Source organism: Mycobacterium lepromatosis, assembly GCF_000975265.2.
Lineage (GTDB): Bacteria > Actinomycetota > Actinomycetes > Mycobacteriales > Mycobacteriaceae > Mycobacterium > Mycobacterium lepromatosis.
Map to the genome: position 1 here is coordinate 2,652,560 of NZ_CP083405.1, position 115,343 is coordinate 2,767,902.

Genomic DNA, 115,343 nt, shown 5'->3' on the forward strand with positions numbered 1-115,343 from the left:
CACAACGGTCACTGAACACATTCGAGCATAACGGGATCTCGTAGTAGTTCAACTTCGACTAGATTACCAATGCACTATTATTCCGGTCAGTACGTCAACGTCCACATTCCGCAATGCCCGCGGTGTTGACGATACCTCAGCCCCACCATTCCTGCTGCCTCAGACGGCGCGATCGAGTTCCATGTCCATGTGGTCTCCCGGCAAGTCGGTCAGCACCGCCATAGTCGGCGAAACCATTCCCAGCGACTAGTAGCGGTCGACCCAGTCCACACGGCGTAATATGGTCCGATCTCGACGACGGAGACGTGCTAATGGTCTCCGGCAGTACCGGTCTGGCACCGCTGCGGGCACTGATCGTGGAACTCGGCTGGTTAGCCGTGAACCCACAGGTCCACCTGTTCGTCGGCAAACACTACCGCTACAGGTTCTACGACCTGCGCACGCTATAGCAGGTCGCCGCACAGTGACCGTGGCTAGCGGGGTCTCACCGGTACCAGAGTACAGCCAAGAACCGTCCTGGACCGCCGACGACCCCGACATCTCAGCGCCGCGCGGCCTGTATGTGCACCAAACTAGCCAGCTACCTGACATGGTGACCAAGTACGGTACTTGGGGCACTACAGATCCTGATCGGCGGTGGACCGGCCATGGTGCGCGCGACCAAGGATGCTCTGATAGTCAAAGGCACTTCGCCAGAACGCATCCAGCACGATCCGTTGTCGCGTTAACTGTACTGGCAAGAAAATCTGGGTCCTGGCACCTACCCGGATGTGTCGCGCGGCGAGTGGATCATCGGGACACCACCGCCGCGACATCTGACCCTCCACTAATCAGCACCGATGATTTTGTGGTTGAGTCGATTGCCATGCCTACCGACGCGCCACATAGAGGCCACTACCGATGCGCGCGTCCAGGTGAGCCGCCTATAGCGCAGTTTTCGGTCCGCGTGTATGGTGAGCTTCCTGGTTGGCCCGCGCCGCCGTAAGCGCCTAAGAGCCCGCTAGTGCCTCCGGCACCTTATACCACCATCACCGCAGAACAACCCACTGTTACCAGCTTCGGTACATTCAGATCCGAACTCGAGGTTGACCAAGTCCGTGGCCACCGAGACGAATTGACGAATTCAGGTACAGCAATGAAGAAGGCCAGGGGCCATCTACCACTGTAACGCGACGCCATCGAGGTTGGATGTTGTGCAAAATCAAGCGGCATGAAACCCGGTTTGGGCCAATCTGCCAATCTAAAACTAGAGATTTGTTCGCCTAGCGCGATTTTCGCGGCTGCCAGAGGACCAGCGCCGTGCTTTTGGGCACCACAGCAAGATCGCGACGCTGGTTGGCACGCAACATCACCAACTCTTCAGTCAATTCCTGCAGCTTCAACTGCAACGCCTCAACCTGATTAGTCAGCTCGATGATGCGTTTGATACCAGCGAGGTTAACCCCCTCATTTTGCGAGAGTCGCTGTACCTGGCGCAGCAGCTCGACGTCATGCTGAGAATAACGGCGCCCACCACCAGAAGCCCGACTCGGGCTGACCAGCCCGAGTCGATCATAGGTACGCAAGGTCTGCGCGTGCATACCGGCCAGCTCAGCAGCCGCCGAGATCAAGAACGTCCGAGATTCTTGTTGCCTGGGGTCTTTAGAGTTTCTAGTCATCGCAGATTATCTGCCCATCCCGCCCGCGGGTTGAAACCACTTGACCGCTCGGCCGCCGCATAGGCTTCCAGCGCCTGTTGCGCGGCACCTTCCAAGTTCAGCGGAACTGCCACCTTGACGGTGACAAGCAAGTCCCCATAACCACCACCGCGTTTGGGTACACCACGACCTCTTACCCGCAGGATACGGCCATCTGAGGTACCTTTTGGCACCCGGACACCGACTGTTCCGTCCAGCGTCGGCACTGAAAGCGTTGAACCCAAAGCTAATTCAGTGAAGCTAACCGGAATGGTCACGGTGAGATCGTCGCCATTTCGACCAAAGATCTTGTCTGGCCGCACATGCACCGTCACATACAAATCACCCGACGGAGCACCGCGCAACCCCGCCTCGCCCTGCCCTGCCAGCCGAATCCGTTGTCCATCTTCAACACCGGGCGGGATCCGCACATTGATGGTGCGGGTCCGGGTAGTAACCCCGGTGCCTTTGCATTCTGCGCAAGGGTGTTCGATTACCGACCCGCTACCCCGACATTCGGTGCAAGGCTCAGAGAAACCGAAGGCCCCCTGATTGCGGTTGATCACGCCGGAGCCGTTGCAAATGGAACATACTTTCGGACTGGTACCCGGACTTGCCCCGCTGCCATGGCAATTCGTGCACGGCGCTGGGCTGGTCAGCCGTAGCGGCATCGCTACGCCTTTGGCCGCCTCGACAAAATCCAAGTCTGTCTCGGTCTCCAGGTCATTGCCGCGTCGCGGCCGACTGGGGCGGGCGCTAGCGCCGCGTCCGAACAAGCCGCCGAACAAGTCACCGATGTTGGTGCCCCCGGTTCGACTGGCAGCATCGAACAAATCGTTGAGGTTGAACTCGGCACCGTCGCCGCCCATTCCAAAGCCGCCGAAGCCACTGTCGAACCGACGGCCGCCTAAACAGTCGCCGGCGAACAGCCGACGAGTCTCATCGTACTCTTTGCGCTTGACCGGATCCGACAACACGTTGTGCGCTTCAGACACCACCTTAAACCGTTCACCAGCGGAGTTGTCAGGATTCGCGTCAGGATGCAGATAACGTGCCAATTTCCGATAGGCACGCTTGATCTCTTCGGGACTGGCGTCAGAGGAGACGCCTAGCTCCTTGTAGAAGTCCTTTTCAACCCATTCACGCTGGGCCATACCGCGTCACCCCCTCATCACCGTCTGCCTTGTGGTGTACTAAATTCCTCTACTATGTTGTCTTGATTTTGGGACCTATTTCACCTGCGGCGTCACGTTATCGTCCGAGTCACCTTGCTCGGTTTCAGCTGTGCTGTCGACGGGTGCGACCATGGCGACCGTTTCGGCACCATCGCCTGCGATCGTGTCGACCACCCCGACCAAGGCGTGCCGCAGCACTTGCTCGCCCAGTTTGTAGCCTTGCCGCAGGACGTCACCGATCACCGGCTTGGAGCCTTCACCGCCATCGCCCTCATGCTGCACGGCTTCATGCAGCACCGGGTCGAAGTCCTCGCCCTCGACGCCAAACGCCACCAGCCCGAGGCCGGTCAATGCGTTCATTAGCTTGTCGGCGACTAACTTCAGCGGACCCGAGTCCAGATCACCGTGCTCGCGGGCTCGATCGAGATCGTCAAGCACGCCCAACAATTGGCTGATGACGGTGGCTTTGGCCCGATCCGAAGCCGCCTGCTGGTCGCGCAACGCTCGCTTACGGTAGTTAGCAAAATCAGCTTGCACCCGCTGCAGATCGCTAGTCAGTTCAGCAACTTTGTCGGCCATTGTGTCGGTAGTGTCGGCGCTCTGGTCAGCCAGACTAGCCGGCTCGCTACCTCCCGACGTGTCGCCGAGAGGTGTGGATCGTACTTCGCCAGTCTCGGGATCGATCCGCCGTTTGTCGGTGACCGTCACCTGTTCGTGTGGATTGCCTTCGGTCACTTGGACTCCCGTTCGTCGTCGACCACCTCCGCGTCCACCACATCGTCAGCAGAGCTCGAGCCACCAGTCGCGGAAGCTTCGCCGCCCGCCGCCTGGGTGGCTTCATAGATCGCCTGCCCCAGCACCTGGGACTCCTGGCCAAGCTTCTCCATCGCCGACTTAATCACGGAGATATCGGTACCACCAAGCGCCGTCTTGGCTTCTGCCACAGCGGCGTCCACCCTGTTTAGGGTATCCTCAGGCACCTTCGAACCATTTTCGGCTTCCCGCTGTTCCTTGACAAATTTCTCCGTCTGGTATACGAGGGTCTCAGCCTGGTTACGAACGTCAGCTTCCTCGCGGCGCTTGCGGTCCTCTTCGGCGTGCGTCTCGGCGTCCTTGATCATCCGGTCGATTTCTTCCTTGGACAGACCGGAGCCTTCCTGGATTTTGATCGTGTTCTCCTTGCCGGTGCCTTTGTCCTTGGCCGTGACGTGAACTATGCCGTTGGCGTCGATGTCGAAAGTGACCTCGATCTGCGGGACACCGCGCGGAGCCGGCGGAATACCGGTCAGCTCGAAGGAGCCGAGAAGCTTGTTGTGCGAGGCGATCTCGCGCTCACCCTGGTAGACCTGGATCTGCACCGACGGTTGATTGTCGTCGGCAGTGGTGAAGGTTTCTGAGCGCTTGGTGGGGATCGTGGTGTTGCGCTCGATGAGCTTGGTCATCACGCCACCCTTGGTCTCGATACCCAGGCTCAAAGGTGTAACATCAAGCAGCAGAACGTCTTTCACCTCACCCTTGAGGACACCGGCCTGCAACGCAGCACCAACGGCAACGACCTCATCGGGGTTGACACCCTTATTGGGTTCCTTGCCACCGGTGAGTTCCTTGACGAGTTCGGTCACCGCGGGCATCCGGGTCGAACCGCCCACCAACACGACGTGATCGATCTCGGAAACCGAAATACCGGCGTCCTTTATCACCGACTGGAACGGTTGACGGGTACGATCGAGCAAATCCTGTGTGATGCGTCGGAATTCGGCGCGAGTAAGCTGCTCGTCGAGGAACAGCGGGTTCTTGTCCGCGTCGACGGTGATGTAGGGCAAGTTAATCGAAGTGCTCTGGCTCGAGCTGAGCTCGATTTTGGCCTTCTCGGCAGCCTCACGTAGCCGCTGCATAGCCATTTTGTCCTTGGTCAGATCGATACCGCTAGTGCCCTTGAACTTGTCGATGAGCCAGTTGACGATACGGTCGTCCCAATCATCGCCACCGAGGTGATTGTCACCGCTGGTGGCACGCACCTCTACCACGCCCTCGCCAATTTCGAGCAACGAAACGTCGAAGGTGCCGCCACCCAGATCGAACACCAGGATGGTTTGTTCTCTCTCACCCTTGTCCAGACCGTAAGCCAGGGCGGCGGCGGTCGGCTCGTTGACAATCCGCAGTACGTTTAAACCGGCGATCTGGCCAGCTTCCTTGGTAGCCTGACGCTGAGCATCGTTGAAGTAGGCTGGTGTGGTGATGACCGCATCGGTGATGTCCTCACCGAGGTAGGCCTCGGCGTCGCGCTTCAGCTTCATCAGAACGCGGGCGCTGATCTCCTGCGCGGTGTATTTTTTGCCGTCGATCTCGATGGACCAGTCACTGCCCATGTGCCGCTTGACCGACCGGATGGTGCGGTCGACGTTAGTAACCGCCTGGTTTTTGGCGGGCTGGCCGACGAGCACCTCGCCGTTACGCGCGAACGCGACAATTGACGGAGTGGTCCTCGCCCCCTCGGAGTTGGCAACGACGACAGGGTCGCCGCCCTCCAGAACGGAGACGACGGAGTTGGTGGTCCCAAGGTCGATGCCGACCGCACGAGCCATGGTGATTCCTCCTGATTAGTAGAGCTTTTATCGTGCACTAGGATGAGTGAACCCAACTCAAGTCTGCACCTACAGCCGCGGCGCTGTCAACTCAGGATTTCAGCCTAGATCACTCAACTTGCCGTCATAGTTAACGCCTCCAGTTGGCGATTTTGTCCCCGATAAGTTGAGGGTGTACGAATTCCGCCAGCGTGTCGGTGACATGGGTACCGCCAGGAAGTGTGGGGGGCTTCGGTGGAGAGGGTAGCACCGCAAGGGCTCACCGACATGGACCACTGTTCCTATCGAAGGTTGAGCTGGCGACCGCACTCGCAGGTCAACTGACGAGGATTTCGTTGAAGGCCGTTGTCGGTGGCGGGCACCAACTTCGCGGAAATACTATATCATTATTGCATAATTATTATTGCATACGCCATCATTTCCCAGAAGAGCACATCGGACCGCTGCTCGACGGCTAAAAAGCCCAGAAACTATTCCTTGTCACAGTAGGCAGGTTGGCGGCGTCAATAATGCACAGATCTTAGAACAGTTACTCTGCTACCGTGAGGGGCTATGCCCTGTCCTCGTGTGCATGACCCAGTTCGGTTCCTGGATACCGCCGAGTCGTTGTCTGTCGCGTCCAGGCCGGCCCGTGGTGACCATCTGTGCGATCAGTACAGCGATTGGCGTTTTTAATGATTCCGTCTATAACATATCGTCTACACATATGTTCGCGTAGCGTGCGGCGCTGATGGGCTGAGTATGGCTGCGGGCGGGACACCGATTCTTGAAGACGCAAACCACATTAGTTGATCAGGCCCTGTCAACATCGGAACGTCGGGCCGGAGTCGAAGCTGTGGTCACTGCCGCCGATGCACCGGTCGTCTTTGCCGAACAGTATCCAGACTCCCCCCGGCTGATGCTGACGGTGCAGCGGAGAAGAACTACTCAACTCGTTCCTGCCCAACGAGATCGAAATTGAACTCGGGAAAAGCTTTACGCATTGCTGATCGGTGTGCTGACGCGACTCGCGGTGGCCGTCTGGGACCGCAAAGACACCGGTGCCGTCGACACGATCGCGAAATGCCTCATCGATCTGCCGACAGCGGTCCTGCTGCGCCGTGACCGGCTGGGTAACAAGACGGTACGAAAGCATCTCCATGCAGCGGTGCGCGCGGTTCTCGAAGTCGGACCACCACAGCAAAGTAACCTACAACAGAAAGGAAGAACCGCATGACCATCGCTGTGCACTATGACGAAAAGATCGCCATCCTCGAACTTGGTGATGACGAAAACCGTGTCACATCTGTCTTTCTTGAAGAAATCAACTCCTGCCTCGACGAAATCACAGCCAGCGGTGCCAACGGCTTGGTGACGACGGCACTCGGCAAATTCTATTCCAACGGGCTAGACCTGGACTGGTTTTCCGCGCACGGTGACCAGACTCAGTGGTATGTCGGCCGGGTCCAGGGCCTCCTGGCTCGCCTCCTCACGCTGCCTATACCTACTGCAGCGGCCGTCGTTGGTCACGCGTTCGGCGTCGGGGCAATGTTGGCCATGGCGCACGATTTTCGGGTTATGCGTGCGGACCGCGGCTATTTCTGCTTTCCTGAAGTAGATATCCGAATTCCATTTACGCCCGGCATGACCGCACTGATACAAGCCAAACTTGCTCCCCAGGCAGCAATTGCATCAATGATCACCGGGCGCCGGTTCGGCGGCGGCGAAGCCGCCCGCCTCGGAATTGTCGACAATACGGCGGCCGAGGATGCCGTGACCGCCGTGGCGATCGACATGCTTCATCCACTCGGCGGCAAGGATCCAGGAACGCTGGGCGTCATCAAACAGACCATGTTCGGTCACGCCGCGGCTGCTCTTACTGCCAATGCCTAAGAGCTGAAAGCGGGTTGACATTACGCTGGTTCGTCCTGCGGCTGGTCGATATTATTTCATCCGGTGGCAAGGTTGTAACAATCGACCATCTCGACGTCAGGCGGGCTGCTCAGATATGCCGGCGCACAATGACGACGGGGTGTCCGGCTGATCGCGACAGTAGGTGCAGGGAAGCCAGCTGCGGGATGCCAGCACGCAATCACCGCGGGACCGACGTCGGGAGTGTTGACGACATGCAACACCACGTAGTCAGCCTGTACCCGATCGGCTTGCTACAAAAAGCCACTGCGGCATGCCTATGATGGGTGACACCCGGTGGAACCGACAGGTCGGCTGCCCCTAAAAACGATAACGACGTTGGCGCAGCCACCGTCTCACAGCACCGAAACCACGACATTCAACGAAGCATCAACCAGCACTTTTGGGGTTGTCATACCCGGCGGCTCGGCAAGGAAGAAGTCGACGTTGCGTCAACGATAGCCGACGGTAACGTAACTCTACCAATAGAGACGTTGGTTTTCACACTGTGCGACAACAGGATGGGCAATTATACCTCAAGGCGTGCAGGGCGGCCCCGGCATCACCGGCGTCCCGGTAGGCTGGTACCCGTATCCAATGCCTATGAAGACGTCTGTGCTGACCGACCGCGGCAGCTTCGTCGACGACATCAAGCGAACTGCCATGTTGCACGCCTGCTGTGTGCGTATTCCCATCGCCCGTGCCCGGATCAACAGCATCGGCGCGTCGACAGCGCTGGCACTACCCGGCGTGCAAGCGGTCTTCACCGCGGTCGACCTCAGCCCGAACGTAAAGGACGAAATGGTGGGCACAGACGTCCCCGACACCCCACCGCCGGTGTTGGCCGAAGGGAGGCGAAGTTCGGCGGTGACCTGGCTGCGCCTATAGCAGCCGAGAACGTGCTCGAACTAGTCGACGTGGACTACGAACCACTGTCGGCAGTCACCGACTTCACCCGCACATAGTCCTGCGACATGCTGGCTCATTACAGTTACTTCAACAACATTGTAGGCAGGACGGCTGGAGCACCGCCAGACTAGGAAATCCTTGCGACGTCAGCATAATGTGTCGTCACAACAAACATATATCAACGATCTGTGCACCTGTACCGACCGAGACCCACGGCTTGGTGATCGAATCGAATGGTCGGCCGTATCCGAAGAACCTATCCTCAGGACGCATATCCAGACACCGCATGAGTTGCGGGCTTTCTTGTGCGCGGCTGATCGAAAGTGACAACAGAACGTGTTCGGGCCATCATGCGCGATACCGGAGGCTTCAGCTGGAAGGTCATCCCTATGCGCTAGGATTTGTGCATCATGTTGGCCGCATGCAAGTGCCAGCGGCGTTGAAGTAGATCGAGCACGAGCGCAAGAACCTCATGTCGGCAGAGCAAGCCTGACATGTCAAAGGCACACCCGAATGGCATGCGATTATGACAGCACATCGAATGCGGTACCGATCACCGCTGCCGTCTCCGAGGCCCGGATTGCCACGTAGCTCCGATCGATACGTTCGAGCAGGCCGTGAAAATCCTTGACCACGAGCGGTCCCGCAAGAAGCAGCAGTATGCGCTCGCGCAGGGCCGCCACTTCAGCCTGGAGTGCGCGACGTATATCGAACCAATCGGGGCAGCCCCAACGGGCTCGATGACTGCCGGAGCTAGCAAGGAGTCCTGTACTAGGCGGCGGGGAAAAGATCGTTAAGCTGGCCGCACACCACCTCAAGGTGACCGAATCCGAGGTCGAGCTTACGCACTCAAGCGCAGCTGGGCAGGGCGACCCTCAAAGGCAGGGACCTTCGGTCAACTGGCCGACCAGGTATATTGCCAGCCTAATCAGCGGCCGCCGGGCATGTCGCCTGCACTGGAGGCGACCACCCGTTACGTCGCGTAAGATTCCCATCGTATAGGCCAATGCCACACACGTATGCACCTGATAAATAGACGTGGCACCAAGAAAAGGCACACTGTTGTGCTACATCTTCAGCGAAAACGTGGGCCCATGATCAACACGACAATCGTGTATAGCCGGATAGCCGGTGGGACAACGCAAAGCATGGGTGATGCGTTGCTGGAAAACCTCTCCTGCTACGACGAGGGCAACCCACTGGGCTATCCACATTCGTCGACTATATGCTGCTAACGGCAACCGAAGTCCCGCTTATCGAATTCGGCCACGTCGAGACACCCGGCCCTGACCCGACGATCGAATCACCGTCGGCGTCAAGGCGAAACCATCGCTTCGGTGCCGGAGATGATCAACGCGATCAACGACACTGGATGTGATAATCACCCGGCTTCCGGGCACCCCGGCTGCCATCACCGCATTGCTGAGCGAGCGGCACCGGTGCAACCCGCGTCATTAGCCTACTACCGGACCGACACCATCGATCAGGGTTGATCTGCTTGCTCAACTTGGTTAAGACGTTTAGGTTTTGTCCGGCGGTCAGAATCTGCTGTCTAAACATTGTTTACACGGCTCGCGTATATTGACCATATTATCGCCATTTCCTGGCTAAGCGAGCTACAAGACATTGAACTCCGTAGCAACGAGTTGATATCGGCGACTAAACCGCCTATATCAAAGTGTAGGACGATACACAAATCCGGCAAGCTACTACGCCGATGACCTGGCAGATGGGTACATCAGGAACGTCCATAATACGCAACAGAGGAACCCTGGGCGGTTCGATCACACCCACACACACCCGGGGACACCGGCCAGCGAATACCCGGCGCTCACGGTGACATTGGATGGGATAGTCAAATACTGTAGCAGCGGGGGACGGCGCTAGATCACTTTCGCGGTCTTGTTCACCAAGTTGTGGGAAACCTTGGTCGCGTAAGACAACAATGATAACCGAAGTGCGTTTTCCTTTATATGGCAAAATATCTTTATTTTCATATAGACGAAATTCTATTGATGAAAAGTGGGTTTCGCTATCGCCGGAGCGGTGGAATCCATCGAGCTCGATAGCTATTGACCGCGTATCGAGCTACGCGATAAGGCTTGCTAAGATTGGGCTGTACACCTCCACCTACAGCAGGACATGGAAACGGCAATCGTCGAAAGATTGGTCGAAGAGCTAGGACTCAAGGATGGCAGCCAAGCTACAATAATGGAACTTTACGACATTACGACCGACTTCCACAGGTCGTGCGCCATACCCCACCCAGGTAGGAGCCTCCATGACGGCCCGGTCTTGGGCTGACGCCGTTGAAGAAGCAATCGCGAGGGCAACCAATGCATGAACAACCAGCCCAACGGCACCTCCGTTATGGCCATTGTACGAACCACGCCTGATGCTGGCGAACTTGCTGCGGGAGCAGTGCGGCCTCACCAGCACTCATCTCGGCTGCGAACACTGTACTGTCGGACGGCGATACCGTGCGGTCGTTACTGTTGTTTGCGATGCAAGTGGACAGCATAGGGGTGCCAATAATCGAGGGCATCGCGGCGAATGGCGGCACCTTGTCAGCGATGCAGTCAGCACTGCGGGAATGGCCATAGCCTGCAATGCAGCTTCTGCACTCCGGGCCTTGTAATGTCACTGACCGCATTGCTGCGTGACCATCCTGCTCCTACCGACGACCAGATACACGCCGGTCTATCCGGGAACTTTCTGCCAGTACACCGATTACCAAGGCATCCTAGCTACAGCTCATCGCGCTACTGAGATGGCGGCTGGGGTCGTGCAGCAGCTGTAACACTTTGTCATCGTTACCATTCCAAAAAGACGTCACTGCAGTAACTTGCATAACCTCATGGGTAATCTGACTTGCGGTATCTCAAAATTTCGGGGAGTGGCGCGTGGAGTTTTCGCCAAAGACACGGCGGAGTCTGGCCGGTGGCTCCCTGCTGCTCACCCCCTTGCTAACCAGTCCTATGCTAATCGACAGCTGCAGCTCCATCATCGAGGGCAAACCGGTCGCCACGCCGGGAACAGGACCAACTGGACTGTCCTTCCCAACACCCAGGTCGACGCCACCGAACACCAGCCCTCACGCGACCCCACCCAGCGCACCGGTGAGTCCGACCGCGCCAGCTGGCGCGATCCCACTTCCGCCCGACCAGAACGGTTACGTCTTTATCGAAACCAAGTCCGGAGTAACGCGTTGCCAGATAAGCACCACCAATGTCGGGTGCGAGGCACCCTTCACCCACTCCCCTATACAGGACGGTGAGCACGTCAACGGCGTCAACATCACCGCGAACGGATCCGTGCAGTGGGTGCTGGGCAACCTCGGCGCTATCCCAACCGTCACCATCGACTACAAGATCTACTACGCGCAAGGGTGGACGATCGACTCGACCACGGATGGCACCCGGTTCACGAACAATCGCACCGGACATGGCATGTTCGTCAGCATCGACAAGGTCGACACGTTCTAAGCACACGCCGGGGGCGCATAGTGCGGCTCGGGATCACAGCGGCATTTGCATATTACCACAATACAGCGGGCATCACGCAGCGGCAGTTGACAGTTGGTGTCAGTGTCATCGTGCCATAGCACGCTACAGCCCAACGGAAGATTTCAATAGCCAACGGACTCAGTACGCAAACGTTGGCCGGTCCGGATACCCGGCCATTCGGACCGCCCCCAACGCCGCTCAATTCCTCCTGGCCAATTCGAGTTGCCCGGAACTTTGGTACCAAGAAACCGAACCCCACCTCGCGGTTACCGCAAGCCGGCGGTATTCGCAGACTGGGCCCTGCTGGTCCTGATCGCGCTGATCGTCTACGGCATCATCGAGCTCTGAGTGCGTGACTGTGCCGAAGGCACCAGCAACACCCCGTTGATCACCAGCAAACAAAAACACCGGGGTGCCCGCATATGAGGAAGTTGCTCGGATTGTCGATCAGAGTGGCTAACCCGGTTGCGTCCCAGGTGAGCAACGCGCCGGTTTAACCGCAGATACATTTTGACACTGTTAGATCACAGTCCAGTTTTAAAGTCTTTCTACCAGAGAAAAAGTCGAGCATGACAGAACCCCTCTTGGTGTTGCCGGGATTTGTCGAACGGATCGGAGACCAGACTCCGTTGGTAGCTGTCAACGAGACGAAGTACCCGTGAAAGCGGAGACGATAGTAACCGCTGGACGTGATGGCGCGCACGGCCGTCCACGGTACGCCGGTCACTTATTGCGATCCCCACCTATTGGCCCGACAGTCAGTTCGCAGCGCTACATGAGGCGTTGGTGGCGGTAGCGACCCGTTTCCGGTCTTCTTCCATGGAGAGCTCTGCCGCTTAGGTCGCATTCGCAATGCTGTTCGCCAAAAAGAAATTCCCGAAGGACGGCGTTGTCGCTTTGTGTGGCGTTAGCATTAACGTCACTTTAGTGAACGTGAGGTCGAATGCCGGATCCAACTGGCCGTAGATCGGCCACTCAGTCCACAACGCCAAGTTCTCCGGTGAACGCGATAGATCAGCTCGTCCTGACTTAGCTTCGAGCGGGCCGCATCGATGTCAACACCACCAATCTCGCCGGCACCGCAAGCATGAGTTCGCTGACCAGCCTGCTCGTCGAATTTTGGCACTCCAAGGAAGAGTTTCTTAAACCTGATGGACCACAACATGTTCCAGTTATTTGTATAGAGCACCGCTATCTTGCTGTACTGCAAAAATTTTGAGAGACGTGTAACTGGTACACTGGACTTTTTAATCAGCACCATTGAAGAGACATTGCAGTACAACGGAATTCTGTGATTCAAACTGGAATCAGCCATGACCTTCGGAGAAGGAAGCACCTCGCTACTTATCGCACAAATATAGAAGCGCCCTCCGGGTACCCATCTTGACCACGCAGCAACCCGCTCTTAGCGCTGCCCGGTCGGCAGCAATCGTTATAGGGCTTGCCGACTATATATGTCGGCGGGATAGACATGCCCACCAACTTAGTCTCCCCGCTAAACAAGATTGAGTCCATCAGTATGGGGCGCCCAGACCGCTGGCAAAGACAAATCGGCCAGTTACCGATCCTTAGACTGGTCACAGGAAGCCGCTAGAGTAGACGATCCGGTGGCTTACACAAGATCGGACTTCGCTGACGAAATATATCTATGAGACAAAGTAGTTCGATTATACAGACGGACAACGCTATGCGGACGAAACAGCACTGCTGTCGTGGTACAAACTCACAGGTTCTGATATTTAGAGCGGGGGGCTGCGGGTGCAGTCATGTTGCTGGCGGTGAGCCTCGGCCACGGCAAAAACAAGCTTACCATTACCACGAACACCGAACCAGTACAGCATCGCCAACGTCGTGGACCATGAACATGCCGAACAACAGCCCTACCGTATAGGTGATCCCGCCGCCCGCCCAGTTGATATCAAGAGCCACAACCCCCAGCCAGGCCCACTACAACGACGACTACTGTCCCGCCGCCGGGAACACCAGGCAAGACCGGCCAAAATTCGATAAATCCATGGTCAAGTCAATAAGCACCGACATGAAGTTGTCACCATAATAAGCAACTTAGGGTTGCCTTTCTCGCACTGTAACCTGCACAGATGTCACTATTAGTAGGATAGAACAAGGAACAACATCGCGCCGCCTATTACGGAGATCGAATGGTTCGGCGCAGTAATTTCGAAATAACTATGCATGGGAGAAATCTTCTGTGACCACCCAGATGCTAATCAGAATGGTGCTAGGTCTTAGTATGACCACGGTCGTGCTGCTGTTCGCGGCGCGGCGAGTCTTGTGGCTATACAAGCTGACCATGTCCGGTCAACCGGCCAACGGGCGCACCAACGAGCTAGGCACCCGAATCTGGACGCAAATCACCGAGGTTTTCGGGCAACGAAAACTGTTGCAGTGGTCACTGCCAGGTTTGACGCACTTATTCACCATGTGGGGCTTCTTCATCTTACTTACGGTCTACATTGAGGCCTACGGTGTGCTATTCCAGCCTAATTTCCACCTCCCGATCATCGGCCGCTGGAACACGATAGGCTTCCTTCAGGACTTCTTTGCGCTGGCCGTACTGACTAGCACCATCGCGTTCGCGATTATTCGCATGCGCAGCAAGCCAAAAGAATACGGCCGCAAATCCCGCTTCTACGGATCCCATACCGGCGGCGCGTGGTTGATCTTGCTCATGATCTTCAACGTCATTTGGACGTATGCCGTTTTTCGTGGAGCATCGGTCGATGCACTCGGCGACGAATTCCCTTATGGTAGCGGTGCATTCTTCTCGCAAGCCATAGCCGCGATGCTGCATCCGTTGGGTCAGGGCGCCAACCAGATCATCGAAACCGTTGCGCTGTTGCTGCACATCGGCGTCATGCTGGCTTTCCTATTGATCGTGCTGCACTCCAAGCACCTGCACATCTTCCTAGCACCGATCAACGTAACGTTCAAACGGCTGCCCGACGGACTGGGCCCGTTGATGCCCATGGAATCGGGCGGCGAGCCAATCGACTTCGAGGATCCCAGCGAGGACGCTGTTTTCGGTTGCGGCAAAATCGAGGATTTCACTTGGAAAGCCATGCTCGATTTTGCCACCTGCACCGAGTGCGGGCGCTGCCAGTCGCAGTGTCCGGCCTGGAATACCGGCAAACCCCTGTCGCCCAAACTCGTAATCATGGACCTGCGCGACCACTGGATGGCCAAGGCACCCTACATCCTGGGGGAGAAAACAGCAGAAACGCTGGAGGGTCTCAACCTCGAGACGACCAAAGACAAGGGCCGCCATGTGCCGGAATCCGGATTCGGCCGAGTACCTGGACACGGGCCCGAACAGGCGACCCGTCCGTTGGTCGGCACTGCCGAACAAGGCGGAGTGATCGATCCCGACGTGCTGTGGTCCTGTGTCACCTGCGGCGCCTGTGTCGAGCAATGCCCGGTTGATATTGAGCACATAGACCACATCGTTGATATGCGTCGCTACCAAGTAATGATGGAGTCAGAGTTCCCCTCCGAGTTGTCCACGTTGTTCAAGAACCTGGAAACCAAGAGCAACCCATGGGGGCAAAACACCGAAGATCGGACCAACTGGATCGACGAGGTCGACTTCGACGTACCGGTCTACGGGGAGGACGTTGACAGCTTCGACGGCTACGAATACCTGTTCTGGGTCGGCTGTGCCGGCGCTTACGACGACAAAGCCAAGAAGACCACTAAAGCCGTCGCCGAACTGCTGGCCATCGCCGGGGTGAAGTACCTGGTTCTGGGCGCCGGTGAAACGTGCAACGGTGACTCGGCGCACCGTTCGGGCAACGAGTTCCTGTTCCAACAGCTGGCCGCCCAGGCTGTCGAGACCCTGGACGGGCTTTTTGAAGGTGTGAATAGCGTCGACCGCAAGATCGTCGTCACCTGCCCGCATTGCTTCAACACTATCGGCAAGGAATATCGACAACTGGGCGCCAACTACACTGTACTGCACCACACTCAGCTGCTCAACAGGCTGGTGCGCGACAAAAAACTGGTCCCGGTCACCCCGGTGTCCCAAGAAATTACCTACCACGACCCGTGCTATCTAGGCCGGCACAACAAGGTATACGAGGCCCCTCGTGAACTGGTCAGGGCCTCGAAAGCCAACCTCACCGAAATGCCACGGCACGCCGAGCGCAGCTTCTGCTGCGGCGCGGGAGGCGCGCGTATGTGGATGGAAGAGCACATCGGCAAGCGGATCAACCACGAACGCGTCGACGAGGCGCTGGCCACCAACGCCACCACGATCGCCACCGCGTGCCCGTTCTGTCGGGTAATGGTCACCGACGGTGTCAACGACCGGCAGGAAGAAGCTGGTCGCAGCGACGTCGAGGTGCTTGATGTGGCCCAGGTACTACTGAGCTCGCTCGACTACGACAAGGCGAAACTGCCGGCGAAGGGCACGGCCGTAGCAAAGATGATCAAAACTGCCGCGCCTGCCCCTACCGTAACCATCAAAGAACCCAATGAGGCGCCAGCGCCGAAGAAGGTCACACAGGCTGGGAGGTCAGCCGCACCTGCTAAGGGTATCAGGTTGGCCGTCGACGCCAAGCAGCCTGACGCCAAAAAAGCAACACCTCAAACCACACCAGCTAAAGCAGCCGGAGCACCGGCCGCTGCAGCACCCGTGAAAGGGCTTGGTATAGCTAGTGGTGCCAAACGACCCGGAGCGAAAAAGAACCCTGCCCAAGCCGAAATTCCAGTACCCGACGAGCCGAAATCGGAAGCAAAGCTGGAACCGCCTAGTCATACCGATGGCAACCCGACACCGCCAACCGAGCCCGTCAAAAGACTGAGCATCACACGGAGCGCACGGCCGCCGGGCAAGCACTGACTAAGTGCTTGACACTTATCAGCAAATTTTCAATGAATAGCGGTGGCACCATGGGTTACATGACTACTCACCAGCTGCCCATGCACACCCCTGGCTATCACCGGCAACGTGCCTTCTCGCAGTCGTCCAAGCTTCAGGACGTCCTCTACGAAATCCGTGGCCCAGTGAGCCAGCATGCCACACGACTAGAAACCGAAGGCCACCGCATTCTCAAACTCAATATCGGTAACCCAGCGCTGTTCGGGTTTGACGCGCCCGACGTAATCATGCGCGACATGATCCAGGCGTTGCCGTACGCGCAGGGGTATTCCGACTCCCAGGGCATCCTGACCGCACGTCGCGCGGTAGTTACCCGTTACGAGCTGGTCGACGGGTTCCCCCGATTCGACGTCGATGACGTTTATCTCGGCAACGGCGTCTCCGAGCTAATCACGATGACGCTGCAGGCCCTGTTAGACAATGGCGATCAGGTGCTGATCCCCTCGCCGGACTATCCGCTGTGGACGGCGTCGACCTCGCTGGCCGGTGGCACACCCGTGCATTACCTCTGCGACGAAACCCAAGGCTGGCAGCCAGATATCGCTGACGTGGAATCTAAGATCACCGAGCGCACCAAAGCACTGGTCGTGATCAACCCCAACAACCCTACCGGCGCCGTCTACAGCAACGAAATCCTTAGCCAAATAGTCGACCTGGCACGTAAGCATCAGCTTTTGCTGCTTGCCGACGAGATCTACGACAAAATTCTCTACGACGACACTAAGCACATCAGCGTGGCCTCAATTGCGCCTGATCTGCTGTGCTTGACCTTCAACGGTCTGTCGAAAGCTTACCGGGTCGCCGGGTACCGGTCCGGCTGGCTGGCAATCACCGGGCCCAAGGACCATGCCAGTAGCTTTATTGGGGGGATCAATCTATTGGCGAATATGCGGTTGTGCCCGAATGTTCCTGCGCAGCATGCGATCCAGGTAGCCCTCGGTGGCCATCAGAGCATCGAAGACTTGGTGCTTCCAGGCGGTCGGCTGCTCGAGCAGCGCGACGTCGCCTGGACCAAACTGAACGAGATCCCGGGAGTGTCATGCGTCAAACCCGCGGGTGCACTGTATGCCTTTCCGCGGCTAGACCCAGAAGTCTATGGCATCGTCGATGACGAGCAACTGGTCCTCGACCTGCTAATACAGGAGAAGATCCTGGTCACCCAGGGCAGCGGATTCAATTGGCCGGCGCCGGATCATCTGCGCTTGGTGACGCTGCCGTGGTCTCGTGACCTCGCTGCTGCGATCGACCGGCTGGGTAACTTCTTGATCAGTTACCGTCAATAAGTTGTTCAGCACCGCAGACCGAACACAGGGAGAAGTGCTGACCAGCGAGAGCGTGTTACCGAGTTGGTGTGCTCGGCGGTGGATGGCATGACGCTAGCTCTGTCAGTTCCGTCGACCACAGCAGTCGCCGCGGCGTTGGCTAACGCCTACCGAAATCAACGCCTTTCCAACAGTTCCGACAGGTAACAGCCATACCCCGACTTAGCCAAGCTGTGCGCGCGCAGAGCGAGCTGCTCATCGTTGATCCAACCCATCCGCCATGACACTTCCTCGGGAATGCTAATCTTCAAACCCTGCCGACGTTCCAACGTGCGGACGAAGTCGCTAGCATCCAGCAGTGAATCGAAAGTTCCCGTGTCAAGCCATGCCGTCCCGCGAGCCAACACCTCGACCGCCAGCCGGCCTTGGTTGAGGTAGATCTGATTAACTTCGGTGATCTCATACTCACCTCGCGCGGATTTGGTTAAGCCCCTGGCAATCTCGACCACGTCGTTATCATAGAAATACAAACCCGGCACCGCGTACTGAGATTTTGGCGTGGCGGGTTTCTCCTCTAACGATAACGCCATGCCACTAGAGTCCAGTTCGACGATACCATAGGCCGAAGGATTAGCCACACAATAGGCGAAAATGACTCCTCCGCTGACATATTGGAAGCGTCTCAGGCTGGTACCCAGGCCGGGTCCATAGAAAATGTTGTCCCCCAGAACCAATGCCACTGTGTCGGCGCCGATGTGATTGGCACCAATGACGAATGCCTGCGCCAGACCGTCAGGATGATCCTGTGTCGCGTAGCTGATGTTGACGCCAAATTGCTTGCCGTCGCCTAAGAGTCGCTGAAACCCAGGCGCGTCGTGCGCGGTGGTAATCACCAAGATTTCTCGGATGCCGGCCATCATAAGCGTGGACAGCGGATAATAGATCATCGGTTTGTCGTAAACCGGCAACAACTGCTTGCTGATGCCCATCGTGATTGGGTATAGCCGTGTACCCGAGCCGCCGGCCAAGATAATCCCCCGCATAGGTGGCTCCTAACACTTCTTATCGACCGCTACTTGACGAAATCAGTTTCAGTGAGACCGGCGCTTCTAGCGCCGATACCAAGTCCTCGGGCCGGAACACCGACGTTACATGGCCGTAGACCACCCGAAAGGCCAATGTGGCGGCTGTAACGGCGCCTGAGTCTTCCAGACTGCGGATTTTCTATTCAACGACCACAACACCATGGCGCACGTACATACAGCCCAGCTCCACCGTGGTCTTGACGGACATAGCCCACCAACGCGGCACTGGCACTCGATGCCACAAGCTACTGCCGACGTCGATATCATCACTGGACAAGGCCACCAGGATCTCGAAGTGGCGGCATTGAGGAAATTGTACCACGACAAACAGTGGGCGATCTCCGATATGCTCGTGGTCTGCAAACTACCGTGTGAGCTTAGCATTCGACATCGTAGGACGAGGCTGAAACGGTATACGGTACAGCCGATTTTGCCACACGGCATCGTCGCCGTACTCTCGATACCGGAAAGCGGCAACAAGACATTCAGGGCACCATCCCGGTAGCAGCAGTTCGGTGGCGCCACCGCGTAGCGCCACGGCACCCTAGCCGTGCTAGTACGACCAGTAGACGGCATCGTCGAGATCCAGTTGCGGCCTGCATCTTCGACGTTGTGGGGGATCGAAGAAGTGGTAAAGTCGCTCCCGAACGATTTACGCGGCCCAGCGGTCACCGCAGCCGACGTGGCCGGATCCGTTATTTATAAGGTTCTAACCCGGCACGTAGGCAACGAGCTGGATTCGTCGGCATCACGGATATGGTTCGAAAAGGCGCGATTCGGCTCGAGAAATGCAGCCAGGTACCGGGGTTAGTCAGGTTACCCGACGGTAATAACCGATTCGCTGCCGCGACAGGCCGCTGGAGTTACCCAGCATCAGCGGACAACTGTTTTGTAGTTTTCGGTTTGGTCTGCAGAAGGTGTGGTTTCGTGGTTAGGCCATGAGATGAAACAAAAGATGATAATGTATGCATAATTGTTTGTGTGCCGGCGCTCAGCGTACCATTGTCGTAGTCGGCGCAATGTCCGGTGTCGCGTTGCTAAGCGCTGATCCGGCAAGTGCTGCCGATTCGGGTCTAGTTTAATAAACGATTGGGTTATTGGGGCCTGGACGGTTCGAACGAGAGCCCAGCGACGATGATCAACGCCTGCATTAGGTCGAAACCCAGCTCTAGGTTTTCAACTCTGTCGGTAAGATCGAGAACGTGGCCCCGGAGTGCGTAAGCATCAGTACCCCGTCAAATACTACCGCGGTGGTTCTGTCGAACCGTCCAGACCGATGCACCGAACACACGGTGGAATGCTCAGTCTAGCGACAGGGTCACCGAGTACCCTCGGTCCCTGCCTCAAAGTCAATGGCATCGTGACACACCCTGGGACTCCGGTAATCGCCTACCAACGCATAACCAACGTAGCTGACGGACAGTGGGACAATGTTCCGCTACGCACCGGGTGAACGCGCCTTCCATGCCGGCCGCGGCGCTGAACACAACCACACCCCGCGTCTTTAGGGCCGTACCGCGCCGCGCTTACATACCCGCCCCAACCTGCCCGCTACCAACGGGGTGACGTCTAGGGCAATTACGGCTAGCGGCGATCACCCGGGCCCGCACGTGGTCGGCTAAATCGACGAGGTGGAGGTCACTATGACTCCAGCCACTCAGTAAGCACCAAGACCGTATCCACGTCTCGGAGGCCTGAACCACGTAAACCATCGGTGCAGTTCAGCGTGAGGCATTGGCGACGCGCGTTGTCCAGGGCTTTGAGGTCATCCCACATTCATCGCACCACCGTTGAACTGCAGCCGACCGAGACATTGAGTGCGGACAAGTCGGTCATATGGTCACATCCGGGTTGAGAAGCCGAGTCGAATACGGCAACCTTGGTTTCTAGCTGGTCACCAGCGTATGCGGTGCTGATCAGCTTAACCATCAAAGTACAATACCACATATCGACGCTGTCCACTTCACACAGGAACGCCCACACCTGATTGGCTCTCAGCTTTCCGGCGCATGCCATAAAGGTGCAGATGTCCTTGGGCAGACAACCACCGCAGAAACCCAAACTCGCATTAAGACATTGACGTCCAATCCGCGAGTCGTATCCGAACACGCCGACTAGCAGGGTGAAGCCGACATAGGCGACTTCGTACACCTCAGAGACTACTTTGATGCACGAAATCTTGTTTGCCAGAAACACATTAGCAGATACCTTGACCGACGCCGCGGTCTGCAGGTCAGTCACCAAAATAGCACACCCGCTTCACGATGATAGCCGGGCTGGCAACACTGCACACCTGCTTATTCGTAGACATCAACGATGGAGTCATCGGAGGTCTCGACGACAGCCAAATTCGCTTTCGTAATTTATTGTCCTGCCAGCAGCCGCGACCAGGAACGGCCGATACCAGCAAGGCGTTCTAAACGTTTGTAGGTGGCCAGCGCATCACGCAGCATAGCCGGCCGCAACCTGATCGGGCGCGCTGGCGGTGTCGAAGTCGGCGGCAACCTCGAACACACTATCTAACGACTCTTCCAAAAAATTTTACGAGCCAACCGCAGTCTGGGCGGAGGAAAACCACGCAACAACACAGACTATTGCCTGGAAGGCTGTGCTGCGGTCCGGAAGAAGCTAAGTAGTTTTTATGAAATTCTCGTAGCTTCGGGATGGGGTCGGCCCCCGTTGACCCTGGTATTTTGACCCCATGCTATCACTACCGTACGGATGTTCCGCCGGGCTGGTCAAGCGCAAAATGCACAGCTGACCGATCTTCATGCCCGGCCACAGGGTGATCGGCAAATTGGCAACATTAGACAGTTCGAGCGTGATGTGGCCATAGAAGCCAGGATCAATGAAGCCCGCCGTCGAGTGCGTCAACAGGCCCAGCCGCCCCAGCGATGATTTGCCTTCCAGCCGTCCTGCCAAGTGCTCGGGCAGGGTGAAGAACTCCAACGTTGAGCCAAGCACAAATCCACCCGGGTGCAGTACAAACGGTTCCCCGTCAACCAGTTCGACCAGGCTCGTCAGTTCATCCTGCTGCTGTGCGGGGTCGATGTGAGTGTACCGGGTGTTGTTGAACACGCGGAACATGCAGTCAAGACGAACATCAATGCTGGACGGCTGCACCAAAGTGTCGTCGAACGGGTCGATGCCAAACCGGCCGGCGGTAATTTCGGCCCTGAGGTCACGATCGGAGAGCAGCACCCGCTGAGCGTATCTGCCACCGATTGCATTCAATTAGCGTTACCGGCTTTACCCTGTTAGCAGCGGTCGTTTTCCTGACCCGTTAGGTACCCTACCCCGGTAGCGACGACATAGATGTACCTCATAGTTGCCGACCCCCGTCACATGCGTGCCACCGGCATGTGTAATGTGCACCACACCCAGTCACATCTCGCATCCAAATCAGATTGCGGTGTCGAGCACGAAAGCGACGATTGCGTTTCCCGGCGTGATATCCGCGGCAGCGTCGGGGTTGGGAATCGCCATATCGATCGCAAAGCCCCCGAACGCCATCTCAACGAACCCGTTCGCACACAACCGATTTCATTTACCACAAAGAAAGCCACGCCGATGGCGCCGCAACCAAGATTGTCATCACTTGTAGGTCCTGCTCCGGTGTGAGCCTAACAGGCAAAAACGAGCGCGATTGGCAATCAGCCATTTCGATGTCCGAGCGTACCCGCCCGCATCGAAACCCTAGCCACCACGCAAAACACGGCGGCTAGGGGTCAGGACCGCAGTCAACACCAGTGACGACTTTCGTCGGTTCCTCAGAATTTTATGGCAAATCACGGATAGCATCTTCCGAGATAACGGACGAATAAACAATCTCCGTTAAAATCTGGTAGCTACCCGCCTACCAGGAAAAACGGGTTAATCGGATCGCGCCAGAAAAACTTCCCGCACTTTCACGTCGGTGCGGTGGCATTGCAACGTCGACGCCAGAAACGCGGCGTCCTGAAGTCACGCTCGGTGAGCAGTAGGGAGCCTATCAGGCTAGCTCGGCAGCAGATGCTAGCCTTTCGAGGCAACCGCGCCGATGTAGTTCAATGGCAGAACATCAGCTTCCCAAGCTGAATACGCGGGTTCGATTCCCGTCATCGGCTCCATGCGTGACCAACGCGATAATTTTCGAATGTTTGTTCGGTAAGAGGCCTCGCACCCAGCCATGCGGCACATGCAAACTGCCCGGCTTGTGAATACACTCCTGCGCGCAACATAATCCCCAAATCGCTTACTGCCCCCCCGACAGTCAGATCACGACACCACTCACACTGTCATACGACGTCTTTATTTCGTTCCCTTCAACATTAAGCGACGTGGTGAATTGAGTGGCACTGGTGATACCATGCTCGATTACCGATGTAGTCGAACAGTTCGAAATTGACGGCGACTTGGGTCGATAACGCTGGACCGACTGTGTACTGCTATTAAACCAGACAAGCCACAAAAGTGCCAATATAGAAGCCCGGCAAATGGTCTACAGACTCCGACATGACTGTCAGCTGGGAAAGCTCGGAACCCGACATGCCTGGGAATTCCTGCCGGGCGCCCACGCCAGCGCCGATTGCTAGGGTAATCGCTTCATCGAGTTTCGAGTGCATTGGGTTCTACGTGGTCCGGCATGTTCACGATGGAATCTGTTACATCTGTACTCAGGTTGGCCCAGTGGACCGCCGAATATTAGACCATTGCGCGCCCACCCGAAAACCCCTTACTAAGGCACTCACGCGCCGCTCACCTGACATTACGTCCATATCCAGCTTTCTGAACAAAGACTAACGACATCCAACGATTTACTGTCGTGGAACCTTGAAGTGCTAATAATCGATGTTGCGGCTTGGCCACCCGCCTGCAAAGATACAGCAAGCCTAGCACAGTAGCTAGCCGACGACGACAAAGTCGATACCGTCTATAACTAAGTTTTGTTCGCTTTTGTGCCACACAACGACACAGCGCGCTGCACATGTCTTCAGAATAACAGGCAATAACAACGCACGAGAAGCAATTGTTACGACCTATCCTGCGACCGAGACGATCTGCTTGATCCCCCGCGTTGACGGTGAGAGTGTCTTCATGACGATACCAAGGCCAACAACACGCTGATCCAGCCCTACTTGAGCCCAGGTGCCGGATATCACCGAGGTTATCCAGCTCAGCACAACCAAGACGTCAAAGGTGGCCGCGACGCCGCACTGCCGAACAGTGCACAGGACCACGCGTTGCATGCGCTCCACAACTCTGGTCTGTTAGAAGCCCGGCTTAGTGTTCAGGAGCGGCACCGCGCTGCGCAATTTAGAGCTGAAAACGCCAGCCACTTCATCGACCGACCTCGATTTCGCCGTACCTGACGATGAGATGAACCTAACCAATCTGCATACTCCCAATGGCACCGAGATCGACGGCTGCACTTTAGCGATCATAAATTTCGATGACGACGATCGTCGAAGCCGACCTCAGGGTCGACACCCCCTTCAGTCGACCCCAACTCGACGCTAAGGTCGAGGCCGTTCGCCACGCACTGAGCTTGGATCCCGAGACTCAAAACCGGTGTTCCTGCCAATTCACAGCAGGTACGACTTCAACCTTGCTACCCACAACCCTTGGTGCGAGTCGAAGAAGCTTGCCGAGAAGCTCGCTCGTTGCCGCTGAGTGTCCCTCGCACGCGACCTCGATGACCTGCTTTGGTTCGCATAAACCCCAGGAGCGCTTGATGAGATGCTCACCCAGCGACTGTAAGTGCTCACAGTCTACCTCGACGCGGTAGTCGACGACCGTGACACCAAACCCCGTGAGCCCGAAAGATGTCCTTAGGCAGCGCAATGGTGCCAACTGCCGTCAAAAGGATATCGGCTATCTCACTAAACCTGTTTGGCTCAACGAATAGATGGCCACCATCCGCAGCCGCTACACCTTCATCGTCCAACTCGACGCTCACGAACGGGGTCGAGCCGACTGCAACGAGCGGGATCTCTACGAAGTGAACAAGGCATTGGGATCAATTTAGCGCCATACACGATCAAATCGTGGAACCAACGGTCTGATGCTTCAGCCTCTTCAGGAGAGCGCTAGCGTCACGACAAACCCCGTCCGTGATCACGTTAGATGTCCCCTGAATCGACCTCCCAGACCTGAACACACGGGTTCGATTCCCGTCACCAGCTCCATGCCTAGTAAGAAAAACCCATGATGCGTTAGAAGACGCATTCCCCGGTGGTTCGGGTCATATTGAGCACCAGAGAGCGCCGTGCCGACACGGTCACTGGCGAGGTGATAAGCTCACCTGACACAAACTATAACAAAGATTACTTTCATAGCAGAGAGACTAGGCCTGATGCCCCACCCAGCATTTTGATCCCGGCATCATCGGTGAACACGGTGATGTGGATGGGCCATCGCCCCGTCCCTGGCGTGCCCGAACCAGGATATCAGTATTTAGCCACCCCACCGGACACCACCAACCCAATCCACGCCCGCGTCACTTGCCCCACCAGCACACACGACGCCCTCGTCAACCACTCCAGCCGACCCCGATCACCAACGCGCAACTCCAAGGCGGCAACCACATACACCACCCACTTACCTCAACCAACCAAACGTACCCACCCAATAACACACACCACTAGCTCTCCTCTCATACCAACCGGAAGACACCAGAACCATCGAGTTCACCCACGAGGAAGCGTTTGCGGTGGTCACGCTACGATGCACAGCGCAAGAAAAACGCGCTGTGCACGCATCTGGAGGACAAGCTGATACGCGCACTACGTGGCGGCGTGGGTTAATCCAACCGAGCCGTAGTTGTCATCGGCATCCCGCCCTTCTCTGGAGGCATCACCCAGCTCACCTGGATGCTCGGCATCAGAGGAGCCCGCGAACCGATATTGCGCAGCAAGCGATTTGACATACGACAGGACGAAAAGTGGGGCACCCTCACCGCGATCACCGTGCCTGGCGAACATGTGAAGCAGACAACGGCCATCGCGCGCGAATTCGACGTACATTCGCCGTTGTCACCGAGCATTACCAATGCCGGTGTAGCCGCTAATAGATACGTATGTAGTCGATGAGCACGGACTGCGAGAATACCCAAGGCGGATTAGCCGGTACCCACATCACCGACCACCAGCGTGAACATAGGAGTCATCCAAATAGCCCGGATTATTGAACAGCCAACGTATGCCATCGAGATTGTCGTACACCTATATAAGTCTGTTGGGAAAATTGAGGCATGGTTTTGCGACATCGACATAGTTCCACCAGAATTTGAAATCTCCTCCATTCCAACACACATTCGCCAGGTGTACCAGTCGCTGTCGATCAAAACGGGAATCGGTTTCCCCTTCCCGGATTTTCCTATTCTGTGCAACGTGGACCGTGGTGCACGACATCCACTGGCCCCTGCCATATCACTCGCAAGATCGACCTCGCCGGCTGGCAGGGGATCTAATTTACACGTCAGAAAAAGGACGCAGGCCGGGGGACAAAAAGTCCAGCTTTTATACGCTTTCCCAGGTTTAGTTGATCATGTTGCGCAAGTTGCCACACAGTTTAGCACCGTATTAGATGCCACCCTCGTTGAATGGCGCAGAGAAAGAGGTTGGGAATTGTCATCGATGAACACGCTTCGGCGATCGTAGCGGTATATCCTCGCGATCGGCGGGAACACATCGTCCTGCCAGCTCTGCACAGCCCACTTGGCTGGACAGGTCCGTCAACCTCCGGGCTAGCCGCTGGCGGTGACACTTGATCGCCTGGTGCAGACCGGCAGTAACTGGCCGTTCCCCCGGCCTACGAGACACAAACGGTGACTGCCATCATGCCGATCCCCCCCATTGTCAACAAAACGCTACAACAATCCAATTCAAAATACCACTAATCGTTAGAAAAAACCAGTGCCTTCGTCTTAGCGAGTTTCCCCAGACAACTTTCACAAAGAATGCTATGAAATCACGCATCGGTTTAGCAAATATCTTTTGCGGCCTAAGAGACCTGCACCCAGCCGACACGCATTTCTGCTGGATAAGCACCACGCACGGGGTCGCCACCACCTGAACCAACAACAGCAAGATTTAAGACCGGAAACATCGTATACTCGGGGCCATTGAATGCCCCCTGTCGGATGGAGTCGTTGATATTTTCGATGGCAGGCACTGAAACACTGAAGTAGGGCTCCATGCCGTTTGCATAATCCAGCCAGAAGTACATGCCGGTTATATGCCAGGTGACTCACCAGTTATGCAACGCGTTGTCCACCACAATCGGATGCGTCTCAAACGCTGTGCCCTCGGAGTTTGCGTGGACAGTAGTTCCCGACGGTCATTATTATCCGTTACCGTACCACTCCATGAGACCGACTTCTCCGCTGCGACTAGGGTCATCATTGGACAACCACCAACCAGGCCAGCAACCGCTGGTAAAGCAGTTGAGTTTTATTCGTGCCTACCAAGTGGTCCCGATGGCTCCTCGCCAGGTACCACTGACTAGGCCACCGAAGTAGCCGTTGCGGTCTCTTCTGGCGCGCAGAACGAGATTGGAATTGCCTTCAAGGAAGGCGTTTTGGCGACTGTAACGGTACTGCCCACAAAAACCCGAGTCTTGCAAACCCGACCGGGTTCCCGATCAGCGTGCGGTGGTTTGACACAATCCCCTTCGACCGGTCCGGCGATGAGCCCGCTGGACCGTCAAACTCGTCGTGAAACAGGAATCCTCCGAACTGGGCCGTGGGCGCGGCAAGAGGTAGGTACAGTGGGGAAGCTTCTGCTTTCGGCATCGGTACAGCGACAGCGGGCGCAACCCAACCCTGCCATCAGCATCACGCGGAGACGATCCATTTCTGTCATAAGCCAAGGAACATAGCAGCCGGCGAGCAGCTGCCCTGAGATCAACCGGCGCAGCAATCTAAGCTTCCGTCAATTCGGTTGAACAAATCAGGTACGTCATTGAAACTACCGAACTGCCGAAACCCTCCAAAAGCACCGAAAGCTCCCCAGGAAATGACGCATTCGGCGCGATCCTGTGTGGCAACATCGGTGCATGGAACCCCAGGATGATCCGTGAAGGTCGGATCCGGGAGCTGGAGCGCCTGCTTGGCCGACTAGGAGCACTCATCCGGCCAGGGAGGCACGCAGCCACCGCACAGTTACAGCTACATACTCGCCACCGGTTCCTACGCCGCCGTCTTACGATTACGACGGCCCGTTTTCCGGGACCTGTCGCCGAAACCGCGCACGGGCATTCCCCTGTGGTGGACCAGGGGGACGTTGTGTGTTGTGTATCGTGCTAACTGCCGTTGGTGACATCGCCACATTAAGCCCTCACCGACTAGCCCACGGCCGCCTCGTCGTTTTGTCCCTTACCCCAAGCTCTCCCGTAGTGCCAATTCACCGAGGACGATCGCAGAAGCCCGGGCCCAGCAGCAAATCGGCCCCAAACGCCCAGCGGTGGACCATCGACACCACTGACGACCGTCTTACATCAGCATCTCCGGCGTCAATCAGAGCAAAACGATCGTCTGCAACAACAGCATTGTGAGCGGCAGCGGAGTTTCCAATACCGTCATTATAACCGGCCATCGTGCCAGCTTCACCATGTCCGGCGTGAAAAACTCAGTCACCGTCGACTCAGTCGACATCATCGAGGCGCCCTGCTTCAACAACCAGGTCACTTACCGCTCTGACTCACCTAGCATCAACTAAGTCCGACGACTCGAACGCCATCCAACAGAGCTGGCTGCGACTACGACTACTGCGTCGACTCTTCGCGATCGTCGAGCACACTAACCGCGAGGCCGTACGGCAAAAAGCGCACTTTGCGCTTCGGATCAACGTTGTTCTTGTTCGCCCGCAGAGCATCGAGTTCGGTTGCATAAACCTGTTCGACCCGGGCGCCACCGTTAGCATCCACGGTGTAGATGGCCCACACACCGTCACCGGCCTCGCCGGCGGTTTCCGGCACGGGACGCGCACGCCGCGACAAGTCCTCGAAGATCGCCGACCATGCCGTCCGAACACCTGGGCCACCGACAAACCGGCTAATCCGCTCAACGGCATCGCGCAGTCCCTCGCTGCCCTCCCTGATCAGTCGATCGAAGTCGTCGGGATCAAACCCGAATGCACCGTACTCGCCCACCCGACCTCCTTGCCGTTGGTAGCTGGACACTGCCCAGTGTGCGCTTTGCCGAAGTCATCCGCCACGTACCGTAGCCCAACGCTTACGGAGCCGGCTCTGGCGATGAGGGCGGGTCGCCGGTGGATAGCATGGAATCGAGATACCTACAAACGGGACGTGCAGGTATAACATCATGACCGGAGCGAACTGTTGAATCTCGACAGGCGGTTACGGTGGAGAAGGCACTGCAACCGGCGGGGTGGTAACCAGGACAGGCCAAGACGACACCCGACGAGGTGTCGCAGGCGGCATGTTCACCATGGTTGGGGGCGAAGCCGGGGCAGAGCTGGGAGCAGGCAACGGCGACGACAGCAGGATGGGCGACGCCCGAATCGCAGGAGTAACGACGCCGGTGCGAGAGCTGGGCCACTGAGCGAGTGTTAAACAACGATGAAATCACCACCAGCGACCACACGGATGGCCGCTATCCCCGCCACCGCACTACCGGCTAGTATGAGGGTCCCACGTCTCTGCACGGTCTGGTCGTCATACAGAGCACTGTAGGGCCAGAAGATTTTACCCGTATCAGCATGTGCGCAAACGTCGAGGTCCGTCGGACTCAGCACACGGGGGTTAACTTCGCCGGTGCACTGTCCAGCACAACAAGCCAGGGAGTCAGTCGAAGCCGCGAATAGCGGCGCGTTCGTCAACGCTAGAGCAGCCCCGCGGGCCAGCGCCATCTCCGGTTCCTCAGGGACGCCGACCTCGAGCAAAGCTCACGCTTAGAGTCCAGGCATGGGTGCGATGACGTCGGTCCCGCAGCCGATAAGTAATTACACCGTCCGGCCGCGAGGTGGGTTCGGCGCCAGCCGGCTTAGGCGCACCGAACGCCGCCGGCAACATCAACGACAGCCAACATCGCGTTGTCTGGCTTTAACAAATAACATGGCGATGAGCTGGTAACCGATCCCAGCGCCAACCGTCTGCGCAATACTGCGGCAGCGAATAACGGGGCGACTATGAAGTCGCCGAATCCCCACCGGCAGCTAGCTGGAACGTGTACTGCTCGACGGTGACGCCCTCGACATTCTCTCCCTCGATCAACACCAAGGAGACCGGCCGTGAGTACCATGGACTACCCCAAGGAAGATGTTCATTGGTCATCCGAATTTCCAAGGGACAGCAAACGCCGCCTAGCTGCTAGCCACGGTTTGAGCGGACTGAAGCACCACGCGGTAAGCCATCAATCAGTTGGCAGGTTTATCAAATTTTGGCCAGCATAACGAGGCATCATAACGCCAATCCGCCATCAGCCTGGGCCGTGCTGGGGGTAAAGCGTGCAGCCGGGCACCGACCCAATCACCTGATCAAGCTAAGTTGGCTTAGATACTCGCCGGTACCTAGAACAGGTTCGGTAGATTGCCGTCAACCGGATGCGGCGGAATCCAGGTGGCGGTATGAACGGCACGTGCAACCACTGAGTCGTCATCACCACAGTGAGGGTTGTCGTAGCCGGAGGCGGCGAGATGGTCGTGGTCGGCGTCATCATGGTGGTGGTCGACAGCTTAAGTCGTTGGTACGACGGGTGCCTTGGTCACCACCAATGACGCTGTTGTCACAACCACCTGGGGTGGAGGCGGTGTCACAGCACTGCTTAGCAGCAGCATAGTAACGCTTGGGACCGGCGCGAAGGTCAACGATGGGGGACCGGAATCGGTGCCACCGAACGGGTCAGCAGTGTCGGCCGGGGTGCGACGGCGGGCACCGCCGGAGCTCCGGGCTTCTGTATACACGCCAACGTGTATGTCACACCCCGATCGCGATCATTGCCACCAAGGCGCACAGCACGATGATCAGCTGTGAACCTGGAAGCGCCGCCAGGACTGTCCTAGGGCGGCTCGATCACGTTTAGCCGTACTGACCCCAACCTGCCGGATCGGCTTCGTAGAACGCATCGCTGCCAAACCGCTCTGATAAATCCCCAGGTATTCGGCCTGCGACCATGCCAACTGGCGCTTGGTCAAGGCATCAGCGTCAACCACCAACACCCCAGCGTCCAAGCCGGCCGGTAGTTCGATCACGCCGCTACCGGAAGCCACCGCGGACAGGCCGACGGATGTCCGCGTCCGTATGTCCAGCTCTTCTTCGCTTAAGGCTAGCAACAAAGCACCGCAGGCAGCTGCGAACACGGGCTGCGACATGGTCATGACCGGTCTGCGGCTGAGCACCGCTAAACGTTCATTGACAAGCGTGGTGCTAGCAAGCCGCCGACGGCGACTACCGCCTCATAAGTCTGTCCAACTCTTGCACTGACGCACCAACATGTCGTCGACATGCGTAGATGACTCCGGTCGGTAGGTCCTGGATCAGATCTTCCAGCTCGTCACGAGTCAGCTTATGCTGCAACGCCATTAACCAAAATCGGCAGCCAATTCTGTAACAGTGTCGGTAAATAACAACTCTTTAGCAGCTTGACGTTATCCACCCGAACGGGATCGACCGAAAGCTCATTGGAGACCACAGAGTCACCACTCCGTAAAGCTACTCACGCACCAGCCAGAGTCGGTCATATTCGGATTTTATACTCGGAAACAGGGATTTTCGATGAATAGTGTTGATAAAGGGTCCACACAGCACGAAGATTCTCCGGAAGACGTCCATTAGATGAGGCAGCGAGGTTGGTGGGGATGATCGACAGCACCAGCGGGTCGTAGAAGGCTAGCCTTAGCTATAGCCGCGGTTAGATTGTAACCACACCGTTGTCCACCTAATTGGTATCTTGTTGATGCGATTATGTAACAGAAGTGATACCGCTGCCACCTTGATACAAGAGGGGGTCGATCCCCTTGAATACTTGAAAAGTCATAATGCGCAATCGATCCCGAGACCATCGCGCATTGCGTTCACATCACAGTGAGCGGTAGCCAGTCACTCGGCTCGAACTGTAATGTGAACCCACGCCTGACCTTGGTGATCATAGCCCTCTGGTAGTTCAATTGTAACAGTATCGGTTTGCGCTGATTCTGGGGTCCAATAAGTGCTCATCCTACTGATCCGAACCTGGAGGTGCGGAGACGACAAGGTAAGCAATCCCCTGCAACGGGCGCACGGAATTCTTTGAGCAAAAAGATATTCACGCTCCGTCGACGTAGTACGGAGAAAGATTAATAGCTAGCAGATTCGCTGCCATTTCGACAGACATGCTGCTAGCCGGGTTCAGCATAGGATGCAACTTCAACAACCGTACCACGCCCTCGATGCCGCCGGAAATGCCAACGCGCGGTGAATGTGCTCAGCGACAGCCACCAGGTCGCGGTCAATCAGTTGGCGGGTGCCAACTGAAACCGCCAAGTCGTTGTCGACCGCCGTGCGGACACACACTGCGACCGCAAACAACAGATACAACAGGTGCATCTGCAGTTACCCTTAGTCGTCCATCCGCATTAGGGCTAAGTACGAGGAAGCTCCAAAAAAATCGAGGTTGGATAGCAGTGGACTCGAGTAATCCGCCAAGACCTCGTCGGAAGAGCCAACGGCGGCAAGGTCCCAACTGGTCGAGTTGGTTTCGCGAACCAGGTGCAACACCGTAATACACTAGACCACCTGGCGCACCTTGCCAATGGTGACGGTCACCGCGATGCGTTGCCGTATGTTAAGGGCTGGAGGTGGATGGGACACATCTGCGCGCGGATTAATCGATGGCGCGGTGGTATTGACGTTGGATCCTCCGATGATATGACACATGCCGAAACCTAACCGGGATCACCCATCAACTCAACCTAAAGCCGCGGTGATCTGTCATCCCTGCCCGGTAATACAGGAGTGTGACGTGGACGCGTTGGACAACAAGGTCGAGTTCGGTGTTTGGGGAGGCATGGCCGAGCACCAGCGCCGGGAGCTACTTCAAGAAGCACCCCGAGGTCGTGCCGTGGGCGGAAATCTATGACCTGCGGCAGAGCACAGATGTCGAGCTACAGACCCTTGACAGGGGTCGACACATAGTTGCCGTCAAAGTTCAGCGCCTGCTACATGAGCTTGGTATAGACCAGGCTAGCGTCGCCCATTCCTCGATGGTTGTCTGCAACATTGCTTCGTAACCGAACTCCTGCACACACCAGGTCATGACGGAGCGGTCGATCATATGCGATCACCAGCCATTCGGGAACCAAGGTTGCTAACTCTCGTTGCAGGACAACAGTGAGTGCGTACCGGCTTCAGGCATAGCTCATGACTCAAAACTAGTCACGTGACGAGTCTTCGGCGAAACCTGCATGTGCTGCACATGGGGTAAATGAGCGTTCACGATGCAACCGCCGGCGTAAAAGCAATTAAGCAGGTCGAGTATCCGGTACCTACGCGCACTAGATACCACACACTGGCACGACTGCACCGATACCTTCACCGGACCGACCTTTCTGGCGACTATGGCTCCTCGTTGGGCGAGGAGTTGCACTTCACCAACCGCGGCGACCTGGCGTACTAGATGCGCTCAGCGTTTGTCCCGACTTTCATCATCGAACATCGTGTGATACATCAGTAAATCTTTGTAACCGACAATACCGCATCAGCAACGTGGTGTTTTACAAAATCGGGTTATCGTCGCCGGGTTCAATTTCATGCTGATCGGTAAGGATTTTCACCGCGAACAGTACCAGCGCACCGACGGTGGCACGTGAAACCCGGTCGCATATTAACGCTACCATCGGCCTGCCAACCCCAAGTGATAACCGTGCGAAGAAGCGAAACCTTTTCATACAGTTCAGTCCACAGTCAAAACCTGGTCCTACTTTGTTATAGCAATCACGGCGCCGGGCCACAACCAACGAAGGATCTGCACCAGCGTCACGTCGTCGATCGCTACGCAACCCTCCGTCGGTCCACCACCGTTGGTGTGAAAAAAGAACGCAGAACCATCTCCGGGAATCTTAGCCTTGTTGACACCCATGACCACCGCATGCTTGTATGACGAGACTTGTAGGTTCTCACTTTTTGTCGTATTGAATTGGCATTGTGATTTCTGGCACACCTGCATGGTGTTAAAGGTTGGGCTATGGTCATCGCCGTTCCACCAATGATTGGGCCCGACTTGGGTGTAGGGCAGCCGGCTACCGGGATTCGGCGCAGTACCAAAAGCGGCGTCAAGACTGTAGACTCCCATTGGGGTGGCTGGATAGCCACTCTTGGCCTGCGCCACCATACCTGCCGAGCCGACGTGGGTAGGAATACCAGTCTTGAGCGGTTGCCAGCCCGTGATGGTGCGCTGATAGATATCCATTTTCGCGTTCGACCCGCCGGTACTCACAACCGCAACCACCTGCGTGGCATTGCCCACCGTGTTTGCGAACCAGGCACCTCCGGCCGCAGCACCGATAGGTGCAAGTACTAAAGTGGCCGAACCTGCACAGACCACGGCACTCAGCAGAGCTATCAGTCGGCACATAGGTTTTCATGATCAGACCCACCTGGACTCATGGTCAAGTAAAACCTGAGATTCGATTAGGTCGCTGCGCTGTGATCTTGTCGCAACGCATTGCGCTACTAAACAGCAGCACCACGATGATAAGCAGCGCGAGCACGCTGGCCGTCATTTAAGCGCGTGGCCAGATGGAAATAAGGTCGACGGTACGTTCATCAGCATCGTCACCGATCGTCGCGGGCGGCAAACGGCACCAGCACAACCGCTACGCCCAGCACTCGCAACGAGATCGGACCCGAGACAAAAGAGACGTCGTCCCGGAACCGCACCCACCTCATTGCCGTGTGTAGCGTTCAACAGCAGCCATCAACGCTCTGCAACCAGTTCCGATCCTGCTGGTGACCCATCCAGATGACCATGTAAACCGCGATGGCGACCAAAGGAATTAGCAGCTACAAGGATTTTTTCGTGCCGGCCATACACGTAATTTTATATGTACAGAATATTTTATACAAGTGGAATAATATAATAATCAATTATGAAGTAGTGTAATATACACTTTAAGTGAGACTCGGGGGTATAATGGTTGGATGAAGGCCTCATTCGCAAGTGACCCGGCATCGGCAACCGGCTCGACGGTTCTGGCGACACTGCAGGTGGCGCCGAGGTTGATCTGGTCGACAACTGGCGCTGAAACCAGGCACAGGCTGGTGCTGCGAAAACTGAAACATCGTCCCACCAGGCTGCAGTTCTCTCGACGTTGCCCAGGCCGACCCGAAGCTTAGAGGCCACCTGTCTCTGACATTACAAGGACGTCATCGGTGACGATGTGCAGGCAAGCCTGCCGCTCTTATCACTAGCTTTATGGTGCCCCAGCTGAATACGTCTTCTGTGGGGTCGGCGTCATGTATTACAATCCACGATCCGTGGCCAGGTCGGCTAACGCAGCACTACTATAGGGTTCCTGTTACCACCGCCACCAGGCTGGTGATCATGCCAATCAGCGTTACCCCGCCTGGAATCCACGGTAGGCACCCAAAATGCCTGGCCCCGTGGACAATGAATACGCCCATTTACCAGCCACGGTACAGCCGAAGACTGCGGCGTCCTGGCCACTCTAGGTGACCTGCTAACCACCGTTGAAACGACTTCGAACACGACCGGCGCGAATCCTGGCACCCGGAATTACAGTGGCCCCATCAGCCATCCCATAAGGATCGCCGCAGACACCTCTGACAGGGCGATCGGCAAGCAATTAGTCAAGCACATTAGAAAGCCTTCACCGGATACTCCATCTTTTCGACACGATTCACCCTAGCTACAATTTCCTCCCATGGCCTGGTGACCGATCACGCATTCAATACCCAAGAGGGCCGGGCTGTATACCGCGTGATCGCCCAACGGCCAGACATGCGCCGGTTCGCGTCGGGCGTCGTAATGCCACCCGATGTGCTGACGTGCTTGGTTACAAAGCCAACAAGCCGCACATGCCGCGCCCAGTGTCGATCTGACGCAGCCGCGGCGCTTCATTCGGACCACCGACGAGCCGCTGCGCGGACGGATTCACGCACTGATCGACGAAGAGCGCACGCTTATCGCACAAACCCTGGGACCACGGGCCTAGGAATTTCTGCCGCTGAAGGTCGAGGGCATTCTCGAGTGCGCCGAGCTCTTGGTGGTGGCGCTGTGCAATGACCGCGAAAGACACGTCTTCGGCCGACGCACGCTAGCGTGGAGAAACCTAGCATGGTATCGTGCGCTATCCAGAACTTGTGGCTGGCAGCTCACTCCGAAGGTTTTGCATGGGCTGGGTATCCCTGTTCGATCCCGAACGGCAGGCAACACCTACTAAGCAATACCAACCGATGGCCATCCTGTATCTGGGACCGGTGCCCAAGTTTTCGGATCAGCATGCGGTGGTAGTAGGCGACTGGCGTTCGCGCAACCGCTGTCAGAATTCGTATCTGAGAACCGATGGAGTCAACCGCGACAGAAGCAGTCCAAGCCTGACCATCAGAGGGCCGCTCATCGGCGATCAACCAGTCAAGTCCGTCCCTGGTGGTCAAGGCCACCAACTCTCACAGGGTTACTGTACGGTGACACACCGGTGAATTGAACGTTAACGTATCGCGCTACTGCCTGGCCCACCACAGCCACCTCGGTGGGCTACTGGAAAATCGACGGCAACGCCAAACCCGGGTTGGTTGGCAACTATGGGAATAAGTAACAACACATTGTTAACCAACAGCATTCGAGCATAACCTGGTCCTGCGCTGGGCACTGCTTGTAGACACCCGTCGCGCCAGTGCGGTGTCGGCGCCGGATGATATGTCGAAAATGACAGGTTGCGCACAGCTAGAGAACGGCAACGTAACGACAGAAAAGACAACCTGCTGATCGTTCCCTGGCATGACCTAGGGCGCCAGCTGAGCGTATACAGACACCTTGGATGTATCCAGCATGCAGATGGATCAGCTGGCCAGCGAGAGCATTCTGGTCACCAGGGTTCATACCATCGCACCTCTGTACTCGCAGTCCCGGGGATCACCATTCATCGGTCGCTACCCGTACACCCAATAGACTGATCGGCCTAGCTGATTACAATTAATACCATGCCGGGGCAGCACTCTTATCCAGATATTGTCCGAATAAAGCTTGTATTTCAGTTCTTTTCGTCATGCAGCATGCATGCTGCCGTAAACTGCTGGGGGTCGACGTGGTCTACGTGTCGAACTCCTACTGCGAGTGGGTAATAAACAAGGACCAGGACTGACGAAGCGACAGCGAGTCGGGCTGGCCGGACAGTCATTTCTGTTGACAACCGGGTTCTTTGAAAACCAACGACCCTACCCGCATGAACACTACCAATCCGTCGACAGTGCTGCCGTCGATCTGCCTGACCACCTACCTGACACCCCAAAGGTGCGCAAAACCTCGCCGAGTTCTACCAATCTACCGCCGACGCCGCTGTCGAGCCAGTATTGGACACACTGACTCAGACCTGCCTCAGCGCCCATACTTGGGTGATGTTCTTCGCCTATCACGGCAAGGAGTGCTTTCAGGCTAAATCCACGTTATATAACGCCAGACCCGGAATTCCACTAGTCATCCGCACGCCCACCACCCGGGCACTGCCCCCCTGCGTCTACGACGAACTATTCAGCAGTGTCTACCTGGTCACGACGCTGTTAGAACTGACAGAACCGGACATGTCGGCCGATATCGACAGCGTGTCGCACACCGGCCTGCTGCGCGCTTCGGACAACCACATCAGCTATCACGCCTACACCACCAAATACCTACCACGACTCCATATGATCCGATTAAAGCAATCTGCACAAAGGAATACAGCTATATCGAAAACTACGCGCACCGACCACTGCTAGATCTATAGTGGGATATCCGGGCCGGCTCGTCGGGACGAACCGTCGCATCTCATCCGGAGTGCTAATTCGCGGACTATAGTGCATCACGCTGGTGCCATCGCCCGCATCGCCGAGCTCTTACGATATCAGGAAAACAGCTGGCGAGCTTGGGTAGCCGAGGAGACGATCACGCCGATCGACATCGCGTACTCGGCGTTGTGACGCAACCTAACCACAATTTTCGGCAGTATTCTTGAGGCGATCGGGCAAGACCAGCTGCCTGACACCCTCGCCGATGCTGGAACGGCAAGATCGTCATGCCATCAGGCTGAAACAGCTGGGTGTCGGTCAGCAGCGGAATGCGTTCCTAGCGAAACTGCTCCAGAACTCCTCGAGTAGCCGCTCCTGTATCGATACTAGCGCAGATCCGTTGGCCCGCTCCAACATCGGGTTCTCACCGGTGAGTTGGCGCAGGTATATGGTCTCTGCCACGTCGGCCTTGTAGCCGGCATCCAGCAGTATCTCGGTTTAGTACACCGGCGAATGGACCACACCTTCCATTCGAAATGGCATGTCGAGTATGGTATTCGCATACAGTTACAGATAGACGACAACCTGTATTGCGGCGTGTGACGTCGCCTCAAAGTTGCCCGGAACCTGAACGGCGAGCCACGAACCGGCCCCCGGTTTACCCGACCGCCGAACCATCAGTTCGGGGTGTTCGGGGTACCCATTGCAAAGTCGCGTCACTGACTACCACGTCGATGTCGGGCTGGGGTTGCCAGGTGCGCAAGTCACCCAAAGGTAGAACCGAATCGATGCACCGATACCTGGCTGCGTCCACAGCGAATGGTATGGTGAAGGCTAACTTCTGTTCGGGTAATGTTTCGGATGCCCTGGGCCGCAACCACGATCGACCCCCCGGCTCGCCCAGTCAGCACCCAGCCTGGACAGGCAATAATAAAATAAAACGGTGAGGCTGCGATGATCCACAAAAGCCAGAGACACGTCACGATCCCACATGTCAGTACTCCTGATAAACACCGTCATTCGTGGTTGATAAAGCCAAGCCATATTACCGTTTGGTTCCCTGAAACTGCCTGAGTCTTCTCAAATTCTGCATAGAACCGAAAAAGCCTTTAAATATAAGACCATCGCTAAAAAGCTTGATACATAGACATTCGTTACAGTCGAACAGGATACGATCAATCTTTCGATTTCACTCCCAACGTCTTTGGTGTCGACGTACCAGCCGGCGTCGACGTATTATCCCCCCTACTCGGCGTTATCGGCTCAGGAACGCGTGGCCATCAGCGCAAACACTATCGACATAGCGCTGCGTACCTGGGCCGCGTCGGTGCTGACTACAACGGTGACGCCGGACTGACACCCTAGCAGGATCCGGTGAAGTCGTTAGCGCCATCCACCCCAATTGCCCCAGGTCTCGCCGAGGCCAGCCCATCTGCTCTCCTAGCAGGTTACGCACGGCACAGCCGACAACACCGTGTTCGCCAGCAACTTTACCGCGATCAATAAGAAATGGTGCGTGCTGAGGTCCAACAACATTGGACATGCGCAGCACTGACACTGCTGGCGGATCGCGTCCCAAGCTGTACATCATTCATGATTTCATGGGATCGTCTAGCTGCTCAACGGATGGTTTTTCTCACCACCTTGGTATTACCCAGTCCGGCTGCGACGTTATGCTATCGTTGCCGTTCAACAGTCCGTGGGCTGAAAAGTTCTCACCAGTAGGCGGTTTCTATTATTTCTCCCGAAGCCTCAGTGGTTTCACTGAACGGATTATCCGATCCGGTGAGTAAAGCAATCATCCTCGAGGCCCTGCAGATCTCCGATGTCGCTGAGAACGCCTAACGCTGTCCGCTGAACTACAAGCCGCGGTTGTCCAAGGACCGTAGTATGATCATCACCGGTCTCAGTGACCGGTTGGCTCCACCACGTCAAGCCGTAATGCTGTGGAAAAGTTAGGATTCGGTGTGCACTGCATTAGTTCCCCGGAAGTCACGTACTGCACGTAAATCAGCTGGACAACCTGCGCCAGATGAGTGCTTTCCTGCACCCAGGCATGTTCATGTTCGACTATCAGCTTCGGGTCGCGATGCACGATGGGGCCCGGCCGCAGAAGTAAGCCAGCGGAGCCGGGTCAGCAAGTCGGCGTCCATATCCGTGTGTCCGTCAAGTCGTTGAGTAGAGAACAGATCCAACATCGCCAGCGCCGGCAGGTGATTTCCATGTTGCGGGGTCAATCCTGCCAATGGTGCGGCCCCTTGCGGAGCAGTATCGGTGAGAAAAGCACACGCAGCCGCAATAGTTTTGCGGTTACTTGATCCGGTGCCGGCGATCTCTAGCGCCGTCCAAGTCTCGCGCGTTGGGCATGACCGGACCGCATCCAACGTGCCAGGCAATTCGTCATCGATACTAACCCGGTAGGCGGTAAGGTAATCCGCGCCTTGCTGCATCCAGCGCCACGTCTCGTCACCAGCAGCCGTGATCAACCGTGGGATGTCATCAGGCAAGGCCAAGCTGACCTCCCAACCGATTTCACGAAGGTGGTCAGCGAGCCGACGCGCCGCAACCTGGGCAGTCTCCTGCAACGGGATCCGCGATGAACGCGCCTGCAACGCCGCCAGGTTTTTCGCCGCCGACACTGTCAACCCTATCCAGGTCTCGCACCGTGCACCGTCGGATTCGTTGTCGCGGCTGGTTATTCGTATACTGTCGGCGCGGATGCCGTAGCAGTTTAGGTACCGAGTAAGCAACAGCAGCGGAATCATTTCTGGACCGCCGGTCGGTGGCTCCATCCGCAGCAGCACGGTTGTCCGCGTAGCAGAGCCGGATTCGCTGACTGGCCGACCCCGGCGCCACATCATCGCCAGTCGTCGGCGCAAGATGGTGGTCAAGTACAGCCCCCGCCACCCGCCGAACAACACGACCACGACAAGCACCGCGCTGCCAAGCAACCAGTAGCTGCGAGTCAACCACCAGGGGTACGCCATCAGCGCGGGCACAACGGCCAGCAGCGCAAGCGTAATCCGGCTACTGCCCGGCCACATAGCAGCCGGGCGTGATCGGTGCGCACTCACAGGGTGGAATCCTCTCGGCGGCGTGCAGCAATTGTGGTCGTCCCGACTACAACCGCGACCGCCACAACCAAAGCGGCAGTCCCTGCAAACGCAACGTTTCGCGGTGTGTTGTCTTTCGGTGCTGGTGCCGGCGGTACAGTTACTTGCTTTACTGGGACTAGAGGCGAATCGTTGGTTGCGGGCAGGTCCCAGGTCAGTGCTGCCACAGGGTCCAAAGTACCGGCGCCAACGACGTTGGAGAGCACCCGGGCACCAACGTGCGCAGTCGCAGTGATACGGCGCATCACCTGTGTAGCGGTCAGTTCCGGATACCTGCTGCGAACCAACGCCGCGACACCCGATACGTAGCCGGCCGCATAGCTGGTGCCATTCAGCGCGATCTGTTGGTCGCGATCGTTGGGCAGGCCGTTAGCCAAATCTCCACTGTCACGGTTGCTCACCGAAACAATGTTTTCGCCCGGCGCCGCAATACCCACCCACGGCCCGGCCATGGTGAATTTCGATGGCCGCCCACCCGGTGTCAGCGATGCCACCGACAGCACGTAGGGCTGCCACCACGACGGAATGGAGACCGAAGTAACGCTCGCCCAGTTCCGCGGATCATCCGGGCGGCCCAAGTCGGTGAGTGGGTTGGACTCACAGTTCATGCTCCCAACAATCGTTCCGGTCGACCCGGTATTGCCCGCAGCGGCCACGATCAGGACATCCTTGTCCACCGCCGCATAGCGGATCGCAGCACCAAGTTTAGACTGGTCAATGAGCCGATCGGCGGGCAAGCAAGTTATCGCAGAGATGTGGATCACCCGCGCGCCGAGGTCGGCGGCATGCACAATAGCCCGGCTGAGCGCGGTCACCTCGAGGGACGCCTGCGTAAGCTGCGGATCGCCACCTAGCGATCGCAACGAGAACTTGGCGGAGGTCACCCGGATGGACAGCAACCGCGCCGCGGGTGCGACACCCGAAAAACCGTCCTCACCAGACGGAGCGGGTTGGCCGGCGACTATTCCGGCGACCAGGGTTCCGTGCCCGTCGCAATCGGTCAGGCCGTCGCTCGATTCCACATAGTCGCCGCCAGCCTCGACGTTGGGCAGCCGCGGTCCTGGCCTTACCCCAGTATCGACGATCGCCACCAGTTGACCTTCGCCACGGGAAAACTGCCATGCTGCAGGAAGATTCAGCATCGACTGACTGGATGTCACGATGCCTAGATCGGTGCCCGGGATGACTCCAGAGGTGCTACATGGGCCGCGTCGTTGCATCATCTGCACGGGTCCCGATGCGCCGCTCGGCGGTGGTACACCTGGATCGACTACCGGCGGACTGACTGCGAGTGCCCACGGACAGCCTTGCAACAACGTTGCCTGGAAAACGACCAAAGTCGTTGCAATACCGGCTAGTCCAATTCGAAATCCAGAACGCATCATCGATCGAGTACCCAGCTGAAAAGACCGACCAGATAGGCCATGGCAGGGATCAGTGAAGCATCAAGACCGGAGGCGACCATGCCCAGCAGGCGGCGCAACGGCAGCGAATAGCTATCCGGCGAGGCGATGCGCGGGTTGAGCGCGACCACTGTCCATGCCAGCGCAACCACGACGAGCACCAGCATCGCAACCCAAGCAGCGAAGTAACATCCCGTAGCAGTGTAAAACACCAGCAGCACGCTGGCGACCAAGTACGGCTGGGCAAGCAGCCAGGCTTTACAGGAGGCCGAATCCCACACACGGGCACGCAGCGTGGCCGTAGCCCCGGTTGCCGCGACCACATACCAACCCACACTACTCACCGTCTCAGGACGCAATACGATAGCCACTGAGCCCAGCATGCTGAGCAGCGCGGCGGCAGCGATAAAACCGCTCTGATGAGCATCACTGATGCGCACCCGCCGCGGCAAGTCCTCAAGCACCTGAAACGACGGCGCCGACGGGGTCGGATCACCCGGTGCCGGGATCACCGGCAATGGGAACCGCGCCCACAACGCGGAGAGCTGAGCTGCCTCGACGGTAACCATCAGAGCCGTCACAATCAATCCACAGCCAATGGTCGATGGCGTTAGCTGCCAAAGCAATTCAGCACCGGCTGCCAACATCACAGCAGCCCCGATCACCACCGTAGCTGTGAAGAAGGCAACGACCGGCGCGCGTTCAGGACCAGGAACGATCAGGGCAATTAGGGACCACGCGGTAACACCTGCGGAGGCCAACAACACCTGCGCTGGCCCGAATATGCCGGGTACCACCAACGCAAAAACGGCACCGATGGGTACCAGCGCTGCAATCGACAATACCAACCCGGTGCGTGCCGCACGTGACCTAAGCACTAAACCACCCGATGCAATACACACCGCGATCGCAATGACCACGAGCAATCCGGTCAACGCGCCGGTGACTGCCCGATAGGTGACACCCAGCCCAGTTGCCGCAACGGCCACGGCAGTCACCGCGGCCAGCGCACCGCGTCGAATATGCTTCGGGCCCCACGACTGTAGCCGAGAGGTCGAGAAGATCATCGCGGCATCAGCGATGTCCTCGACAATACCGGGCGCTGCCGGACCGACTGGCACCGGCTGCAATGCGAGCAGGTCACCGTCGACGACTCCAACGGTGTCCAGGCTGGCATCCAGGCTGAATGGCGCTCCACCGATAGGAGCCAGGCTCAGGCGCGAACTCGCGCTGGCAGCCAGTGGAGAATCGCCATCCGACACTGCAGGGACCACTAAACGCTTTACCGCGGGCAGGATTTCGCGCAACGGCAATTCGGCGGGCAGGGCCATTTCTGTCAACCGGCTATCCGCGAGAACGGCTACGCGGACGATCGGCATGACGGCACCGGGCGTCACCGGGTCCTCACAAAATTGTTCTGCAAAGACGTACGCCATACTTGGTACATCGTTTTCTCTCTAATCTTCTAATCTATTGACGGCCGCATCGTCTACGTGGCCGTGGTTTTCACTACTGCTGTGTCATCCGACTGTTTTGACTTGCCAATCTCCTGCTCGGGCTTACGGCCCGCGTCGTAGTCTGGCTATGAAGCCTGGTAAGAGAAATCTCGAGCCAGCCGCTGGCCAGGGAACCATTGGCCCTCTGGCAAGGTGGCAGTCAGCTGTTCGATTCCGACAGCGATAGCAAAGGGAGTACCTGGGCTGAACGTGGACACCCACTCGCCGTCGAATGCGCGGGACGGATTGACCAACACGCGGCCCGTGGTGGTGTCAACGATACTCATCCCGACCTCGGTGGTAGCATGCTTCCCATCGCGGCGGCAGCCGGCAACTATCTCGACGTAGCTTCGAGGACCGGAGAACACCGATTCGACCACCGGCCGCGCCGATGTAGGAATACCCAGGTAATCAGCAACTTCCGCTAACGAAGCGCCGGACCGCAATCGCTCGTCGGCCCGAACGCCGACCCGCATCGGCATGCTGAACTCGTCGAAGCGCGCCGGTGGCCGCTGTGCCAAACCGGCGCCGAGAATCGGCACCAGCCTGAGCGGGTCATCGATATCCATTGCGGTAAAAGTGATCAACTGCGCACTGCGCAGCGCGACCACGGTTTTGTCGCTGACGCCAGCACGCTGTGCAACCATGCCACGTAGCAGCTCGCTGTCGCCAGCGGCCGACGCAAACCTTAAGTAACGGAGATCGAGCCATCGATCAGGGAAACACACCACCCTGATCCAATCAGCGACTGCCGAGTCGATGGAGTTTCCTGCCAACAACAAACCCATCCGTGTCAGTTCATCAACTTGACGTTCGACAAAGGAACTCCGTTCCTCAGCGTCGCGATACGGTGTGGTAATCGCCAGAACCCACGGGAAACTGCCCGCTCCAATGACTTCCGCAATGAACCACGCGTGATCGACCGTCAGCTCAACGGCGTTGGGATCGACCTTCATGACCGCACGATTAGCCACCCCATTTGGCGGCTTCAGCTTGGTCGCGGGCAAGCATAGCCAAGGTGTTGTTTTGGTGAGTGCTAGCCATTGCGCGGTAGGCCCGCACCATCTCTTCCGTGGCCTGGTTCCACTGCACTTGCCAGACCTGATAAGTCATCCCAGTATCGCCCGCCCAGCCAGCCTGCAGGGCAGCCTGCTCGGCAGCGATGTCGATGCTCACCCCATGCAAATCGCCGGCACAGGCTGACATATTCCCGGCGTGATCCAACATTGCTGAGTAATTGTACATAATCTGTGTCATCACAAATCCTTTCGGTCATTAGCCTAGTCGAGTCATAGCCCGGTAGCGTAAGTCGACGCAGCCGTGGCATCGGCAGCCACATACGTCTCTGCAGCCTCACCCAAATGCTGCTGCGCAATATCGAGCAGGGTGTTGATTCTCTCGGCCGCGGAGACAAACTGAGCATGCGCGGACTGAAATGCCGCCGAGCTCTCCCCCTGGTGAAACGCCTGCGCCGATATCGCCTCACACTCAGCCTCATGAATCTTGCTGCGCATCAACGCCGCCTTGGCACCGAACGCCGACTCCGAGGTGACCAGCTGTGGGATATGAACATCTAAAAGACTCACAACAATTGCATCCTTTCTGTACTCTATTTTCATATTATGACCATTAACGAGCGAGCAAGGGAAAACTGCTTTATTAACTGTCCGAGCCCCTTCTCCCGAACCGATTGTGTTGGCTTGGCTGAGCTTGGCAAGATCTTCCGGATCCTGATCCCAGGTACCGACACCCTCAGCACTTGTGGGCCGCCACCGAATTCATTACCAACTCACATGGACAGCCCACCTCTATATAGTTGATTATAGTTGGGCACCTCGGCAGGCTTCTTTATGCGCGGTCCCGGCAAATCCGAGCTCCCCAGCCCACCGGCCGAACGCCGACGTGGGGCAATCGAAAGTAACGCCGATATTGGCATCCGGATCCAAGAATTCAGCGCCGTAATCGCACAACGCGGCACCGCCGCAGCCATCTACCGTCAGCCCGAAGACCTCTCCTGAATAGTTAACACCACCCACCATGTAGGCAATACTGCCGGTGTCCGCCACAAAGACTGGCAGGACGCTTACGCCGCCGCCCGCGGCGGGCACAAATACCAGGGTCCCCACCGAACTTGTCGGCCTCGACGAGGATGCATACGCCGAACTCGCCGCCGAGATGATGCGCGGAGCCGAGACCACCGTCGCCACTATTGGCCTCCTAATCGGAGGCCAATAGTGGCGACGGTCTGGGCCCACATTCGCAGATAGTCGGCCACATTGAGCGCGATCGGGATCGCATTGACACCAAAGAATTTCGTCGCAACCGATACCCCGTGGATGATGCGGTTGGCAACCGACTCAACTAGCATCCGCATCATCGCTACTGCACTAGTGTATTCTTTTGCTGCAGCTTCATACCGGGTAGCTAACCCCACAGCCACACAGGCTGACCTTCCTGGAACTGATGATGCTAGGAGCGCACCGGGCTCTGCTGCCACCGCGCTGTATTCAGCACTTAGCATGCTCCATGCGGCAGCCGTAGCCAGCAGCAGTCCCGGGCCGGCACCAGAGCTCAACGACAACGAATGCACTTTCGGCAGCGAGGCCATCCAGACAGTCGCGCTCATCGTCAGCTGTCCACGATCCCATACGTCGAAGCCGCCGCGGCATCACTGGTTGCATAGTCTATACCGGCTTTTTTCACACCGATACCGGCGCTGCCCAGCTCTTCAACACCTTGCCTCGCCACCACAGCGTGCTCTTGACCCTGAGCACTGAACCCAGCGGCGGTCTGCATCGACACCGGATCCGCCGCCGGCGGCACCACCGCAGCGATCCATGGAAACGCGGTAGCATGCGCGGCCTCCAGCCGTGCCGTCAGCGCCGCCACCGCCGCACTGGTCGCGGCAAGCCGCTCAGGAACCACATGTAACGTCATGACTATAAACACTCCTTCTGTTTCTGTCGCGTTTTACCAATCATCCATCAGAGGAACCCGCCATCGTTGACCCGTTCTGGTACCGACTCCCCGGCCAGGGGTGGACCAACTGTACATACGTCGGGCTATTACTGTCGTTCAACAGAATCGCCCGTCCGGCCGGCAATCGGCTAAATCGCTGGCCCCGGATCTTGCCACCGTCGGCCGGATTGCCCGCCAACATCAGCGTAGTTGCCTGTAGGTCGTTCAAGCGGCGCAACAGCTGGCTAGTCATCAGCGCGTGCCCCGATCCGGTGGCACGCCCTGTGACGATAACCCGCAGCCCTAAATCACCGGCCTGACCGAGCAGCCCGATGAGGTTGGTCCACGGCCGCTGTCCGATATATGGACCGCTCATCGCCGGTGAATCCGGCACCTGGTCGACGTCATCGATGAGCAAGTAATGGATGTGTCCCGCAAATGCCCAGCGAGACAATTCCGCTGCCGACAAACCTACCGGTGGTCGGCGCGCTTCGATGAGATTGGCCAACCCAAGCATCGCTGGGATGATCCTGTCGATGTTGGCGGTGTATTCGTTGTCGGGAAATAGCGGCTCGTCCGCGAGGTGCAGCCGCCGATCCAGCACAGTAAACGCCACCTGGTCGGGGGAAGAATGTTCGCGAATCGTACGGATGATGTGGCGTAGCAGCGTGGTCTTACCAGATCTGCTGTCGCCGAATACCATTAACAAGGGATTGTCCGCAAAGTTGACAACAACCGGTGCCAGATCCTCTTCACGCTGACCGATGACCACTTTCTCCGGTCCTCGGTAGAGCGCACCAACAGCATCGGGCGCAAGGTTGGTGGGCAGTAACCGCACCGGCGGCGCAGCCACATCGGTGTGGCGAGCATTGATCACGGCAACCTGGTCTAGCTGCGGAGCCGCGAATAGAAAATGTTCGGCTGCCATAGTCAACCCGCGGCCAGGCTGGTCGTGCGGGACAGCGTCGGCCGGGCGACGCAACGCACCGACCACACGCACGTTGCTGTCCCGGGCGTCGGGCAGCTTAAGCTCTAATCGCAACCCAAACCCGTCCCGCATCACCAACGGCACCTCTAGCCAGCTCGGAGTGGTGATTACCACATGTATGCCGTACGCCAGTCCGACATTGACGAGCTCAGTTACCTTGGTCACCAACGGGTTACGGGTATTGAACTGATCTGTGTTGTCGCGACTGAAAGCGTAAAGGTTGTCGATGATGAGAAAAACATCGCCAAAACAATCATCTGGAACCGAGCCACTGGCCCGCTTGTCCCGGAATCTCTCCCGCTGCTGCCGCGATAGCAGCAGCTGCTCGAGCTCACCAAAGGTGCGACGGATTCGTTCGGGTTCTAGGGCCGACGCAACGCTACCGACGTGCGGCAGATCCTGAACTGCCCGCAACTGTCCGCCGCCATAGTCCAGGCAGTAGAACGTCACGTCACGCGGTGAATGCAGACTCGCGGCTGATAAAATAAATGTCTGCAAAGCAGTCGATTTTCCGGATTTGGGACCGCCGTGAATCACCATATTACCGGCTGACGAGGTAGCATCAAATATCAACGGGTCACGACGCATTTCAAAAGGCTTGTCAATCTCGCCAAGCGGCCAGCGCCACTGCCGTTGCGGCACTCCGGCACTGGCTAGTAACGCAGTTAGCTGGATCGACTCGTCGAGCGGCGGCAACCACAGCTTCGGCGCCCGGGGCCCGTAACGTGCCAACTGTTCGCCGATTGTCGCTATCAGCTTGCGCGGCGGGGCTACCAACTCATCATCGTCTTCGCTGGAGATCACGATGGGGTGATCCGGCTCCACCACACCGGCAGTGAACAATTTTGGTTCTGGTGTAGCTTCCACTACTCGAATCTTGGTTGATCGGGGAGGCTCGTAGATAACGTCGACGTAGGTGCTGCGAAACTTAATCGGCGACGCGCCGGGGGACGGTACCAAAAAGCCCACGCCCTTGTGTTCTTTGCCCGACTCGATGTGATAAGCGTCCTCCACACCGATGATCTGACGAGAAACGCTGGCATTGGCCACCTTCAACCCGATTCGGTATGAGGTATTCTTATCGATGTCTTTGATTTTGCCGATGTCCAGCGTCTGAGAAGCGAACAAGATGTGAATCCGAAACGAGCGGCCCTTGCGTGCCAAGTAGTCGAACAGTTCCGCGTACTCCGGATGATCGGCCAGCATCAGGGTGAATTCGTCGGCGACCACGAATAGTGTTGGAATTGGCGGCAGATCGATTGCGCCGGCCGCTATTGCATTCTCATATTCGAGCACCGAGTTGAACGCGCTGCCCTGAACCCTGCGGCCGGCCTCACGTAGCAGAGTCTCCCGGCGGGCCACCTCACCGCGAAGTGTATCAGCGAACCGTTCAGCCAGCGACTTCTTCTCAGCCATATTCGAGATCACTGCGACAACCTGCGGGAAATTGCGGAAGCTGTCGGCACCGGCCTCACCCTTGAAATCTGCATAGATCACGATCAGCCGATCTGCAGAGTGAGTTGTCAACAGCGACAACAGAATCGACATCAGGGTCTGCGACTTACCGGATCCTGTCATCCCGATCATCAGGCCGTGCGGACCCATACCGCCCTCGGTTTCATCCTTAAGATCAAACATCAACGGCTCGCCAGTGGCTGTGACACCGATTGGTATGCGTAGCTCGTCGTCGCGGCGTCGAGGAGCCCACAGTGTGGTCACATCCAGCCGTGAAGCATCCGAAATTCCCAGCAGCGTCGTGAAGCTGGCGCCGCGGGTTGCCGCTGAACGTAACCCAGAGTGCGTCGGGTTGGAGTCCCACCGTGACAGCTGGCGGGCCAGGTGGGCAGCCTCGGCGGCACTGAGTTGATCGGCGGTGTCGATGTAGGGCTGCCAGCCTCCGGTCTGCCAACGTTCGATGGCACCACGCACGATACGCAATATCGGCTGATCGGGATCCGAATACTGTTCGCGGTGCGGCGGTGTGGTGGAGCAATGCACCACCGTAACTCCGGCGCGGCTCATCACCAGGGTCGAGGCGTTTAAATCATAGTCGGGGTCATCGATCACTATCATCAGGTGACGCAGCGCATCAACCGACATGCCAGTGAACGCAGGGCGGTCGGCAAGCACGGCTCCCAGCAGCGAGACCAGCTCGTCAGGGTCGGTCGATAGGTAACGCGCCGAGCCGACGCCATCAAACTGACCGGGAATATCGACGTGTGGCAACCATTTAAGCCAGGACCAATCGCTGTTCTCCAGATCGGGGGTGGCTAGTGCCACCCCAAACAACGCCGGGTCGTGCCAGGTCACTGCCTGAGCGATCCAAGCACGCAACGCCGCACGCGCTTCATCCTTGGAGCTCTCAGTATCAATAAATACCGTGATCCGCGAGACTTTGCTCAGATCAATTCCAGTCGGCACGTCACGAACGGTGCGGTGGACGTCGAGCAAACTACGTAATGCGCTGTGCGACACAGGCTCCAGGTCGATCTCGTCCGCAGTGTCTTTGACCCGCAGCGCAGCGTCCAGCGGCACTTGGCGCCGACCGACCCGCACAAACAGGAAGTCGGAGTCATGCGGGTCTCGCTCCCACTGACGGCGGGATCCGGGCACGTCTGCCAACGTCGTCGGCTCAGGATGGGACCACTGTGCGACCGCACGCTGCTCAGCGGCCTGGGTTCGGATGTTGCCTCGGACCACCGACAAATACCGCAGGTAGTCAGCCCGTTCGGCATCGACCTCCTCGGTACGCATCTTGTTGTCGTTGCCGCGATAGAGCGCGGTCGCAGCCAATAACATCACGAACGGAAAGAACAGTGTCTGTGGGGAGATCATACGCATCCCGGTGGCAACCATCGCGACGATCATGCCGACGATCAGGATCACAATCATGTAGGGCATCGCACGCCGCAACAGCGACGGCGGAATCACGCGAGGCAATTCAGAAGGCGCTTCGATGAGGATGGCACCCTTGCGGCTACTCGGTAACGGCAGCCGCCGACGAGCCTCGAAGATAAGTCGGCTCACTGGTGTTCCCCGTCTGCTTTCGTCGTACGACCGACCTTGGTGTCTGGCGCCAAGCCATCGTGTTCCAGCAGTGCGTCGGCAAGCGATAGCGTCGGTCCAGCCGCGAACAGCGACAATATTGACCACGGAATAGGCACGGCAGGTAGTTTCAGGCCAAGAGCCTCAACGATTTTACCGCTCCCGGCGGCAGCTCCCGATCTGGCATCAGCCTCGGTGTCGATGCCATAGCGCACCCCGGTATCGGAGACCCAGAACAATGACCCGGTGGCTGGCGCTGCCGAGCCGGCGCCCACGGTTTGGGCGAAGTAGCCGGTGCCGGGCGTAAGCACAACCCGACTGGCCGTCAAGCCATATCCCCGGGAGCTAGCACTAACCAGCTCGACGGCATGCACCGCATCGGGTACTGGCAGCGCCGCGCCGGACAGTAGACTCAGAAAGCTGGTAGCGGCCCCGGCCGGCTTGCTCCAATATGCGCAGCTGACCGGGGCAGAGCCAGCGTCGATGAGGCTGACCTGCTGTTCAGGATAACGCTCAGTGTCCAGCATCCGCGACACCGGCAACTTGTCGACCTCGTCGGCACCAAGCCGCGGCGGCTGCTGCAGCCCATAGGAATTAATGTTACGCAGGATCGCAGCAAGCACCGGCGAGATAGGCTGTAACCCGTCCGGCAACACCGCGTAATACCGCACCGAGTCGTACGGGTTCTTGCCCAGTGCCGCCAGACTAAAAGACACCACCACCGCCCCGATCGGCGCGTGCACTCCGAAGCTTGGTGTGGCACCAGCATTCGGAATGACGGGCGCCGTCAGCGGTGGCGCTTCGGGGATCGCGTTGAACAATCCTGCTCCGATAGGCCTGGGCGCAGGCACCTCGGCAAAATCGACACCAAATCCCAGTGCGTCGGTCACCGCGTGGTTAGCCAAGTCGATTTCGCTACGCTTGCCGTCCCACAGCAGCCAGGTGCTGCCGCCGCGCTCGGTCGGAGCATCAACCAGGACACCATGCGCGGACCCCAGCACGGCGGCCCGCACGCCGTGACTGTCCGGCGGACCGGCGATCACTGTGACACCCATGCTGTGAGCAGCATGCCCGCCTTCCCCGCTGACGACGTCACAGACCGTCCAGTTCGCATCGTGGGTTGTGTTTTGCACCATCCTCTCCGGCGCTCCTGGAATACCGACCAGATTGCCGCGCGGAAACCTGTCCAGCTCACTGCTTTTCACTGTGATGGGGTTGACCGGCCGGCCAACAATCAACCGAGCCGAGGTCAAGTTGAGCACCGGGTGGAGCTCATCACCCACCCGCACATACAGTGCGGCGGTCGACCTATCGGCAAGCACCGCGTTGTTACCTGCCGCTCCATTGGGCCGGATGAATGAGAACACGAAGCAACCAATCAGCCCAGTAATTACCAGGAGCGCGCCCATCAGCACCGAACGTGACTGGGTGCGCAACGGGTCGACAAGCATCCGGGTGTCGTGCAAAGCGATACCGGAGGCGATCCGGCGCATAACGAACCGCCAGCCTGTCACTTGGTGACGGGTGACAAATCCGCGACGGTAGACCACCTTGTTAGGATTCTCGTTGACCGGCGTTCGCGAGGAGAACGAACGCCTTTCCCCAGCCCACTCGCCGGCCAAGTCATTACTAGTCATGCCGGTACCGTCAGTCCGAGACCGCGTAGCAACGGCTCTACCGATCTCTGTACATCCTCGGACGTTACGGTCATGAGTTCCTCGTCGCTGAACTCACCAGTACCGACACTGTTCGAATGGTCTAACCGGAACTCGCGTTCTTCTTCTGAACGTTCAACGATGGTGCGAACAAACCGCCCGTTGCCCGCGATGTCGAGGCTGCGCCGAGAGACCCCATTGGAGTCGGGGGTAGACGATGTCGCCAATTTAGCGAACAAAACCTCCAACTCGTCAAGCGCTGCCTGCTCGAAGACGCTGTCTCGCTGTTCAGCCATCTTGTGCGCGATCTCGACCAACTCATGCGACGCGTATGAAGGAAAATCGATATTGCGGGTGAACCGCGACCGCAGGCCCTCGTTAGTGTCCAGGAACTTATCCAGATCGGCGCGGTAGCCGGCGATGATGACGACTAGCCGGTCACGATCGTTTTCCATCCGTGCCAACAAAGTATCTATAGCCACCAAACCGAAGTCGTTTTTAGCGCCCGTAGCCACTAGGGCGTAGGCCTCGTCAAGAAACAACACCCCGTCCAGCGCACTGTCGATGACCGCGTTGGTCTTTGCTTCGGTCTCACCGATGTGCTGACCGATGAGGTCGGCGCGATGCACTTCTCGGATATTCTCCTTCTTCAAAAGTCCTAGGCCGCAATAGATTTTGGCGACCACCCGGGCGATGGTGGTCTTGCCTGTCCCGGGTGGTCCAGCAAAGACGAGATGGTGGGCACGTTGCGCTACCATGAGCCCACGCTGCTTACGCACTAGTTCCATAGCCACCGAACTCTTCAGCCGTGACACCTGGCTTTTGACCTCGTCTAGGCCGATGAATTCGGCGAGCTGGCGCTCAGCCTCATGAAGCAGCACGGCTTTGCGTTCGTGGGCTGCAGGGTCGATGAAGTCTTCCACACCAGGCTCAGTCTCGGGATCCCATGGATCGGTGCGAGCATCGATCCGGGCCGCGGTGGTGGTAACGATCCCAAAACTAGTGTCGGACAAGGCCTGTTCGATTTGTTCGTTGTCTGGGTGGGCCGCGTACAAATCCTGCAGAACTTCGCTAGCCGACTCCTCGTCAATGTGAGCACGTAACACCAGCGCTTTGGCTAACGCGCCATCGACAGCCGCCACCGCGACCGGACCCGCTGGCTCCTCCAGATACGACAATGCCGGGGCGAACATACCCAGCCGGGCCAGCGCAATACCCAACGCGATCTTGGCGGCGTGCGTGTAAGCCTCACCGATATCAGGGTCATTAACGATCGGAGTCAGCAGCTTGACGACATCTGACCAGCGCCCGGCGCGGTAGTGGATAACGACGGCGACCCAACGGGCATCGGGCCAACCTGGCCGGCGGTTGATAATGCCAGTGACTATCTGATCGGCCTCGGCATAGGGTCCGGGCCCCCCGGTTGACGCTAGTGACGCCGCATAGGCGAGATGGAAGTCATCCGGACTTATGGCCCGAAACTTCAGGTAAAGTCCGGTGTCGTAGTGAAAGCCCAACGCGGCGGGGGCTAGTTCCACCTGACGCTGCAGCATGCCCGCGGTGTCAGCGGTACACGACAGCGCTGCCAGCACAGGGGGAGACACGTCACCAGCAGCGGCTAGCCCGGTCCAGACGTCGCACTGATCATGGGCGATACGGGCAAGTGCGGTGAAACCCGACCGAGCGGCGGCCAGGTCGGCCGGACGTTGACGGTCGTAGACCGCAATGCCAAGGGCGCGACAGCAGGTAGCGAATCGGCTAACAACGTCGCCATCAACCCTAACGTGCGCCCGAGCAATGACAGACTGCACACCAAGCTTGCCGGCATCACCGCGGTTCACGGCCGCTTCGCCTCCCATAACCTAGTATCTGCCAACCTGACCTGCCTGAAATTAGCATTGCGTAAGCTAACCGTCGAGCCGCTCAGACCCGCTCGCTTCACGACTCAACTCCGATTTTCCGTGGCATTGATCAGGGTTTTATTCATTATCGCGTGACTGTCTTCCACAGCGACGCCACCACTCAAGGCAGTCTACTAAATACGATTATCATTTTCAAAAAATATCCGGTTGGCTTTGGGCCGCCATACCAAGCTGCCGTTGTTCAGCCTGCCATATGCAAGGGCGCCATCACGGTACCGCCGGCCCGCTACCGAATCCATCACCAGCCAGTGTGGCCAATACCGTCGCCACCTGGTCGGCATCACGAGACATGGTGACATGCAAAACCCAGAGATACACGACCGCTGGCCTGAGGCGGCCGACTCGCCCCTGCAAGCAAGCGGGTACCCCCGCGTTGGTGGTGCACCTCAAGCTGGCTCAACCTGAACATCCATCTGCATAAACTTACGTCGCCGTAGTCATGCAACCCGGAAACGGCGTGAACGGGGCGAAAGTGCCGGTGTGGTCGTGCTCGAGCGGCTCTCGGACGCACAACGAGCGCAAGCACCTGCCTTTTGGGAGCAAACGCCCAGTAAAGCTCGTTCGGTACAAGTTCTAAATATATTGGGCTGTAACTGCGCTATCGCCCCGGAGGAATGCTGCGGAAATTCCCAGTACATCTCTCCACAAGGTTTTAGGAACCTCCAGGAATCGATTCGTTTACCTACTCGGCCCATATGGGTTGCCGGGGTCATTGTCGACGATGTCTTGATCATCCCCTTAGCGACTGCTGTCGGAGCTGACCGACTTTTTCGATTTGCAGCGCCGGCTAGGTCTGTGGTGCTCATGCCACCGCCATGTTCAAGGCCGCCTGATGGGTGACCATCGTGGTGGTCGCCTGGATCTACAGCCGCATGTGATTGTCCTGACTATAATAGCGACTTAGACTTAGGTATAACGTTAAGCACTAAGAAGAAATTTGTAGCCATCAACACCGCATCAATCGCATGGTTGGCGGTCACCTCCATCAAGATCGGCATCGCCTTCAGCACCATGGTGTACACAGCGACCGCGATCTCCCGGAATACTACACATTCGCGCGCTGTTGATGCCAGCCTGCGTCAGCCATGCCGCATACAGGGCATGTTCAGCCGCATAATTAAATACTACTCGGCGATTGCAGCCTTCCCACCCAGCAACCCGCGCCGCCGCTACGATCGCAATGAACTCGTCTGCAGCCGAAATATATTCAGCACTCAGCAAACGCCAACCGTTGGTGCCAACTAACAAGCCAGCTGAACCGAAACCGCTGTTCAATAAAACACACATACGCAGAAATTACCGTTGACCCTGAACAGGTCGCCGCCGCATTATAAACTGCCTCTTTCGCGATTAACAAATCTAGCCAAAATGATTAAATTGATCCCTTACAGGGTTGAGATTCCGTGCCTAGGTGGCCGCGTTCAAGGTGATGCCAAGCAAGGCAGCGATTGCCGAAGCTGGGTCGATGTTGCTGTGTCTACCCAAGCCGTCAGACCGGGTGGAGTAAGTCGTCATTTCCCAGGAGTTCACCTCCGTACATCTTAAACGGCCGCCTATTGGTATCGCGACGTGGATCATTCGTCTATCGGAGGTACAGCTCAACATCATCGCTGAGCGGCTGCTGGAGTTTAGAGTTACCTCACAACCTGCAACGACGTTCGGGCGCTGGAGGCTTGTGGCCGCACTGAAGCGGCCACAAGGATCTGGCATCTCAGCAGGGCTAATCGTACTACGCTGGCGGCAGCCCGGTGGTAACAATGAACCATTGTTGGTGCTTCCAAGTGCCCGCCGTGCCATCCAGGATCCCACTAGTCGTTAGGAACCCACCAGTTCATTAGGGGGGAGACACGGGCCTATGGCAGTGCCGTTCTGCCGGTCGGCCAGGTTAACGGCGAGCACATCTTAGGTAACGATGTCTGCCGATGCGACGGTAGGTCCCTCGGCAGTCGAAGTAAGAGCAGCACTGAACAGCGCTCCGGGCAATACGCCCGTGCCCACCGCACCAGCTGCTGCCTTACGGACTGAAAGGAGTGAAATCAAACAGGTGCCAATTCCCCTTCCACAAGGTGAAGTAGATGCAAAAACAAAAAGAAATGCAAAAACTAAACTAAACTAAACTAAACTAAACTAATTAGCGCTGTTAACTTTTATGCAAAATCTGTACCTATGGAATTGTTAAAACCTATTCCTCAATATGATTATAGTCGATAGTACACGATATATATATATATATATCGTGTACTATCGAGATTTTCTATTAACGCTAATAGCAGAAGGATTTCCTTAAGATATTAGCTGGAGGAAGATTTGAATAGTTTTAACAGTTAACAGTACTTTAGAATAACTGTTTACTAGTCCACGGAGCTAGATAGCTACATGGAACTTTGCATGTTTACTTATACTTTCCTGATTGAGATTGAATAAAATTTCCTACTGCGCCAGGAACACCACATTACCATCAAGGTGTAGCAAAGTTTAAAATAAGTAGGCTTTGTTCACGTACAGCTGCGACGGCTTTCGCTTCGTCGATCCGGGAGCCTGTCAAGCATGGGCAGCCCCCGGTGCCTGCACCTCAAAAGTTCCGGTAACGATGATATCGATAGAGAAAATGCTCAACAAAACACATACTGACACCCAGATTTACTGACTTGCACCCCCGAGGGGGTCGTCGCAATGAGTGTCGTACCCGGTCAACGAACCCAATGTCCCCAATATCAAAGGGTTCCGTGCGCACCCAAGGATCGCCAAGCTATCCAGACCCGGAGAGACAGGACCGACCCAGCTGTCGTCATTTGTGAGAACGCGGACAAGCGACCGCTCAATCAACACGCGGGCAGCGAACACGACAAACTGTTGATCTTTCCACCCACGACACACCGAGCTACTCGACCTCTGGCAAGCAACAAGCCGCCGACCGCCTCGGCGTCACTCGACCACCGGACGCCAGCACTAGCAGCGCACTGATCGAGCACTCCTGACCGACCCCGAGCTCTTCCCCTAAGGCAGACCGCAACCACTCAGGGCCAACCGGTAACCGTAGGGAGGATCAACCCCCGAGATTGCCGTTAATGAACCTCGAAATCACGCAACTCGCGCTTGAGGACCTTGCCGGTGGGATTACGAGGTAGCTCTTCGAGGAAGATCACTTCTCGCGGCACCTTGTAGCGGGCCAAGTGGTCACGAACGTAAGTTTTGATCGCGTCCTCGTCAATAGTGGCGTCCTGCTTCTTTACCACGAAGGCACGCAGCCGAGCGCCCCATTCCTTGTCGTCTACACCGACTGCGGTAGCCTCTACCACTTCTGGATGCCCGCTGATCAGATCCTCCACTTCGGCAGGGAACACGTTCTCACCGCCAGAAACGATCATCTCATCGTCACGACCACTGACATACAGTAAGTCATGCTCGTCGAAGTAGCCGACGTCGCCCGACGATAAGAGACCATCGATAATCTGCTTGCCACCACCGCCAGTGTAACCCTCGAATGGGAAGGCGTTCCCTACGAAGATCCGACCAACTTGGCCCTGCGGCACTTCTTTACCGCTATCGTCAAGGATCTTAACCGTGACACCCTTAACTACCGGACCAACTGTAGCCGAGTTGATTTGCAGGTCTTTGGGTCCTGCTATAGTCGCGAACGCAACCTCAGTCGAACCATACATGTTGTAGATGACAGGGCCAAGTTTGTTGAGCGCGCGGGTGGCTAGTTCGGCGCCTAGCTGCGATCCAGATACGAACACGACCCGCAAGCTGGACAGATCGGACTTGGTCTCCATATTCTCGAGTGTGTCGAGGATCCGCGAAAGCATAACCGGAACCACAACCATGGCTGTTGCCTGATATTTTTCGATGTCTTCGAGCACTGTCGCGGGCTTGAACCGGCGCCGCAGCACCAGCGTCGACCCCAGGAACATCGCAAGCGTGGCGTGCAAATAACCCAGAGCGTGGAACATCGGCGCCGGCAGCAACGTCACCTCGTGTGCCCTGAACGGAACCTTCGACAAGATGCCGCCGAGTGGCGCAAGTGTTGCGGGGGTATTGCGGTTGGCTCCCTTAGGGGTGCCGGTCGTCCCGCTGGTCAGGAGGATGATCGAGGCGCGCTTACGTACCTTCGGGGCTGGCGCGCTGCTGCTGCGCGCGATTAACTCTGCTAACGTCTCGTCGGTGCTGCCCGACGGCTCCTCTTCGTCGGGGTTAACGCCGAGAGCCCGCAACTTGCCCAACGACGGCTCGGCTTTGCTGACGGCTTTGGTGTATTCGTCGTCGTAGATGATCACCTTAGCTCCCTCACGCTCCGACACCTCTTTGATTTGCGGTCCAGAGAATTCGCTATTGAGCAAAATAATGCGGGCGCCCACTCTCGCACAGCCGTAGTTCGCGATCACGAACCAGCGGTGGTTGCGCGCCAGGATGGCGATGCCGTCCCCACCGCGGACCCCCTTGGCAATTAGCCCATTGGCCAACGCGTGGGCTGCCCTGTCTAGCTCCTTGTAGGTTAGTGTCCCCTCTTCGTCGATAAGTGCCGCACGGTGTGGAGAGCGCCTAGCCGGCATCGCCGGCAGCATGGCAAGGTCGCCCCACTTTCTCATACCAACAGCCATCGCGGCGTATGTCAGCGGCGGCTCGAACCCGAGCGCACCCGATTCGAAGATGCTGCGCAGGTAATGTGTCTCGGAAGCCCCACGCTCAAGGTAGTGCCGAAGCTTGGTCACGGTCTGCCCGAGCAGGCTAGAAAGGTTAGGCATGAGCACACAATAGCGTGAGAAGATTATACCACAACTATGCCAGTAGCGGCAAAAGAATCAGGAATTACCAATGAATTGCCATGACCGGTCCAGTGTCTATGGAAGTGACCAGACACCAGAGTGCCATCATGCATCCGGACAAAATCATCTTCGACCGGCGAGGCGCCAACAAGGCCTTACACCAAGCTTGACTTAATGCAACTACGTACCTGGCTATCGCCGACGGCGCGCTGCGCAGTGTGGCAGATCGACCGAATGATCCTGCAACACCTCGTCAAGGGACATCTCCGCAGAGGCGGTTATCTAAGATCTAGATTGAGTTGCGCTCAACACACCGACCGGACTGGGTCTACGTTGCCGAACCGCACTACACGTCGGGTACTTCAGCTATCAAGGCCAACATACAAGACACATGGCGGCCTGGCCTAGGTAGTCTAACCCGGGTTGGTGTCGATCTCGATCCGCATCCGGTGTTGGCCTAAGACCTCGATCATCCCGACGAGGAAGGCACCGACCTGAATCACGCGCTCGCGCTGGTAGCACGTTAGGTGCTGGAGAACTACGGCCTGAGGCATTGCCGAAGACTTGCAGGTCGCAAAGATTTCATCTCTATACCCGAATCACCCCGTGGTGACAGTTCGCCACAGATATGGCTCGCCGCTCAGACCGTTGCTCGCGCAGTCGAGCGGCGAGTACCTGATGCCGCCACTAGCAGCTGGTGGAAAGAATAACCGCAGGAGATTCGTCGACTTCAACCAGAACACCAAAGACCGCACTGTCACGTCGGCTTACTCTGCGTGAGGTTACCCCAGATGCCCGGGTATCGACGCCGTTGCATTGGGACGAGGTAGCCGAATTGCAAGCACAAGACGTGCACCAACGACACCGAGCCTAATCAATTCGCCGAAATCGGTTACCCGTTGGCAGGTATTAAACAGGTATTAAATACGCGCTTGAGTACGTGACCGACTGTCGATGCTGGTCGAAGAAATGGTCCCCATTCTCAAAAAGCAAGTACCCAAAGCGTATGGCCCACTGCCGGCCCTGACAGCGGCCTGCGCCAATTCCCGATATCGCTTGTCGAGACAGCCCGCACCAAGACCAAGGATGAGGCAATGGGGTGGCGTGCGCGACACCCGACACGGTGAACGGCACGGAAATCCTATCCAGCGCGGTGATCACTTCGGAATGGGCGATCGCATCGCCGACCGGTAGTCTCACCACGCTACAACCAGCCGATATCCTAGTCGACGGCATGTGTGGGCCAAGTTTGTCCAGTATCGGATCAGGATCAAACTGCAGTATGTGCCGATCGACCAACACCCACTTCATGACGAGCTGATCACCGATTACAACCCGTGGCACGGCTACAAGCCGAAAGCATTGCGGAACCACGAAGCGGGACAAAAATGATTTCGTGATAGTAGCGCCGCTTGTCGGTGCAGATACAAGCCCGTCACGCGATACAAAATGGATGGGATCGGCGCGAGTTCCTGCAGCTAGTCGGGGCCACAGGGTTGCTGGGCTCTGGCGGTTGTTCGTCACCCAAACGGCCGCCGGAAACCCCTGACGGCGGAGTGGTAACAATCACCCAACTTTTCGATCAACCCTTCATCACGGAAACACATAAGCGAGTTGTTCGTGCCGGTTACACTGAGCAAGACAACCTGCTCGCAGTGGGTACAGCGCCAATCGCGGTAACCAACTGGTTCGGCGATCAGCCGTTCGCAGTGTGGCAGTGGGCCCAACCCAAACTCGGTGCAGCGCAACCCGTGGGGTTGAACCTGAACAACGGTATTCCATTCGACCAAATCGCTATACTAAAACCCGACCTGATCTTGGAGATCAATGCCGGCGTGGACGTCTATAACGTATCAAAAAGCTGTCGGCGATCGGACCGACCGTCCTGAAACCGAATGGCGACGCGTTCTTCAAGCCGTTATAAGGATATAAGGCCACTGCGACCAGCCAAGCGGTGATGCGGGTCCCGCCGACGGCAAACACTATGGTCGCACCCATAGCGGGCTGGCAGACAAACTTCCTCGACGAGATGGGTTTGGCAATCGCCGAACAACATCAAATAAAACCGTTCAGCGACGATCACCGCACAGTCATCCCACGCGGTCACATCAAAGCTATGCTCGATTCCGCTAACGTGACGATCTGGTTGACCGAAGGCCCGAATAACCAAAAGCTACTGTCAGCCGACCCCGATGCAGCAGCATCGCAAGCAACCTAACAAAATCTTCACATTTCACCGCCAAATACCAGGACGGCGCGACCGCCTTTTCGTCGACACCGAGCTACCCGATAGTCACCAAACCAACTGCCTGCACAAACCGGTAAGATCCTGAGTTACACCCGGCTAAAATTACCTGTCTTTGAGCGTTTCGTGAGGCACCTCTGGCAATGCTCCAAAATCCCTCCCCGCTACCCTTATTCCGACGTTACCGTCAAAGCATGAGTGTTATAGACACGGCAAGCGACCATGCGCAGTACCTGCCTGAAGGCTTAGTTGTGGGCGCTAACATTCTCCACTACGGCGATCAAGCTCTGATGCTGCAATGCGGCAGCACCTCTGATGTCCTGGCGTGGGCAGATGCGTTACGTGCGGCGGCACTACCCGGTGTGGTCGACATCGTCCCAGGCGCCCGCACCGTGTTGGTGAAACTCGGCGGACCCCACGACCAAAGGGTCACCCTTCAGCGGCTACGTAAGCTGCGGGTCACCCCGGAGGCGACTGCGCCGACTGACCGTGGCGCCAACGTGGTGATCGACGTCGTCTACGACGGCCCGGACCTCGCCGAGGTTGCCAACATTACCGGACTGACGGTAGCGCAGATCATCACCGCCCATACCAGTACTCCGTGGCGAGCCGGATTCAATGGCTTCGCCCCAGGTTTCGTATATCTGGTCGACGGCGATCCACGACTGCGAGTGCCGCGCCGACGTGATCCGCGGACCTCGGTGCCGCCTGGTTCGGTCGCCCTCGCCGACGAATTCAGCGCGATATATCCACGCCAGTCTCCTGGCGGTTGGCAACTCATCGGCCACACCGACACGGTACTGTGGGACACCAACCTGCCCAATCCCGCATTGCTGACGCAGGGCATGTGGGTGCGGTTCCGCGCCGCATAACAGGACCGTAGCGAACTACCATGACAAACCCGCCAATCAAGTTGGAGATCCTGCGTAGTGGCCCGTTTGCAGTCGTGCAGGACCTCGGCCGAGTCGGGCTGGCCCACCTCGGCGTCGGTCGGTCCGGAGCCGCCGACCGCGGCTCGCACAAGCTGGCCAACCGATTGGTCGCCAACCCCGACGACCGTGCCACAGTCGAAGTGACTTTCGGTGGTTTCTCAGCTCGAGTGTGCGGCGGCAACGTCGATGTCGCAGTCACGGGCGCCGACGCCAACCCAACGGCTAACGGTATTGTGTTTGGCACCAACAGCATGCAACATATCCGCGACGGGCAAGTGATCTCGCTGGGTACCCCGCATGCTGGACTGCGGACGTATCTAGCAGTGCGTGGTGGCATCTGCGTCACCCCAGTGCTGGGTTCACGTAGCTACGACGTTTTGTCCGCAATCGGCCCGGCGCCACTACGAGCCGGTGACGAGTTGCCGGTTGGCGACCACACCGACGACTACCCCGAACTCGAACACGCCCCCGTGGCTGCCATTACAGGCAATCCGGTTGAGCTGCTGGTCATACCCGGGCCGCACCACGATTGGTTCATCGATCCCGACGTCCTAGTTCATACCGACTGGGTGGCCTCCGACCGCAGCGACCGGGTAGGGATGCGGTTACTCGGCCGCCCTTTGTTGTACCGATACCCGGACCGTCAACTCCCCAGCGAAGGCACCACCCGAGGAGCAATCCAATTGCCGCCCAACGGGTTACCAGTGATCCTGGGGCCCGATCACCCGGTCACTGGCGGCTACCCAGTTACGGGCGTGGTTATCGATGAGGACATCGACAAGCTCGCTCAGGTGCGGCCTGGCCAGCAAGTGCGTCTACATTGGGCACGGACCTCTGTTGTCGCCACCGGAACAGCTACGCTCCGGTCCTCGAGACTGACCGTTCTAGTAACACCAACCCGGTAGAAAAGCCTGGTAAACAACTGTGGACGCCCACGTACACACCGCACGCCTGGTCCATACCGCCGATCTCGACGGCAAGACGCTCCAGCACATCCAGCAGATGGTCACCGACGCCTTCGCCGGCGACTTCGACAAGACTGACTGGGAACACGCACTGGGCGGGATGCACGCCCTGATCTGGCGACACGGCGCAGTCATCGCGCACGCCGCGGTCGTTCAGCGGCGACTATTTTACCGCGACAACGCGTTGCGTTGCGGTTACCTCGAAGGTGTCGCGGTACGGGAGGACTGCCGGGGCCACGGACTTGTACATGCGCTGCTAGACGCTGTCGAACAAGTGATGCGCGGCGCCTACCAACTCGGTGCCTTGAGTTCCTCGGACCGAGCCCGTCGAGTGTATGTGTCGCGTGGCTGGTTGCCATGGCTCGGCCCGACGTCAGTGCTAGCTCCTACTGGTGTGACCCGTACGCCCGATGACGACGGATCGGTATTTGTCCTACCGGTCAGCATCAACCCGGACACCTCCGTGGAGCTGATGTGCGACTGGCGCACAGGCAACGTGTGGTAGCTTGAATAGCAAATATATTTTGACAGCCATGGCCGCTTCCGTATACAGACCCCCGCCGCTCATCTCCGAAATGTTCGAGCGAATTTACCGTGGCGAACTGGGTTAGCGAAGATCGAGCCACCTGGCTCGTTGTGTCCTGGAATAGTCCACCAGCCTCAGGGAACACTGATGGAACTAGAGGCCCTCGGGAGCATTTCGCGGTGCAGTTCCCGATATCGGTTGCGATCTTGGCGAGAGCTCCATTTTCCTTGCTAATTAAGGATATTCGGTTATAAGGCCAGATAGCTCGCCCACCGCAATCAAATAGTTTCCGGAGCCATGTGGCAAAGATCAGCGTCACGATCGACGTCGCCGTCACCTGGGCGCAAACAACCTCACTGGCTACGACGGGCGCTTCAACGCCGTGGTGAACAACGCAATGTCTCATTTCCTTGAGTGAGCACTTAGGAAAAATAATAATTATATAATGCCGTCGTGCACCGTGCAACCTAACCCGATGCGCACTAACATCTGTTCTGTTTCTCTGAGCAGTAACGTCAAAGGCATCGGCGCGCTGATAAACGCGGTGCACGAATCCAACGTTCGTGAAACGCTGGCCACCAACAGCTGGCGAATCGACTTCCTCGGGCCCGCAACATAGCCTGTCGAACTTCAGGAAATTCTTCGATGCCAATTTACCAGGGGACGCAGGAACAAGTAGTTGGGCAGGTGCGCGACGTTCGATACCACATCGCAACCATTTTCATTACTACTCAATTCCGACTCGGTACACCTACCGATGATGACGTTACACGTCACGGGAATGGACTAACACACGCACCTCACTCGGAGTAATAACCTGGCCTGTCCTCCGCTCACTGCGTGAGGATTGCGGCGGTGAGCCGAAAATCACACACTGAGGTTACTGGCGGGCAACTTCCAGGCAACAAATGGCTTCTAGCGTGATCACTAGCAAGGCCACGATAGGAACCACGGAGAATGTCTACAGACCATTCATACCTACTATCAGATTGGTACCTCGAAAACAATGCGGCCTAAGAGGCTGACAACCAAAGCATAGCCTGTCGCCACTTGATCTGGTTGATCGTCGCCGATCATATCGAGTTCTCTACCTGGTCTATCCGGTCAAGTGATGATGCTGTTCATGCCCACGTCCGTGGATAGCCTTTAGACAAGCTAGAAGTTCCTGCTAAGCGCCACCGCGACGTTGGTCGGAAGATGTCTGCGATTCCCCTACATATTTGCCACCGCAAGGTTCGGCGGGCTTAACTGGACCATATCTTCGCGGTGTTGTTGTTGATCCCTACCATTAGCACACGCTTACTACAGCACACGCCTACTACTGCTAGCCAATCCCAGTCTGCCGCTGTGGCCGTACTTAGTGTGCGGCCTTTGCCGGCTTCAGTGGGAGCAACTGCGCCTCATCCATGACGAACATCAACGCGTTTTCCGCAGCGACTAACGGGCTGAGCACTGACTCGCAACGCCGACGGCGGTAACCTGGAGGTACCGGTGATCTAGCTCTGGTGGGCCTGCCGGTGATCGCGACGGTGGGTGACCAACAGCCCTACTGGGTGTGTACGGTATGGCTAGTGCTGCTGGAGGTCACCGTAATCAACACAGCGCGCTGCATGGAAAACTTGATTAATACCGCATCGCGATGAGCACCTTGCTGGCTGTGCTCTCTGGGCCGCATATCTGGGTGATCCTGCTGATCTACATCGGCGCCGTCGCCACCTTATGTCGGGCTCTCGTTCGCATTTGGCCCAGTGCTGCAGATACACGCATTGCCGACAGTCAAAGCACGGCGCAGCGTTCACCGCATTAGGAACAAATCACTTTTCTGGCTCCAACTCTCGGTCTAAATATCCAACGTCTACGGCAACCATATCGTTAACCGCGCCGGGGGTGGGCTGATCATCCTCTACGCCTCCTGCACAAGTAGACTGGACTCGGTAATACTTTCCAGCGCAATAAATTTTCATTTTCTACACCGGCGGTATCCACACACTGCCGGCATGATGATTCGGTTACTTAACCAAATTCTCCACACTATTCATCTTGTCCAGTGGCGATAATAGCTCGATATATAAGACGGTTCCATAGATTTTCGAGGCACGCAGGCGCCGACATCCGCACGTTCTTCAATGGCGTTATTAACTAGCTGTCAACTGATACTTGCGTATCGCGTGTGAAAAATTCAGTTCCTGAGGTAGCAGTGTGCACAATCTTCATCCATCCTCGTTTGCTAAGCCCCCGATCTGGGGCGCCGCGGCGTATGCAATCCGCGTGACACAAACAGCACCCACGCTCTTTCAACGCTAATGGCAACTTTGATGGTCACCCGCTCTGCCTCGCCTTCAACGAGGCCCACTACGTCACAGGCACTACCCAGCTGTTCGACGCCGGTGCGCGTCGACGCGTGGTACGCCCCCTAGTGCGAACCTGTCCTGACTAGCAGGAAAATGACTAGGGCTAGTGGTTAGGCGAAAGCGACCCGGCGGAATTGGGTGTCGTTTTGCAGAGTGCGTATGGGGCAGGACAGGGCTAATGGTAACCCGGTAGCCTATCTCAGCTTTTGACTAGGCGGTGGGAGTGGTAATCGCAAGTTTGGCGACTTCGGCCTCGCCGAGTACACCTTATCAGATATGGGTTGCTCTTGCTGGTCTTGTCAGCGCCGCTAACCGGCCCGGACGAAATTGTCCGTAAGCATAGCCTTGACCCATGAGACTAGGCGTTCACGTCTGGTTAAGCGGTTCATGTCAGTGTCGACCTCAGTCAGGATGTTTTGCGCACTGCTAACGCTAATACTCAAAAATTCCGTGAGATGCTCAACGGTGCTGATAACGCATTCTGCAACGATAGCGGGGTCGACCAGAATCGGTTTGGCGCCGCCAGTGTTGGGATCGGGAGTGATGTCGGTACCTGTGCTGGCTCCGTGCGCATCGGCGCCGGTGCGGTGATCGATGGCCCGGGTGTCGGCGGGTAGCTCAACAATCAGGCCCTCGATCATGTCCCGTGTGGACAGCGTGATCAGGGTTGAGGCCACCGACGATATTCTGACCAGCGCGTCCTCGAACAGTTTTTTCTAGCCGCTGCCAATAGCAAGTGTAGTCGCGGGTCAAATCCACCCACAGGCGGGTGTAGTAGAGAAGCAGCGGATAGAACTTGGCCGATGGCACGAAAACTGATCCCAGCAGACCCTTCTCGGTCAGCTTGGCCAACCACACCGCATCTAGCTTATCAGTCCTGTTCCAGCCCAGCACATTCTCCACATCCCGGGTCTTGACCAGCTGCACCGGACAGCCACGCCACCCCTAGCAGGTAGTACCAGATCCGCCAGTAGCCCGCGGTGGACTCGACGGTAACTTTCTCGATGCCGGCCTCGATGAGCTGCTGGGCCAACTCGACTATGGCCGACTATGGCCCCGGTGCGTGCGGGCACGTCTCACACACGGCTGAACCGTCGCCCCGATTTGGTCGATCACTATTCGTGTTCGGCTTCAGGAATCTCTCTCCCCCGGACCCGACACTACCGCAAGCTTCTGGCTTGTTCCTGCGTTGTGCTGCCACTTGGCTTGCTTTCCAATTGAATCCATCCCACTACATAGTGGATAGATCGTCCAAAGTCCTCATTCAAGAGAAGCAAAATTCTGACCGGCATGCTCGAAGCAGTAGTACGTGGCCCTTCCACAGGTCGGACCCCGACGTCAAGCTTGGCTACAGACTCACCAGCCCATAACCAGATCAGCGTCGACGAGCGACTCGACCACATGTTCACACTGACTAGACGTCCCACAAGAACAACAAAACTTGGCCCAAATTAGTACACACCGTAGGTGCAGATCTTGATAAGCGCGTCCTGGAGGTCGTCAGGTAACAGATCAGCAAGGGGGGAGGAGTGTCAGCTTTGTTAGCCAGTTGACCCTCCTGGAAAGTACCTCTTTGGTATGCCTTAATGCCGTCTTGGTTGAAACAACTTAGGCTGGGCGGTCGATGGGCGCGAAGCGAAACGTAACCTACTGTGATCGCCGCCGGGTCGTGTCGTCACAAAGGCTTAGATGTTGCGCAACGACCTGCTTTGACAAACCGATGAGATCGGTAACAACAAGATCGCCCGCCGCAATTTGTTTTGCACAATGGTGGTGGAAGGCAGCCCCTACTCTTCGGGAATTGCCCCCTTTGGGGGCCGTACCCGGACCACGTTCTCGGCATTCGTGTTTGCTTATCCCGACGTTAGGCAGCATCGTGCTGCTGACCAGTCTCTGGCGTGCCGCTGTGACCGTACGTGCTGTATGCGGCGCTGAGGGGCAACACAACTACGCGGCACGCTGGTCAACGTGAACGCCTTCGACCCTGAGCTGCTCAAGAGCGCAGCGTTAGCCACCAATGCCGCCGACGGTAACCTTGAGGTGCCAGTCATCCAGCTAGTCAGCTTGCTGGTATTCGCCACCGCGGGCCACCAATTACTGAGTGTGGCGGGGTCTACCTGGTTTTCCTAGCTATCGCCAGCGTCACGGCAACATTGTTCATGAACAACCCAGATACCGGCGCTCAATCCTGCTAAAACGCCATATCTATGTGATTTGTCTACTCTAGATCTACCTATTCAACTCCTGGATCGTCTTCAGCCAGGTGTTGCAGTTCAACTTCATGACCAGTGGGAAACTGCCAAGCATGACTCCCCTTCGTACCGAAGATATATCGTCTTGAAGGTGGTGGTGGTGGTGGTGGAACGGCGAAGTGTCGATCGAGAGTTCTGTGAGAGCGCGGTCTCGTATCGTTCGGGATATGAGTAAGCCGATCGTTCAGGTGGCTTGGGAGCTGGGGCTGCATGAAGACACGCTGGGCTTTGTGGGCGAATCTGGACCGGCGTGCTCGAGACCGGTGAGGGCCCGTTGAAACAGAGCGAACGCGAGGAGCTTAACCGGCTGCGCAAAAAGAAACGCCGAATTGGCGATAAAGCGCGATGTACTCAAGCACTCGGCGGCCTTCTGGGTCAAGGAAGCGATGCAGCAGTGAGCCTGGCAGCGCCGAGTCCTACCCAGAGAAGGTGCGGCACGGTATCCCGCAGTGGTGTCATACTGGACAGTGGGCGCGGCACAAGCGTAGTTTCACAAGTGGACTCATGGGGGTGGCTTACCGCGTATCACTACCGATCTGTGGACAATGGGCTAGCGGGTCGCCTCCAACACCGTGGCAGTGATGATGTGCGAGCAGGGTTTGGCAGTTCGACGCACACACTGCCGGCGCGGCACCACCAAGCTGAAATAAATCGGCATGTAGAGCATCGGACTTGCTACGCCGGGACTTCACTCCGCGTGAGGAGCCGAACGTGGCGTGAATGGCTGAGTCTGACCAGGATTTCGGTCGATGAAGGCAAACTACACCTGGCCTCGGTGCTGAATCTGCATCACGGCGAGTGCCCAATTTTGCCATAGACATCCACCACAACGCCGCGTTGGCGCAAGCAACGTGGTGTATGGCCATCGCGGTTCCCGGTGGGTCGGTGGCCAGGGTGATTTTCCACACCGATCAAAGCGGTGTCACGCAGTCGATGGGGCGTGCCAGGTCTGCTTTTAACAATGCTGTCGGAGAATCTTTTAACTCTACCATTGAATGGGAATGAGTGCTTAACAACCACTTCTATAACCGGTAAGAAAATGTTACACTTAGTTGTCGGCTGGACCAAACAGATTAACAGGCCACATAGCCATTCCACCAACGGCATGCTCAGTCCGATCGACTACGAACACATCTGCAAACAGCCGAACAACGCGACATCCGACCCACGAGCGAGCGGCATGAGCCCAGATGGAGGCGGCTACGTCGCTGCTGTTCTTCTCGCCCAGCACCGCGCAGGAGTCACTGGCAAGCACAGAGCCCTGCCCGCCCGAATAGCGAAGCTCTCGGCTTCACATCAAGAATCAACCTCCCTACAAAAAATTCTACAGTTTCAGGGGGATTGGCGACGCAGCGCTACATACCGCACAGATCGCCTTACGTCGTAACGCTAGCGGGGTATTTGTCACGGATCTAGGGTGAAAAGCTAACCGATCGTATGGACAGTAGCCGCGTCACCCTGGGCAACAGGAGGTACGTCAAGAACCAGGCTGCTGTTCAACAGCAGCACCTTTGACGATCACAGGGCAGCCGCTGGCGTGTCCATACTGCTCAACTCCGGCGTCGGTTTCCTGAGACTGTTCATTTTATTCGGGATTGGAAATGGGTAGGTCTTTAAAATGACTCCGCCGAACTTCGAGGGTGGCGAGCTGTTTCGATGAGCAGTGCACTCGGCGGCATGAGAATCAACTTAGTACTTCGTTAGTGCTAGTTTAGGAGCGGCACCGAGACGGTGGTGTATTAGGATATTCCTGGGCTGTTAAGTTGTGGCAGCGCTTCTGACTTGAACGTTAAATGTCCGTCGAACTCCTCGGCCTACGGTGTCTCGAAGGGTGAGCCCCCTGCTTAACTTGATCACATGTGATCACTGCCGCGGCATGAAGCAATGTGTCAGCAATCGCTCGGTAACACGAACGAAACTTCCTAGGAAGACATAGGTCTTAAGGTCCAGCCAGATTTAGCGCCACTGACCGGCGATTGGATTGTAGGACGCCGGCCAACTGCGCTGAGAAACTATGTGCGTTATTGCGCAACCAAAAAACAGATGTCTAGCTTACCCCGGCTATCACCATAATCGCACTGCCTGATTATGGTGAAATACATTGCAAAAAATTTAATTTTAAGTGAAAACCGCCCTATATCATAGGTAGAGCACGCTGGTATCAGCTTTAGCAGCTAAGTAACGACTGCTGAGAGCTAACAAACCCACTGATTGCATCGCTGTCCAGCACACGGCTAGCTGCCCGTTGACTGAAGGTGACCGTAACGTTACTCACCAACGGCCTAAATGATATGGCGTAGTAACCGAAATCCGAATCTTCACGCGAGGTATTGAAATCCTTGCTCGAAACCGGTGCACTCGCTAAATTTTTCGTCGCCCATTTGCACAAGGCGGCGCAACTTGGAACCCATTTCTGATTTGCTCGGTGAGCTGCACGCGGGTGCCTACGTAGTGCTCATCCACGTATACCGATGTAAACCAGCTCCAGTTGGGGGCTACTTCGACCAACTAGTCAGCTCCATTACCTAACCGACAGTTCGACGCGGTGAACTCTACCTAGACGCCCGCGGCAGTGGCAGCATTCGAACGCAACAGCGAATTAGAGTTCGAGGACAAACCGCTGAAAGTGCCGCACACCGATACGCACGTAGCGTGCGTATGCCCGTTCACAGCTCAGCCGTTGACCCAGATGAGTATCCTACGTCATAGCCCAGAGTGAATGCAGTTGGGGACACATTGTGTAGCAGTTACCACCGCTGCGGTCGACCACCGTCATTGCGGACCGGCCATGTGATCGAAATTCGCTACTCCTGTATGTAGGTAGACAGCTCGGTCAAGGCGCGGTGGGGTGCAACGATGTCAACCCTGCGAGCACTGATCCAGCTCCCGGGCAATACAACCTCACGCAATTACTTGTTACGTCTAATGCCCAAACAGAAAAACGAACCGCACACGGTTGACACAGCTATGCTTTACTGCCAAAAAGTCTTGGTAGACAAGAACATTGTCAAGATTGTAGTCGACTTTATTATTGATTCGCGAGCAATACCTTAACAGGTGTTCGATGAATCTCATTCTGGCGGAACACGGCATCCGAAAACCGGGAGGTATTCCGCTTGTTGGAAACCTTGTGGCCCAGATGAACACACTAATCGGTGCTACAGTTCAGGTAGCGTTTCTCGACGTATTTGACCTCATACTGAGCAAGACGCATTCCGCGTTTTCGCTACCTAATAAGCGAATGCCCACCGACCGCAGGTCTATCGTAACCTCGGCGTTGCTGTCCCAGCGGATGCCACGTACGCACCAATCTGCCATCCCATGCCGGTGCCAGTGGAAACCCGAACGTCGGGGTCATCCCAGCTTTGGTTCTGAGAAGAGAGATATTCACCGAAGCTAGCCTACCAAATATTGAAATCAATTTATCTCTAAGGTGATACGATGATTTCGTACGGAAGCCATCACATCCGATCAAAGAACCCAAGCCTAACTGCGGGAACAGTACGGCGCTGTTATCTGCATCGATCGGATCGCCAGTAGCCTTAACATTTGCCGCCACTGGCAGTCGACAAGTAAACAAGACCGTATACACGGCATACAAAGGCACGGAAGGAAGTTCGCCCAAGATTCAAGCCGCATCACACTCGCCTCCTATCTGCTGGACGATGGGTTGTTTTACATGCCTTTGGCAACACGAACCCCTCGTGAGAACTTCTCGACCAAGTGGTAAAGATACTGCTTTTGCCTTGCGGCACAGTGGAGTGCATCGACTGAATCATCACCAGAAGCGTAAAACATTAGAAAGGCGGAAGCCGTACATACTGATCACCACATGGGATGTCTCCGAAGGAGGTCCCTTTGCCGCCAGTGCCGTCTCGTCGACTAGACTGGTCAAGACCACCGAAATCATGCAGTCCATGTTCATCGTTCCGGTGCTCAAGCTGCTGAGGGAAACAGGATAGTAATCCGGGCGTCGTTGTACGCATCGCAGCTCGTTCAGTTTGGGCATCATGTGCTCCAAGCCGCTGCATTACATGTCGGTGGACGTGTTCGTCGACTCCATAGGCCTGACGATGCAACGCTATCTTTGTCCGATTATACCGGCTAGCTCAGCTAGGCGGCCCTGTATGTGACCTTCAGTAGTTACATGTACCGGGTAGAACGGCACAAAAAACTGCATACTGGCCAATTAGCTACCATTGTCAAGTACTAATGTCTGCTACAGAATCGGCGATTTGACCGTCGCGCGACCCCGGTCGCCGACGATCCCTCGTGAGATCACCACTATCCCAAAAACTGGCCAACATTACCTATTGCGTGCACCGACCAGTTGTCAAAACGGAACAACGCCGAGGGGATGACGTCATCAAAGCAGCACACCGACACCACAACTAGGAATTGGTTAGTCGTATGTACAGGAGGTCAGCCACACCTAAATATCGTTGTTCTCCTTGATCATTGATGTCGTTTACGGACTACATGACGCCAATGAGAGCAGGAACTTTGCGGTCGAGTACTCGATGAATGTGACGGTCGTATCAACAGCTTCTGAAGCGTTGACGACGGAGTCGAAGTGCGATAGCCTTCCTCGTTCCTGTAGCAAGCCCGTCTATTCATACTTGTAGTTCTGCACATGACGCTGCATCGCAGCTTCGAATTCCTCAGCTAGACCCAACGGGTCGCCGCACACGGCCCCGAGCAGATGACCCCAGCCCGCCTTGTATCGATTCTATCCACGAGGCGGGACTTTGCAGTCAGGCATCAGTTTAGGATGTAGTAAATAAGAAAACAGTCGATGTAGCGGATCAGCATTCGGTGTTCAAACAGCTGGCCAGCAGCCGCTTGGTCAAGCATACCGCCACTGGTTGGCGCCTATGTAAACGGTTTCAGCCCTTCTCACGTGGTGATGATACCCACGTCCTTACCGCGCGCCTCGGAACACGCCCGCGAGCAACTCAAGACAACCAGCTTGATCTTGGGCAACAACGCTAAACTCCGTTAGCGCAATTCCAGGTAGATGGCCAGTTGCACCGAATCCGACTGACCGTAGCGAAACTAGCCACTATCCACACAGCTCTTAACCGTACGCATCGCCTTGCCATAGGTGTGGCGAGCTTACATGCTGCCGGCCACCAACCGTTTCCAGGTCTGCGGCAGCTGGGTCCACATGGGCTCCGAGCAAGTCGACCCTCTGGTCGACAGTGATCTTGGTGTAGAGCCCGCAGTCTTGGGCGGGCTACCTAATCAAAATCAGATGCTCCAGCTTGTCGGCAACGTACCCCACGCTATGCCATGCGAACAGCTAGCATCACGCTAGTTCGCCGGAGTGAATGTGGTCCGAACCGTTCGATGCGAGGTTTGCTTACGATCACGAGTTTACAGATGCTGCAACACTCTCCTCAGCCAAAGCGCCCCAACAGAACAAAAACGTGCAGATTTCGATGGCACCGATTATTTCAAAGAGTTCAGGTCGCGATTGACTGATGTGCTCGCACAGCGCTTTAGATTGTTCCACGCCTTCGGTTTCCAACAGCTGTTTGGGCAACGGCACACACGACTCACAGGAAGTCCCGGCCGCCGTGCATGCCCCTGAACACGGGACATCGGCGCAGGTGATTATCGTCGTCCACTCGTCGGACAGTTCGCCACCAGTACCGTAGTTCTTCTAGTCCACTGGGCTGGAGCGGTCAGCTCGAGCGGACCCCCGAGCTGACCGGTAAAACCATAGGAAGCAACACCCCCCTGTACGATACAGTATCCGCCGACCAGTACCCCATCAAGCAGGGTCTTGGCGTCATCGGAAGGCACCGTTTGGCGTATGTCTAGTTAACCGCGTCATTAATGACAACTTCGATACAGTTCTCGGTCGCACCCATCATGTCGCCGAAGTTAGCCACATCGACACTAAGCAGTTTGAGCTTGTTCAATCAGTCCGCATTTGGACACTCCACAGTCTCGTCCAGCAGCTGGTCAACTACCACCTCTGCAGAGGTGGTAGTTGACCAATCAGACCACAACACCGGCCCTCAAGCACAGCGAACTCGATTACGGCGTAAATAGCCGGATCGCTTGTTCAGGAAGACAAGCCGGTGAACATGCCGTGCAGTTCGGCGATCATCAACCACGCTGGCTAACTCGTCGCATGACGCGAACACCGCGCAGTGCGGACCACAACCCCGGCTTCTATAAATATTTTATTGTTCTGACCCTAGGTAAAGCACACCCACAGCGACCTGATTCCGTTCGAATGTTCAACAGAGTCAATCGATTAGGGACCTGTTCCGATATGCACAGCTACCCCGAGATCGATAACCATCCACGCCAGCAATGCGCCAACTAACCTCGTCACCTTAGTAGGCCATCAAGCGCAGCATAATCTCGATGACGTGTGTCTGCAAACAAAACCGGCACAGCGCGTTTGCGGCCTCGTACGCCAGCAGGCCGCCACCAAATGATCACGCCAGCGCACGCGTGGCCGGCCTCTAACGCAGAGGTAGACACCTGCCACGAATAGCGTCAAGATCGTCAACTGTACGGTAAACGTGACACTTGGACAGGCCGTAGCCGAGCATCAGCGGAACAAAACATATGACTCGACCACCTGCACCAGAGCGGCGTAACTATGCCACTCGCCGTAGGAGGTTACTTACCGATTTTGTCACGCAGCCAATGTTAACGACGAGGTTGTTGAACAGTAACCGAACCCGATCGTCAGCGGCATAATCATTACCAGGCAACACCAGCGAGTCACAATTCCAGCTAGCGCTATAGGAACAATCAGGCCGACGCGGTCGCAAGCCGCATAGACCTTCCCGGCCAGGATGGTGATTCGCCGGAACCCGCCTGACTCAGTTGCAGCGTAGCGGGCACGGAGCGCTTCCACTAGCCGGTGGTCCGCAGTGCTGTGCCCGACCACGATGAAATGGCGGTTCGCATCGTATGCGCGTTACAGACCGGCTGGAACCATGACCTTGAAGGGAAAAGGTAGGAGTAATTCAAAATCGCGGAATTATGACCCCTGTATGCCAGCATACTCACACACTACAGGGGCAGGTGTAACGCCACCCGCCACCAACGAACGCCCACAATGGACATTAAGCGCGGTCAATTCATGTTTATACAAGTGACCGGCCAGCAAGGCGACAGACACAACGATTCACAACTAAACGTAAGAAAATGTCGATGAGAAACCTCGTCCTGTGGCCGCGACCGACCTGGGACACCGAACGATGACTACGCGACGTTTCGGCCCCACTACGGTGGACTGGTTCAAGCCCGTTACCGAGTGGAGTAAGCCCGACCTTAAACCCGGCAGCGCAAAGCGTCAAAAATGGCGACAACGCAGTGTCACTTGGAACTGTCGGGTGTTGACTTGGACAAAGACGTCAACATAAAAGGTCGACCATGAGCACTCGGGTATTCACGATGAACATCGCGATGAGCACACCGGGGACGGAAGTGCGCTGACCGCACGCTCTGCGTGAGGTCCGTCACAGATTGTTTCACCGGGCCTTCCAGCTGACCAAGTACGTTAACAGTGAGGCCATCACGGCTTCCTATGATGCCAGTATACTGACGGTGCGGGTCACCAATGCGGGTCACCAATGCTTTTAAGGTATCCGGACGCGGGCCAGGCGCAGCGTATAGCTATCACTTAAGTAACTTCAGCGCCAAGCGATGCAGATCAATCCGGACGGGGTCATCAGCTCCGTCGCATCCATCCGATCGGCCACCGGACAACTCCCCATGGTGAGAACAACAGACCCAGCGTCCTTTCCAGCAGAGCTATCGTCCATTCAGCGTACGTGATCTGACCCGATGAAGGCACCGTTGGTTCTCCTTTTCGTAGATTACGCTACATGACTTATCTCACATAAGGGCCGCGCCGTGGGTAGTATCGGGTGCATACTGTGATCCATCACACCGTCTGCCGAGGAGATCCGTTTGTATGCCACTACTGAACTCACCGAACTGCACGACCTCATCAGAAGAATGCGATGGTCCGTAGCTTCGTTGAAGACGAGATACGGCGACAGTCCCGCAATTCGTCGCATCGCTATCGACGCTGATCGGATCCTCAGCGACGTCGAATTGCTTGATGCTGACATATCCGAATTGGACTTGGCTCGCGCCACTGTTCAACAGTCGAGCGAGAAAATCGCTATTCCCGACACCCAGTACGACAGCGACTTCTGGCGTGACGTTGACGACGAAGGCGTCGGGGGCCACAGCAGATCCTGATAATCAAACCCCCCGAACATCAAAGGGGAGGCGCTCTAATGTACTCTCCGAGCAGGGAACACGGGAAAAGGATCCCAGTAAATGAGCGTACCCACGGCAAGCCGGTCCTGCTGCCAGTATTTCCTCAGCTGCTCAGACCCAAAGAACATAACGAACGCTCTACACTGACTGGCAATGATTGCCGTTTCTGATAATCAATATCGGTTTTCGGCGTTCATTCTTTATGCCACCATCCGAGTGTTCTGGGGTAGCAACTATTGCGCAGCTTAATGCCACTACTTGATGCCGTTCTATTTGCCGTGTATCAGTATCTGCTGCGGGCCCGGAGCTAGGCACTTCTGCGTCTGGTTGGGGCATTTTCCCATGGTAGATTGCTGGAATACTAGCATTACCATTCCTGCTTGAGTTTCGACTTACCTGCTACCAGATATAATGCAAAACTTGCTGTATCACTGACCAGAGGGGGCGTGTCTGAACCAGGTGCATAATACACCGGTGAAGCCTGGCTTACGCTGATCACCCAAAACACCCACCGCATACCTCTTCCTAATATAAGGCTGGCAGTTTCGGTGAGAGAAAGACATGACATGACAATGGCGTTCTACCCACCCTCCGGCTTAGACAACGTCATTTTGGTGTCCAATGTGCTTTTATTTTGATGATACGCCATCTCGTGCCATTCGTGTCGGCGCATCCGTGGCAGTCGACTCAAGCATTTCTCCAAACACCCAATACAGTACTAGATCGGAACACAGGTCAGGAACTTGAACATCCGTCAGATGCAATTCGTATGGATCACACTGGGCGCATTGGCGCTGACCGACTTCTACATCATGCTGGTGGCTAACAGCACCATCACAAAAATCGGATTTGTTGGCTTAGAAGACGGTCGAAATACCGGCAAGGACTGAGCGAGGTTCCATGGTTGAGGTCGAACGCCACTCCTACGACGTGGTGGTGATCGGGTGGCAACGACACGATAATACATGCGGTTATCGAGACAGGTGAAAAGGGTCGGCGGGTCACAGTAGTGTGTAAATCCCTGTTCGGAGAGGCCCACACGGTGATGGCCAAGGGCGGTTGCGGACCGCCATAGACAATACCAACCCGAAGAACGATTTGCGGACCCATTTCGCCGACACGATGCGTGGTGAGAAATTCCTCAACAACTGGCAGATGGCCGAACTGCACGCCAAGGAGGCACTGGACCGCGTTTGGGGACTAGAGACCTACGCCACGTTGTTCGACCGCACCAAAGATGGCCAGATCGGTCAAAGCAACTTTGGCGGACATACCTACCCGCGGCTGGCGCACATCGGCGACCACACCGGCCTAGAGTTGATCCGCACCATGCAACAGAAGAGCGTCTCGCTGCAGCAGCAAGATGACGTCGAACTCGGTTATTAAGTTAGTCAGTTATTAACGAAGTGCGGATCAAGGCTTTCGCCGAGTGAAAGATCCCCGAGCTGACAAAAGGATGGTCCAAAAAAACGGGGAACGGGTAGCCGGCACGTTCGGCTACTTGTGCGAAAGCAGTCGGTTCGTAGTGTTCGAGGCGTCCGCTGTTGTGCCGGCCCCCGGCAACATCGGCAAGTCATTCAAGGTGGCTTCGAATTTCTGAGAGGACACTGGAGACGAGAATGTCCTGGCGCTGCGAGATGGCGCATCGCTAATCAACATGGAGTGCGTCTAGTTTCACTAGACGGGCATGGGGTGACCCCCAGCGTGACAGGCATCCTGGGCACCAAAGGTATTCATTCGCAGCGGCGGGGTTCTGAAGAACTCAAACAGCAAACGGTTCATGTTCGACTACATAAAGCCGGTGTTCAAAGGCCAGTACATTTAAACCGAACAAGAAGCCAGCCAATGGCTAAGGACAATCACTTCGCCTATAACACGCCGGACTTGCTGCCGCACGATGAAGTTGCGCAAGACCAATTCCGAGGTTAAAACCGGCCGAAGCAGCCCGCACGGCGCGGCCTACATCGACATCACGTACCATAATGATGCCTGCAGACATCAAGCTACGGTTACCGTCAATGTATCTCAGTTCATGTAGCTCGCCGATATCGACATCGCCGCACAATTACCACCTAGGCTAGAATCTAACACTGATCTACGCAACATGCTGCCCGGTAAGCGAGTTCGTGGCTACGGCTACTCTGGAAAGCACCAAAAGCTGCAGCAGCCCTTCCGATATGGACCCCTTGCTTGACGCAAGACCTTGTTAGTGTGTCGGGCAAAGCAAAACATCAGCGGCAAAGCTGACAGTGCGCACGTCACCATCACCTACAAACCTCAGGTAACCATGCAGCCCGACTAGCTGGAACTCTTCGAAATCTCGGGATTAACGAAATCTTAAACCGATGAAGAGCTGGTCGAACGGCCAAGACGAAAATGCTACATGACCTACAACGTGAGGATGCGAGTATAGCGCGGCGACGAAGATGGTAGCGCACTCTGTGACTGCACCGTCACCGTCGAAATCAACGAGATCGTGCTTGACATCATTCTCCGGCTGCAACGTACGCAGACTCCCGACCAACCGCGCGGTGCGCTGGAACTGCAGGGCCGGTGCGGATCATGCCCGTCGGAGATCAACGGCAAACCAGGACTGATGTGTATGATTCGGATGTTGACATTCGGAGAAAACGCGGGAGGTCCCAGCGCTTGCGCTACTCGAGGCACTGCAGTCCGGTGAATATCTTATGACGCAAGTTGACGTCCAACACTCGCAGGAATTCCGAAAATGCATCGAATGCTTCCTGTACCAAAATATCTGCCACGTGGTACGCGACGACTAGAAAACAATCAGGAGTTCGCCGGACTGCGGTTCTCGATGCGGATCGTCAAGCTGGAGATGCATCTGCTGAACACTCGCGACCGACATCAATAATAACGGTATGCACATAGAGCTTGGCCTGGATTACTACTACTACACCAAGAGCTGAAACGAGATTTCACCAGAAAACATCTATAGAGCATCGATACCGATGAAAGAGCTAGTCGACGAACGCAAAACCGATCCTGTGGTATGACTGAGTAGCAAGTTGTTTCGCCGCTGAGAGTTGCGACTACTTGAATAGAAGATTTTAGTTATTCTAGCTACATAATCCTGAAAAGCAATAATAGCACTGAAACCATACCGAATCTCAGGCACCGAAATTGCAAGCTGTGCTGATCTTCTCGTGTCGTCGCAGTGGCTTAAGTGTCGCGGTCTTCGATGCGAGTATCTTGCGCCCAGTCCCTTAGTGTTGTTCACGTTTGTGTGATATTCTTAACGCACGCGAGCAAATGAAGGCAAATCTACAACGGTCACCCATCCGTGCAGGGTCCACCCTAAGTACACATTACAGGACACCTTCACTTCGAAATAAACGCTCGTTGTGCTGTCAGAAGCCGAGCCGACGAAACATGCTGCGGTGGAACACAATGGGCTCCACGTCGGGATCGACGGTGACCTGGCTAACCCGAAGCACCACAATAGTGTGGTCACCAGCAGGAATCAGCTGCTTGATCGCACTTTCTAGCCATAGGCTGGTTCCTTTGATGAAGACCGCGCCGGTGTCGCTGGACACCGTTTCTAAACCGGCGAACCTATCCTCAGTCTTGGTGGCCAGCGTGCGCGCCACCTCGTCATGGGCCTCGCCCAGCACACTGATGCCCAGCATCGGTACAGCTTTGAGCTTGAGCCACGCCATCGAAACGTTCTGCACACAAAACGACACCAGCGGCGGCTCTAAGGACACAGGAACAAAGGTGCTGGCCGCTAGACCTTCCCGAACTCCTTCGACCTCAGCCGCGATAGCCACCACCCCTGACGGGAAGTGGCCGAAGGCCTCACGAAGTGAGGACGGTGTCAGGCTGTTCATTTCTCGCATTAGACCCTATCCGCTGGGTTGCACACAGACCAGGAGTGCCTGGTGAATACCCTTGCGAGGTGGGAATATCCGGGTGCTACCGCAATCTGCTCTTCCAAGCATTGCACCCATAAACCGAGAAATATTTAGAAATATTTAGAGTCGGACAGGTCTGACCGGTTTTCGGGCAACACCGACCGGGTAACCACACGGACTGCTAGTTAGGCGGATGACGACAGCATCGATATCCACGCGTCCAGCCGTGGATTAAAATTGAGGAAGTACGGCACCGCAATCTGTTCGGCCGCCAGTTGATGCAGGGTGACCCGATGTTCGGTGGCATGCAGTTAGCCGACCGTCGTGATCTGGAGCAACTCGCCAATGTTGACGACAAACACCCCGCCTCGTGGCTCAACGTCGATCCAGTCTCAGTTCCCAGCGTGGTCCCCACCATGACCGGAGTAGCGACACATTGGCAGGCATTGGCTACCAGGGCCGGGCAGAGGCAGGGGGGAGCGCCCTAGCATCCCGGTGTACAATGCGCACCCACACCGTGGGCGATGGCCGCGGGTGCGCAGGATACCGGACAACTTTAATTAGCGAATTAGCGCGACGAATATCCCAGCGAAGTCTGAATCGAACACGTTAGGCGGGCCGCCCGATGTCCGCACCATACCGCACATCGTAGCGGCCCACTAGCCGAGCATCCCGGGCAACATAGCTGACCATCGCGTGGATTCCTGCAACCACAGATGGTTCAGATCATCGATCCTAAATGATCAGTATACGCTTCAGGCCGATGTCGATATGGGGATTCCGCGACCATCGCGGTCGCCGGTGCGGGGCCGGGGTCCTCGAGCAGAGCTGCGGCGGTGTTGGTTTCCGCCGACAATACGTGCCAGACGGTCATTGGATCGTCGCCGAACGACACGCGCGGACGTTACCAGCTGATCGAATCCAGCGGCAGCCGTAGGCTTGGTTGCGCATCATCTGCGAGCATCCTGCCTAACGGCGGGGCATTGCCGTCACCAAGGCTGAAGCCAGTATAGAACAATTGACAGGTGGTCTTGTTGAGCGGCCTACCTCATACCGACCCGAGATCGGGTTTAGGCTGGTATGGATCTATTTGGCGGTAGTTGAGTGAGGTCGATTACGCTAATTAATCGGCCGTCGTTATGGGCAGTATAGCAACTCCAGCAGCTGGTTGGTGATGATGTTGAGTAACACTGAGGTTATCTTGTACACCATCGTTGCAGATGACAGGGGCTTCCGGTGCCATACAAAGATCCTCGTCAACTGGTTGGTAGGTTGACCGGTGCAATAGTAATTCGCATCTGTTTACGTTGAACTATAGCCGACTTAATATATTTAATATATTGTTGATATATCGCTATATTACTTGGCTGGATATATTTTTGATTGAACTAGATTGACTGATGATATATTTTATTCAGCGTTACTGGTGGGTAACTTAGTCCAGGGTACCCAACCTCTTGATGATTTTCTCAACATACTAGGAGGAACGTAGTGAGTCACTACAAAAGCAACGTTCGCGACCAGGTTTTTAACCTCTTCGAGGTGTTGGGCGTGAACAAGGCTTTCAGTGCAGGCGAGTTCAACACTCTGGACACCGACACTGCCCAGGAAATACTGACCGAGGTCAGCCGTCTAGCCGAAGGACCCGTCGCCGCATCGTTCGCTGAAGGCGACCGCAACCCGCCAGTATTCCACCCCGAAACTCACTCGATTACGCTGCCAGAGTCATTCAAGAAATCCTGCAGAGCAGTAGCCGAAGCCGGTTGGAACAAGGCTGGCATCGACGAAGCGCTCGGTGGTATACCGATGCCAAAGGCGCTAGTATGGGCGCTGCACGAGCATCTGATGGGCGCTAACCCGGCGGTGTGGATTTATGCTGGTGGCGCCGGCTTCGCTAACATCCTCTACCACCTCGGCACCGAGGAGCAAAAAAAGTGGGCGGTGTGGGCCGTCGAGCGCAATTGGGGTTCGACCATGGTGCTCACCGAGCCAGATGCCGGCTCGGACGTGGGTGCCGGCCGGACCAAGGCCGTTCAGCAAGAAGACGAGTCCTGGCACATTGATGGAATCAAACGATTCATCACCTCAGGTGACTCCGACGACTTATTCGAAAACATCTTCCACCTCGTGCTGGCCCGCCCTGAGGGTGCCGGGCCTGGCACCAAAGGCCTGTCACTGTTTTTCGTGCCCAAATTCCTATTCGACTTCGAAACCGGCGAACTCGGCGAACGCAACGGCGTCTTCGTCACCAACGTCGAGCATAAAATGGGCCTTAAGGTCTCGGCTACCTGTGAACTGTCCTTTGGCCAGCACGGCGTGCCCGCTAAAGGCTGGCTGGTAGGCGAGGTGCACGATGGCATCGCGCAGATGTTTGAGATCATCGAGCAGGCACGCATGATGGTCGGCACCAAGGCGATTGCTACCCTGTCGACCGGCTACTTGAACGCGCTGGAATACGCAAAGTCCCGTGTGCAGGGTGCCGACCTGACCCAGATGACCGACAAGACCGCACCACGAGTGACCATAACACATCACCCTGATGTGCGCCGGTCGCTGATGACTCAAAAAGCCTACGCCGAGGGTCTGCGGGCGCTGTACCTCTACACCGCCACGTTCCAGGACGCAGCAGTTGCCGAAGCGGTGCACGGCGTGGACGCCAAGCTGGCGGTCAAGATCAACGATCTGATGCTGCCCTTAGTCAAAGGCGTGGGCTCCGAGCAAGCCTACGCGAAACTCACCGAGAGCCTGCAGACCCTGGGTGGTTCGGGGTTCTTGCAAGACTACCCGATTGAGCAATACATCCGTGACGCGAAGATCGACTCACTGTACGAAGGCACCACCGCCATCCAGGCGCAGGATTTTTTCTTCCGCAAGATCGTCCGCGACAAAGGCGTGGCACTGTCCTATGTGTCGGGCCAAATCCAGCAGTTCGTCGACAGCGAGACTGGTAACGGTCGACTGAAAAGTGAACGCGAATTGCTGGCCAAGGCCCTAACCGACATCCACGGGATGGAAACCTCACTAACCGGCTACCTGATGGCAGCACAGCAAGACGTCACCAGCTTATACAAGGTGGGTCTGGGGTCAGTGCGCTTCCTAATGAGCGTCGGTGACCTGATCATCGGCTGGTTGCTGCAGCGCCAGGCCGCGGTGGCCGTGCAGGCACTCGATGCCGGCGCTATCGGCGCTGAGCGTTCCTTTTACGAAGGCAAGGTCGCGGTGTCGTCGTTCTTCGCGAAGAACTTCTTGCCACTTTTGACCAGCACTCGCGAGGTGCTTGAAGTTCTGGACAACGACATCATGGAGCTTGACGAAGCCGCCTTCTAGCCGACGGCAAGCATAACTGCAAGGTCCCCCGCTTCCACGTTGAAGCGGGGGACCTTGAATCCGGTGGTCGTAGCCTTTTCCGCCCGGTAGTCTCTAAAAAATGTAAGTGATATCTAAAAATGCCGCCGCTGGATACTTTCACACTCCTTCCAACAACGGAACAACGGCCTTTTCGTGCTCCCACCCTATGTCCGCTGACCAACGATCGACCCAAAGAATGCCCCGTCTTGCTGTCTGGGGCGGGGATTCAAATCAGACACGAGGCCGCCAACCATCGAAAATACCCCATCTAGCGTATCTAGCTTAAGCACCAACCGCACAGCACAAATTCTCACGGCACCGCCCCTGTCTCGTCTTATGGTTAGGGGGAAACTGGTAACCTGCCTCAAGCCTCTAGAATCACAGCTGCACCCTGAACGCCGGCAGCACAAATCGAAACCAAAGCCCGCAACGGCCCGCCCCCCCTTTTCTTTGTGCTGCTTTCTGCTCGGCAAGTTGTTTGGCGGTCTGCACAAGTATACGTCCGCCGGTGGTAGCAAAGGGATGACCAGCAGCCAATGATGAACCGTTGACATTGAGCTTAGACCGATCGATCGGCCCAAGCGCGACATTGAGGCCCAACCCGCCCTACAAGACTCCTCGGACTCCCGCGCCTGCAGATGCGCCAGCACCACCGAGGCAAGTCCCTCATGGATTTCGTAGAAATCGAAAGCCTGAACGCCCAGCCCGTCGCGGGCTAACAGCCAAGGCACCGCGTAAGTCGGCGTCATTAGCAGGCAGTCACTTCCGCTCACGTAGTTAACCGCAGCGATCTCCGCATCTACCCAGTAGGCAAACGGGGTCAACGCATGCGCAGCTACCCATTGTTCGGTGGCGGGCAACGCGACCGAGGCGCCGGCGGTCAGCGGAGTGCAATTTCCCGCCATCATCGTCGCGTCACCGGCCTGAACCTCCGAAAACCGGGCGCAATGTGGCCAACTGTTCTACATGAGAGTTGGGCCGTAGATTGTCATCGCGGTAGAGCCCCAAAAACGGCGTGACAGGTACATCGAAAAAGCCCAGATCGTAGGCTTCAGCCATATTGCGATAGCTAGCGGCAGCCAGCTCGTCTTGTTCAACCCGCTTGATCCCTATTTTCTTGGCGGTGGCGGCCGTGCTCTCCCATCGACAGTCCAGTGCGGGGCTCACTGTTGGCGGGGATTTCGACCCCGATACTGGTAAACAGTGTACCCACCAGCTTCAGCCGTTGCACGTCGGATTCGAATCGGCGCAGCTTCAGCAAGTTGTCATCCAGGCCGATCGGCGCGTCCGAAGTGGTGTCGACTCCGCCGGCAACAGCCACCTCATAGCGGCCAACGGCAATGCCATCAGCTGCCACGACCGCTGCTTGCAGACCAGTTCCGCAAGCTTGCCGCAGGTCGAACGCAGGTGTGTATGGCGACAGCTGCGACCCCAGCACGCATTCGCGTATCAGGTTAAAGTCGCGGCTGTGCTTGAGTACAGCGCCGCCAATCACCATGCCTAATCGTTCACCAGCCAGACCGGAAAGGTCCACCAGACCACTCAAAAGCCGCGGTGAACATGTCCTGGTTGGACGCCGTCGGCATAAGCGCCATCTGATCTCGCGAACAGAATGCGATCGTGGCGCCCAGTACGACGATTCTTTGCTTAGCGAGCGTGGCCTTCTGAATGGTTTTGTTACGTGCTACACAACTTGCAGAGGCCACTTGTAATCTCCGTGTATCTCCGGAGCTTATCAGTTGGGGGATAAGCTCTTAAAAGTCACAATACCCCCTGCTATTACTCTCAAGTAAGTTTGTTTTCCTCGATACTGTTGGCTCAAATAATGGCACACCCGACACGGAAGGCAGCTCAATGGCCCCCAAGCGCTCATCCGATCTGCTCTCAAAGATTGTCGGCTCCGGTCCTGGATCGTTTGTGGCGAAACAACTTGGCGTTCCGCGACCCGAAACACTTCGACGCTACCGGCCGAGCGATGCCCCGCTATCCGGATCCCTGCTAATCGGCGGTGGCGGCAGGCTGGTCAAGCCGTTGCGTGCGACGCTAAAAAAGGACTACGACCTGATAGACAACAACCTGGACGGTCGCTGGACCGACTCATTCGGTGGGCTCGTCTTCGACGCCACGGGTATTACGGCGCCGATCAAACTGAAAGGACTGCACAATTTTTTCACTCCCCTGCTGCGTAACCTTAGCCGCTGTGCACGCGTCGTGGTCATCGGCACCACACCCGAGGCGGCCAGCAGCACCGACGAATGGATCGCACAGCGCGCGCTGGAGGGTTTCACCCGCTCGCTGGGCAAGGAATTGCGCCACGGCGCCACGGTGGCGCTGGTGTACATATCACCAGATGCGAAACCGGCCGCCACGGGCCTGGCTTCCACCATGCGATTCATCCTGTCAGCCAAGTCGGCCTACGTCAACGGCCAGGTTTTCTATGTCGGGGCAGCCGACTCCACCCCACCGACCGATTGGGATCGGCCGCTGGATAGCAAAGTAGCCATCGTGACCGGCGCAGCACGCGGTATCGGTGCGGCCATAGCCGAGGTGTTCACCAGAGATGGCGCCCGGGTCATCGCGATCGACGTGGAATCCGCAGCCGAGGCGCTGGATGAAACCGCCAACCGGGTCGGTGGTACAGCACTGTCGCTCGACGTCACCGCGGATGATGCCATCGACAAAATCACCCAGCACCTGCGTGACAATCACGGCGGGCACGCCGACATCTTGGTCAACAACGCTGGTATCACCCGCGACAAACTGTTGGTCAACATGGACGATTCCAGATGGGATGCCGTCTTGGAGGTTAATCTTCTTGCCCCGCAACGTCTTACCGAAGAGTTAGTCGGGAACGGCAGCATCAGTGAAGGCGGGCGGGTGATCGTCCTGTCGTCGATGGCCGGCATTGCGGGCAACCGCGGTCAGACGAACTACGCCACCACTAAGGCCGGGATGATTGGTCTCACCCAGGCACTAGCATCGAGACTGACCGAGAAAAGCATCACGATCAACGCCGTCGCACCGGGATTCATCGAAACTCCAATGACGGCCGATATCCCGCTGGCCACCCGTGAAGTGGGACGCCGACTGAACTCGTTGCTGCAGGGTGGCCTGCCCGTAGATGTTGCCGAGACCATTGCCTACTTCGCTATGCCGGCGTCCAACGCTGTGACAGGAAATATTATTCGTGTCTGCGGCCAGGCAATGCCCGGTGCATAACCTCATCGAATCGTTCCACTCGACGCTGAAGCGAAAACCTCTGTGCGGCAACACTTACACCAACATGGACAGATCAACCAACTGCTATGAAAAATTTGTGCGATAACCTCGTTTATCGTGCGTCCTGCTATCGTGACGGCTTTATAAAAATATCGTGGTGACTAAAATTTTTAGTAGCCAGTAAATATTTAATATCGATGACAGCACCATTTAATCGGCCGACTAAACGTTGTCAAACTACGTGTGTCGAGTCGAGGTCAACTCTTTCGGACTTCTTACGACTTTGCAGAATAGTATATTTAGTATATTGCAGCATCCAAAAGATTCTTATATCCAAAGAAGTTTGATGGACCCAATAGAGCAAGCCCGACATAATCGCTAAAAAATCAACAAGATTGCTGCGAAGTTAACGAATACAAGCTCTTCATAAGCTGTTTCGGCCGTTTCCATTGGATGGGATTGTACCGACACTCCGGTTCCACCTGCACGTGCGGAACCCTAGCGTTGGTGGCTACTACTCTTCGCCATGTGCTGCCGGACGTCTCTTGAAGGAATAGGGTGCAGAAAGCAGGTGCCGTCGTTTGCCATGACGTCCAGGGTGCAACACTATAACGGCCGCGCAGGAGAACTTCGGCGGTGGGGATCTTACGCACCATAAAAGAAAAATTTTACCACGTGCACAACTGGATATCCGCTGGACCGAAGACTGATTGCATGATTTCCTCAGCGGCTGTTTCTCTTCAGAGATCTGCAACCTTAAGTGGTGCTTTACTATTTGTGCATCAGTCCACCGAGTCAGCTAGCATTCTCGCTCAAAATGGAGATTAAAGCGGCTTACGGTAGCGGATTCTCTGATCATGCACAAGAGTTGCCCTCCGAAATCCTGTAGATACCACACCGATTCGATTACCCCGTGAGGATATGCACGCATGCCTTACGGACCTGTTAGAACTCTTGATACACACCTACTGTCAACACCCTGCACGACCCTAGGGTCATATATGATATTGATGTCACCGAAATTGTCTTCTTGCAGCCTGAACAAGATTGACATTCGGATTCGTCTTACGACAGTTAAGAAGGAATTTTTTCCCTCAAGGAGAACACAGTGGGCCAGCCAAGCGGCTTGAAAAATACTTTGCGCGCGATTATCGGAGCATTACCACTTCTGCCCCGGACAGACCAGCTGCCCAACCGGAGGGTGACCGTCGAAGAACTACCCATCGACCACGCGAACGTGTCGGCCTATGCGTCGGTGACCGGTTTAAAGTACGGCAATCACGTGCCGCTAACATACCCGTTCACGTTGACCTTTCCCGCTCTGATGTCGCTGATGACTGAATTCGACTTCCCCTTCGCTGCAATGGGATCGGTACATATAGAGAATCACATCACGCAGTACCGGCCGATCGCTGTGACCGACGTTGTCGGTGTGCAGGCGCATGCCGAGAACCTCCGCGAACATAGAAAGGGCCTGCTGGTAGACGTAGTTACCGACGTTAGCGTCGGTAACTACACCACGTGGCATCAGGTTACTACCTTCCTGCACCAGCAACGCACCAGCTTGTCCGACGAGCCCAAACCACCGCCCCAGAAACAGCCCAAATTTCTCCCTCCAAACGCCGTACTGCAGATCACCCCCGGGCAGATCCGCCGCTACGCCGCCGTCAGCGGTGACCACAACCCAATCCACACTAACCCGATCGTCGCCAAGTTATTCGGATTCCCGACTACTATTGCGCACGGAATGTTCAGTGCCGCAGCGGTATTGGCCAACATCGAAGCTCGACTTCCGGATGCTGTGCACTATTCGGCCCGGTTCGTCAAGCCGGTGGTGTTACCCGCCACCGCGGGGCTATATGTCAACGAAGGCGCTGGCAGCTGGGACCTCACACTGCGCAATATCGCCAAAGGCTATACGCACTTAGCAGGTACCGTGCGAGGCGTGTAGCGCACGCTAATCGAGCTTCGGCGTTGCACCGGAGTGGGAAAAAAATCCCCTAAGCAGTATTTCAAATCTGTGCGCGCCACCCGTGGTTAGCAGAAAAGCAAAAAACAGCCAGAGCGTGAGGCTGGGAGAGTTCCCAGACGAAGAATGGCCGACCAGACAAGCGAGCCCTGGGTAACTGCAAGTACCCCGGCTGCACCGGCCAGCGAAACCGCAGGAATATGCAGGTGCGTCCCGGAAAGCCAATGAATCGACAACAACAACAACACGGCTCCCGCTGCCGCACTGGTGGCCAGTGTCGGGATGAGCGTTACGCCGGCCTCGCCGCTGCACAAGAACCGTGCGGTCAGTAGCGACTTTCAAAACCAGAAGCACAAACGCTGGGAACAGGGTGAACCCGCTGGGCCAGACGGACCGTCAGGATACTTCGGCCGTTGCCCAGCATAAGATTGGCCACCAATGCCAACAAAAGGCGACAACCCGCCACCCCGCCGGGCAAGTGCCGCGAAGTTAGCACCATAGCGGCCGGCCGCGTCATCGCGGCGATCAAGTTGCGTTTGGCAAACAATGGGCTAGCGGAACTAAGGCCAGCCCATACGAGGTCAGCAGATACGTCTACTCCACACCAGGCCAGTCCAGCACGAGTTGGTCGCCCATGCTGTTTTAGCAGATTGCGATGGCCGGGCTGTGAGGTAATCAGCACGGCACCTAGAGCACCGGCCAGCTGGAACAGCGTAAACCGGCACCTAGCCCGGCACCAACCGTAAGCAGGCTAGCAAGATCTCACGATCGTGACGCGACAGCCGCCTCAGCCACCTGCGAATTAGCGGGAAGCTCCCTTCCCAACTTAGGGATGCCCCAGAGCCAACCAGTAGCACTTACAGCACCGCGCCGCGATGTTCTCCAGAACAACCGGTATCCGGTCACTGCGAGCGATTGTTTGCGCCAGTGGCGGCACTTCGGTGCTGCGCCGCAAGACCCACCACACGACCATTGCCAAGTAATCGCGGACCAGCGGCCCCAGCGCGCGGCAGACTGGACTGCTGGCGGTGACGTCGACGAATAACATACCGAAAGTGTATGTGATACGTCAGGTGGTCGACGAAGCACAAGACGAATGTTGGCGCCAAACCAACGATCCCGGCCAGCACGCCGACAATGACCAGAATGACCTGTAAGCAAAAACCAGCAAGCAAAAGAAAGCCAGGTAGCGGTGGCTGGCTCGCCTGCTGGCGATGAGGAGATCTTCGGAAGAGAAAGATTAGTTCAGCCACGGCACGAATACGTTAGTCGGTAACAATGCTAGGGTCGAAATCTCGATCCGCGGGTACACCCTTGAGTCCGTGCCAGAACAGATTAATCATCAACTCGGCGGCCTCATCGACGGCGATGTCACCGGTCGTAAGCCGGGTGGCCATTGCCTCACCAGCGCCCACCAGTGCCCCGGCCATCATTTCGTATTCATGGTCCGATCTCGGGCTGCGAATGCCTGACCGCATCAACCCGGCCACCAGTTCGATGATCTGATCGCGTGCCTCACGCACCGTCTGGGCGAACGCCGGCGAGCTCGTCGCCTGGGTATACATCACGATCCAAGACGCCCGATTGGCGTCAATGTAACGCAGGAACGACACGATTGTGGTGCTTAGCAAGTCCTTCGGACTCTGCGTGAAGTCGATATCAGCACGTACCACAGCGATGAATCGGTTCATCTCACGGTTCAGGCAGGCGCCGAAGAGGTCTTCCTTGGAGCCGTAATACAGATACAGCATTGGCTTGGAAATCTGCGCCTCGGCGGCGATGGCGTCCATCGAGGTCTTGTAGTAACCGTTGACCGAGAACATCTGCACCGCAGCGTCCAGCATTTGCTGCTCGCGAACAGCACGCGGTATCCGCTTAGTACCACCTGCCATCGCATGCCCCTTTAACCTGACAATCTGACTCCAGGGTAAGCACCGGCGCAGCTGCCACGCAGGCCGTGCTAGCGACCGCACTCCGAGCCGAAACCCTTTATGGTGGCCACCCGCACAACTGAAGCGTCGACGGCCGACATCGCTAATTCGCCCGCGGACACTACTTTCTCTAGCCGGTCTAAGACCGTAGGCACCGTCTGGGTGCTGACCCACAACGCGATGTCGGTGCCGGCTTGCAAGGTGCGCAGAACAGCGTCAACCAGCCCGTAGCGGTCAGAGATCGCAGCCATGCTGGACACATCGTCACTAAAGACCGGACCATTGAAGGGCGGGGCCCCGTAATTAGCTCCGGTGCGCAGCAACTGCACCACGGCGGGGCTCAAACTCGCCGGGTCGTCACCAGTAAGCCCGGGAACCTCCAGATGACCGAGCATCACGCCGACCGGGGCGTCGGCCACCAACGTCCGATAGGGAACCAAGTCGTTGGTTTGCAGGTCTTGGAGCGGCGGCGTGGTGACACCGCCGATGTGAGAATCACCCGAGCCATGCCCATGGCCGGGAAAATGCTTGAGTACCGGCAGCACGCCAGCGTCGCGCAGACCCCGCGCGTACGCCCCGGCGTAGGCCGTAACGACGGCCGGGTCCGAGCTAAATGAGCGACCACCGATCACGCTGTCGTCCGGGGCGTCGGTCACATCGACGACAGGAGCGAAGTCAATGGTAATACCGAGATCGCGCATCTTGTGGCCACGGTCCAGCGCCATGCCGTAGACCTGGTCAACAGTACTGGTCTGTGCCAGCATCCGAGCCGACGATGCCGTCCCTATTAGCGACTTCAACCGCGACACCCGACCACCTTCTTCGTCGACGCTGACCGCCAGCGGCAGCGGTCCCGAATTGCGGGTGATGTCTGTCAGTGCGCCGTTGGTCAACATCGACAAGTCTGTCCAGCTGCCGATCATGATGCCGCCGACGTGATGATCGGTAACAACGGCCTTGGCATCGGCCGCATCACTTACGCCTACCATCAGCAGCTGAGCCAGCTTGTCGCGGGTGGACAGGGTCGTCGGCACAGATGTTGGGAGATCGACGCACGCCGGTGTCGGCGAAGCGGCGGTAAGCTTCCCGGCTACGATCGACACTGGGTCAGGAACCTGTGCGACGTCGTTGCCACAAGTCACCACCAGAGCCGATGCGACAGCGAGCACAACCAGAGTGCGAGGAAAAGCCATCGAACCATGGTGTCATGGCTGTTAGTCGTGCGTGCACCACCCCACCCGGCACCCGCCGACCGAGGTTGGGTGACGACCGCGGTCATGCTGACCGAGCCTCTGCTAGGTTGTCGCTATCCACGACCATACACCCCGAGGAGCCATCGATGAGCCGGATCGTTGCGCCCGCAGCCGCTAGCGTAGTAGTTGGTCTGTTGCTCGGCGCTGCCACAATCTTCGGAATCACGTTGATGGTGCAGCAGGACACGAAGCCACCACTTCCCGGGGGCGATCCACAGTACTCAGTACTCAACCGGATCGAGTACGGCAACCGTACCTAATCTGGCGACGATGCGGGCAGGTGCGGCGACCCGGGAAAAGCCGGGCAATCTAGCTCGAGCCCGGCGGCAACGGCCGCCGAGGCGGGTCCGGTGAAAACGCCGCAGGACTCGTCCGTGGCGCCACTGTCGCGTTGGTGGTTGGTATTGATCGGGGTCGTCGCGTTGACGTTGACGTTCGCGCAATCCCCAGAACAGATCTCCCCCGATACCAAACTGGACCTAACCACCAACCCGCTGCGCTTTCTGGCCCGCGCGACCAACCTGTGGAACAGCGACCTGCCGTTTGGCCAGGTGCAGAATCAGGCCTACGGCTACCTGTTTCCGCACGGCACCTTCTTTCTTATCGGACAGCTACTGGGATCACCCGGATGGATAACCCAGCGTTTGTGGTGGGCGCTGCTGCTCACAGCCGGATTCTGGGGACTGCTACGAGTAGCCGAAACGCTGGGCATCGGCAGCCCAACGTCCCGCGCGATCGGCGCGGTGGCGTTTGCGTTATCGCCGCGGGTGCTGACCACACTGGGGTCGATTTCGTCAGAAACTCTGCCGATGATGCTGGCGCCGTGGGTGTTACTGCCCACGATTCTAGCTTTGCAGGGAACTCCGGGCAGGTCAGTGCGGGCACGTGCCGCCCAGGCAGGGCTGGCGGTCGCGTTGATGGGTGCAGTTAACGCCATTGCAACGCTGGCCGGTTGTCTTCCTGCAGCGATCTGGTGGGCTTGTCACCGACCGAACCGCTTATGGTGGCGTTACACCGGGTGGTGGCTGTTAGCACTGTGTTTGGCAACGCTGTGGTGGGTGGTGGCGCTGGGTCTGCTGCACGGCGTCAGTCCCCCGTTCTTGGACTTCATCGAATCCTCCGGCGTGACCACGCAATGGTCGTCGTTAGTTGAGATGCTACGCGGCACAGACAGCTGGACACCCTTCGTTGCACAAACCGCTACCGCGGGCACGCCACTGGTCACCGAGTCGGTGGCCATCCTGGGCACCTGTCTAGTAGCGGCGGCCGGATTGGCCGGGCTGGCTAGCACTGGGATGCCAGCTCGAGGTCGTCTGGTGACGATGTTGGTAATCGGAGTGGTATTGCTATCCGCCGGCTACAGCGGTGGGCTGGGCTCGCCGTTGGCGCAGGCGGTGCAGGCGTTCCTGGACGCCAGCGGCGCACCACTGCGCAACGTACACAAACTGGAGTCGGTAATCCGAATCCCGTTCGCATTGGGCATCGCCGGGCTGCTGGGCCGGATCCCCCTACCGGGCAGCGCGCCGGTGTCGGTGTGGCTGAGCTCTTTTGCCCACCCCGAACGCGACAAACGAGTCGCCGCGACAGTAGCGGTGTTGACCGCGCTGATGGTCAGCACCTCGTCAGCGTGGACGGGTCGGCTCACCCCGCCAGGCACGTTCAGCGCGATACCTCAATACTGGCACGACACCAGCGACTGGCTCAGCGAACACAACACGGGAATACCAACACCTGGACGGGTCCTTGTGGTTCCAGGCGCACCGTTCGCCACTCAGGTGTGGGGCACCAGCCACGACGAGCCGCTGCAGGTGCTCGGCAGTAGCCCGTGGGGAGTGCGCGACTCCATCCCGCTGATTCCGCCGCAGGCCATCCGGGCGTTGGATTCGGTGCAACGGCTATTCGCCTCCGGACGCCCGTCGGTTGGCCTGGCCGATACCCTTGCCCGTCAAGGCATTGCCTATTTGGTGCTGCGCAATGATCTGGATCCCGACACGTCGCGCTCAGCGCGCCCGATCCTGGTACACCGGGCCATTGCCGGGTCACCACGGCTGGAAAAAGTAGCGGAGTTCGGTGCACCGGTGGGCTCCAGCACGCTAACAGGTTTCGTTGCCGACAGCGAATTGCGCCCATGGTACCCAGCGATCGAGATCTATCGGGTGGCCGTTAGCGATGGGACCAATCCCGGCAAACCCTACTTCGCTGACACCGACCAACTTCCCCGCATCGATGGCGGGCCCGAAGTGCTGCTACGTCTTGACGAACGGCGCCGACTGCTGGGACAGCCTGCATTAGGTCCGGCGCTGATGACCGCAGACGCCCAGTTAGCCGGTCTGCCACTACCCAGCAAGGCTGAAGTCACCATAACCGATACTCCGGTAGCACGCGAGACTGACTACGGCCGAGTAGACCAGCACTCGTCGGCGATCCGCGCAGCTAACGACGCCCGGCGTACCTTCAACCGAGTACCCGACTATCCAGTCCCTGGCGCCGAAATGATATTCGGCGGTTGGAGCGGTGGCAGGATCACAGCGTCAAGCTCGTCATCGGATGCCACCTCGATGCCCGATGTCGCTCCAGCAACCTCACCGGCCGCCGCCGTCGATGGCGACCCAGCGACCTCGTGGGTGTCCAACGCACTGCAGCCCGCCGTCGGTCAATGGCTGCAAGTCGATTTCGACCACCCGGTAACCAACGCCGTCATCACCGTCACGCCCAGCGCGACTGCTGTCGGAGCCCAAGTTAGGCGCATCCAGATCGAGACCGTCAACGGCACTACCAACTTGCAAGTCGATGAGGCTGGCAAGCCACTCGCAGCAGCGCTACCCTACGGTGAAACCCCATGGGTAAGGATCACCGCAGCCGCCACTGACGACGGGTCCTCCGGGGTGCAGTTCAGCATCACAGACCTAACGATCACCCAGTACGACGCGTCCGGATTCGCTCACCCGGTCAATCTACGGCACACCGCGCTGGTTCCCGGGTCGCCACCGGGTTGGGCAGTCGCGAGGTGGGACCTGGGATCGGAATTGCTCGGCAGACCGGGCTGCGCTCCGGCGCCCGACAACGTTCGTTGCGCAGCATCGATGACGCTAGCACCGGAAGAACCCGTCAATTTCAGCCGGACATTAACCGTTCCCAACCCGATATTGGTGACACCGATGCTGTGGGTACGACCACGACAGAGCTCTAAGCTGGCGGACCTGGTCGTCGAACCGAAGACCACCCGAGCCTACGGTGACGCCGACACGGTCGACATTCTTGGTTCGGCATATGCGGCCACCGACGGCAATCCAGCCACTTCGTGGACGGCACCGCAACGGGTGGTGCAGCACAAGACCCCGCCGACACTCACCCTCGTCCTTCCGCGGCCCACCGAGGTCAACGGGCTGCGGCTAGCACCCAGCCGGTCAACACTGCCCGCGCACCCGACGATAGTGGCGGTCAACCTGGGCAATGGCCCACAAGTTCGAGAATTGCAGTCCGGTGAACCACAGACGCTTTCGCTGAAGCCCCAAGTAACCGATACTCTCACGATTAGCCTGCTGGACTGGAACGACGTAATCGACCGCAACGCGCTGGGCTTCGATCAGCTCAAACCGCCGGGGCTGGCCGAGGTCGCGGTGCTCGGGACAGACGGCAAACCGATCGCACCCGCTAACGCTAGCCGCAACCGCATCCGTGAAATCACCGTAGACTGCGACCACGGGCCAGTAATCGCAATCGCGGGCCGATTTGTGCACACCTCGATCCGGACCACAGCAGCATCACTGCTGGATGGCGACCCGGTCGCCGCGGTCCCCTGCGAACGCGATCCTATAGCACTGCCGGCAGGCCAGCAAGAGTTGTTGATCAGCCCTGGCGCTGCGTTCATCGTGGACGGAGCGCAGTTATCGACTCAGGACAGCACCGAATTGCCCAGTGCCAGAACAGTGTCCGCAGATACCGGCCAGTGGGGTCCCAGTCGACGCGAAGTGCGCGCCCCAGCGTTGGCGACTTCCCAGATATTGGTCATGCCCGACAGCATCAACCCTGGCTGGGTGGCTCATACCAGTACAGGAGTCCGCTTGACGCCGGTCGCCGTAAACGGATGGCAACAGGGTTGGCTAGTGCCGGCGGGGAACCCCGGTACCATCACGTTGACCTTCACCGCCAACTCACTGTACCGGCCTGGTCTGGCGGCGGGGCTGGCATTGCTGCCGCTATTAGCCTTGCTTGCCTTATGGGGTAGGCGAAGTGAATGTGCTGCTGAAGCGGCAGCACAACCATGGACACCTGGAATCTTGTCCGCGGTCGCAGTGTTGCCGGCCGGAGCGGTGATCGCCGGCGTGGCCGGGGTTGTTGTGGTCGGTGCTACAATCGGTATACAGCACGTGTTGCGCCACCGACAGCGGTGGCGCAACGATCTTACCGTCGGTTTAAGCGCGGGTGGGCTGATTCTAGCCGGAGCTGTACTGTCCCGACAGCCGTGGCGATCGGTCGATGGATACTCCGGACATTCCGCGAATGTTCAACTGCTGGCATTAATTTCGCTTGCCGCGGTGGCTGCATCAGTGGCGTCGCCGCAGCAAGGCCGCACGGAGTAGTTATTTGATGAGCGACAGCTACACATATTAGCATGCAGTATTTGTGGGTTACTTGACGGATTGCTTTGGTGCACAGGTGAAGTACTTCCTCTAAGTTGTTGACAAACAGGATGGCGCATACCCCAAGGCGGCAAAGCTCGGATTTCATTACATCGAGACCGATTTCGCGCCACCCGCAACGCCACAGCTGTGATCTTTCATTACCCGAGACTCGAGTCGGCTACGGGAATTCCAGGAACGGCCTACCGGTTGTATTGGCGGGATTTCCACAAAACGGACTAGGTAACCGGGGAGACAATCCCAACCTTCGAAGAATTCCTCGTCACATTCTAAGGCATGCGGGCCAACATCGATACCCAAGCTACCTCGGTAATAAATCCAGCTGTCAACGTCATCGAGCTGATAGATGAGCATAACCGGGTACTGATCGGATCGTTCTCCGGGCAGCATCGAAAGCGCACGGTAGGCCTGCTGTCCAATCGGATCGCCAGCGCGGTGGGCACGGGTACGTTCCTAACGTTCCTGGCGACACAAACGGCCCGAAGCCGGGCAGCTGTCGGGAAAATGTTACACAACAGTGACTGCTTGCAGTTGCTTGCTCGGCTTTGAGGTGTGCCTATAATTACGCTGGTAGGATGCAGACGGGAACGCTTTAGGATGCCAGGTTCATGCCTGGATGGTCGATGGGGCCGTCATGATGCACGCACTTCTCGACAGAGACGTGAGCGGCGGCGATCGCTTCCACGACTGTCACCGGTGTTGTTGCCATGGGATGGTTTACGGAACAAGAATATTGGCTGGACCGATTGGTTCCTAAGCATAGCGCGACAGCCATCTACTGCATTGCATTTGTGGCTGTCGCTATGCAGTTTCAGACACTCATCGGGGAGCACGGGATGCTGACGGTGCCGCGATGTCTGGCTAAGCGGTTCCTTCTGAAGATCACTGAAAGTCTTTCATGTCCGCTACTAAGATGGGTTGTTCACCCTTGTCTGCTGGTTCGGCGTGGCGAGACCGTCGGCGTGTATATTGGCAGCTATCGTAACTGGGGAGGCAGACTTGGCACCGCTGTAGGCTGCCATGCCGATGATGTTGACGCTCTTGAATCTCTACCTTATCGATCGTCAACGTCAGCCAGGTGTGGTATGGATTCGGCTGGGCGAGCAATTGCTGTATCGGGCTAGCGAGCCTGCTAGTTCTACCACCATAAGACACAGACGACGCCGGTGCCAATCAGTTAGTTTCTATACCCTACCCAAGCCACTGAACTGAGTCGAGTTGTTGGGTAATTATATTTACCCAGATCATCGACCTGTTCTGTTTTGTTCACTCCACAGCAGATTGGTTAGCCGGGCCAAGGCGCTTATCGGTCATCAACCAGCTGCGGCTGGTGGTATAGGACAACTTCATCTGACTCGATTAGCTGATGGTAATCCTGACTTGCAGTATGATAGAACTAGTCTTGGGTTCGATAGTGGCCGGCTTCACTTCTTTTAACCGCGTAGCCGTTGCTGCCAGCGCTGTAATCGCGGTTCACCGGCTTGGTGATCATGCTCACTGCCGCGGTTTTGTTCTTAAACTACTTATCTGTGCACATTAGACTGTCGTCTCATCAAAGAATTAACATGTTGTTCAAACTATTTCACCTCGTGAGTACCAACGGAGTTTTCAGCAGCTTTGGCCGCATCACCGGTAGGTGGTAAGCGAAGACATCGAAAAGACGACCATCGACAAGAAGGTTCGGAAGGAATACGAGTTCAAAACCAAGCCCGGCACAGTGCGCCGGCTGCAGCATCAATAGGCGCCCTATACAACTACGGCCGGATCGCGGTGGCGCTGGGGATTGACGAACCACACATAAGTGATGTTTGATCGAGCGCATGATCTATCTTGCATCGCACTCGATCAAACCGTAACCATGGTCCTCACATACAAGCACCATAATAAAGTATACGTTCTCGAATGTCTGTCTCGCTTGTCTACGAGTTCATCAATTAACACACCCTAGATGTAAGAGCAAGGCCATTGATAAATAAAATTTTTTGAGATCAAACAAGTGTTGTGCTGATACGTCGGGTACAATTTCGCCACCCGCATTTTGATGACAACGATGTCCAACAGCCTGACGTAGCTGCTGACCATTGTCACGCAAGTATAGGCAACCACCCGCTGTAGAGCTAGCGGAAACCGCGCATCATGTCTCGCCCAAGCTAAATTATTTTATTCAGCAAGTTTTATTATTCAGCAAGCAGAACAGATCCCGTCACCGCGGCGTAGCCGTCGAAGCGGTATCCGAAAAAACTCTACTGCGCGCGCGTGGAGATAAGAACTGGTGTGACCAATTATCCTGACACTCAAACGAATGGTACATGTCAAACTCGACCGGTAAACAATGAATGTGAATGATCTTCTTGTCGCCCCGCGGATTGATTCGGACGGGATCGAATTCCGCAATCAGGTTTTGAAGCACCTCGGTTCCCCTACGTAGGACGGCCAGCGAGTGATCGGGGCAAACATCGACACCCAATCGACATACTGATGAGACTCCATTATATTGACGCCCTAACCGACCTGAACCGGAATCCCTACCATCAGGATGCTGTTGGTGGCGGTGTCAGCAACAGCACGCTACATGTTGATCGCGCCAGAAACCAAAGTAGCATAAATCACCACCGAACAGCCGGTGAGACACCGAATACATCTTCACCATGAACGCCGCCGCTTGCTCATGCCGAGTGAACACACGGCGGATGTGCTACGCCGACAATGCCTGCAAAAAACGGATGTTTTCCGCACCAGATATCCCGAAGACGACCGAGACACCTTCGCCTTTCCAAACACGTGACCATCGGTTGAGCGGCTGTGCTCAGCCGACACCTCCCTGAAACCACGATAATGGCAGGCTAGAACCACATGTTTCACCAGACGACCCAAAATGAAGGAGAGGTCAGCGTGTTGATAGCCACCATCAACCCGGCCACCGGTGAGACAGTCAAGACCTTCACACCGACAACCCAGGATGAAGTCGAGTATGCGATTGCTCGCGCCTACGCGCGGTTTGACGACTACCGTCACACTACCTTCGCCCAACGTGCCAAGTGGGCTAACGCCACCGCCGACTTACTCGAAGCTGAAGCCGACCAATCCGCCGCCCTGATGACTCTCGAGATGGGTAAGAAGCTGGCGTCAGCCAAGAGTGAGGCAATGAAGTGCGCCAAGGGTTTTCGTTACTACGCTGAGAACGCCGAAGTGTTGCTCGCCGACGAACCGGTCGACGCCGCCGCCGTTGGCGCGTCGCAAGCATTAGCCCGTTACCAACCGCTCGGTGTGGTACTGGCCGTTATGCCATGGAACTTTCCGCTGTGGCAGGCTGTTCGGTTCGCTGCACCGGCGCTGATGGCCGGCAACGTCGGCCTCCTCAAGCACGCGTCAAACGTGCCGCAGTGCGCGTTGTACCTCGCCGACGTCATTGCTCGTGGCGGCTTTCCAGAGGGCTGTTTCCAAACGCTGCTCATCTCGGCCAATGGTGTCGAATCTATCCTGCGTGATCCCCGGGTCGCGGCGGCCACCCTCACCGGTAGCGAACCAGCAGGCCAGGCGGTCGGCGCCATCGCGGGCAACGAGATCAAACCCACCGTGTTAGAGCTCGGCGGCAGCGACCCTTTCATCGTGATGCCCTCGGCGGATTTGGATGCAGCAGTTGCCACCGCGGTCACCGGAAGGGTGCAGAACAACGGCCAATCCTGCATCGCCGCCAAGCGGTTTATCGCCCATGTCGACATTTACGACGAGTTCGTCAACAAGTTCGTCACGCGGATGGAAGCGCTGCGGGTGGGTGACCCGACCGACCCGGACACCGACATCGGTCCGCTGGCCACCGAGTCAAGCCGCGCCCAAGTCGAACAACAAGTCGCCGCCGCCGCGGCGGCAGGCGCGGTAATCCGTTGCGGCGGTAAACGTCCCGACCGACCGGGGTGGTTTTACCCACCGACCGTGATTACCGACATCACCAAGGACATGGCACTCTACACTGATGAGGTCTTTGGGCCGGTAGCCTCAGTATACCGTGCCACCAATATTGACGAAGCCATCGAGATCGCCAATGATACCACCTTCGGGTTGGGTTCCAACGCCTGGACGCAGGACGAGTCTGAGCAACGACGCTTCATCGACAACATCGTTGCCGGTCAGGTCTTCATCAACGGTATGACGGTTTCCTACCCCGAATTACCGTTCGGCGGCGTCAAGCGGTCAGGCTACGGCCGAGAGCTATCAGCCCATGGGATCCGTGAGTTCTGCAACACCAAAACAATTTGGATCGCATAGAACAACCTAACCTCACGCCTAACTAGCCTCGGGAGTCACATGATTCGAGAAAAAAATTGGCAACTTAGAGGAAAAATCCTCTTCCTCTAGATGCTTTTTACAGCTGAAATACTAGAATTTTGTGTACTGGAATTGTGGAATCCGCTACACGAAAGAAATGACGCATAAATCGGGCGCCTCACCGTAGAGCCCATCGATAACGAGGGCGGGCATGGTGATCCAATGAAGCTGATCTACAATGGACCGTGATTTCAATGTGTCCATAATGTAAAACTTGTTGGACTCCACCAATCGCGTGATAGAAAGTCCGATCTTCTTTCACTGCGTAAAAGCTAGCCACCAACTAAGGCGAGTTGAGTAACCATTCGGCACAAATGGCGTTCATAAAACACCTATTGGACGTTAAGACACACCGTGAAATCCTTTGGGGTAGTGCTGCAGATAGAAGTTCGGACGCAACTGTTTGACCCCTCCCTACCATAACGGCATCGATTCAGTTGTGTTAGCGAACATCATTCCCCGAAGCCCCAGAGATTGGTCAAGGGCGTGCTCCGCGAGGAGCCTCCCGCCCCAGGGCTTACCTAACAGATAGTAATTATCGGCGATACCCAGATCTGTAAGTAAACAAATCAACTCGGCGTGGAACAGGTGGACCGTCTAGAATTCAGGATCGGTGTTAGGGAAATGGATTGATCCGCTCCGACCCAAACTGGTCGTAGTGGATGACAGCGTATACGTAGCCGGGAGAGCCGCAACAAGCAATTATACAGCAAGCCGGGACCGCCATGAACAACGACCACAGGCGCTCCTCCTGAACTACAACCCAATTCAAACTCGCCGATGATGTGCCACCAAGTGCGTCCAAGAGGATCGTCAGGGTAACCTTCCAACATGCTAAACGGGATCGCCATCCCTCTCCAAGTGACTAAATGTTAGGAAGCCCAGTTTGACCCGTCGAGTTACAGCCGCACGCGTTAGCCAGCCGCGAAACACGACCTGCATTCTCGGGTTAATCCCCATTTTCCGCGTACGAACTACTAGTAGAGGCCGGGTGTGGTCGATTAAAGGGCTGCTCGGGCCCGTTTGTCCTCAACGGCTAAGCCGTTCCTCCAGCAGAAGCGAATAGTTGACGTCGATCTACCCCAGCAACCATCCGCGAGCGATGCTGATTGTCCCCTTAACCGTCGCATCCTTTTGTCGCTGGAGTACTTCATGAACTCATCAACCGACAGACCGAACGGGATGTCAGCACCGTAGAGCGCAAAGCCTTCTTGTATGCGGCAAACGCCAAAGAGATGAGCTGATTCATCCGCGTTTCGAACACCGTCCAACTGGCGTCGTCAGAGGAGCCACGAGGCCGACGGGTGAAAGTAGCACACGCCATACGGTGTCGCTAGTCATTACCCATTCGGCAGACCAGTTTCTGCACGCCAGGAATGGCCGCGCTTCATGGAAGGGTGTGCTAAGAGTAGCATATCGCCAGTGGTTGTAGGTGACTGAAGCCGGAACCTGGGCGGCCGGTGAGGGATCCGTCAACAATACCTCGAGCGATTCCGGCAGCTCGGAATAAAAGATCCACGGTAGGCAGGAACTTCATCGAGGTAACGGTGCAGATCGTAGCTGACACCCACGGCGTCTAGTCACAAGCGGAATACCTGCGTGTATTTGGCTTGCTCGAACGGGAACTGCGTCAGATACATTTCGTCACCCAGCCACCCTTCGGCGCGCATCGCGCTTATGAACGGCTCGATATCCTTGGTAGCCGCTTCTTCGCCGGTGGTGAACTCGGCGCACAGCCAGGTGGCATCGTCGCGCCCATGGTCTGACAGCGACTACGCTAATCTTGACGGCCGTGGGAGAAGTCGATATCGGCTGGAGTACAAAACTTTGCGTTTCCGCCGGCAAACAGCTTCAACGGCAAGCTGCCCCCGTTGAAACCGCCCACAATGAACGATCCCATATGTGTGCGTCACGGTGTTGGCTTCCTCGGATCATGTCGAGATTGGTTGTGTAGAAGCAGGTTTCGGTGACACGGTGAAAACCACCGCCAACACTACGACAATCCGAAGCGCGGCCAGCGCCGGCTGCTCGGAAGTCAGCTTGTCCCATCCCAGGACCGGATCCATACCACACAGGCGTGGATTCAGATGCGGAAAAAACCATCAGCAGCAACGATAACAGCGCGGCTGTATAACAGTCCGCATGCAGCTCGCCTTCGCACCACGGCGTAGTGCACAACCGACCGCAGCACATCCAGGCAGTGGCGATGAATCACGGTCCTCACACTGACCCGGGCATCGGTGTCGATCGCCAAAGGCGCCACGGCATGAAGCCCCTAACGTCGATGACCATTAGTCATTCTGGTGTAACCCACATAATAGTAATAAAGCGTTGTCGGCTGGCCGTCAGAAGAACCCGCCGACAAACGTGAAGCTGGCCGCACGCTGAATGACAACAACGAAGACGGAATCAGTCGAGGTCGAATGCGATGCGGATTGCTTGCGAGAGGGCAGATGCTCAGCGGGAAAGAGGTAACCGATGTATTGCCCCAAAGCGCTAGCGGGGATGGACACGATGTTGTCGCAGGTAGACTACCGAGGTCTGTTGTAGGCCGTTCTCGGGACCGACAGGCACCTCAGTCGACAGTCCACGAGCAATGCTGGTGATAAGCGCGACGATAACGCGAGAGAGATGCGGCCGAACGAGTTCCCGGGTCAGCACCAAAACGGAGTACGACCTTGTCCAGATGCACGGTGTGAATCGGCCGCATCAGTCCAGGCCTGGCGGAAGTTTCACCGCATACTCGGCCAAGGCATCCAGATCCGGATCAGTTCTCGTAGCGGTAAGGATCTGGCCACCACGGACTGCGATCTGAAGTCGCCGTTCGCATTCAAACCCACGCAACACCACTGCAGCGCGGCTCAGTGCGTGCTGCTAACTGACTTCCTGGTCAAGGAAGGCGACGATGTCATCGAGTAACCGTACAGCAATCTGGGTGCTCATACCATTCCGGTATCGGAATGGTATGAGCACCCTAAGGAAACCAATGTCAAGGGTACATCTGATAAGCCCCGCTAATTGGCAAAACGTGTTACTTCCAAGACCTGGTCGTAGCGGGCTGAGTCGTTGACCGGACAACGGATCATCCGCATTGCGAAACGAGCAGCGCGAAGATCTCGTCGAGCAACGGCTCACTCACCCCAGACCACGGGGTCTCTTCCACGATGAGCTGGGCATAGGGCACCCTCGCTAGAAGCTGGCCCGCGGCGAAAGCGAAGTCGATGGCCTTGTGCTACGCGGGATCAGAAGCCGCGCTGACCAGCAGCTCGACGAGCACGCTGATCTACTCACGCAACAAAGCAACGTTGAGCAGATAAAGCACAGCTATCGAAAGTCGACCGCTAATCGTGAAAACGCACATCACCCAGGCCGCCCGTGGGTACCTGAGCAAACAAAAATCCCTTGTTGGATGCATCGTCGCGGCAGGCAATCGCTGGCAAGTCGCTATTCGGGGCTAAACAGGTAATTGGGCATAAACTGCGCCAAGCAACCCGATGTTGATGTGAACGACACCTTCCAGCCGGGACAGCCCTCCGACTTCACGTACCATCGCCATCGTCTCGAAAACATGTCCTGCTCCGCACGCTAAGGTAATGATAACATCCAAAAAATAAGGCAGTGATGACTCGCTCATAGTCGTTCGTGACTTTCGTCTTGGGCAAACCAAACTGTAGAGCAGCACAGAGACAATCCTCCACCGATCGCGTACGCCAACCCGGTCCAGATCGATTGCGCTGCATGCAGCGTCAAGTGAGCAGCCGGTCAGCATAGGAAGTGACGCGCATCACTCATTGCCTCAGTATCTATTGAGCTGAGGTATACTGCCCGCCTTGCGCCGACGCTCCCAGCGGCGCAGTGCCTCCCGACAGGGTGACTCGACCAACGCGTAGCTGACGGCGGCGATCGCGAAACCGAAGATTAGTGTTAGCACCAACACCAGGGGCATCCGGCCGGTGAAAGGGAAGACGCCGATCACTGGGAACACCATAGCCAGCGCAGCAAGATGCCACACGAACATGCCATAGGACCAGCGGCCCAACGTCACCATGCCGGGGCTACCCAGTATGCGGTGCGGCGTCTCGGGCCGGTCCAGGACCAACGGCGCCACCAACGCGAAGGCCATCAAGGAGCCCATCGCCGTCTTCACCGCGAATTGCATGGCAGTGGCCGGCACCAGCCCCTCAGGACCAGCTAGTGGGGAAACCGCCACCAAGTAGGCCAACAGAGTCGCAACGGCCATAGTCAAGCGGTAACGCGCTAACCGATGCGGCAACCCGATGCGGCTATACGACCACTCCGCCAGCAACATGCCCGCCGCAAACCAGGAGAAAAATGCCGGCGGCCAGGTCAGCGGATTGACGCCCGATCCAGTGTGCACCGGCACCCAGCCCCAGGCCCAACTGATCACCACGGCGGCGGCTATCACCGGTACCCGGGCACGAACCGAGATGCTACGGGTCAACAACGCTAGGATGGGCAACGCCAGGTAGAAGCTGACTTCGACGGACAAGCTCCACATCTGGGTCAGGCCGCTGGTCAAGGTGAGCGGAACGTAGATCTGGGTGAGCGTCAGGTTTGCCAACCATACGATCAGGCTGGCGTGATCGGCGTTGGGCAACAGGGATAGAATCACGACAACCGCCACCAGATAAGCTGGCATGATGCGTACCACCCGTGATCGCAGGTAATGGCAGGTGCCTAGTCGCTCATTCTTGGTTCCCGGTTCTCTAGCCGCCGCTGCGTGTCCACGCCACAACAGAAATCCCGACAACGCAAAGAACACCGCCACCGCGAGATCGAAACGTCCTAAGAGTCGACCCATAATGCCGCTGGAGTGCCCCGTCTGAAAAGCGACATGGGTAACGACCACACCGATAGCCGCGCATGCGCGCATACCTTCCACAGCGGGCAAAAAGCTGCGGACCCCACCCACCTGGTGGACATCGGTCACGATCACAGTTTGCCTAAGGCGCGTTGCACTACGAATCAGGTACATCCTGATAGCTCCAAATTGCCCGGATAAACGCCGATAGGTGCGTAGGTAAAGGCCTGAATTCTGCTGTTAGGGTCAAAAAGGTTTTGCCTCGCTGCTTGGTCAGGTCGGAGCGGGTCGCGACCAACGAGTCCAGGGACCAGAAGGAGGATCACAGCAACGTGAACCGAGCAGTCATTTTGCGGTTCACCGCATGCGGGATCATCGGGCTCGGCGCCGCCTTTTTGATCGCCGCATTGCTGCTGTCGACATATACCAGCAGCAGAATAACCAAAATCCCGCTTGATATCGACGCAACATTGGTTAGTGACGGCAACGGAACCGCGCTTGATTTGGGCTCTTTGTCCGGTGAACACATCATCGTCAACCAAAATGTGCCGCTAGTGTCCCAACAGCAAATCACCGTTGAGTCACCGGCCAACGCTGACGTGGTCACGTTTCAGGTCGGTGCCTCGATTCGGCGCACCGATAAGCAAAAGGACACCGGACTACTGCTGGCCATCGTCGACACCGTCACACTCAACCGCAAAACAGCGATGGCTGTTTCGGACGACACACACACCGGCGGCTTCGTCCAAAAGCCGCGCGGATTCACTGACGAGAACCCACCTACCGCCATCCCGCTGCGGCACGACGGATTGTCCTACCGATTCCCCTTCCACACCGAGAAAAAGACGTACCCTTACTTCGATCCGGTAGCGCAGAAGGTGTTTGACGTTAATTACCAAAACCAAGAAGACATCAACGGTTTAACCACCTATCGCTTCACACAGAATGTCGGCTATGATGCCGACGGCAAGCTGGTGGCCCCAGTAACCTACCCGTCACTGTACGCTAGCGATGAGGACGGCAAAGTCACCACCACCGCGGCGATATGGGGCTTGCCCGGTGATCCGGCGGAGCAGATCACTATGATCCGCTACTACGCCGCGCAGCGCACATTCTGGGTGGATCCGGTGTCAGGCACCATCGTCAAGGAAACCGAGCACGTGAACCACTACTTTGCCCGCAACGCACTAAAGCCAGAGGTGGCGTTGGCCGATTACAAGGTCACTTCCACCGAAGAGACCATCGAATCTCAGGTCGACTCAGCCCGTGACGAACGGGACCGGCTGGCGCTATGGTCGCGGGTGTTGCCGATCACGTTCACCGCGGTCGGCTTGATCACATTGATAAGTGGTGGATTGCTCGCATCTTTCAGCCTGCGGACCGAGAGCACGCTAACCGAGCCCGGTCTGGGCCGGGCAAACCGCGACACCTTCGGCCGCTACCGCATCGAGGAACCAGTGCCTGGCGCTGAAGCCGAGACCGAGAAACTACCCACCCAACGACCTAAACTGCGTGATTCGAACACACCCAGCGTCAGTGCGCCCCGACGACGTTCGAGCGAGTCGTCACCACACAATTCAGGACCGGCCGACCCGGGCCACCCCTAAACGGGAGTAACTCGGCAACGATGCGGGCCAAAATGATCCCAAGGTATAAAGTACCTCCTGCGTGCGGGGAAACCAGGCAATCAGCGCATCGCTCGGCGGCTGGGTCGTGGGGGTGAGTGGAGTGTGCCGCCGGTCCATGCGCTGGTCTCGGCCCAGCTACGCGTTGGCGATAGCGCTATTAGTGGTTGGCCCGCTAATACGTCCCGGCTACCTGCTGCTGCGCGACGCGGTGTCCACACCCCGGTCCTATCTGTCCGATGCTGCCCTGGGATTGACGTCTGCACCGCGAGCTACGCCGCAAGATTTCGCGGTGGCAATGGCCTCGTATCTTGTCGACGGCGGGGTCGTGGTGAAGTCGGCACTCGTCTTGGGGCTATGGCTGGCTGGATGGGGTGCGGCTCGACTGGTAGCGACGGCGCTGCCCTCGGCGGGTGTGGCTGGCCAGTTTGTCGCGAGCACGCTTGCGGTCTGGAATCCCTATGTAGCCGAGCGGCTGCTACAGGGCCATTGGAGCCTGCTGGTCGGCTACGGGTGCCTGCCCTGGGTTGCCGAAGCAATGCTAATACTGCGATCAGCCGACAATGCAAGCCGGCCGGGTTTGCTGGGGTTTTTCCCGCTGGCTTGCTGGATCGCGCTGGCCGGGCTGACGCCGACCGGATTGATGCTCGCCGCGACAGTGGCCCTGACCTGTGTGATTGTCCCAGCCGAGGGTCCTGGCGAGCCCAGGCCACGTTGGCTGTGCGCCGCAGCGACATTGAGCAGTGCGTTAGGGGCAGCGCTACCCTGGTTGACAGCTTCGGCAGTGGGCACGTCTTTGACCGCCCATAAGGCAGCGAACACGCTCGGTGTTACGGTGTTTTCACCTCGCGCCGAGCCTGGTCTAGGCACACTTGCCAGCCTGGCCAGCCTCGGCGGGATCTGGAATGGTGCGGCCGTACCTACTTCGCGGACAACACTTTTCGCATTGCTATCGGCTGCGTTACTGCTTGCGGTGGTGGCTGCGGGATTACCGGTAGCGGTGCGACGTCCAGCAGTAATGCCGTTGCTGGGGCTGGCAGCGGTGTCGGTAGCGGCACCCGCCGCTTTGGCAAGCGGTCCGGGACTAGACGTGCTAAGAGCAGTAGTCGATGCCGCGCCCGGCCTCGGAATACTGCGCGACGGGCAGAAGTGGGTGGCGCTAGCGGTGCCGGGATACGCACTTGCGGGGGCCGGCGCAGTGGTGACGCTAGGACGCTGGCTCGGACCGTCAAGGCCCCTAAGTTCCACAATAACGGCGTTGGCGTGCTGCCTAGCATTGATTCTGGCGCTGCCAGACCTACCCTGGGGCGTGTGGGGCAAGGTTCAGCCGGTGCATTACCCGCCCGGATGGGCGACCGTAGCGGCGACAATCAACGACCGAGGCGAAGGCCCAGGGCGGGTAGCAGTACTGCCCGCCGGAACCATGCGACGCTTCTCGTGGTCCGGGGCCGCGCCGGTGCTCGATCCACTGCCCCGCTGGGTTCGCAACGACGTGCTGACCACCGGTGATCTGATCATTTCCGGAGTAATGGTTGCTGGCGAAGGTAATCATGCTCGGGCAGCACAAGATTTGCTTCTGTCCGGGCCGAATCCTTCCGCCTTAACTGCGGCCGGAGTGGAATGGCTGGTTGTCGAATCGGACACCGCAGGTGACATGGGTGCGTCTGCGCGCACCCTCGCCGCGCTGCCCCCAGCCTACCGTGACGACGCGATCGCACTTTATCGGATCAGCGGTAGCAAAGCGGGGATAGCTTCTTCCCACCGCCGAGCGTTACTGATTGCCGCACATCTGACGTGGATGGCAATGCTGGTCATGGGCGCTGTTGGCATGCAGGTTACTCGTTACGCTCACTTCCGCGGCACGTCAAGCGCAGCTTGACAATCACGACGATCGCAACGGTTAAACTTAACTTCGGTGCTCGTTTCTAAGGCCACTCTACTGAGGAAGTGGCCAATTCGTTGCAGAGTCGGCGGAGTTAAGTCTGTGATAGCTACGTCGGGCTGTGCATCAACGTGTTCTATGCCCAACACTTACCATCAAGACGCCAACGATCCCAGAGTGAGCAACGATGGCCGACGAAGCGCCTTTAGGCGCCTTGTCGTTAATCGCAGCCATCGACTACCACTGGATAGTGGGGCTTCGGGATTGGGGTTCGATCTACGGCAGTTGAGTACCTTATATAGGTAAGGTACTCAACTGCCGCACTAAGTACGGCGCATCAACAAGTCGGCACGGGCGCTCTTCGCGTCACACACCAACTGAGACTACGCCGGTGATGTAGTCGCCGGCTTGCACCGCTTCCAACACCGTACGCATCGCGCCAGCGCTTTGCCGCCAGGAAAACTCGAGGCTACGCGCCTGCGCCTTGGCGCCAAGTTGATCACGCAACACGGGATCAGTCAATAGCTCCTCGAGCCGATCCACCAGATCCGCACGGTTATCCACCAATATCCCGGTCACGCCGTCGATGATCGAATCGGTCAGCCCCCCGGAAGACCGATAGCCAATAGTGGGCACGTTGTGCTGGGCCGCCTCCACCACCGCTAAACCCCATCCCTCCTTCCGCGAAGGCAGGAGATGTAGCCAAGAGCTTTGCAACACATGGTGCTTGGTCACGTCATCGACATGTCCATGGAAAGTCACCGCATCGGAAATCCCGAGTCGACGCGCATGATCGACGAGACGCTGACGCCACCACCCGCCACCAACGATATCAAGATGCAAACCCGGTATCCCCAAGCGTCGCCGCAGATCCGCGAAGGCCTCCAGCGCATCTTCAATCTGCTTGTGCGGCACCAGCCGCGACAACACAACCACTCGCGGCGCAGCACCGCGGGTGCCGGACAACGATTGCGCCGGCGCCTCATCGAGACCGTTGCGCACCACAGCGATCCGCTCGTGATCCACACCAAGAGCAACCAGATCGCGGGCCGACGGCAACGACACCGTCAAGTATTGATTGCGCCGGTGCAACCGCGGTGACAACGTTGACTCGACATACCAGCCGAGCCGACCGATCACCGGCCCGGCCACCGGCCACTGCTCACGGTGGCAATGGTGTACCAACACCACCACCCGGCTGCCATACAAAAGCCGGGCCAGGAATGGCCAACCATTTTGGGTATCGACAACCACATCAGGGCGCACCCGCCGCAGTGGTCCAAGCCCGAAACGAGCCGCAGCCATCGCCAGCAATGCCCACGGGTACACCGAGTAGCGCCCACCGGAGCGGCTAATAAGCACACCGTCGACCACTTCACGCCGTGACGCACCCGGATAACGTGCAGTGCGCAGTGTTACGGAGATACCCGATGCGGCCAGCTGTGCACCGATGCGCTGCAAGTAGGTTTCGCTACCACCCCCCTGTGGGTGACCAATGTCGCGCCAGCACAGCAACAATACCGAACCCAGATCACGTCGCGCAGCAGACATCGACCGCCAGCCTAGCTAGCATGCGGCCCAGCGTCACGCTCACGTTGGACAGACGGAAGCCAGCCGTAAGGTGTGACCGGTGGCCATCGCCCCTCATTTCACTGACGTGTTCGCGCAGCGGGCAACACTGACCCGTTCGCTGCAGCTGCTGTCAGCATTTCGCTACGAGCAGCCGGATCCAGCCCGTTTCTACCGGGCATTGGCAGCCGATACAGTGGCTATGGTCGGTGATCTTTGGCTGGCTACACACGGTACACCCCCGGTTGGCCGCACACTACTCGACGTCGGTGGTGGGCCCGGATATTTCGGAGCAGCGTTCGCCGACGTCGGCGTCCGATACATCTGTGTCGAACCGGACCCAAGAAAGATGGAAGCGGCGGGACCGGCTTGGGTACCGAAAGTAGGCGCGTTCGTCCGAGCTTCGGGTATGACATTACCCTTTGCCGATGACGCTGTAGACATTTGTTTGTCGTCTAATGTCGCCGAACACGTACCGCGGCCCTGGCAGCTGGGCAACGAAATGCTGCGGGTGACCAAGCCGGGCGGCCTAGTCGTGTTGTCCTACACCGTTTGGCTGGGCCCGTTCGGCGGGCACGAGATGGGCATAACACACTACCTGGGCGGTGCCCGTGCCGCCGCTAGGTATGTTCGCAAACACGGTCATCGGGCAAAGAACGACTACGGGTCGTCATTGTTTGCGGTGTCAGCGGCCGATGGCCTGAATTGGGCTGCCAGCACCGGGGTCACGGTTGCCGCATTTCCTCGCTACCACCCGCGATGGGCCTGGTGGCTGACATCGGTGCCGATGCTGCGTGAGTTCACGGTGAGCAATCTGGTGCTAGTTCTGCGGCCACGATAGGCCGATGACATCAGTTTACTTAAACATGTTCTCTGTGCGCTTCGGCTTGGGTAGGGGTCTTGGGTAGGGGTGGCGCTATGGCCTCCAGCCACAAGACAGAGTACGACCAACTCATCATCGACTGAATCTGGACGTAACCGTCGACCTCCCGCATCATCCAAGTTTACTGCCCGGCCACCGGTGCGTATGTGGGCAAAGTGCCGATGGCAGCTCCCAGCCGACGTTAACACCGCAGTCGCCGCGGCTCGCGCGGCATTCGACCGCAGTCCCTGGCACTTGACGGCGCCGGAGCTAGGCACGACCGCTAATCGCTGCAGCGGTCTAAGGTGATGAAGGCCTGTTCACCACGCTGCTGGCAGCTGAGACTAGTCAGCCGCACACCATCATCGAGACGATGCATTGGATGGGTTAGAGTAAAGCGAGGAACTGCTTTGCCAGCGCTGCAGACAAGGTCGAGTGGACCGAGATTCCACAACGGCTCGTACGGGCAGACCATCGTTAGCCGGTGAACCGGTTGGGTAGTAAGCGCGATCGTCGCATGGAACATGCCGGTGTTCCTAACGGTCCACAAGCTGGGACCGACGCTGCTGACCAGCTGCATAATGGTACTCAAGCCGACCACCGAAATCCCTTTTTGATCGCAAAAGCTTTAGCCGAAGATCTCGCTCCGGCGGACCTATCTGAGGGTGTGCTCTCGGTGGTGCCGGGCGGCGTCGCAACCGGACAGGCCCTGACGTCGAACCCGGATATTGACATGTTTACCTTCACCAGCAAGTTCGGCCGTCGGGAAGGCGGTCGACAAATAGGCTGCTGACCTACTCAAGCCGTACACCGTGGAGCTCGGCGAAAGTCGGCGGCCATCATCCTCGAGGAAGTCTACCTGGCCACCGCCTTCCGATGTTGGTATTCTCTGAGGTGATGAACGCTGGGCAAGGCTGTGTGAATCAGGTCCGGCATCCTGACCCCACGTTCCCGATACGACGAAACGCTTGTCTGCGATCTAGGAGCACAGCGCAATCATCGCCACGGGCATCGGGAAGGTGGGTTCGGCTGATGTGCAGTGGTGGCCACTGCGGTGTCGGCAACAGGGTCTTCCTGCAGCTCAAGGTATTCGACGACGTCGACAACAAGATAACGATCGCCCAGGAGGAAATCGTTAGGCAAGTGCTGAGCATCATCGGTTATGCCGCCGAGTAGGAAGCGATCACCAACGACTCGGTGTAGAAGCTAGCCTGCGATGTTGTAGACTACTAGTACCCTTCGGGTACGGAATCAATTGGTACGCTTTCGATCCCAGCGCCCCATTTGTCGGCTACAAAAACTCCGGAACCGGGCGTGAGAACGGGACCGAAGGAATCTAGCACGTCATTCAACATAAAGAGCGTGCTGGTGCCGATGGGCTACACGATCAGCTATAGAGCCATAACAGTTTTAAGAACCGAGGTGATTTGTGAGACGCCATGGCTCTTAGTTGAAGTCCAAGGCCTCAATAGTAACGATCGGCCCTTGATACGTCATACGTCGAGCGGTTCGCACCACCGATGCAGTACACCGTGTTACCGACCGTTGTACCCACCCACTATCCGCCGCGCCGTAGCTGACGCTCGGTGTCGGCATACCCCTAACAACTTGATCCATGCCACCGGATTGTGAAATCGAACCGTTCAAACACCGTGGAGACCCTGTCAGTGGAGAGGCACCTCCCGCCGATCGTGTATCCGTAGGTGCCATCCGACACCACAGCCAGGTGCTCGTGAGGGTAAGCATGTCTGCCGGGGCCTTCCACGAGCTGCCGTCGCACCTCTATCTGCGGGGCACAGCTTTTTGGCGTTCTACCCACCGACTATCACGAGTTTGCCACCAATGCACCAGCCGTGCACCGACGCGACAGTGGCCGTACAGCAATCAACGACGGCGTTGAACACGGCCCACGCCATATCCCACACCCTGGTGTGTAGTGCTTCGGGTAAAGAACGCCATTTCGCCGCGGGCTAGACCCCGCACGGAGCAAGGCCAGCGCTTAGGACACCGAGGTCACCCACAGCTTGGCCCTCACAACCAAGATGATCAGCAGACCCAGCACCACATGCAGGCCTTGGGGTCAGCCGGTGCAACCAGGACGTACCGGTGAAGTCTGGCAGCCGCAGCCAGCCTTCACCGGGGACCACCTGGCCACGCTGCGGCGCATAGACAATATAGGACAGCAGCCCAGTAATGATTGGGATCGGCAACGCGCAGCGCACCAAAAAGACCGATGTCACCCATAGCCCCCCGTAGGGGGTTCCGAAAAAGCCCAACAAACTAGGGCGGCCGCTACCCCAGTGGTGTGAACCCCGTTGCTGGCTATCAGTATAGAAAACGCCACAACTTGACTGGAAAGCCATAGTGATTGCCGTGTTTTAGCCTGGCTTCTGAGGTGCGTTCTGAATCAGGTCACATAATCGCCCACACGCCGCTAAACTCGTGATTCCCTCGGCCACCGAACGGACCGCAGCTGCAGACGGGTCGATGCCCAACCTCCCGATCATAGCGATACCCCAGCATTCACACCATCCTTTGCGTCATGCTCGATACTAGCTGCCCAGAACTATGTCCTACAACCAATCCACGGCAATGCTACCTAACAGACCACGGTTATCGCAGATACCATCAATGTAACGCCTACACTGGCAGCAATATTGCAGAATGCATACGGTAGTCCTGTTGTGGCACTGTCGACGCCTACGACTGTTTCTGCTACACCGACAGCGACTGGAAGACGATTCGCTGGCAAAGTTCACCATTTTGGCACAGTCGATCCGGGGGGATAGTGGATTATTGTACCGAGATTTGCAGCTGGCTATATCCGACATCCGACGGGACACAGCTTCCGGCCGCCGGTGTCAGTATGAGAGTGGCAGTTGTTCCGACCCGCCAGCGCCGTGACTTGATGCACACGCATGATACTGACCTACCTACACCGACGCATCGCTGCCGACAGGTATCGGATTGCCGTGCTGACGGCCAGCTGCGGCAGTACTGACAATCGGTTCGGGTAGAAAGGCCCGGCTACCATCAGGCATGAGTTGAGGGTTGAATGCGGTCCTGTGCGTTTCCACGTTGACGCCCCCCGATCCGGGCAAGGTACGACTGGGTGCATCCCGCTGACCACCGAAGCAAGTTCACCGCGATTTGTGAACGTTGATGACTAAAACACGCCGGGTAAACTACAACTACTAGTGTAATTTACAATTCCCACCCATTGTGTGGAGGAGT

General features: G+C 57.2%; 73 protein-coding genes, 1 tRNA gene and 21 pseudogenes (1 of these 95 cut by a window edge). 42 read left to right on the plus strand and 53 right to left on the minus strand.

What is annotated here, in order from left to right; genetic code table 11:
* Window positions 1-728: pseudogene (locus MLPF_RS12645) on the plus strand (FAD-binding oxidoreductase); it begins 402 nt to the left of the window's first position.
* A 534-nt stretch (window positions 729-1,262) separates the two neighbouring features.
* Here MLPF_RS12645 and MLPF_RS12650 read toward each other — a convergent pair.
* The 4 genes from MLPF_RS12650 to dnaK all read right to left on the minus strand — a co-directional run bounded on the left by MLPF_RS12650 (window position 1,263) and on the right by dnaK (window position 5,436).
* The gene (locus tag MLPF_RS12650; RefSeq protein ID WP_045843868.1) at window positions 1,263-1,658 is read right to left on the minus strand and encodes a heat shock protein transcriptional repressor HspR; all 396 of its coding nucleotides are present in this window, start codon (window positions 1,656-1,658) and stop codon (window positions 1,263-1,265) included.
* The gene (gene dnaJ, locus MLPF_RS12655; protein ID WP_045843869.1) at window positions 1,655-2,830 is read right to left on the minus strand and encodes a molecular chaperone DnaJ; all 1,176 of its coding nucleotides are present in this window, start codon (window positions 2,828-2,830) and stop codon (window positions 1,655-1,657) included. Before dnaJ ends, MLPF_RS12650 begins: the two co-directional genes overlap by 4 nt.
* A gap of 75 nt (window positions 2,831-2,905) precedes the next feature.
* Window positions 2,906-3,586, minus strand: coding sequence for a nucleotide exchange factor GrpE (grpE, locus tag MLPF_RS12660; RefSeq protein ID WP_045843870.1), 681 nt, complete (start codon window positions 3,584-3,586; stop codon window positions 2,906-2,908).
* Window positions 3,583-5,436 carry a molecular chaperone DnaK gene (gene dnaK / locus MLPF_RS12665; protein ID WP_045843871.1) on the minus strand — a complete coding sequence of 618 codons (1,854 nt, stop codon included), beginning with the start codon at window positions 5,434-5,436 and terminating at the stop codon, window positions 3,583-3,585. The genes grpE and dnaK overlap by 4 nt, the downstream gene beginning before the upstream one ends.
* A gap of 982 nt (window positions 5,437-6,418) precedes the next feature.
* On the opposite strand from dnaK, the gene MLPF_RS12670 reads away from it, so the two are divergent.
* The 3 genes from MLPF_RS12670 to MLPF_RS16540 all read left to right on the plus strand — a co-directional run bounded on the left by MLPF_RS12670 (window position 6,419) and on the right by MLPF_RS16540 (window position 8,214).
* A complete protein-coding gene (locus MLPF_RS12670) occupies window positions 6,419-6,652 on the plus strand; it encodes a hypothetical protein (RefSeq protein WP_236685219.1) in 234 nt (77 codons plus the stop codon).
* Complete coding sequence (locus MLPF_RS12675) at window positions 6,649-7,308, plus strand: enoyl-CoA hydratase-related protein (protein ID WP_045843872.1); 660 nt, start codon at window positions 6,649-6,651, stop codon at window positions 7,306-7,308. The genes MLPF_RS12670 and MLPF_RS12675 overlap by 4 nt, the downstream gene beginning before the upstream one ends.
* A gap of 561 nt (window positions 7,309-7,869) precedes the next feature.
* Window positions 7,870-8,214, plus strand: a complete 345-nt coding sequence (locus MLPF_RS16540) for a hypothetical protein (protein WP_045843874.1) — start codon at window positions 7,870-7,872, stop codon at window positions 8,212-8,214.
* A gap of 545 nt (window positions 8,215-8,759) precedes the next feature.
* Here MLPF_RS16540 and MLPF_RS12685 read toward each other — a convergent pair.
* On the minus strand, window positions 8,760-8,918 hold the full coding sequence (locus MLPF_RS12685; protein WP_156147296.1) for a hypothetical protein: 159 nt from the start codon (window positions 8,916-8,918) through the stop codon (window positions 8,760-8,762).
* A gap of 1,694 nt (window positions 8,919-10,612) precedes the next feature.
* Here MLPF_RS12685 and MLPF_RS12690 point away from each other — a divergent pair.
* The 4 genes and pseudogenes from MLPF_RS12690 to MLPF_RS12705 all read left to right on the plus strand — a co-directional run bounded on the left by MLPF_RS12690 (window position 10,613) and on the right by MLPF_RS12705 (window position 17,921).
* Window positions 10,613-11,035, plus strand: a pseudogene (locus MLPF_RS12690) ((2Fe-2S)-binding protein).
* A 178-nt stretch (window positions 11,036-11,213) separates the two neighbouring features.
* Window positions 11,214-11,720 carry a hypothetical protein gene (locus MLPF_RS12695; RefSeq protein ID WP_156147298.1) on the plus strand — a complete coding sequence of 169 codons (507 nt, stop codon included), beginning with the start codon at window positions 11,214-11,216 and terminating at the stop codon, window positions 11,718-11,720.
* Between the two features lie 2,230 nt (window positions 11,721-13,950).
* The gene (locus MLPF_RS12700; RefSeq protein ID WP_045843879.1) at window positions 13,951-16,599 is read left to right on the plus strand and encodes a (Fe-S)-binding protein; all 2,649 of its coding nucleotides are present in this window, start codon (window positions 13,951-13,953) and stop codon (window positions 16,597-16,599) included.
* 32 nt (window positions 16,600-16,631) lie between these two features.
* Window positions 16,632-17,921: a pyridoxal phosphate-dependent aminotransferase gene (locus MLPF_RS12705; protein WP_045843880.1), complete on the plus strand. Its 1,290-nt coding sequence runs from the start codon at window positions 16,632-16,634 to the stop codon at window positions 17,919-17,921.
* A gap of 155 nt (window positions 17,922-18,076) precedes the next feature.
* Here the strand turns inward: MLPF_RS12705 and rfbA are convergent, their stop codons facing one another.
* The 4 genes and pseudogenes from rfbA to dcd form a co-directional block, all read right to left on the minus strand.
* Window positions 18,077-18,943, minus strand: a complete 867-nt coding sequence (gene rfbA, locus MLPF_RS12710) for a glucose-1-phosphate thymidylyltransferase RfbA (protein ID WP_045843881.1) — start codon at window positions 18,941-18,943, stop codon at window positions 18,077-18,079.
* A gap of 29 nt (window positions 18,944-18,972) precedes the next feature.
* A pseudogene (locus MLPF_RS12715) lies at window positions 18,973-19,369 on the minus strand (nuclear transport factor 2 family protein).
* Window positions 19,370-20,761: 1,392 nt separating this feature from the next.
* Window positions 20,762-21,226 carry a hypothetical protein gene (locus MLPF_RS12720; RefSeq protein ID WP_050039374.1) on the minus strand — a complete coding sequence of 155 codons (465 nt, stop codon included), beginning with the start codon at window positions 21,224-21,226 and terminating at the stop codon, window positions 20,762-20,764.
* Window positions 21,227-21,613: 387 nt separating this feature from the next.
* A complete protein-coding gene (dcd, locus tag MLPF_RS12725) occupies window positions 21,614-22,186 on the minus strand; it encodes a dCTP deaminase (protein ID WP_045843886.1) in 573 nt (190 codons plus the stop codon).
* 834 nt (window positions 22,187-23,020) lie between these two features.
* Between dcd and MLPF_RS12730 the strand changes: the two genes are divergently transcribed.
* Window positions 23,021-23,094 (plus strand) — tRNA-Gly (locus MLPF_RS12730).
* Window positions 23,095-24,003: 909 nt separating this feature from the next.
* Here the strand turns inward: MLPF_RS12730 and MLPF_RS12735 are convergent.
* The 4 genes and pseudogenes from MLPF_RS12735 to MLPF_RS12750 all read right to left on the minus strand — a co-directional run bounded on the left by MLPF_RS12735 (window position 24,004) and on the right by MLPF_RS12750 (window position 27,828).
* Window positions 24,004-24,213 (minus strand): hypothetical protein, encoded by a 210-nt coding sequence (locus tag MLPF_RS12735; RefSeq protein WP_156147297.1) that lies wholly within the window; start codon window positions 24,211-24,213, stop codon window positions 24,004-24,006.
* Between the two features lie 1,200 nt (window positions 24,214-25,413).
* The gene (locus MLPF_RS12740; RefSeq protein WP_156147023.1) at window positions 25,414-25,557 is read right to left on the minus strand and encodes a hypothetical protein; all 144 of its coding nucleotides are present in this window, start codon (window positions 25,555-25,557) and stop codon (window positions 25,414-25,416) included.
* A gap of 192 nt (window positions 25,558-25,749) precedes the next feature.
* Window positions 25,750-25,947, minus strand: a complete 198-nt coding sequence (locus MLPF_RS12745) for a hypothetical protein (protein WP_156147182.1) — start codon at window positions 25,945-25,947, stop codon at window positions 25,750-25,752.
* A gap of 1,021 nt (window positions 25,948-26,968) precedes the next feature.
* Window positions 26,969-27,828: pseudogene (locus MLPF_RS12750) on the minus strand (glycoside hydrolase family 16 protein).
* Between the two features lie 747 nt (window positions 27,829-28,575).
* Here MLPF_RS12750 and MLPF_RS17960 point away from each other — a divergent pair.
* On the plus strand, window positions 28,576-28,683 hold the full coding sequence (locus MLPF_RS17960) for a DUF3060 domain-containing protein (protein ID WP_420329660.1): 108 nt from the start codon (window positions 28,576-28,578) through the stop codon (window positions 28,681-28,683).
* A 46-nt stretch (window positions 28,684-28,729) separates the two neighbouring features.
* Here the strand turns inward: MLPF_RS17960 and MLPF_RS12760 are convergent, their stop codons facing one another.
* Window positions 28,730-29,116 (minus strand): hypothetical protein, encoded by a 387-nt coding sequence (locus tag MLPF_RS12760; RefSeq protein ID WP_045843887.1) that lies wholly within the window; start codon window positions 29,114-29,116, stop codon window positions 28,730-28,732.
* Window positions 29,117-29,354: 238 nt separating this feature from the next.
* Between MLPF_RS12760 and MLPF_RS12765 the strand changes: the two genes are divergently transcribed.
* The gene (locus MLPF_RS12765) at window positions 29,355-29,528 is read left to right on the plus strand and encodes a hypothetical protein (RefSeq protein ID WP_156147299.1); all 174 of its coding nucleotides are present in this window, start codon (window positions 29,355-29,357) and stop codon (window positions 29,526-29,528) included.
* Window positions 29,529-29,535: 7 nt separating this feature from the next.
* Here the strand turns inward: MLPF_RS12765 and MLPF_RS12770 are convergent, their stop codons facing one another.
* The 3 genes from MLPF_RS12770 to MLPF_RS12780 form a co-directional block, all read right to left on the minus strand.
* Window positions 29,536-29,868: a DUF7159 family protein gene (locus MLPF_RS12770; protein WP_045843888.1), complete on the minus strand. Its 333-nt coding sequence runs from the start codon at window positions 29,866-29,868 to the stop codon at window positions 29,536-29,538.
* 1,080 nt (window positions 29,869-30,948) lie between these two features.
* On the minus strand, window positions 30,949-31,302 hold the full coding sequence (locus tag MLPF_RS12775) for a hypothetical protein (RefSeq protein WP_050039376.1): 354 nt from the start codon (window positions 31,300-31,302) through the stop codon (window positions 30,949-30,951).
* A gap of 1,027 nt (window positions 31,303-32,329) precedes the next feature.
* Complete coding sequence (locus MLPF_RS12780) at window positions 32,330-32,509, minus strand: hypothetical protein (RefSeq protein ID WP_050039377.1); 180 nt, start codon at window positions 32,507-32,509, stop codon at window positions 32,330-32,332.
* Between the two features lie 355 nt (window positions 32,510-32,864).
* On the opposite strand from MLPF_RS12780, the pseudogene MLPF_RS12785 reads away from it, so the two are divergent.
* A pseudogene (locus MLPF_RS12785) lies at window positions 32,865-33,063 on the plus strand (WhiB family transcriptional regulator); the annotation flags it as partial.
* Between the two features lie 323 nt (window positions 33,064-33,386).
* A pseudogene (locus MLPF_RS16545) lies at window positions 33,387-33,765 on the plus strand (nuclear transport factor 2 family protein); the annotation flags it as partial.
* 113 nt (window positions 33,766-33,878) lie between these two features.
* On the opposite strand, the gene MLPF_RS12790 reads toward MLPF_RS16545, so the two are convergent.
* Window positions 33,879-34,535, minus strand: a complete 657-nt coding sequence (locus tag MLPF_RS12790; RefSeq protein WP_045843890.1) for a L,D-transpeptidase family protein — start codon at window positions 34,533-34,535, stop codon at window positions 33,879-33,881.
* A gap of 1,317 nt (window positions 34,536-35,852) precedes the next feature.
* Between MLPF_RS12790 and MLPF_RS12795 the strand changes: the two are divergent.
* From MLPF_RS12795 to MLPF_RS17965, 3 genes and pseudogenes are all read left to right on the plus strand, one after another.
* Window positions 35,853-36,498, plus strand: a pseudogene (locus tag MLPF_RS12795) (nitroreductase family protein); the annotation flags it as partial.
* Between the two features lie 994 nt (window positions 36,499-37,492).
* A complete protein-coding gene (locus MLPF_RS12800) occupies window positions 37,493-37,897 on the plus strand; it encodes a hypothetical protein (protein ID WP_156147301.1) in 405 nt (134 codons plus the stop codon).
* Between the two features lie 12 nt (window positions 37,898-37,909).
* Entirely contained in the window at window positions 37,910-38,098 is a 189-nt protein-coding gene (locus MLPF_RS17965; protein WP_420329661.1) for a Stf0 family sulfotransferase, read from the plus strand.
* On the opposite strand, the pseudogene MLPF_RS16555 reads toward MLPF_RS17965, so the two are convergent.
* Window positions 38,064-38,899: pseudogene (locus MLPF_RS16555) on the minus strand (class I SAM-dependent methyltransferase). The gene MLPF_RS17965 and the pseudogene MLPF_RS16555 overlap by 35 nt on opposite strands.
* A 214-nt stretch (window positions 38,900-39,113) precedes the next feature.
* On the opposite strand from MLPF_RS16555, the gene MLPF_RS12815 reads away from it, so the two are divergent.
* Entirely contained in the window at window positions 39,114-39,263 is a 150-nt protein-coding gene (locus MLPF_RS12815) for a hypothetical protein (protein WP_156147302.1), read from the plus strand.
* A 703-nt stretch (window positions 39,264-39,966) separates the two neighbouring features.
* On the opposite strand, the gene eccE is transcribed toward MLPF_RS12815, so the two are convergent.
* The 17 genes and pseudogenes from eccE to fadD2 all read right to left on the minus strand — a co-directional run bounded on the left by eccE (window position 39,967) and on the right by fadD2 (window position 59,231).
* Window positions 39,967-40,950: a type VII secretion protein EccE gene (gene eccE, locus MLPF_RS12820; protein ID WP_175266500.1), complete on the minus strand. Its 984-nt coding sequence runs from the start codon at window positions 40,948-40,950 to the stop codon at window positions 39,967-39,969.
* A 26-nt stretch (window positions 40,951-40,976) separates the two neighbouring features.
* A complete protein-coding gene (gene mycP, locus MLPF_RS12825; RefSeq protein ID WP_045843894.1) occupies window positions 40,977-42,404 on the minus strand; it encodes a type VII secretion-associated serine protease mycosin in 1,428 nt (475 codons plus the stop codon).
* Window positions 42,401-43,858, minus strand: coding sequence for a type VII secretion integral membrane protein EccD (eccD, locus tag MLPF_RS12830; RefSeq protein ID WP_237817211.1), 1,458 nt, complete (start codon window positions 43,856-43,858; stop codon window positions 42,401-42,403). The genes mycP and eccD overlap by 4 nt, the downstream gene beginning before the upstream one ends.
* A gap of 146 nt (window positions 43,859-44,004) precedes the next feature.
* Window positions 44,005-44,874, minus strand: coding sequence for an ESX secretion-associated protein EspG (locus MLPF_RS12835; protein WP_045843902.1), 870 nt, complete (start codon window positions 44,872-44,874; stop codon window positions 44,005-44,007).
* Between the two features lie 10 nt (window positions 44,875-44,884).
* Window positions 44,885-45,175 carry a WXG100 family type VII secretion target gene (locus MLPF_RS12840; protein ID WP_045843896.1) on the minus strand — a complete coding sequence of 97 codons (291 nt, stop codon included), beginning with the start codon at window positions 45,173-45,175 and terminating at the stop codon, window positions 44,885-44,887.
* Between the two features lie 32 nt (window positions 45,176-45,207).
* Window positions 45,208-45,504: a WXG100 family type VII secretion target gene (locus tag MLPF_RS12845; protein WP_045843903.1), complete on the minus strand. Its 297-nt coding sequence runs from the start codon at window positions 45,502-45,504 to the stop codon at window positions 45,208-45,210.
* A 234-nt stretch (window positions 45,505-45,738) separates the two neighbouring features.
* Window positions 45,739-46,125, minus strand: coding sequence for a hypothetical protein (locus MLPF_RS12850; protein WP_045843897.1), 387 nt, complete (start codon window positions 46,123-46,125; stop codon window positions 45,739-45,741).
* Window positions 46,125-46,544: a PPE family protein gene (locus MLPF_RS12855; RefSeq protein WP_050039382.1), complete on the minus strand. Its 420-nt coding sequence runs from the start codon at window positions 46,542-46,544 to the stop codon at window positions 46,125-46,127. Before MLPF_RS12855 ends, MLPF_RS12850 begins: the two co-directional genes overlap by 1 nt.
* Window positions 46,545-46,546: 2 nt before the next feature.
* Window positions 46,547-46,855, minus strand: a complete 309-nt coding sequence (locus MLPF_RS12860) for a PE family protein (protein ID WP_045843898.1) — start codon at window positions 46,853-46,855, stop codon at window positions 46,547-46,549.
* A 40-nt stretch (window positions 46,856-46,895) separates the two neighbouring features.
* Window positions 46,896-50,891, minus strand: a complete 3,996-nt coding sequence (locus MLPF_RS12865; RefSeq protein WP_045843899.1) for a type VII secretion protein EccC — start codon at window positions 50,889-50,891, stop codon at window positions 46,896-46,898.
* Complete coding sequence (gene eccB / locus MLPF_RS12870; protein WP_045843900.1) at window positions 50,888-52,546, minus strand: type VII secretion protein EccB; 1,659 nt, start codon at window positions 52,544-52,546, stop codon at window positions 50,888-50,890. Before eccB ends, MLPF_RS12865 begins: the two co-directional genes overlap by 4 nt.
* Window positions 52,543-54,405 carry a type VII secretion AAA-ATPase EccA gene (eccA, locus tag MLPF_RS12875; RefSeq protein ID WP_162196993.1) on the minus strand — a complete coding sequence of 621 codons (1,863 nt, stop codon included), beginning with the start codon at window positions 54,403-54,405 and terminating at the stop codon, window positions 52,543-52,545. The genes eccB and eccA overlap by 4 nt, the downstream gene beginning before the upstream one ends.
* A gap of 288 nt (window positions 54,406-54,693) precedes the next feature.
* Entirely contained in the window at window positions 54,694-54,876 is a 183-nt protein-coding gene (locus MLPF_RS12880; RefSeq protein ID WP_193386781.1) for a hypothetical protein, read from the minus strand.
* A 497-nt stretch (window positions 54,877-55,373) separates the two neighbouring features.
* Window positions 55,374-55,559: a PPE domain-containing protein gene (locus MLPF_RS17970; protein ID WP_420329662.1), complete on the minus strand. Its 186-nt coding sequence runs from the start codon at window positions 55,557-55,559 to the stop codon at window positions 55,374-55,376.
* Window positions 55,549-55,773 (minus strand): annotated as a pseudogene (locus MLPF_RS17975) (PPE domain-containing protein); the annotation flags it as partial. The pseudogene MLPF_RS17975 and the gene MLPF_RS17970, both read right to left, overlap by 11 nt.
* Window positions 55,774-55,893: 120 nt before the next feature.
* The gene (locus tag MLPF_RS15960) at window positions 55,894-56,016 is read right to left on the minus strand and encodes a hypothetical protein (RefSeq protein WP_282435820.1); all 123 of its coding nucleotides are present in this window, start codon (window positions 56,014-56,016) and stop codon (window positions 55,894-55,896) included.
* Window positions 56,017-57,551: 1,535 nt separating this feature from the next.
* Entirely contained in the window at window positions 57,552-59,231 is a 1,680-nt protein-coding gene (gene fadD2 / locus MLPF_RS12885; protein WP_045843908.1) for a long-chain-fatty-acid--CoA ligase FadD2, read from the minus strand.
* 1,463 nt (window positions 59,232-60,694) lie between these two features.
* Between fadD2 and MLPF_RS17980 the strand changes: the two are divergent.
* The 7 genes and pseudogenes from MLPF_RS17980 to MLPF_RS12925 form a co-directional block, all read left to right on the plus strand.
* Window positions 60,695-61,590: pseudogene (locus MLPF_RS17980) on the plus strand (ABC transporter substrate-binding protein); the annotation flags it as partial.
* Window positions 61,591-61,691: 101 nt separating this feature from the next.
* On the plus strand, window positions 61,692-62,369 hold the full coding sequence (locus MLPF_RS12900) for a 5-oxoprolinase subunit B family protein (RefSeq protein WP_045843905.1): 678 nt from the start codon (window positions 61,692-61,694) through the stop codon (window positions 62,367-62,369).
* A 20-nt stretch (window positions 62,370-62,389) separates the two neighbouring features.
* Window positions 62,390-63,334, plus strand: a complete 945-nt coding sequence (locus MLPF_RS12905) for a 5-oxoprolinase/urea amidolyase family protein (protein ID WP_045843906.1) — start codon at window positions 62,390-62,392, stop codon at window positions 63,332-63,334.
* Between the two features lie 19 nt (window positions 63,335-63,353).
* Window positions 63,354-63,899: a GNAT family N-acetyltransferase gene (locus tag MLPF_RS12910; protein WP_045843907.1), complete on the plus strand. Its 546-nt coding sequence runs from the start codon at window positions 63,354-63,356 to the stop codon at window positions 63,897-63,899.
* A gap of 496 nt (window positions 63,900-64,395) precedes the next feature.
* A complete protein-coding gene (locus MLPF_RS12915) occupies window positions 64,396-64,539 on the plus strand; it encodes a hypothetical protein (protein ID WP_175266504.1) in 144 nt (47 codons plus the stop codon).
* Between the two features lie 886 nt (window positions 64,540-65,425).
* On the plus strand, window positions 65,426-65,563 hold the full coding sequence (locus MLPF_RS12920; protein ID WP_156147306.1) for a hypothetical protein: 138 nt from the start codon (window positions 65,426-65,428) through the stop codon (window positions 65,561-65,563).
* Window positions 65,560-65,727 (plus strand): hypothetical protein, encoded by a 168-nt coding sequence (locus MLPF_RS12925; RefSeq protein WP_156147307.1) that lies wholly within the window; start codon window positions 65,560-65,562, stop codon window positions 65,725-65,727. Before MLPF_RS12920 ends, MLPF_RS12925 begins: the two co-directional genes overlap by 4 nt.
* 852 nt (window positions 65,728-66,579) lie before the next feature.
* Here the strand turns inward: MLPF_RS12925 and MLPF_RS12930 are convergent.
* Together MLPF_RS12930 and MLPF_RS12935 are read right to left on the minus strand one after the other, a co-directional pair.
* Complete coding sequence (locus tag MLPF_RS12930) at window positions 66,580-66,948, minus strand: hypothetical protein (RefSeq protein WP_156146889.1); 369 nt, start codon at window positions 66,946-66,948, stop codon at window positions 66,580-66,582.
* Window positions 66,890-67,198 (minus strand): hypothetical protein, encoded by a 309-nt coding sequence (locus tag MLPF_RS12935; protein WP_050039385.1) that lies wholly within the window; start codon window positions 67,196-67,198, stop codon window positions 66,890-66,892. Before MLPF_RS12935 ends, MLPF_RS12930 begins: the two co-directional genes overlap by 59 nt.
* Window positions 67,199-68,239: 1,041 nt before the next feature.
* Here MLPF_RS12935 and MLPF_RS12940 point away from each other — a divergent pair.
* Complete coding sequence (locus tag MLPF_RS12940) at window positions 68,240-68,401, plus strand: hypothetical protein (RefSeq protein WP_156147309.1); 162 nt, start codon at window positions 68,240-68,242, stop codon at window positions 68,399-68,401.
* 3,845 nt (window positions 68,402-72,246) lie between these two features.
* A pseudogene (locus tag MLPF_RS12945) lies at window positions 72,247-72,656 on the plus strand (TetR/AcrR family transcriptional regulator).
* Here the strand turns inward: MLPF_RS12945 and MLPF_RS16565 are convergent.
* Window positions 72,605-72,922, minus strand: a pseudogene (locus MLPF_RS16565) (nitrite reductase (NAD(P)H) small subunit). The pseudogenes MLPF_RS12945 and MLPF_RS16565 overlap by 52 nt on opposite strands.
* Before the next feature lie 1,599 nt (window positions 72,923-74,521).
* Between MLPF_RS16565 and MLPF_RS12950 the strand changes: the two are divergent.
* Window positions 74,522-74,863, plus strand: coding sequence for a hypothetical protein (locus tag MLPF_RS12950; protein ID WP_236685227.1), 342 nt, complete (start codon window positions 74,522-74,524; stop codon window positions 74,861-74,863).
* A 318-nt stretch (window positions 74,864-75,181) separates the two neighbouring features.
* On the opposite strand, the gene MLPF_RS12955 is transcribed toward MLPF_RS12950, so the two are convergent.
* The gene (locus MLPF_RS12955; protein ID WP_236685228.1) at window positions 75,182-75,439 is read right to left on the minus strand and encodes a hypothetical protein; all 258 of its coding nucleotides are present in this window, start codon (window positions 75,437-75,439) and stop codon (window positions 75,182-75,184) included.
* A 1,076-nt stretch (window positions 75,440-76,515) separates the two neighbouring features.
* Here MLPF_RS12955 and MLPF_RS12960 point away from each other — a divergent pair.
* The 4 genes and pseudogenes from MLPF_RS12960 to MLPF_RS12970 all read left to right on the plus strand — a co-directional run bounded on the left by MLPF_RS12960 (window position 76,516) and on the right by MLPF_RS12970 (window position 79,802).
* Complete coding sequence (locus MLPF_RS12960; RefSeq protein ID WP_420329663.1) at window positions 76,516-76,764, plus strand: hypothetical protein; 249 nt, start codon at window positions 76,516-76,518, stop codon at window positions 76,762-76,764.
* 921 nt (window positions 76,765-77,685) lie between these two features.
* Window positions 77,686-78,168: pseudogene (locus MLPF_RS17985) on the plus strand (FAD-binding protein); the annotation flags it as partial.
* 100 nt (window positions 78,169-78,268) lie between these two features.
* Window positions 78,269-78,809 (plus strand): annotated as a pseudogene (locus tag MLPF_RS17990) (FAD-binding protein); the annotation flags it as partial.
* 440 nt (window positions 78,810-79,249) lie between these two features.
* Window positions 79,250-79,802, plus strand: a pseudogene (locus MLPF_RS12970) (succinate dehydrogenase/fumarate reductase iron-sulfur subunit).
* 354 nt (window positions 79,803-80,156) lie between these two features.
* Here MLPF_RS12970 and MLPF_RS12975 read toward each other — a convergent pair.
* Window positions 80,157-80,645, minus strand: a complete 489-nt coding sequence (locus tag MLPF_RS12975; RefSeq protein WP_045843911.1) for a flavin reductase family protein — start codon at window positions 80,643-80,645, stop codon at window positions 80,157-80,159.
* A gap of 293 nt (window positions 80,646-80,938) precedes the next feature.
* Between MLPF_RS12975 and MLPF_RS12980 the strand changes: the two genes are divergently transcribed.
* A complete protein-coding gene (locus MLPF_RS12980) occupies window positions 80,939-81,148 on the plus strand; it encodes a hypothetical protein (RefSeq protein WP_045843912.1) in 210 nt (69 codons plus the stop codon).
* Between the two features lie 1,003 nt (window positions 81,149-82,151).
* Window positions 82,152-83,987 carry an acyl-CoA dehydrogenase gene (locus tag MLPF_RS12985; RefSeq protein WP_045843913.1) on the plus strand — a complete coding sequence of 612 codons (1,836 nt, stop codon included), beginning with the start codon at window positions 82,152-82,154 and terminating at the stop codon, window positions 83,985-83,987.
* A gap of 385 nt (window positions 83,988-84,372) precedes the next feature.
* Here the strand turns inward: MLPF_RS12985 and MLPF_RS12990 are convergent.
* A pseudogene (locus MLPF_RS12990) lies at window positions 84,373-85,678 on the minus strand (acetyl-CoA C-acetyltransferase).
* A gap of 184 nt (window positions 85,679-85,862) precedes the next feature.
* On the opposite strand from MLPF_RS12990, the gene MLPF_RS12995 reads away from it, so the two are divergent.
* A complete protein-coding gene (locus tag MLPF_RS12995) occupies window positions 85,863-87,227 on the plus strand; it encodes a 3-oxoacyl-ACP reductase (RefSeq protein ID WP_045843914.1) in 1,365 nt (454 codons plus the stop codon).
* 1,108 nt (window positions 87,228-88,335) lie between these two features.
* Entirely contained in the window at window positions 88,336-89,178 is an 843-nt protein-coding gene (locus MLPF_RS13000; protein WP_045843915.1) for a MaoC/PaaZ C-terminal domain-containing protein, read from the plus strand.
* Window positions 89,179-90,022: 844 nt separating this feature from the next.
* Here the strand turns inward: MLPF_RS13000 and MLPF_RS13005 are convergent.
* The 3 genes from MLPF_RS13005 to MLPF_RS13015 all read right to left on the minus strand — a co-directional run bounded on the left by MLPF_RS13005 (window position 90,023) and on the right by MLPF_RS13015 (window position 92,320).
* Window positions 90,023-90,244: a hypothetical protein gene (locus MLPF_RS13005; protein WP_082082442.1), complete on the minus strand. Its 222-nt coding sequence runs from the start codon at window positions 90,242-90,244 to the stop codon at window positions 90,023-90,025.
* Between the two features lie 217 nt (window positions 90,245-90,461).
* On the minus strand, window positions 90,462-91,088 hold the full coding sequence (locus MLPF_RS13010; RefSeq protein WP_045843916.1) for a TetR/AcrR family transcriptional regulator: 627 nt from the start codon (window positions 91,086-91,088) through the stop codon (window positions 90,462-90,464).
* Between the two features lie 68 nt (window positions 91,089-91,156).
* On the minus strand, window positions 91,157-92,320 hold the full coding sequence (locus MLPF_RS13015) for a glycoside hydrolase family 3 N-terminal domain-containing protein (RefSeq protein WP_045843917.1): 1,164 nt from the start codon (window positions 92,318-92,320) through the stop codon (window positions 91,157-91,159).
* A 146-nt stretch (window positions 92,321-92,466) separates the two neighbouring features.
* Here MLPF_RS13015 and MLPF_RS13020 point away from each other — a divergent pair, with 146 nt between their 5' ends.
* A complete protein-coding gene (locus MLPF_RS13020; RefSeq protein ID WP_082082447.1) occupies window positions 92,467-92,640 on the plus strand; it encodes a DUF2613 domain-containing protein in 174 nt (57 codons plus the stop codon).
* Window positions 92,641-92,754: 114 nt separating this feature from the next.
* Complete coding sequence (locus MLPF_RS13025) at window positions 92,755-96,963, plus strand: alpha-(1->3)-arabinofuranosyltransferase (RefSeq protein ID WP_045843943.1); 4,209 nt, start codon at window positions 92,755-92,757, stop codon at window positions 96,961-96,963.
* Window positions 96,964-97,110: 147 nt separating this feature from the next.
* Here the strand turns inward: MLPF_RS13025 and MLPF_RS13030 are convergent, their stop codons facing one another.
* Window positions 97,111-97,413: a hypothetical protein gene (locus MLPF_RS13030; protein ID WP_175266505.1), complete on the minus strand. Its 303-nt coding sequence runs from the start codon at window positions 97,411-97,413 to the stop codon at window positions 97,111-97,113.
* Between the two features lie 2,502 nt (window positions 97,414-99,915).
* Here MLPF_RS13030 and MLPF_RS13035 point away from each other — a divergent pair.
* Window positions 99,916-101,289, plus strand: coding sequence for an NADP-dependent succinic semialdehyde dehydrogenase (locus MLPF_RS13035; protein ID WP_045843944.1), 1,374 nt, complete (start codon window positions 99,916-99,918; stop codon window positions 101,287-101,289).
* Window positions 101,290-102,441: 1,152 nt separating this feature from the next.
* Here MLPF_RS13035 and MLPF_RS13040 read toward each other — a convergent pair.
* The 5 genes and pseudogenes from MLPF_RS13040 to MLPF_RS13060 all read right to left on the minus strand — a co-directional run.
* Window positions 102,442-103,249: pseudogene (locus tag MLPF_RS13040) on the minus strand (R2-like ligand-binding oxidase); the annotation flags it as partial.
* Between the two features lie 31 nt (window positions 103,250-103,280).
* The gene (locus tag MLPF_RS17995) at window positions 103,281-103,415 is read right to left on the minus strand and encodes a hypothetical protein (protein ID WP_427901939.1); all 135 of its coding nucleotides are present in this window, start codon (window positions 103,413-103,415) and stop codon (window positions 103,281-103,283) included.
* A gap of 343 nt (window positions 103,416-103,758) precedes the next feature.
* Window positions 103,759-104,059 (minus strand): annotated as a pseudogene (locus tag MLPF_RS18000) (type II toxin-antitoxin system PemK/MazF family toxin).
* 279 nt (window positions 104,060-104,338) lie between these two features.
* Window positions 104,339-105,011: pseudogene (locus tag MLPF_RS13055) on the minus strand (acyl-CoA dehydrogenase); the annotation flags it as partial.
* Window positions 105,012-105,145: 134 nt separating this feature from the next.
* Entirely contained in the window at window positions 105,146-106,345 is a 1,200-nt protein-coding gene (locus MLPF_RS13060) for an acyltransferase family protein (RefSeq protein ID WP_082082443.1), read from the minus strand.
* A gap of 158 nt (window positions 106,346-106,503) precedes the next feature.
* Between MLPF_RS13060 and pgfA the strand changes: the two genes are divergently transcribed.
* The gene (gene pgfA, locus MLPF_RS13065; RefSeq protein WP_045843921.1) at window positions 106,504-107,778 is read left to right on the plus strand and encodes a cell envelope lipid trafficking protein PgfA; all 1,275 of its coding nucleotides are present in this window, start codon (window positions 106,504-106,506) and stop codon (window positions 107,776-107,778) included.
* Between the two features lie 136 nt (window positions 107,779-107,914).
* A complete protein-coding gene (locus MLPF_RS13070) occupies window positions 107,915-109,675 on the plus strand; it encodes an MmpA family trehalose lipid delivery protein (RefSeq protein WP_045843922.1) in 1,761 nt (586 codons plus the stop codon).
* Window positions 109,676-110,044: 369 nt separating this feature from the next.
* Here the strand turns inward: MLPF_RS13070 and MLPF_RS13075 are convergent, their stop codons facing one another.
* Window positions 110,045-111,229, minus strand: coding sequence for a glycosyltransferase family 4 protein (locus tag MLPF_RS13075; RefSeq protein WP_045843923.1), 1,185 nt, complete (start codon window positions 111,227-111,229; stop codon window positions 110,045-110,047).
* Between the two features lie 85 nt (window positions 111,230-111,314).
* Here MLPF_RS13075 and MLPF_RS13080 point away from each other — a divergent pair, with 85 nt between their 5' ends.
* A complete protein-coding gene (locus MLPF_RS13080) occupies window positions 111,315-112,088 on the plus strand; it encodes a class I SAM-dependent methyltransferase (RefSeq protein ID WP_045843945.1) in 774 nt (257 codons plus the stop codon).
* A gap of 125 nt (window positions 112,089-112,213) precedes the next feature.
* A pseudogene (locus MLPF_RS18005) lies at window positions 112,214-113,501 on the plus strand (aldehyde dehydrogenase family protein); the annotation flags it as partial.
* Between the two features lie 625 nt (window positions 113,502-114,126).
* Here the strand turns inward: MLPF_RS18005 and MLPF_RS13095 are convergent.
* Window positions 114,127-114,388, minus strand: a pseudogene (locus MLPF_RS13095) (molybdopterin-dependent oxidoreductase); the annotation flags it as partial.
* Window positions 114,389-115,343 lie beyond the last annotated feature (955 nt).

Bases quoted from the DNA above. Each gene is read 5' to 3' on its own strand.
- MLPF_RS13010 (WP_045843916.1), bottom strand. From the start codon at position 91,088: ATGGCAGGTGGTACTAAGCGGATACCGCGTGCTGTTCGCGAGCAGCAA.
- MLPF_RS12790 (WP_045843890.1), bottom strand. From the start codon at position 34,535: ATGTGCCGACTGATAGCTCTGCTGAGTGCCGTGGTCTGTGCAGGTTCG.
- eccB (WP_045843900.1), bottom strand. From the start codon at position 52,546: ATGACTAGTAATGACTTGGCCGGCGAGTGGGCTGGGGAAAGGCGTTCG.
- MLPF_RS12780 (WP_050039377.1), bottom strand. From the start codon at position 32,509: ATGCACCTGTTGTATCTGTTGTTTGCGGTCGCAGTGTGTGTCCGCACG.
- MLPF_RS12980 (WP_045843912.1), top strand. From the start codon at position 80,939: ATGCAGGGTGACCCGATGTTCGGTGGCATGCAGTTAGCCGACCGTCGT.
- dnaK (WP_045843871.1), bottom strand. From the start codon at position 5,436: ATGGCTCGTGCGGTCGGCATCGACCTTGGGACCACCAACTCCGTCGTC.
- MLPF_RS13060 (WP_082082443.1), bottom strand. From the start codon at position 106,345: ATGTACCTGATTCGTAGTGCAACGCGCCTTAGGCAAACTGTGATCGTG.
- MLPF_RS17960 (WP_420329660.1), top strand. From the start codon at position 28,576: ATGTCCGGCGTGAAAAACTCAGTCACCGTCGACTCAGTCGACATCATC.
- MLPF_RS12960 (WP_420329663.1), top strand. From the start codon at position 76,516: ATGCGATGGTCCGTAGCTTCGTTGAAGACGAGATACGGCGACAGTCCC.
- MLPF_RS13005 (WP_082082442.1), bottom strand. From the start codon at position 90,244: ATGTTATTCGTCGACGTCACCGCCAGCAGTCCAGTCTGCCGCGCGCTG.
- MLPF_RS12860 (WP_045843898.1), bottom strand. From the start codon at position 46,855: ATGACGTTACATGTGGTTCCTGAGCGGCTTGCCGCGACCAGTGCGGCG.
- MLPF_RS13020 (WP_082082447.1), top strand. From the start codon at position 92,467: ATGAGCCGGATCGTTGCGCCCGCAGCCGCTAGCGTAGTAGTTGGTCTG.
- MLPF_RS12735 (WP_156147297.1), bottom strand. From the start codon at position 24,213: ATGCAACGCGTGGTCCTGTGCACTGTTCGGCAGTGCGGCGTCGCGGCC.
- MLPF_RS12855 (WP_050039382.1), bottom strand. From the start codon at position 46,544: ATGAGCGCGACTGTCTGGATGGCCTCGCTGCCGAAAGTGCATTCGTTG.
- dnaJ (WP_045843869.1), bottom strand. From the start codon at position 2,830: ATGGCCCAGCGTGAATGGGTTGAAAAGGACTTCTACAAGGAGCTAGGC.
- MLPF_RS17995 (WP_427901939.1), bottom strand. From the start codon at position 103,415: ATGGATCCGGTCCTGGGATGGGACAAGCTGACTTCCGAGCAGCCGGCG.
- MLPF_RS13015 (WP_045843917.1), bottom strand. From the start codon at position 92,320: ATGGCTTTTCCTCGCACTCTGGTTGTGCTCGCTGTCGCATCGGCTCTG.
- MLPF_RS13070 (WP_045843922.1), top strand. From the start codon at position 107,915: ATGCGCTGGTCTCGGCCCAGCTACGCGTTGGCGATAGCGCTATTAGTG.
- eccD (WP_237817211.1), bottom strand. From the start codon at position 43,858: ATGGCGTACGTCTTTGCAGAACAATTTTGTGAGGACCCGGTGACGCCC.
- MLPF_RS12975 (WP_045843911.1), bottom strand. From the start codon at position 80,645: ATGCGAGAAATGAACAGCCTGACACCGTCCTCACTTCGTGAGGCCTTC.
- MLPF_RS12775 (WP_050039376.1), bottom strand. From the start codon at position 31,302: ATGACCATGTCGCAGCCCGTGTTCGCAGCTGCCTGCGGTGCTTTGTTG.
- MLPF_RS12840 (WP_045843896.1), bottom strand. From the start codon at position 45,175: ATGACACAGATTATGTACAATTACTCAGCAATGTTGGATCACGCCGGG.
- MLPF_RS12905 (WP_045843906.1), top strand. From the start codon at position 62,390: ATGACAAACCCGCCAATCAAGTTGGAGATCCTGCGTAGTGGCCCGTTT.
- MLPF_RS12745 (WP_156147182.1), bottom strand. From the start codon at position 25,947: ATGTTCGCCAGGCACGGTGATCGCGGTGAGGGTGCCCCACTTTTCGTC.
- MLPF_RS12915 (WP_175266504.1), top strand. From the start codon at position 64,396: ATGCGCACTAACATCTGTTCTGTTTCTCTGAGCAGTAACGTCAAAGGC.
- MLPF_RS12650 (WP_045843868.1), bottom strand. From the start codon at position 1,658: ATGACTAGAAACTCTAAAGACCCCAGGCAACAAGAATCTCGGACGTTC.
- MLPF_RS12900 (WP_045843905.1), top strand. From the start codon at position 61,692: ATGAGTGTTATAGACACGGCAAGCGACCATGCGCAGTACCTGCCTGAA.
- MLPF_RS12925 (WP_156147307.1), top strand. From the start codon at position 65,560: ATGAGCACCTTGCTGGCTGTGCTCTCTGGGCCGCATATCTGGGTGATC.
- MLPF_RS12675 (WP_045843872.1), top strand. From the start codon at position 6,649: ATGACCATCGCTGTGCACTATGACGAAAAGATCGCCATCCTCGAACTT.
- MLPF_RS13075 (WP_045843923.1), bottom strand. From the start codon at position 111,229: ATGTCTGCTGCGCGACGTGATCTGGGTTCGGTATTGTTGCTGTGCTGG.
- MLPF_RS12835 (WP_045843902.1), bottom strand. From the start codon at position 44,874: ATGAAGGTCGATCCCAACGCCGTTGAGCTGACGGTCGATCACGCGTGG.
- MLPF_RS12695 (WP_156147298.1), top strand. From the start codon at position 11,214: ATGCTAATCGACAGCTGCAGCTCCATCATCGAGGGCAAACCGGTCGCC.
- eccE (WP_175266500.1), bottom strand. From the start codon at position 40,950: ATGTGGCCGGGCAGTAGCCGGATTACGCTTGCGCTGCTGGCCGTTGTG.
- mycP (WP_045843894.1), bottom strand. From the start codon at position 42,404: ATGATGCGTTCTGGATTTCGAATTGGACTAGCCGGTATTGCAACGACT.
- MLPF_RS12995 (WP_045843914.1), top strand. From the start codon at position 85,863: ATGGCCCCCAAGCGCTCATCCGATCTGCTCTCAAAGATTGTCGGCTCC.
- fadD2 (WP_045843908.1), bottom strand. From the start codon at position 59,231: ATGCCTAACCTTTCTAGCCTGCTCGGGCAGACCGTGACCAAGCTTCGG.
- MLPF_RS12705 (WP_045843880.1), top strand. From the start codon at position 16,632: ATGAATAGCGGTGGCACCATGGGTTACATGACTACTCACCAGCTGCCC.
- rfbA (WP_045843881.1), bottom strand. From the start codon at position 18,943: ATGCGGGGGATTATCTTGGCCGGCGGCTCGGGTACACGGCTATACCCA.
- MLPF_RS13030 (WP_175266505.1), bottom strand. From the start codon at position 97,413: ATGCTGCCCGGAGAACGATCCGATCAGTACCCGGTTATGCTCATCTAT.